Here is a 115,343-nt window from a genome sequence, read left to right as displayed (position 1 = left end):
CTGTTCATGGGACAGGAGTTCGCCCAGACCGCGGAGTGGGACCACGACCGCGGCCTGGACTGGTGGCTGCTGGACCAGGAGGGGGCCGAGGGCCACCGGCACCGGGGGATGCAGCGGCTGGTGAGCGACCTCAACGGCACCTACCGGGCGCAGCCCGAACTCTGGCAGCGCGACACCGATCCCGGCGGCTTCCGCTGGATCGACGCCGACGACGCCGACCGGCAGGTGTACTCCTGCATCCGCTTCGACGACCGGGGCGAGCCGCTGGTCGGGGTGTTCAACTTCAGCCCGGTGGTGCACCGCGGCTTCAGCCTGGCGATGCCCCGCTCCGGGCCCTGGTCCGAGCTGCTGAACACCGACGCGGACTGCTACGGCGGCAGCGGCGTCGGCAACCTGGGCACGGTGGCCGCAGTCCCGCTGCCGTACGCCGGACTGCCGGCCCGGGCGCAGGTGACCCTGCCGCCGCTGGCGGGCCTCTGGCTCCGTCCGCGCGGGCAGGGGGGCGTCCGATGAGCAGCGGCCAGGCCCTCGTGGACACCCTGCGGGCGGTGCCGCTGTTCGCGGGCGAGGCCGAGGAGCAGCTGCACTGGCTGGCCTCGGTGGGGGAGCAGCAGCGGCTGGCCCCGGGCGAGGCGCTGTTCCGGGCCGGCCAGCCGGGCACGCACTTCTACGTGCTGCTGGACGGCGACCTGGTGATCAGTGCCGAACTGGCAGGCCGGGAACAGGAGCTGACCCGCCATTCGGCCCACCCGGACGCGGCCAGGGCCGAGCCGCACAAGCCCTCGACGGCGCACTGCGTCACCGGCGAGATGGCGCTGCTGACCGACTCCGCCTACACCGCCAACGCCACCGCCGACGGACCGGTGCTGGTGCTGGCCTACCCCAAGGCCGCCTTCCTGGAGATGCTGAACCGCTGCCACAGCGTGACCCGGCAGCTGCTGCCCGCGCTGGCCTGGCGGGCGGCGTCGACCCAGGAGCAGGTCGGCAGCCTGGCCTCGGCGGCCGCGCTGAACATCCTCGCGGCCTCGCTGGCCCATGAGCTGAACAACCCGGTCGCGGTGGTGGACCGGGTGGCCAGGGAGCTGACCGGCATCGTCGAGCTGCTGGTGGAGACCGCCTGGAGCTGGGGCGGGGCGGCCTCGACGGCCGAGTTCGGGGCGGTCACCGGGATGATCCGGAGCTTCGTGGGCCAGGGCTGGGCCGGATACGACCCGGACAGCCCGGACCCGCCGCAGCCGGACGCCATCGGCACGGCCGAGGCCGAGGACGCGCTGGCGGACTGGGCGGCCGGGGCCGGGGCCGGCCATCCGGAACTGCTGGCCACGGTGATGACCGAACGCGGTCTGAGCCTCGACGAGCTGCGCGAGCGCGCCGGGGCCCTGGGCCCGGCGGTGCTGCCGGCCGCGCTGGACCACCTGGCGGCGGTACTGGAGACCCACTCCATGGCCGCCGAGCTGGCCGCGGCCGGATCGCGGGTCTCCGCGCTGGTCGCGGCGACCCGGGACTACTCCAACTGGGAGCGCGGCCCCCGCAAGTCCTTCTCGGTCATCGACTGCATCGAGAACGCGCTGACCCTGAGCCGCACCAAACTCGGCCCGGTCCGGGTGGTCCGCGACTACGGCCCGGAGCTGCCGCTGCTCAGCGGCTACCCCACCGAGCTGAACCGGGTGTGGACCAACCTGATCGACAACGCGGTGGACGCGATGGGGGGCCTTGGCACGCTGGCCCTGCGCGTCCGCTGCGAGGAGGGCTCGCTGGTGGTGCAGGTGGTCGACTCCGGCAGCGGCATCCCGGCGGACGTGCTCGGGCACGTCTTCGAGCCCTTCTACACAACCAAGGACGTGGGCAAGGGCAGTGGTCTTGGACTGCACCTCGCCCATCAGATCGTGACGCAGCGCCATCACGGCACGATCTCGGCTCATTCGGTACCCGGGGAGACCCGGATAGAGGTCCGCCTCCCGGTGGACCCGGACCCCAGAGTGGAAGAGAGGGACCTGACCATGGCCACCTACGACATCGCCAAGCTGCACCCGGTCTTTCGCCGTCAGATGGAGGCGATCGACGCGCTGGACCTGGAAGCGCTGATCAAGAACTACACCGACGACGCGGTCCTGCTGCGCTACGAAGGCGTGTCCACCGGCATCGACGCCGTGCGGGAGACCTTCACCGGCTACTTCACCGTCAAGCCGAAGCTGGTGGAGCTGCAGGAGTACATCGAGACCGACGACACCATCTTCTACCGGGCCATCATGAGCCTCAACGGTGAGCCCGAGCACGCCTTCGGCACGCTGGTCGTGCGCGACGGCAAGATCTGGCGGCAGACCGCGGGCTTCGGCAGCTGACCCGCGAAGCAACCGAGTGCGGAGGGGCGGTCCGCCGCCCCTCCGCACAGTTTTAGGGGTAGGCATGCGAAATGAGACCGGAAGGGTGGAGGCCTTCAGCGACGGGGTCTTCGCCATCGTCATCACCCTGCTCGTGCTGGGGATCGACACACCGAGCGACATCAGCGGCCACAGCCTGTGGTGGGCCCTGGGCCGGGAGTGGCCGCACTACGCCGCGTACGTCGTCAGCTTCATGGTGATCGGGGTGATGTGGGTCAACCACCACTTCATCTTCAGCCACCTGGTGCGGGTCAACCGCCCACTGCTGTTCCTGAACCTGCTGGTCCTGATGGTGGTCTCGGCGATCCCCTGGACCACCTCGGTGATGGCGGGACAGCTCACCGATCCACGCGGGGCCCAGGTCGCCGCGATCCTCTACAGCGGCTGGATGGTGGTCTACGCGCTGTCCTTCACCGCCTTCTGGTGGTACGTCACCCAGGTCGGCCACCTGTTCCACGCCAGAGTGGACCGGGCCGGCGCGCGGGGCACCAGGATCCGCTTCGGCATCGGCAGTGTGGCCTACCCGGCCACGGTCGGGCTCGCCTTCGTCTCAGCGCCGCTGACGCTGCTGATGCACGGGGTGATCGCCGCCTACTACGCGGCCAACCAGCTGCCCATCCCGCTGCACGCGGAAGGGGAGGACGGCGACAGTGAGTCGTCCGATCCTCCCCTGGCGTACTTCCTCTCCAAGACCGAGTAGCGCCCGTCAGACGGATCCCAGCCCCAGCGCCAGCCGCTGCGGGCGGTGGATCGGCCGACCGGTATCGCCCAGCCGGACCCCGGTTGCCTGGTACCGGTCGGCCACGATCTCCGCGGCGATGGACAGCGCCGTCTCCTGGGGCGTCCGCGAGCCCAGGTCGAGCCCGATCGGGGAGCGCAGCCGGGCGATCTCGGACTCGTCCAGGCCGGCCCGGCGCAGCCGGTCCTCCCGCTCGGCGTGGGTGCGCCGGGAGCCCATGGCGCCGACGTAGGCCACCGGCAGCCGCAGCGCGTGCTCCAGCAGCGGGATGTCGAACTTCGCGTCGTGGGTCAGCACGCAGAGCGCGGTACGGCCGTCCAGGCGGCCCGCCTCGGCCTCGGCGGCCAGGTAGCGGTGCGGCCAGTCCACCACCACCCGGTCCGCCTCGGGGAACCGGGCGGGGGTGGCGAACACCGGGCGGGCGTCGCAGACCGTCACGTCGAAGCCGAGGTAGCCGCCGATCCTGGACAGGGCCGCGGCGAAGTCCACCGCCCCGAAGATGATCATGCGCGGCGGTCTGGTGTTGGTCTCGACCAGCAGGGTGACCGGCTCGCCGCAGTGGCTGCCCTCGGCCCCCAGTTCCACGATGCCGGTGCCGCCGGTCTGGATCAGGGCCAGCGACTGGGCCGCCGCGGTGCGGTCGAGCCCGGGCTCGCCCAGTCGGCCGCGGTAGCTGCCGTCGGGTCTGACCAGCATGGCCCGGCCGACCAGCTCGGCGGGCCCGGCCACCACCCGGGTCAGCGCCGCGGCCTCGCCGGCCCGTACCAGCGCCAGCGCCTCGCAGAGCAGGCTGTGCAGCTCCGAACCGGCCACCACCGGGGACACCAGGATGTCCAGCTCCCCGCCGCAGCTGAGGCCGACCGCGAAGGCGTCGTCGGCGCTGTAGCCGTAGTGTTCGAGGCTGCTCCGACGGGTCGTCAGCGCCTGCTGGCACTGCTCGTAGACGGAGCCCTCCACGCAGCCGCCGGAGACGCTGCCGATCGCGGTCCCGGCCGAGTCCACCGCGAGCGCGGCGCCGGCCTCACGCGGGGCGCTGCCGCTCACCCGCACCACGGTGGCCAGGGCGAAGTCGCGTTCCTGCGCGCACCACTGGTCCAGTTCGGAAGAGATATCGAGCATGGCGAAGCCTCCGGAGCTCTCGCTCGGCACAGGTGATACGTGCGGGATGAAGGGAGGTGAACGGGAGGTGACCGAGGGTCAGCCGGAGGCGAGCCACTGTGGACGGGCCGACGGCGCGTGCATGAAGCCGGTTGCGGGTTGTACCGAGGGCCGTTCGACCGGCGGGGCCAGGCCCGCCTCCGCGCCGTTGTCGGCCCATTTGACCAGGACCGCCACCGCGTGGGCCGCGGCGACCAGGGTCGCGTGGTGGTGCCAGCCGCGGAACGAACGGCCGCTGAAGTCCCTGATCCCGATCGGATCGCAGAAGTCGTCGAAGTCCCGGGTCACCCGGTCGGAGAGTTTGGCCAGGCGGAAGACCTGGGCCGAGGGGGTCCTGACCATGTTGCTGAGCCAGAACTCGGTGGGCAGTTCGCCCCCGCCCGGTGGCCAGGCCCCGAGCAGTTGCAACTGGACCGGGTCGCCGCCGGCCGGCTGGATCAGCACGTCCTGGGCCACCAGGGGAGCCACCAGCCGCTCGCCCTTGAGCGGACAGTTCCACTCGACCGGGCGCCGCTGCGCCCGGAGCAGTTTGATCAGGTAGTCCGCGGTCACGCTGCGCAGGTCGACATGCCGCCGGGCGTCGCTGCCCAGGGCGACCGGAAGCGACCCCTTCACTTTGAGTATGAAAGGGACGTTCATGGCGATGAGCGCGGAAATGGTTTCCAGTGGTTCCGCATCGTTGAGGTCCATGATGACCGGGCGGACTTCGAGCGGCCAGCTGCCCACCATTTGCGAGACCGAATGAAGAGCGGCCTGCACCGGTGTGGGCGGACCGTCACTCTCCGGTATCCGGGCCCTGCGACGCAGACCGCTCTCGGTGGTCCAGGGCGGCGGGAGAATGAGACTCCATTCCACCGGAAACCCTGCCCGTTCCGAGACGAGCCATATTCCCACCGCTTGCTGACAGTTTGCGACACGTCCGAGCTGGGCGACGAACTGGCGGGCCACGCCGACCGAGTGGCTGCCCGCCTTCTCGATCACCAGCGGGCGGATCACCCAGGCCAGCGACCGTTGGACGTTCGTCTCCAGGAAGCGTGCCAGTTCCTGGCGAACGGGAGACCATTCCCAAGGTGACTTGCTGATGAACTGCTGGAGACTCTGCTCAACAGGACTCTTCCACTCCCCAGCGATGTTGCGTATCGTCTTCTTGCCTGGAGTGGCGACTAAACCCTGCAGGTAGACCTGCGCCCACCTGCGCTGATCGCTCCTCGGCAGCGACTTGAAGATGGAGTCCGATAAGACTTCCACGAAGTCGGAAGAAGTCGGGGATATTCTGGGCGCAGATCGATTCTCCGGCACAACCATCCTCCCCCGGTAGCTGATCTCTGACCCTACCTGTCGTTCGGGGCAGTTCAAAGGATGCTTCGGCTACTTCCTGAGGTGCCCACAACAGTGGTCGATTTTTCCAGTATCGTCGGGTCTTGTGGCGGGTTGTCGCCGTAGACGAATCAATCGAAGTGGGGTACCGGGGCGTCCGAGGTGACTAACTCGGGCCGGTCGCGACCGCCGCTCGGGCGGTCCTGCGGGGCCGCCCCTACCGTGTCTCCATGTTTTGGATACCAGAGTTCGCCGACGCGGTACTGGCCTCCCACGGGGGAGCGGCGTCGAATGATGCAACCACCGAGTTTCTGCAGGCGCTGCGCAAGGGCGCCCTCCCCGATCCGGCCGCCGACTGGCCGATCGACCTCGTGGTGGACGAGCCCGAACACGGCCGGACCACCGACCGGGCCGCCGTGGTCGAGCTGCTGAGCAGCAGCGCGGCCTGGCTCAGGAAGACCAACGCCGAAGTCGAGCTGATCGACTCCTTCTCGGTCGGCGACCGGGGCGTGGTCGAGGCCGAGATCGTGATCGACCACCCCGAGCGCGGCGGCGAGCGGACGCTGCTGCCGGTGGTGGCCCTGGCCGAGTCGCACGGCGGGAGCGCCACCGTCCGCCTGTACTACAGCCATTGGCCGCTGTCCGGGGTGAACCGGCTCCGTCCGGCGATCCTCCCGGCCGGGGCGGCGCTGCCGGACGACAGCGTCGCGGTGTACTTCAGGTCGCTGGCGGCCGGCGACGCGGCCGGACTGGTCACCGCCTTCGCTCCGGGCGGCACCTTCCGCGAGCCCTCCGGCGGGCTCTTCCTGCACCACGGCACCGAGGAGATCGGCCCGTTCTTCGAGGGCTTCTTCGGCTACGTGGGCGGCATCGGCCTGGACATCTGCGCGGTCACCGACGACGGCACGCACTGCGCGGTGGAGTACATCTGCACCAACTGGGGCGCCAACCGGCTGGTCCCGCAGGCCGGCCTCGGCGTCTACCAGCGCGGCCCCGACGGCCGGCTGACCGCGGTCCGGCTCTACGACGACGTGGTCGGCCCCTGAAACGCCTGACGGGGTGAGGGACCGAGCAGGAACACCAGCGCCAGCACCACGGTCAGTGCCAGCGAGAGCCAGGGCAGCAGCAGCGCCAGCAGCGCGGCGACCGCGTAACTGGCCAGGCCGACCCGGTACCTGACGGTCAGATCACGGTGGAACAGGGGGCTGAGACCGGGCAGTATCAGCTCCTGCCGGTTCGCGTAGTGCCAGATCACGTTGAAGGAGAAGGCGCACCCGGCCAGGGTCGCACCGTAGAGCAGCACCGCGGTCCTGGCGTCGCTCCCGTGCGTGTGCTCCGCGATGAGCTGGGTCGGCAGCGGCAGGAAGGACACGCAGGCGAGCAGCAGCAGGTTCGCCAGCAGCAGGACCTGGTCGACGCGTTGGATCAGACGGAACAGGGCATGGTGGTTCGCCCAGATGATGCCGATCTGCAGAAAACTCACCGCGTAGGCCAGGATCTCGGGCAGAGCCTCGCGCAGCGCGTGCGCCAGGCTCTGCCCGTCGTGCTGGGTGACATGGACGTCCAGGATGAGCAGGGTGATGGCGATGGCCATCACCCCGTCCGAGAAGGCCTCGAGGCGTCCGGGATCGCCGCGGTCGGCCCCCCCGCTCCACCACCGGTGGACCGGTCGGGAGCGGGGCGGGAAGGGGCCTTCGGGGACAGCCATGGGTGCGGTGGTTCTCTCTGGTCGGGCGCGGTGCCGTGCGGACGTGCGGCTGGGCGGACGTGCTGCTACTCGGGGGTGCCGGCCTCGACCCAGCGGCGGAACACCTCGACCTGCTCGGCGGGCCAGGCCCCGTCGCACGGCATGGTCCCGTTGCCCAGCCGCTCCAGGATGGCGTCGGCGTACTGGGACGCGTCCGGGTAGGACCAGAGGTCGAAGGCGAAGCGCATCGAGTTGCGGTCCTTCGGCCGGAACAGGTCCTTGATGTGGGCGTTGTAGCCGACCGGCTCGTCCGGGCCCGGCAGCGCGACCGCGGCCGGCTGCTCCTCGGCCTCCTGGTTGGCGGCCAGCGCCGAGACCCGGGCGCCGGGCGTGGCGTGGCACACCCACCACCAGTGCGGGATCGGCATGTTGGGCACCGGCATGGCTGTGGGCTGGGAGTTCTCGGCCGCGATCCGGGAGCCCCACTCCAGGTACGCCACGAACGCGGCCCGGAACTCGGCGTCGGCCGGAAGCCCGGCGTCCTGCGCGGACTGGGCCATCAGCGCGACCCAGCGAGCGCGCTGCTGCTCGGTGAGGTTCTTGGAGAGGTGCTGCGAGATCATGCGGTTGTAGTCGCCGTAGCGCTTGCTGTAGAACTCCGGCCCCTCGAAGACCTGGCTGAGCCAGGCCGCGACCCGTTCCGGGTGGTCCGGGGACATCCGCGCGAACAGCGGGCTCAGCAGCGGGTCCTCGGGGACGAACTTCTCGTAGAACAGCCGGGTCATCCGCAGCAGCGCCGGGTAGCCGCCGCACCAGGCGAACAGGCTGGGGACGGTGTCCGGTTCGGGCTGGGGGTCGTTGAAGTTGACGTACCAGTGCATGCCGGAGCAGAAGGGCTTGTTCTGCGAGTGCCCGCAGCGGCAGAGGCTGTAGTGCTCGCGCGAGGCCCCGGCCACGCGCTCCACCTCCTCCTCCAGGGTGTCGCCGTGCAGCGGGATCGCGCCGGTGATCCGGTAGGGGCCGTCCTTGGAGACCGTGATCACCCGCTCCCGGGTGTCCTGGTCGACCTGCTCGCGGGCCTCGCGCCCGTCGACGGCGAAGCTCAGGGCGCCGGAGGGGCAGTCCCTGACCGCGCTGACGATCTGGTCGGTGCGTCCGCCGCTGGGCGTGACGAAGGGCTCGCTGCCGGCGTGGAACACCGTGTTCAGCCGGTCCGTGCAGAAGCCCGAGTGGGCGCAGATGCCGCGGTTGTCGAGCACGGTGACCTGCTGGCCCTGGTAGCTGTCCCGGCGGTCGGGGACCCGCTTGGGGTCCTTCGCGCCGTTGAAGCCGTTGGTGGCGTGGGTCCCGTCGCACCAGGGCTTGTCCGCCGACTCGCCGCAGCGGCACAGGGCGGCCAGTGGCCGGGTGGGGACGTCCTCGCCCAGATGGGTGTGCAGCTCCTCGGCGCCCACCACCAGGTAGGGCCCGTCGCTGCTGACCCGGATCCCGGAGGGCACCCCGGTCAGCAGTTCGGCGAGCTCGGTCTGCCGGGCGGCGTCGGCCGCCGCGTCCCCGGTGCCGGCCAGGGCCAGGCTCTGCAGGCCCGCGGCGGCCTCCAGCACCCGGCCGGGGGTCCCGGCGAGGGCGGACAGCGCGGTCGCGGACTTGGTCAGCTCCCACAGCTGTTCGTCCGGCGAAAGCGCGGACGAGGCGGACGGGGACGCGTCTGCCTCCGGCTGCTCGGCGTTCGCCGCCAGGGCCGCCGTCAGCGGACGGACCACCCGGGCCCGCAGCCGCTGCGCCGACCCGGTGTCCGTTTCGGACGGGGACTGCTCCCATTCCTCCGCCAGTGCGGTGCACGCGTGCAGCAACTCGGCCACGCGCTTCCATACCGTAAGTTCGTCTGATAAGTGCTTCTGTGACATTCCGGGCTCCAGCTCCGTCGGAGAACAGCACTCAGCGTGCCTCAGGCTACCCCACTGATCAGTCCGGACAGCCGTTTTGACGCTGAAGCGTCAACAGTTACGGCAGTCCGGACCTGCCCTGACGGGCTGTCACCACTCCGGGATGGGGGCGGGCTGGGCCGGGCCGAGGTCGGCGCGGTCACGCAGTTCCACGGTCGGTCCTGGACGGTGCAGTTCGAGCACGACGAGCTCATTGCGCCCCGGCCGCCAGAGCGGGCCGGGGGCGTAGAGGGTGCGCTGCGGCCCGGTCTCCCAGTAGCGGCCGAGGGCGAAGCCGTTGAGCCATACCACCCCCTTGGTCCAGCCGGGCAGCGCCAGGAAGCCGTCCGCCGGGGCGTCCAGGTCCAGGGTGATCCGGTGGAAGGCAGGACCCGGGGCGGGCTCGGCGCCGGGGTCCTCCCGGCCGGACCAGTCCAGGGCGGAGAGGTCGTCGAGCGGGAGCGGGCGGATCTCCCAGCCGAACTGGTACTGGTGGTCCAGCCGGACGCCGCCGCTGATGCCCTTGCGATCGGTCAGCCGCGGACCGTAGTTGACCCGGCCCTGGTTCTCCACCAGGACGTCGAGCACCGCGCCGCGGGCGGGGACGGTCAGGCCCAGGGTCCGCAGCGGCCGGTCCCGGTGCAGCACCCCCAGCTCGGCGCCGTCCAGGAAGACCTGGGCCCGGTCGCCGAGGCCGTCGATCGCCAGCTCCGCGTACTCCAGCGGACCGCGCAGCCGGGTGCGGTAGTGGATCAGGCCGAGCGACTGGCCCAGCGCCTCCATCGGCTCGGGGTCGGTGCGCCGCCGCGGGACGGACAGCGCGTCCAGGGACTCCAGCAGGCCGGCCCGTTCGCCGCGGACCGCGGACCGCGGCGCCAGCCGGGGCAGCGGGGCGGGCAACGGGTGCCGCACCGGGCCGGTGTGACGCTCGATCACCTCGCGGAACAGATGGAACTTCTCGGTGAGTTCACCGGCCTCGCCGACCGGCGCGTCGTAGTCGTAGCTGGTGACCGTGGGCTGGTAGCGGCCCTGGTCGTGGTTGGCGCCGTTCCACCAGCCGAAGTTGGTGCCGCCGTGGCCCATGTAGACATTGACCGAGGCGCCCTCGGCCAGCAGCCGGTCGAGCACCTGGGCGGCCTCCTTGGGCTCCCGGGTGTGGTGCGGCTCGCCCCAGTGGTCGAACCAGCCGTGCCAGTACTCCATGCACACCAGCGGGCCGCTGGGCTGGTGCCGCCGCAGCGTGGCCAGCGAACTGTCCGGACGGGAGCCGAAGGTTCCGGTGCTGAGCACCCCGGGCAGCCGTCCGCCGAGCTGGAAGCCGTCGGCGGCGCCGTCCGCGGTGAACAGCAGGCAGTCCGCCCCGCGCCGGAGCAGCCCGTCCCGCAGGTACGCCAGGTAGTCGGTGTCATTGCCGTAGCTGCCGTACTCGTTCTCTACCTGCATCGCCACGATCGGGCCGCCGTTGCTGTGCAGCAGCGGCAGCAGTACCGGCAGCAGCACGTCGAACCAGGCGTCCACGGCGGCCAGGTAGCGCGGCTCGCTGCGGCGCGGCTTCAGCAGCGGGTCGGCCAGCAGCCAGCCCGGCAGGCCGCCGAACTCCCACTCCGCGCAGATGTAGGGCCCGGGGCGGACGATGACGTCGAGCCCGAGGTCGGCGGCGGTCCGCAGGAAGGCCGCGACGTCCTGGGCGCCGGCGAAGTCGTGCCGGCCGGGCGCGGGCTCATGGACGTTCCAGGCGACGTAGGTCTCCACCGTGTTGACGCCCATGGCGCGGAGCCGGAGCAGCCGGTCCCGCCAGAGTCCGGGGTGCACCCGGAAGTAGTGGATCGCGGCGGAGACGATCCGGTGCGGCCGCCCGTCCCGGAGGAAGCCGTCGCCGCTGACGGTCAGTCCGGTCATCGGCCGTCCCGGTTCCGAGGGGTGCTGAAGAGCAGGGTGAACTCGACCGGGGCGGCGGTGAGTTGATGCTGCGGCAGGGCGCCGGGGCCGCAGGAGGCGGTGCCCAGGCCCTGCTGGCCGTGGTCCAGGGTCAGCACCACCCGGTCCCCGGGCGTCAGCTCCGAGGTGTGCCGGGCGGCGTCGAGGTCCTCGGCGGTCCAGCGGCGGGCGGTGAAGGCGAACCACGGCGCGCCTTCCACCCGCAGCCCGGCGCCGTCGGCGCCGGTGAACTCGGCCCAGCGGGTGCCGCTGCGGTTGCCGTTCTCCTGCGGCATCACATAGGGCGTCTGCAGCGCGTCCACGGTGCTGCCGAAGCGGCCTACCCCGGCGGCGCGGCTGCTGTCCGGGTAGGACTCGCCGGGGCCGAGCCCGAACCAGTCGACCCGCTGGACCGCGGCCGGGAGCGCCAGCCGCAGCCCGAGCCGGGGCAGCGGCACCCCGCTCCAGTCGCCCTCGGGCTCGACCCTGAGGTCGAGCCGCAGCCGGCCGGCCTCCTCGCTCCAGCGGTAGTCGGCGAGCAGCGCGAGGTCGGTGGCGGCGGGGGCGACCCGGGTGCGGACCAGCAGGCTGCTGGGTCCGACCGTGCGGGACACGGTGCGGTGGCGCATCCGGTCCAGTCCCAGCGCACGCCAGCGGTGGACCAGCGAGCGGTTGCCGCCGCCGTGGTCGTTGTCGGTGGGGGCCCGCCAGACGTCCAGTCGGGGGCCGTCCAGGAACAGTGCGCGGATCCGGGCCGGCAGGTCCTCCGAGGAGCCGCCGCCGGCGGTGGCGACCGCACGGCGCGGGGCGGCGGGGGTGATCGGCAGCTGTCCCCGGCCGACCTCGTGCCCGGCCGGGGCCCAGGGCCGCTCCTCGGCGAGCAGCGCCCGTACCGTCAGCCAGCTCTCGCCGTCGGTCGCCGGGAGCTCGGGCAGCGGCAGGTCGACCGAGGTGCCGGCCGGGACCGCCGGCAGGTCGAACCGGCCCTCGGCGACCGGCAGGCCCTCCTGCTCCAGCACCCAGCGGAACTCCAGGTGGTCCAGCGCGGAGACGTCGTAGAGGTTGCTGATCCGCAGGCCGTCGCCGGCGGCGCCGATCCGGACCGGTGCGATCACCGCGGCGTACTCGACCAGGCCGGGGGAGGGGGTCCGGTCCGGGAACAGCAGGCCGTCGGCGATGAAGTTGCCGTCGTGCAGCGGCTCGCCGAAGTCGCCGCCGTAGGCGTAGTCCAGGCTTCCGTCGGCGCCGTGCCGGGGGATGCCGTGGTCGATCCACTCCCAGACGAAGCCGCCCTGCAGCCGCTCGTAGCGCTCGAACAGCTGCTGGTACTCGGTCAGGCCGCCGGGGCCGTTGCCCATGGCGTGGGCGTACTCGCAGAGCAGGAAGGGCAGCGTCCGGCGGTGGGCGTCCGCCTCGGGGGTGCCGGCCGGGTCCTCGGCGCGGCGGCCGATGGCCTCGACCTCGGCGTGCGTGGCGTACATCCGGGAGTAGACGTCGACATAGCGGCTGTCCCAGTCGCCCTCGTAGTGCACCGGGCGCTCCGGGTCGCGGTCGTGGCACCAGGCGGCCATGGCCTCCAGGTTCGCCCCGTGGCCCGACTCGTTGCCGAGCGACCAGAGCAGCACCGCCGGGTGGTTCTTGTCGCGCTCGACGGTGCGCCGCATCCGGTCCAGGCAGGCGTCCAGCCATCGCGGGTCGTCGGCGGGGTTGCGGCGCCAGCCGACCGGCTCGAAGCCGTGGGTCTCCAGGTCGCACTCGTCGACCACCCAGAGCCCGTACTCGTCGCAGAGGTCCAGGAAGTCGGCGTGCGGCGGATAGTGACTGGTCCTCACCGCGTTGATGTGGTGCTGCTTCATCAGCAGCACGTCCGCCAGCATGGTCGCCCGGTCCACGGCCCGGCCCTGCTCGGGGTGCCACTCGTGCCGGTTGACCCCGCGGAACAGGATCCGGCGGCCGTTGACCCGGAGCACCCCGTCCTCAATGGCGATGCTGCGGAAGCCGATCCGCAGTTGAAGGGTCTCCTCCCCGGCGCTGAGCGTGGCCGCGTAGAGCCGGGGCTGCTCGGCGGACCAGGGCTCGACGGCGGGCAGCAGGTGCGGCCCGGCCGGGTCCACCTGGTGCAGTCCGAGCTCGGGGACGCTGAGCCGGGCCGGTCCCGCGGTGTCGACCGCGAGGGTGCCGGCGCCGGTGGTGTGGTCGTAGCCGGCGTGCACGAAGAAGTCGTCCAGGGCCGGCTCCGGGCGGTGCAGCAGGGTGACCCCGCGGAAGATGCCGGACAGCCACCACATGTCCTGGTCCTCCAGGTAGCTGCCGGCCGACCACTGGTGCACCCGTACCGCCAGGGTGTTGCGGCCGGGGAGCAGCAGCGCGCCCGCCTCGAACTCGTGCGCCAGCCGGCTGCCGGTGGCGTGGCCGAGCGGGGTGCCGTTCAGCCAGACCCGGAAGCAGGAGTCCACCCCGTCGAAGCGCAGCAGCGTCCGGCCGCTGTCCGGGCCGTCGGGCCAGTCCTGCGGGAGGTCGAAGACGCGCCGGTACTCCCCGGTCGGGTTCTCGTCCGGGACGTGCGGCGGGTCGACCGGGAAGGGGTAGCGGACGTTGGTGTAGGCGGGGGAGCCGTGGCCGTGCAGCTGCCAGTGCCCGGGGACCGGGAGCAGCCCCCAGCCGGAGTCGTCGTAGTCCGGGCGCTCGAACCCGTCGCCGCCGCCGGCCGCGGTGGGCGAGAGCCGGAAGCGCCAGTCGCCGTCCAGCGGGAGCGCCGGGGCGGTGGACGGGGCGACGGCGCGCGGAGCCACGGCCCCGGCGCCGGGCGCCGGGTCCTCGTAGTACGTCCCCGGGTCGGCAGGCAGAGCAGGCACAGCACTCCTTCGGTCGAGCGGCTCACCGCAGCTCACGGCGCTGCGTCGAATCTAGGAAGGCGGACCCACTTGCGTCAAGAGCGATCGATCGTATGATCACGAAACGAAAGTATCGCTCAATCGGTATCTCGATCAGTACAGGGAGATGCGAGTGCACTCATCCATCGACGGTCGCCGGGGCCGGATCCTCGGACTGGTGGGGGAGCGCCCGCACTGGCGCATCGCCGACCTCGCGGCGGAGCTGGGGGTCTCCGCGGTCACCGTGCGGCGGGACGTGGAGACGCTGGCCGAAGCCGGGCTGCTGGACCGCAGCCACGGCCGGGTGGCCCGGCTCCCCGCCGCCGGACCGGGGCGGGCCTCCGGCGCCGGACTACTGCTCGGCATGGTGGTCCCCTCGGCCGGCTACTACTTCGCCGAGGTGATCCGGGGGGCCAGGGCCGCCGCCGAAGCCTGCGGCGCCCGGCTGGTGCTGGGGATCTCCGACTACTCCCCGGCCGGTGACGCCGAGCAGGTCGGCGCCCTGGTGGCGGCCGGTGTGCAGGGCCTGCTGCTGACCCCGAACTGGACCGGGGGGCAGCCGGGACCGGCCGAGGAGGCATGGCTGCTCGGCCTCGGACTGCCGGTGGTGCTGGTGGAGCGCGGCGCGGGTCCCGGCAGCGCGCTGGCCGCCCTGGACCGGGTCTGCTCCGACCACGCCCACGGGGCCGCGGCCGCGGTGCGGCACCTGGCCGGGCTCGGCCACCGGCGGATCGCCCTGCTGGCCAGCCCGGGGACGCCGACGGCAGGCCCGATCGGCACCGGCTACCGCACCGCGCTCCGGGCGCTGGGGCTGGACGAGCCGGACCCCGTGACCGGCGACGGCCTGGCCGGCGCGGTGGGCCGGGGCGAGGTCACCGCCGCCCTGGTGCACACCGACGCCGATGCGATCGTGCTGCTCAGAAAGCTGCGGGCGCAGGGCGTGCGGGTGCCGGAGGAACTGGCGCTGATCGCCTACGACGACGAGATCGCGGCCCTGGCCGACGTCCCGCTCACCGCCGTGGCGCCGCCCAAGCGCACCATCGGCACGGCCGCCCTGGAGCTGCTGCGGCTGCGGATCCCGGCCCCGGGGATCGGCCGCCGGCAGCGCGAGGTACCGTACCGCCACCTTGAACTGCTTCCTGAGCTGCGGATACGTGCATCCTGTGGCGGTTTGGCAGTAGCGGAGACCATGTAACGATCGAGTGACCGATCGAAAGCTTAATGGAACTTTTCTCTTGACTTCGATCGTAACGCTCTCAATGATGGCGCTTCAGCAGAACCGGAACCGAGTCCACCACCAGCAGGGGAGCCCCGCAATGACGCAAAGCCCGACCCGCCCCGCCCGCACCGGCCGCACGCTCGCCGCCGCCACCTGTGTCCTGCTGTCGCTGGCGACCGTCGCGGGCTGTGCCAGTGGGAGTGGCAAGACCGCCCCGGCGAAGGCCGCGGCGAAGCCGGTCGAGCTCACCTTCTGGTCCTGGACCAAGAACTCCGACCAGGTGGTCGCCACCTTCAACGCCACCCACAAGGACGTCCACGTCACCTACTCGCAGATCACCGGCGGCGCGGCGGGCTACGCCAAGATCTTCGCCGCGATCAAGGCGGGCAACGGCCCGGACCTGTTCAACTGCGAGTACGCCGAGCTGCCCAACTTCGTCAGCCAGGGCGACGTCCAGGACATCAGCCAGTACGCCACCAGCGCGGTCACCTCGAAGTTCGCGTCCGGCGCGACCCAGCTGACCAGCCTCGGCGGCAAGACCTGGGCGATCCCCTACGACGTCGAGCCGCAGGAGTTCTACTACCGCAAGGACCTGTTCCAGAAGTACCACCTGGCCGTGCCCACCACCTGGGCCGAGTTCCAGGCCGACGCCACCGCGCTGCACCGGGCCGACCCGCAGGCCAAGCTGGTCAACTTCCCGACCGACGACGCCTCCACCTTCGCCGCGCTGGCCTGGCAGGCCGGCGGCACCTGGTTCGGCACCTCCGGCGACAGCTGGACCGTGAACTTCCAGGACCCGGCCACCCGGAAGGTCGCCGCGTACTGGCAGCAGCTGATCGACTCCAAGCTGGTCGGCTCCGACCTGAGCAGCAGCCCGGCGCTGACCGCCGACATCACCAAGGGCAACGTGATCGGCATGATCAACGGCCCGTTCGAGGCGGCCTACCTCTCGGCCGGCTTCGCCGACCAGTCCGGCAAGTGGGCCGTCGCCCCGCTGCCGACCTGGGACGGCACCCCGGCCGTCGGCACCGTCGGCGGCTCCAGCTACGCGGTGACCAAGAACAGCAAGAACACCGCCGCCGCGGTCGAGTTCGCCACCTGGATGTCGACCGACGCCACCGCGGTCGCGGCCCGGGTCCAGGGCGGCGCCTCCAGCGCGCTGCCGGCCGACCCGCAGATGGTGCCGGTCGCCAAGAAGAGCTTCACCACCCCCTTCTTCGGCGGCCAGGACGTCTACGGCCTCGCCACCCAGGCCGCCACCACGGTCAAGCCGGGCTGGACCTGGGGCCCGTCGATGGTCTCCACCTGGACCGCCTTCACCGACCCCTTCGGCAAGGTCGGCAAGGGCGGCACCATCGCCGGCGCGCTGCAGACCGCCCAAGCCGCCACGGTCGCCCAGATCAAGGCCGCCGGCCTGAACGTCAGCAACGGCTGAGGCCGGGGACGATGGCTCTGCTCACCAAGCCGTCCGCCGCTCCGCGGGCGCCCCTGGCGGCGACCGCGGCCCGCGGCCGGAGCCGCGGCAGGGGCGCCGCGGCGGTGCTGATGGCCCCCTTCTTCCTGCTGTTCGGCCTGGCCACGCTGCTGCCGATCGGCTATGCGATCTGGCTCAGCCTGTTCCAGGAGCACCACTCCGGGCTCGGCTTCGGCGCGGCCACCACGGTCTTCAGCGGACTGTCCAACTACGGCACGGCGCTGGCCGACCCGGTGTTCCGCTCCGGCTTCCTGCACGTGGCGGTGTTCGCCCTGGTCTATGTGCCGCTGATGCTGGCCGGCTCGCTGCTGGTGTCGCTGCTGCTGGACTCGGCGCTGGCCCGGGCCAAGCGCTTCCTGCAACTGGCGCTGTTCCTGCCGCACGTGGTCCCCGGCATCATCGCCGCCATCATCTGGCTGTACCTCTACACCCCCGGGGTCAGCCCGGTGGTCTCGGCGCTGCAGTCGGGCGGCATCGGCTTCAACCTGGACACCCCGTTCACCGCGATCCCGGCCACCGCCAATGTGGCGGTCTGGGAGGTGCTCGGCTACAACATCGTCATCTTCTACGCGGCGCTGCAGGCCATCCCCAGGGAGCTGCTGGAGGCCGCGGTCATCGACGGCGCCTCCGAACTGCGGATCTCACTGTCCGTCAAACTGCCGCTGGTCCGCAGCTCGGTCGGCCTGGTCGGCCTGTTCACCGGCATCGGCGTGCTGCAGCTGTTCCAGGAGCCGCTGCTGCTCAACCGCGCCGCCCCCGGGGTGATCACCACCTTCTGGACCCCCAACATGTACGACTACGCGCAGGCGTTCAACAACTCCGACTACGGACTCTCCGCCGCGGGATCCATCCTGCTGGCCCTGGTGTGCGCGGGCCTGTCCTTCCTGGTCACCCGGATCTCCAACCCGTGGAGGAGCTCATGACCGCCGCAACCGCGCCGAACCGGGGGCCGGTCCGCAACCGCAGGACCATGTCCAAGGCCGCGGTGAACGCCGCCCTGGTGCTGGCCGCCCTCTACACCTTCTTCCCGCTGGTGTGGATGCTGGTGGCGGCGGCCAAGGACCCCACCGGGGTGATGAGCGGCCAGGTCTTCACCCTGCGGCACTTCAGCCTGTCCGCGAACCTGTCCGGTCTGCTGCACCAGGACGGCGGGATCTACCTCCGCTGGTTCGGCAACTCGCTGTTCTACGCCGGCGCGGGCTCGGTGGTCTGCGCCCTGGTCAGCATCGCCGCCGGGTACGCCTTCCACACCTATGAGTTCCCCGGCAAGGAGAAGCTGTTCGGGGTGGTGCTGCTCGGGGTACTGGTGCCCAGCGCCGCCACCGTGCTGCCGATGTACCTGCTCGCCTCCAAGGCGCACCTGGTCAATACCGTCTGGGCGATCCTGATCCCGTCCGTGGTCAACCCGTTCGGGGTCTACCTGGCCCGGGTCTTCAGCGCCGGGTACGTCCCCGGCGAGGTGATCGAGGCGGCCCGCGTCGACGGCGCCTCGGAGCTGCGGATCTTCCGGTCGGTCGGACTGCCGATGCTGAAGTCCGGCTTCACCACCATCATGCTGTTCCAGTTCTCGGCGATCTGGAACGGCTTCTTCCTGGCCCTGGTGATGCTCTCCAACCAGCGGCTCTACCCGGTCAGTCTGGGCCTCTACATGTGGAACGACTCGGTGGCCCAGGACGCCCCTTCGATGATCTCGCTGGTCATCTGCGGCTCGGTGGTCGCCGTCGTCCCCGTCGTCCTGCTCTTCCTCAGCCTGCAGCGCTTCTGGCGGGCCGGGCTCACCGCAGGAAGCATCAAGTAGCCGCAGCCGGCCACCAAGGAGCCCCGCCCGACATGTCCGTACCCGCCGGCCGAGCGCCGCACCGTCCGCGCACCATGCTCGCGATGAGCCCCGAACTGCTGCCCAGGATCCTCGGCACGGCCGCGGCCGGCCGGCTGGCCCTGGTCGCCGACCTGGTCCCCGGGGTCTTCGACGACTTCGGCACCCGCCGGGCCCGGCAGGCCCTCGCCGAGACCGAGGTGCTGCTCAGCTTCTGGGGCTGCCCCCCGGTGGACCGCGCCGTCCTGGCCGCCGCGCCCCGGCTGCGGGCCGTGGTGCACGCGGCCGGATCGGTGAAGTACATCGTCACCCCGGAGTGCCGGCTCCGCGGCATCGCGGTCTCCTCGGCGGCCTGGGCCAACGCCCTGCCGGTCGCCGAGTACACCGTGGCCGCGGTGCTGATGTCCAACAAGCGGCTGCTGCAGATCAGCTCTGACTTCCGCCGGGTGCGCCACCTGGACGACTGGCACCACCGCTACGCCGACGTCGGCAACTACCGCCGCACGGTGGGCCTGGTCGGCGCCTCCAGGATCGGCCGCCGGGTGATCGAGCTGCTCCGCCCCTACGACCTCGACCTGGTGGTCCACGACCCCTACCTGGGCCGGGCCGAGGCCGAGGCGCTGGGGGTGCGCCGGCTCGGCCTGGACGAACTGTGCGCGGTCTCCGACGTGCTCAGCCTGCACGCCCCGGCCCTGGACGAGACCCGCGGCATGATCGATCGGCGGCGGTTGGCGCTGCTCCCGGACGGGGCCACCGTGATCAACACCGCCCGGGGCTCGCTGATCGACACCGAGGCCCTGGTGGACGAGCTCAGCGCGGGCCGGCTGCACGCGGTGCTCGATGTCACCGAGCCGGAGCTGCTGCCCGCCGACTCACCGCTCTACGCGCTGCCGAACGTGCTGCTGACCCCGCATGTGGCCGGCTCGGTGGGCGGCGAGCTGCACCGGATGGCGGACTCGGCGGTGGCCGAACTGGCCCGCTACGCGGCCGGGCAGCCCTTCCAGCACCCGGTGCTGCTGGAGGAGTGGGACCGGACCGCCTGACCCGGAAGGACCGGAGTCAGCCTTCCGCGGCGACCCGGGTGGAGGCCCGGACATGCAACTGCGGCAGCAGGTCGAGATGGCGCCGGGGCGAAGCCGTCCCCGGCTGCTCGGCCAGCCGGGAGAGCAGCAGGCCGACCGCGGCCTCGCCCAGCGCCTGCTTGGGCGGGGCGACCGCGGTCAGCGGGACGTCCGCGAGCGCGGCCATCTCGTCGTCGTAGGCGACCAGGGCGATGTCCTCGGGGACCCGCAGCCCGCGCGCCTGGAGGTGCTGCAGCAGCACCAGGGCGTCGGTGTCGGTGTGCACCAGCGCGGCGTCCACCCGCCCGTCCGCGACCAGGTCGGGGATCCGCCGCAGCCGGGCCTCGAAGTCCGCGGCCGCGGCCGTCTCGGCGGCCGTCATGGGGGCGGTGAGGCCGAGCGCGGCCAGTCCGGTCCGGTAGCCGGTGGCGACATAACCGGCGGTCGGGGTGTTCTCCCGGGCCAGCAGGGCGATCCGGCGGCGGCCGAGCCCGGCCAGGTGCCGTACCGCGGCGCAGGCGCCGTGCACATGGTCGGTGCAGACCCGGTCCAGCTCGGCGGCGGCGGAGCCGGAGGCGGCCCGGCGCTCCAGCAGCACGGTGGGGACGCCGAGGCCGAGGATCCGGCCCTCCTCCTCGGCGGTGGGGGTGTCGGCGGCCCAGTTCGGGGTGAGCAGCAGCCCGTGCACGCCGGTGTCCAGCATGGAGGCGATCTGCGCGGCGTCCTCCTCCGGGCGGTAGTCGGAGATCCCCAGCACCAGCCGGGCCCCCGCCGCGTTGGCGGCGGCCTTCACCCCGCGGATGACCTCGGCGTAGTAGTAGTACGCGGCCGGCACCACCAGGCCGAGCACGGCCGAGGAGGCGGCGCCGCGCTGCTGCCCGGGCAGCGGGGCCGGGTCGGCGGCCGGGGCGTCCGGCCAGGCCACCGAGCCGTGGGCGCGGCGCAGCAGCCCCTGTTCGGCCAGCGCCTCGACATGGCGCCGGGTGGTGACGGCGGAGATGCCCAACTCGTCCGCCAGTTGGGCCACCCGCAGACTGCCGCGCTCCTTGACCAGGAGCAGGATCCGCTCCTGGCGCTCTTCCACGGACTGTCGCACGACGGCTCCCTCACTGGCGGCGTTGACTCGACGCAGGGATCGATCATACGGTCAGTCGCTCGGAGTTTCTGTATCAATGGTCATTTCCCGTGCGTGAACCGTTGACCCAGTTTCTGGAAAGCGCTTACCCTCTGCTGCACCCGGAGGCCGCAGCCCCGGGAATGCGAGCTTTGAGGCAAGGAGGCCACATGGCGACGCTCTTTTCCCGACGACGTCTTCTGCAGGTCGGCGCGGCCGGGGCGGTGCTGGCCGGCACCGCGCAGTGGGCGGCGCCGACCGCCGCCCGGGCCGCCGACGCCTATGACGGCCTGCGCACCGGCTGGCTGCAGCTGCTCACCGGAACCGGCTTCGACGCCACCGCCGCCCCCTTCGCCGCGGCCCTGGCCACCATCGGCAGCCAGGCCGCCGGCTACCGGAGCTCCATGGCGGCGGCCAGCTCCTCGCTCTGGAGCGACCTCCCGCTCGGCAGCGTCTCCGCCAACGTCAGCACCAGCTGCAACCGGCTGAAGACCATGGCGCTGGCCTGGGCCCAGCCCGGCACCGGCCTCACCGGCGACGCCGACCTCGCCACCGCGGTGACCACCGGACTCGACTACCTCTGCGCCCACGCCTACACCGCCACCGCGGCGACCTACGACAACTGGTGGGACTGGCAGATCGGCAGCCCGGAGGCGCTGCTGGACACCGCCGTCCTGGTCTACGGGCAGCTCGGTCCGACCCAGATCGCCGGCTACTGCGCCGCCGTCGACCACTACGTCCCCGACTCCGCGGTGGCCGCCTACACCGGGACCAGCACCGGGGCCAACCGGGTCGACCTGTGCCGGGTGATCGCGCTGCGCGGGGTCCTCGGCAAGAGCTCGGCCAAGCTGGCCACCGCCTCGGCCGCGCTCTCCCCGGTCTTCCCCTACGTGCTCACCGGCGACGGCCTCTACCCCGACGGCTCCTTCGTCCAGCACTCGGTGGTCCCCTACACCGGCTCCTACGGCGAGGTGATGATCAGCGGGCTGAGCCGGATGCTGGCACTGCTGGCCGGATCCTCCTGGGCGGTCACCGACCCGGCCCGGCAGAACCTCTTCGACTCGGTCGCCACCGCCTACGCCCCCTTCCTCTACAACGGCCTGGTGATGGACGGCGTGGTCGGCCGGGCGATCAGCCGCGGGCTGATGAAGACCGACCCGCTGCAGATCCAGCAGGACGACCACCGGCGCGGGCACACCCTGGTCTCCGACATCCTGCGGCTGGCCGACTCCGGGGTGGCCGGGGCCGCGCAGAGCGCCCAGTGGAAGGCGATGGCCAAGGGCTGGATGCAGCGCGACTACTACAGCCCCTTCCTCTCCGATGCGACCCTGGGCGTTCCCGAACTCGCCCGCGCGCAGAGCCTGTTGGGCGACTCCTCGGTCACCGCCGCGGCCGAGCCGGACGGCAGCCGGGTGTTCGGCATGGACCGGGCGGTGCACCGCCGCGCAACCTGGGCCGCGACGGTCAGCATGTGCTCGGCGCGCACCACCTACTACGAGACCGGCAACGGCGAGAACGTCCGCGGCTGGCACACCAACGCCGGCTTGCTGTCCTGGTGGGGCTCGACCTACGGCGACGGCCAGTACTCCGACGCCTTCTGGCCCACCGTCAACCCCTACCGGCTGCCCGGCACCACCGTCTCCAGCAAGGCCCTGGCCGACGGCGCCGGCGGCACCTGGGGCGCCTCGCACCCGGCGGCGGTGTGGGCCGGCGGAGCGACCGACGGCAGCTACGCCGCGGTGGGCCAGGACGTCCGCGGCCTCTCCAGCACCCTCAGCGGCAAGAAGTCCTGGTTCTTCCTGGACGACTCGGTGATGTGCCTGGGCGCCGGCATCAGCTGCACCGACGGCGTCCCGGTGGAGACGGTGGTCGACAACCGCAACCTGGGGGCGGCCGGCACCCACAGCCTCACCGTCAACGGCGCCGCGCAGCCGACCACGCTGGGCTGGAGCGCCCAGTTCACCGGGGCGACCTCGATCGCCATCGGCGGCTTCGGCGGGTATGTCTTCCCCGGCGGGGCCACCGTCAACGCCCTCCGCGAGGCCCGTACCGGCGCCTGGTCCGACCTCAACTCCGGTGGTACGACCACCGCCCAGACCCGGCGCTACCTGACCCTCTGGTTCGCCCACGGCACCGACCCGAGCGCGGCGGCGTACAGCTATCTGCTGCTGCCCGGCGCCACCCCCGCGGCCACCGCCGCCCGGGCCGCCGCGCCCACCGTCGGCGTGCTGGCCAACAGCGCCACGGTGCAGGCGATCAGCGACAGCGCCTCCGGCGTCACCGCCGCCAACTTCTTCGCCGCGGGCAGCGCGGGACCGATCACGGTCAGCGCGCCCTGCTCGGTGCTGGTCCGCGAGCAGGGCGGAAAGCTGACGGTCAGTGTGGCCGACCCCTCCCGGCTCGCCGCCACGGTACGGGTCACCGTCGCCCGCTCCGGCTACACCGCGGCCACGGCCGGGCCCGGCATCTCGGTGCTGACCAGCTCCGGTGGGATCACCGTGCTGGCGGAGACCGGCGGCGCGCAGGGCGCCTCCCGCACCGCGACGCTCAGCGGCTCCGGGACGGCCGTCGTCCCGGCGACCGCGACCCTGCTCGCCCCGGTCGCGGACAGCTACGTCCGGGACGGCAGCGCCTACAACACCGTCAACTACGGCGCCGCCACCACCCTGACGGTGAAGAACACCGACACCTCGGGCAGCGGCTACGCCCGGCAGGCCCTGCTGAAGTTCGACACCTCGGCGGTCGGCGGAACGGTGGCCCGCGCGGTGCTGTGGGTCAACGGCTGTGTGGCCGACTCCGGCGGCACCCAGAGCACACTGCAGGCCTTCGCCACCGCCGGCCACAGCTGGACCGAATCGGGTGTGACCTGGAACACCGCCCCGGCCCTGGGAGCGGCCCAGGGAACCGGCCAACTCTCCAGCGCCGCCGACTGGGTGGGGCTCGACGTCACCGCCGCGGTCGCCGCCTCCAGCGTCGCGGCGGGCGGGGACGGCACCGCCTCGCTGGCAGTCTGGGAGCCACTCGGCGCGGTCGGCCTGGCCGTCCTGCTCAACAGCCGGGAGAACGGCGCCAACCCGCCCCTGCTCCAGATCATCACCCACTGAGCCAGCCAGAGACAGAACAGAGGAACAGCGCGTGTCCCCTTCCCTCGCCCTCCGCCCCCGGGTGCTTGTCGTCGGCATCGACGGCGTCCGCCTCGACGTGCTCCGCACCCTGCGGACCCCGCACCTGGACGCCGTCGCCGGGGCCGGGTTCCTCGCCCCGATCGAGATAGACGAGGACACCCCGACCATGTCCGGGCCCTGCTGGGCGACGATCGCCACCGGCGTCTCGGCCGCCAAGCACGGCGTCTACGGCAACCACTTCGGCGGCAACCGGCTCGCCGTGTTCCCCGACTTCACCACCCGGCTGGCCAAGGAGGACGGCCGCAGCACCTTCGCCGTCGGCGGCTGGGAGCCGCTGATGATCTCCCAGAGCGGCGGCCCGCTGTTCGCCGCGCCCAGCAGGCTCAGCTACATCGCCCCGCGCGCCGAGACCGCCGAGGACTGGGAGGACTGCGACGAGCGGGTGACCGTCGAAGCGGTGCGGGTGCTGGCCGACGAGGACCCCGAGGCCTCCTTCGTCTACCTCGGGGCGGTGGACGAGACCGCCCATCTGCACGGCTGCGGGGACCGCTACCACCGGTCGATCATCAACGCCGACGCCCGGCTGGGGCGGCTGCTCGGGGCGCTGGCCGACCGGGCGGGCCGGGCCGAGGAGGACTGGACCGTGATCGTGGTCACCGACCACGGCCACGTCCAGGCCGGCGGCCACGGCGGGCGCAGCGCCGAGGAGCGCACGGCCTGGGTGGCCTGCTCCGCGCCGGGCCTCCCGGCCGGCCCGCCACCGCCGCGTCCGCTGCGGCACGTGGACGTGGCGGCGCAGGTCTACGCCTCGCTGGGCCGCCGGATCGACCCGCACTGGACCCTGGACGGGCTGCCGTTCACGGCCCGGGTTCCGGCCCCGGTCTCCTGACCCGTCAGCTGACCCGTCATCAGAAAGCAGCGGACCCTTGCCTTCCCTCAATGCCGTCCTGTTCGACATGGACGGGACGCTGGTCGACACCGAGGGCCTGTGGTGGGAGGCGGCGGAGCTGGAAGCCGCCCGCCTCGGCCTGGCCCTCGGCGAGCAGGACCGCCCGTTCGTGCTCGGCTGCGCGGTGCAGGACACCGCCGAGCACCTGCTGCGCCGCAGCGCGCAGCAGGTGTCGCCGACCGCCCTCGCCGCCGCCCTGGACCGGCGCTTCACCGCGCTGGTGCGGGACGGGGTCGTCCCGCTGCCCGGAGCGCTGGACCTGCTGGACCGGCTGAACGCGGCGGGTGTCAGCACCGGGCTGGTCTCCGCCTCGCCCCGCCAGGTGGTCGACCCGGTGCTGGACGTCCTCGGACGGCACCGCTTCAGCGTCTCGCGGGCGGCGGGGGAGACCCCGCGCACCAAACCCGCTGCCGACCCCTACCTGGCCGCTGCCGCCGCCCTGGGCGTGCCGCCGGACAGCTGTGTCGCGGTCGAGGACTCGCCCACCGGCATCGCCTCCGCCGAGGCGGCGGGCTGCGCGGTGGTCGCGGTCCCGTCCTTCCTGCCGGTCCGTTCCGCCCCCGGCCGCACGGTGGTCCGCAGCCTGCTGGAGGTGGACCTCCCGCTGCTGCGCCGGGCGGTCACGGCCGGAGCAGCAGCGGTCAACCGCCAGTCGTTCGATCATTCGCTCACTGGTGACGGAGGCGGGCCAGCAGCAGATTGGGGTCCTTCGCGGTGAGGTAGGCGGCGCTGAACACATAGACGGTGTCGCCGCGCAGGGCGATCGACGTGGGGTTCTGCAGCCCGTCACCGGGTCCGAGGACGATGCTGTGGCTGCCGTCCGGCTGGATCAGTGCCACGGTGTCCGGCCCGTTGAGGGCGGCCAGGATCCGGTCGCCGCGACCGGTGAAGGCGAAGTCGTCGATACCGGCCAGGTCGGTCGCCCTCACCTGCACCCGGCCGGCGCGGCCGTGCCGCAGCGGGATGCGCAGGACGGTGCCCCGGTCGAGGTTGCCGGCCCAGACGGCGCCGTTGTGGACCTTGAGGCCGTTCACGCCGAGGAAGCCGGTGGAGGCCAGCTCCGGCGCGGTGGACCAGGCGGTCGGGGTGCCGCCGGCGGTGCCGACGCTCCAGATCGTGCCGAGCACGGAGTCGGCGATGTAGAGGGTGCGGGTGCGCGGGTCCAGGGCCAGGCCGTTGGGCAGCCCGTCGGCGGGCAGCGCGGCGATCCGCTCGGGCGTGCCGCCCGGACGGATCCGCCACAGCCCGGTCAGGTCCGCGGTGCCGGTGGCGTAGAGGACGTACAGGGTCCCGTCCTGGTCGCGGACGATGCCGGTGGTCAGCGGGAAGTGCAGGGCCGGGGTGTTCACCCCGCCGTCGGCGGGGGCGGGCAGCGTCGCCAGGACGCGGGTGGTGCCGCGCGGGCTGACCTGGGCGACCTGGCGGGCGCCGGCGAAGGTGACGTCGGCGGTGCCGTCGGGGGCCAGCGCCACGTTCTCCGGCATCTGGCCGCGGGCCAGGTCGAAGTGCACGGCGATGTGCGGGTCGGACACGGTGCCGGCCGCCGTCGACGCGGAGGCCGGGGTGGTCAGCACGGCGGTCAGGACCGCAGCGGACAGGGCTGTGGTGGAGAGCTTCCTAAGCATGGCTTCCTTGGATCGTTCGGGCGAGCAGGGTCAGTGCGTGGGAGGAGGCGGAGCCAGGGGCCGCGGTGGCGACGATGATCAGTTGCCCCTTTCGCTGAGGGGCCGCCAGGCTCTGCTGGGTGACGGTCAGTGCGCCGACCAGCGGATGGCGCATCTGGTAGCGGGCCACGTCGCAAGCCTGCACCCGGTGGTCGGCCCACATCGAGCCGAACTCCGAACTCTTCACCGTCAATTCGCCTACCAGGGACGTGAGTAGGGCGTCGTCCGGGTACCGGCCGACGGTCAGCCGCAGGTTGCCCACGACCGCCCTCGCCTTGCTGGGCCAGTCCGCGTACAGCTCGCGGACGTGGGCGTCGAGGAAGACCAGGGCGGCCATGTTCGGGCGTTCGGCCGGCCGCCCGGGCCCGTCCGGGTCCAGGTGCCCGGCGAAGAGCGCGTGCCCCAGGGGGTTCCAGGCCAGGACGTCGTGCCGGCGGCCGAGCACGATCGCCGGCACGTCCCCCAGGGCGTGCAGCAGTTCCTCGGTCGCCGGTGCCACCCGCTCCGGCGCCGGCCTCCGGGGCCGCGTGCGCCGGGCGCCGGTACGGGCCAGGGTCTGCAGGTGGAGCCGCTCGGACTCGTCCAGCTGCAGGGCCCCGGCGATGGCGTCCAGCACCCCGGGGGAGGCGTTCAGGGACTGCCCCTGTTCCAGCCGGGTGTAGTACGGGGCGCTCACCCCTGCCAGCAGCGCCAGTTCCTCGCGCCGCAGGCCCGGTACCCGGCGCCGGTCCCCGTAGGTCGGCAGCCCGACGTCGTCGGGCCGCAGCTGGGAGCGGCGGGTCCGCAGGAACTCCCCGAGCTGCCCTTGTTCGTTCATGGATCCGAGTATGGTGCCGCCGCCCCGGCCCAGCCTGCCCCTGCCGGGGTCAGCCACCCAGGGTCAGAAGAGGCCGACCGACAGCATGCGCGCGTGCAGGTCGTGGCGCTGCGCGGCGAGGGCGGCGCCCTTGCGGTGCCGGGTGGCCTGCGGGGTGTGCGCCTCTTCCCAGGCGGCCTCCACGGCCTCGGCGAAGGTGTGCGCCAGCACGATGAAGGTCTGCTTTCCGGCAGTGGCCGTCGTCGCGCTGATGGGGAGGTCCACCGACCAGCGCGGCTTGAGATCGTGGACGGATCCGGTGAATCCCATGGCCTTCTCCTCGGACTGCACATGTGTGTGGTCTACGCCACTATGCCTTTGTGGTGTAGACCATTTCTAGGCCCCGGCGAACATTTGTGGCTCTCGTGTTCCATTTGTGATGGAAGCCGGGACGAGGCGTGAACCTGCCCGCCGACTACGCGCCAAACCCGGATGAAACCTCAACTGCATTGGATCTTGCAGTCAAAAGTATGAATCCGACAGATATGAATCTAGATATTGCGCAGTAGTGGCGAAGAGATTACGGTCCCACTTGCGCCGTCCCCCACCACTCAGTGTCCGCACCCGCCCGCGAAGCACCTCGCCGCGCTCCACCACCCACGGAGCAGCGAGGCCCCTCGCCATGCCCTGTCCTGTGTCTGTTGCTGATTTTCACGCTCCTCCACCCCACCTGACTGCGGTGCCGACGGTGTAGATCCGGCATTCCGTGTCGAAAGGAGCAACAAGTGTTCCGATCCATCCGAGATCTGAGGCGAACGCTGGTCCTGGGGCTCGCCCCGGCGATGCTCGCCGCCATCGGCATCTCAACCCTCGCCGTCCAACCCGCCTGGGCCGCCGCCACCGGCGGCAGCGGGGCGAGCCTGCCGTACGTCGAGGTACAAGCGGAGAACTCCGCCACCAACGGCACGGTCATCGGCCCGAGTTACGCCGCCGGCCAGCTCGCTGACGAGGCGTCGTACCGCAAGGCGGTGACCCTCCAGGGGACCGGCCAGGAGGTCACCTTCACCACCCCGGTGGCGACCAACTCGATCGACTTCCGCTACAGCATCCCGGACACCTCGGGCGGGACGGCCTACACCGCCCCGCTCTCGCTGTACATCAACGGGGTCAAGCAGCCCGACTTCACCCTGACCAACGCCACCAGCTGGTACTACGGCAGCTACCCGTTCACCAACGACCCGGGCAGCAACCCGCACCACTTCTACGACGAGGCGCACCGCCTCTTCTCGACCACCTATCCGCAGGGCACCACCTTCAAGCTGCAGGTCGACGCGGGGGACAACGCCTCCTCCTACACCGTCGACTTCGCCGACTTCGAGCAGGTGGGCGCGCCGCTGACGCAGCCCTCGGGCTCGGTCTCGGTGACCAGCGAGGGCGCCGACCCGAGCGGCGCGGCCAACGCGACCAGCGCCTTCAACGCGGCGATCGCGGCGGCCGGCCCCGGCGGCACGGTCTGGATCCCGCCGGGCACGTTCAACATCCCGGGCCACATCACCGTCAACAACGTCACCGTCGCGGGCGCCGGCATGTGGTACTCCAGCGTCAACGGCGCCGAGCCCGGCTTCTACGGCCTCGGTGAACCGGACAGTTGCGGGGTCGGCGGCAACTCCGGCGTCAGCACCAATGTGCACCTGTCCAACTTCGCCATCTTCGGCCAGGTCGGCGTGCGGAACGACTGCGACCAGGACAACGGCATCGGCGGTGCGCTGAGCAACTCGTCCGCGACCAACATCTGGATCGACCACCTGAAGGTCGGCGCCTGGCTGGACGGCCCGATGGACAAGCTGACCCTCAGCGGGCTGCGGATCCGGGACACCACCGCGGACGGCATCAACTTCCACGGCGGGGTCACCAACTCCACCGTCACCAACAGCGACATCCGCAACACCGGTGACGACGGCATCGCGACCTGGGCCGACTCCGGCAAGGGCGCGGACGCCAACGACACCATCTCCAACAACACCGTGCAGGACCAGATCCTGGCCAACGGCATCGCCATCTACGGCGGCCACGACAACACCGTCACCGGCAACCTGGTGCAGGACACCGGCCTCGCCCAGGGCGGCGGCATCACGGTGGCCCAGCGCTTCACGTCGACCCCGGTCGGCCTGACCACCGTCTCCAACAACACCATGATCCGGGACGGCTCGCTCGACCCGAACTGGCAGTTCGGCGTCGGCGCGCTGTGGTTCGACGGCAGCCAGGGCGCGGTCACCGGACCGGTCAACGTGACCAACGCGCTGATCGAGCAGAGCCCGTACGAAGCGGTGCAGTGGGTCGAGGGCACCGTCAGCGGTGTCAGTCTCAACAACGTCACCATCGCGGGCACCGGTACGTTCGCGCTGCAGGAGCAGACCGGCGGCGCGGCGACGTTCACCAATGTCACGGCGACCGGCGTCGGAGCGTCCTCCCCCATCTACAACTGCGAGGGCGGCAACTTCGTCGTCACCGACGGCGGCGGCAACTCCGGCATCACCGGCACCCCGGTCTGCGGCCCGTGGCCGGCCCCGGTCTTCCCGCCCTACCCGGTCACCGGTGTGCAGGCCAGCCCGAGCGCGCTGAACTTCGGTTCGGTGGCGACCGGCGCGACCAGCGCGGCGCAGACCGTGACGGTCTCCAACCCGACCGGCTCGGCCGCGTCCGTCTCCTCCATCGCCGCCTCCGGCGACTTCTCGCAGACCAACACCTGCGGGTCCTCGATCGCGGCGAACGGCTCCTGCACGGTCAGCGTGAAGTTCGCGCCGACCGCGACCGGCGCCCGCAGCGGATCCCTGACCGTCAACGCGGGCGGGGTCACCAACACGGTCAGCCTCTCCGGCACCGGCACCGCCCCCGGCCCGGTCCTGAACGCCTCCCCGGGCGGCCTGTCCTTCGCCAGCACGGTGGTGGGCTCCACCACCGCCGCGCAGACGGTGACGCTGACCAACTCGGGCACCAGCACGGCGACCGTCTCCGGCGTCTCGGTGACCGGTGACTTCAGCCAGACCAACAACTGCTCCAGCGTCGCGGTCGGTGCCTCCTGCACCGTCAACGTCGCCTTCAAGCCGACCGCGGGCGGCGCCCGCAGCGGCACCCTGAGCGTCGCGAGCAATGCCAACAACAGCCCGACCGCGGTCGGACTGAGCGGCAGCGGCATCGACAGCAGCACCAACATCGCGGCGGGCAAGCCCGCGTCGGCGAGTTCCAGCAGCAGCCCCTACGTTGCCGCGAACCTCACCGACCCGGACGCGTCCACCTACTGGGAGAGCGCCAACGGCTCCTTCCCGCAGTGGGCCCAGGTCGACCTCGGCCAGAACTTCAGCGTGGGCAAGGTCGTCCTCAAGCTCCCGCCGGCCACCGCCTGGTCCACCCGTACCGAGACCCTTTCGGTGCAGGGGTCCACGGACGGCACCAACTTCTCGACCCTGGTCGGTTCGGCCGGGTACACCTTCGACCCGAACGCCAACGGCAACACGGCGACCATCACCGTCAGCCCCGCCACGGCGAGGTACGTGCGGGTGAACATCACCGCCAACACGGGGTGGCCGGCCGGCCAGCTGTCGGACTTCGAGGTCTTCCCCAGCAGTGGCGGCGGGGGCACCAACCCCTCGGCCACCCTGTCGGCGGGACCGACCTCGCTGACCTTCGCCAGCCAGGCGCTCAACACCGCCAGCGCCGCGCAGTCGGTCACGGTGACCAACACCGGTACCGCCGCCGCGGCCGTCTCCGGCGTCGCCACCACCGGTGACTTCTCGCAGACCAACACCTGCGGGACGTCGATCGCAGCCGGTGCCTCCTGCGCCGTCGCGGTGAAGTTCACCCCGACCGCGTCGGGAACCAGGACCGGCAACCTCACCATCAGCAGCAACGCGTCGAACAGCCCGACCACGGTCGCGCTGACCGGAACCGGCGCGGGCACGGTGAGCACCAACCTGGCGGCGGGCAAGCCGACCAGCGAGTCCAGCCACACCGACGTCTACCCGTCCTCGAACGTGACGGACGGCAACCAGGGCACCTACTGGGAGAGCGCCAACAACGCCTTCCCGCAGTGGGTCCAGGTGGACCTCGGCTCCGCGCAGAGCGCCAGTCGAGTCGTGCTCCAGCTCCCCGCGGGCTGGGGCAGCCGCAACGAGACGCTGTCCCTCACGGGCAGCACCGACGGCAGCTCCTTCAGCACCGTCAAGTCGTCGGCCGCCTACACCTTCGACCCCAACAGCAACAACACGGTCACCATCACCTTCCCCGCGACCACCCAGCGCTACTTCCGGGTGACCGTCACGGCGAACACCGGCTGGCCGGCCGGGCAGCTCTCGGAGTTCCAGGTCTGGAACACCTGACCTGACCGGAGCACCCAGGTGCCGCCGGGCGCGTCCGCGCCCGGCGGCACCGCCCTGTCCGGAATCACTGAGGCGGAGTCAGCGGCCTTCTGGCCAGCACCAGTCGGGCCCGCGGGCTGCCGTCGTCCAGTCGGCCGAGCAGCGGGAGGGTCTGCACGGTGAAGCCGGCCCGCTCCAGATCGCCGCGTACCTCGGCGAGCGGGAAGGTGCGGTAGTACATCACAAAGGTCGGCCGGCGGAGCGCGTTGCGCGCGTACATGGCGGCGTCGAACCCCCACAGCGCCCAGTACAGCGGTGAGCCGACCCTCGGCGGCGCGCCGATCGGGAAGGCGAAGCAGCCGCCGGGCCGCAGCGCGGCGAAGGCCTGCGCGAACAGCGAGGGCCGCTCCTCGGGCAGGAAGTGCCCGAACGCGCCGAAGCTGACCACCAGGTCGAACCGCGAGGCGAACGGCAGCCGCAGGGCGTCGGCCCGGACCCAGTCGACCGGCGGTCCTTCGGCCGGGTCCGCGGTCGCGGCGGCGGCCTCCCGGCCCGCGGCCAGCATGCCCGCGCTGAAGTCGACGGCCACCACCCGGTCCGCGCACAGCTGCCGCAGCGGGCCCACCCCCGCCCCGGTCCCGCAGCAGAGGTCGAGCCCGGTACCGAACGGCCCGAGCGGCGCCAGCGCCTCGGCCACGGCGTCGAGCACCCGGTCAGGGGTGCGGAACGGGGTCTGGTCGAACTTCGGCGCCAGCAGGTCGTAACCGTGCTCGACGGACGAGAGCGCCTGGACGGCGAGCTCGCGCAGGGACGGCCCGAGGGGAGTGAACACCCTCAGCAGCCTAGCGGGACGGCGGAGGGGCCCGCGGCAGCAGCGCCGCGGGCCCCTCCGGGTGCTCCAGGTGTTTCTGGTGTTTCGGGTGGGGACTAGCTCGGGAGGTTCCACTGCTGGTTGGCGCCGTCGGTGCAGGTCCAGATCTGCAGCCGGGTGCCGTCGGCGGAGCTGGGTCCGGTCGCGTCGAGGCACTTGCCGGAGCCGGTGTTCACCAGTTCACCGTTGGACTGGTGCGTCCAGGCCTGCGCGGCGGTCCCGTTGCAGTCGTAGAGCTGCACCTTGGTGCCGTTCGCGGTGCCGGCCGCGGTCACGTCCATGCACTTGCCCAGGGCCTGGAGCGAGCCGTTGGACGCCACGGTCCACTGCTGGGCGGTGGTGCCGTTGCAGGTGTAGAGCTGGACCGCGGTGCCGTTGGCGTTGCTGGCCGCGGCGACGTCGACGCACTTGCCGCCGTAGCCGGTGATCTGACCGGTTCCGGTGGGCGGGGGCGGCGGCGGGGTGGTGGTCCCGCCGGTGATCGCGTTGAAGATCCGGGAGTAGGCGTAGCCGGTGCCCTTGTCGTAGCCGTCGACCTCCCAGAAGGACAGCTCCTGCACGCCGTTGGTGGCGGCGAAGCTCTCCAGGGTGGAGGCGTTGCCCTGGGTGAAGTTCTCGTTGTCGTCGTTCTGGCCGGCGATCGGGGTCAGCCCGATCCGCCCGTAGGCCGCCGAGGTGGAGATCCCGTACAGGCTGGCGAGCTGGGCCGCGGTGCCGCGGGCGCCGCCCTCGGCGTCGTTCAGGGCGTTCTGGCCGTCGCCGAAGTCCATGGTCATGATGTTGACCGTGCTGACGTTGACGCCCGCGCTCTTGGCGTTCTGCAGGACGCCGAGCTCCTCGGACGGCAGACCGGTGGGGTCGACCGCCAGGGTGTAGTCGACCTGGACCGACGGGTTCTGCGCCTGGAGTGCGGCGAGAGCCTGGTTGCGGCGGGTGTTGGCCGCGGAGTCGTCGAGGGTGCCGCCCTCGATGTCGAAGTCCAGCTTGGTGATGCCGTAGGTGTTGACGATGTTGGCGTAGGCGGCGGTCAGCGAGGTGACCGAGGTGCAGGTCTCGGCGAGCTCGCCGCCCTCGGCGCCGCCGGAGGAGATGATGACGTTGCCGCCCGCCGACTTGAGCGCGTTGATCTGCGAGGCGAAGGCGCCGATGGAGTCGCCGCCGTCCTCCCACTGCGGGGTACAGCCGGACCGGGGGATCAGGAAGGCCAGGGTGTAGTACTTCAGCCCGGTGGCGTTCATGTCGGCGGCCATGTCGCCGGCGTCACTGTCCGAGATCTGCAGGTACGGCGCGGCGTAGTGGGCCGGAAAGGTTCCCGCTGCCTGGGAGTTGGCGCTGCTGGTGAGTGCCATCGCCAGCGCTGCCACTGGCAGCGTGGAGGCGACGAGATACCTCTTTGGGCGTGACCATGTCACAGGATTCCTCCTGGTGGAGTCGGAAGTGGGGGTGCTCCCGAGATGATCGGCGCTCCGCCCGCCGTCTTCATGAAGTGAACGAATGGCGGGGCACTGGGGGGATGGGTCGAGAGTGGACCCGGCACCGGATCCGGGTCAAGGTCTGGACCAATTTCCGGAACCGGCACTGCCAGAACGCGTACACATGCCTGTCGCGCCAGAGTTAACTAGCGTCCATGACATCGCGTCAAGAGCACCGTCAGGAAAGTTTCCTAATAAAGCTGTTCCACACCCTGACGCGCAGGTGGGGACATCCCCGTCCACTGCGTTCACAAGGTGGAACCGGCGAGGGCGGCGGTCTGCGCTCGGGCCGGTCGTGCTGACGGGACGTCAACTGCCGGAGGGGGCCAGCCCGTGCAGCACTTCCTCGGCGCGGAGGGCGGCGGTGCGGGGGTCGGCCTCGGGATGGCCGATCAGCGGGTCCCAGTTCAGGTCGTAGAACAGCTCGGTCACGCCCTGCTCGCCCAGCCAGGCCGCGTCCTCGCGGATCTGCGCGTAGGAGCCGGAGAGCCGCTGCCTGGTGCCGTCCGGGGCGGTGAGGCCGCGTCCCCGGTCGTCCGCCCGTACCGCGCCCCGGCAGACGATCCGTACGGCGGCCGGGTCCTTGCCGGCCTGTTCGGCGGCGCCGCGGACCGCGGCGATCTGCTCGGCGATCCCGGTGAGGTCGGTGCGGCTGCTGCTCATCCAGCCGTCGGCGAGGCGGCCGGCCCTGGCCAGCGCCGCCGGCACCACACCGCCCAGCAGCACCGGGGGACCGGGGCGCTGCACCGGCTTGGGCTCCATCCGGCTGGGCGGCAGTTGGTAGAACTCGCCGCTGAACTCGCTCACCTCGTCGGCCCAGAGCGTGCGCAGCACCCGCAGGTACTCCTCGGTACGGGCGCCCCGGCGGGCCGTGGACGCGCCGGTGGCGGCGAACTCGGGGGCCGACCAGCCGAGCCCGAGGCCGAGGTCGAACCGTCCGCCGGAGAGCAGGTCCAGGGTCCCGGCCTGCTTCGCCAGATGGGCGGGGGAGACGAACGGCAGATTCAGCACGGCGACGCCGAGCCGGATCCGCGAGGTGTGGGCCGCGGCGAAGCCCAGCGCGATCAGCGGGTCCAGCACACTGCGGTAGACCGGGGCCAACTCCTGGTCGGCGCCCACCAGCAGCCGCTGGAACGTCCACAGGGAGTCGTAGCCCAGTTCCTCCGCCCGGGCGGAGAACCGCGCGAGGTTGTCGGCGGTGGCCCAGGCACCGGACACAGGAGCACCACACCCGATCTTCATACGGCCCAGCCTATATCCGCGCGTCCGCGTAGCCGCTGGAGACGGACTGCAGGCGGGAGGCGCGGACGGCGAGTCCGGCGGTGCGGGTCACCAGCATGGCGACGGCCATGAAGATCAGGGCGTCGGTGATCGCGGCGCCGCTGACCTGGTGGGCGATGCACCAGTGGGTCAGCTGGCTGGGGAACCAGTGCGCGGAGCCGTAGGAGAAGGCGGCCCTGGCCCCGATCACCAGGATCCACAGCAGCGCGTACGGTCCGGTGGCGCGGCTGACCGGCTTGCCGGTGCTGGGGCTCCGGTAGACGTGCATCAGGCCCAGCGCGGCCAGCCCGCCGAGCAGGCCGGCGGCGATCGCGGCGAGTTCCACGGACAGGCCGGTGCCGTGGGTGACCGGGCTCTCCAGGAACAGCGGGATGATGGCGCCGGCGATGACCAGGGGCCGCAGGATCCGCATCGGGCCGATCTTGCGTGCGCTGCCGAGGTCGGTGTGCAGCACCGCGGCCAGCACCGCGCCGTTGACGATCATCGCTTCGGTGAGTTCGGACAACATGGTGTCTCCCTGGGGGTCGGTCTCTGGCTGATGGCCCAACCTTCGCGGCATCCGCCCGTCCTCGGATCGGCCCACGGGCTGGTCCCCGGTATGAGCCCGGCGGGCGGTCTGGTACCAGGCGGGCGTCCGGGACTCCACCCGTGCCTCAACCCCCGGGCCGACGTCCTGGTACCGCCCCCGTCCGTAGCGTCGGACCTGTCGCCACCAGGCCGGTCCTCGGTCGGGGAGGCGTGGAGGAAGAGGAGGACACCGTGTCCGGATTCGAGATCATCGCCGTGGTCGCCGTCGTCGGCTACGTCATCTACCAGCAGCTGAGCGGCCAGCTGCTGCGGGGCAAGCGCGTGGTCATCCTGCCGGTGGTCCTCACGGTGATCGGGTTCACCGACCTGACCGGCGGCGGCCGCCACCTCAGTACGGCCGACATCGCCTGCCTGACCGTGGGCGCGGCCGGCTCGATCGCGATCGGCCTGGCCTTCGGGGCGATCACCCGGCTGGAATCCCGTGGCGGGGTGCTGTGGGCGAAGCTGCCGATGCGCGGCCTCTGGCTCTGGGGCGGTCTGGTCGCCTGGCGCGGCGTCGTGTATGTGCTGGCCACCGCCGTGCACGCCCCGGTCGCCGCGTCGGCCACCACCCTGCTGTTCACCCTGGGCCTCAACCGGCTGGCCCAAGCCGCGGTGGTGGTGCCCCGTGCCCTCGCGGCCGGCATCCCCTTCGCACCCGAGAAGGACGGCAAGTCGTTCATGTCCGCGTCCTTCGACCGCGGGCGCCGGGACCAGCGGTGACGGTGCGGCGTCATACTGAGGCCATGCTGCGCTCAGTCGTCTGGTTGGCCCGTGCGGCCGGGTTCGCCCTGGTCGGGCTGCTGGCGCTGGTCGGTCCGCCGAAGGGCTCCGCGTCGGTGGCGGTGCTGATCGCGGGCTACGGCCTGCTCGGCGCGGGGCTCGCGGCATGGGCGGTGGTCGATCTGCACCCGGCCGCGGCGCGGTACCGCCCGACCGCGCTGCCGGTGATCCTGGGGATGATCGCCGTCGTCGCCGGGTTCGCCTCCGCCGTCGGCGGGGGCGGCGCCGCGATCGTGGCCTTCGCGGCGGCGGCGACCCTGTCCGTGGGCGGCGACATCGGCTTCACGGCGAGCCTGGCGGTCACCGCGGCGGGCATCCTGGCGATCGAGGTCGGCGGGGTGGTCTTCGACGAGGGGTACGGCACGCTGCTGGGCTTCCCGATGCTGCTGGTCGTCGGCCTGCTGGTGGGACGCAACCGCGGTGCCTACCAGGTCCAGGCCCGGCAGTCGGCGGCGCTGCTGGCCCAGTACGAGCGGCTGCAGGAGCAGCAGCGCCGGGCCGACGTGCTGGACGAGCGCACCCGCATCGCCCGCGAGATCCACGACGTGCTGGCCCACTCCCTGGGCGCGCTGGGGATCCAGATCCAGGCGGCCCGGGCGGTGCTGGAGGACCAGCGGGACGTCGAGCGCGCGATCGAGGTCCTGACCACCGCCCAGCGGATGGCCTCCGACGGCCTGGTCGAGACCCGCCGGGCGGTCCACGCGCTGCGGGTGGACACCCTGCCGCTGAACGAGGAGCTGGCCCGGGCCGTCGACACCTACCGCCGGCGCTATGGTGTGGCTGTCGCCTTCGCCACCGGCGGCACCCCCGCACCGCTGCCGCCCGAGGCCACGGTCGCGCTGCTGCGCACCGCCCAGGAGGCACTGATCAACGCCGCCAAGCACGCCCACGGGCACCCGGTCGAGGTGCGGCTGGACTTCGAGGCCGGTCAGGTCCGGCTCAGCGTGGTCAACGGCCTGCCCGAAGGGCGTGCGGCCGGGCCGCGGGGCGCCGGCGGGGTGGACGGGGGCTACGGGCTGACCGGGATGCGGGAACGGCTGCTGCTGCTCCACGGCACCCTCGCCGCCGGCCCGGACGACACCCGGTGGACCGTCACCGCCCGCCTCCCGCTCGCAAAGGACGCCGCTCCATGAGCACCGCCCCCGTGCCGCTGCGCATCGTGGTCGCCGACGACCAGGCCACCGTCCGCGAGGGCCTGGTGCTGCTGCTCGGCGGACTGCCCGACATCGAGGTGGTCGCCGCCGCGGCGGACGGGCAGCAGGCCCTGGAGCTGGTCGCCGAGCACCGTCCCGACGCGATCCTGCTCGACCTGCACATGCCGGTCCTCGACGGCATCGGCGCCACCCGGCGGCTCACCGCCGAACACCCCGACGTCGCCGTCGTCGTGCTGACCACCTACCTGGACGACTCCTCGGTCCTGGACGCGCTGCGGGCCGGTGCCCGCAGCTACCTCACCAAGGACGCCGACCGCACCGACATCGCCCGCGCCCTGCACGCCGCGGCGGGCGGCCTGTCCGTCCTCGACCCCCGGGTCCAGGCCACCCTGCTCGCCGCGACCGGGCCGGCCGCGGCCGCCCCGCAACTTCCGCCGCCGCCTTCGCCGGACGGTCTGACGCAGCGTGAGGTCGAGATCCTGGCCCTGATCGCCCAGGGGCTGACCAACCCCGAGATCGCCGAACGGCTGTTCCTCAGCAACCACACCGTCAAGACCCACATCAACCGGATCTTCGCCAAGACCGGCTCCCGCGACCGCCCCGCAGCCATCGGCTACGCTCACCGCCACGGCATCGTCTGATCCCGACGGGGTGCGCTACGGGCTCCTGTCGAGGATCTGCTGTTCGAACCAGACGACCTTGCCGGTGCTCAGGCGGGTGGCGCCCCAGCGCTGGGCGAGCCAGTCGACCAGGAAGAGGCCTCGGCCGCCCTCGTCGCCGGGTTGGGCGTGGCGCATTCTGGGCACCTTCGGGGAGTCGTCGCTCACCTCGCAGCGGAGCATGTCCGTGCGCAGCAGCCGGAGCGTGATCGGCCGGGAGGCGAAGCGGACGGCGTTGGTCACCACCTCGCTGACCATCAGCTCGGTCGAGTCGAGCATGGAGTCGAGCCCCCAGCGCCGCAGGGTCCGCCGGGTGAGCCGGCGGGCCCGCTCCGCGGTCTGCGGGCGCGGGTCCAGGAACCAGTAGGCGACATCGTGCGAGGGAATGCCGTCGAACCGGGCGGCCAGCAGGGCGATGTCGTCGTCCCGGCCGCCCGGCCCCAGGATGCCGAGGACCTGGTCGCAGAGCTGCTCCAGGGGCGGGGAGGCGAGCGCCGCCGCTGCCGCGTGCAGCCGGTCGCACAGCAGCTCCACGCCGGTCCACACGTCGCGGTCGCGGGACTCGACCAGGCCGTCGGTGTAGAGCAGCAGGGTCGCCCCGGCGGGAGCGGGGAGCTCCACCGACTCGAAGGCGACGCCGCCGACGCCGATGGGTGCGCCCGGCGGGATCCACAGCACCTCGGTGCGGCCGTCCGGGTGCAGCAGCACGGGCGGCGGGTGGCCGGCGTTGGCCACCAGGAGCCGGTGCGACACCGGGTCGTAGATCGCGTAGAGGCAGGTCGCCATGTGCTCGCTGCCGAGGCGCTGGGCCTGTTCGTCGAGGTGGTGCAGTACTTCGTCGGGGGGCAGGTCGAGTCCGGCCAGGGTCTGGACGGTGGTGCGCAGTTGGCCCATGATCGCGGCGGAGGTCATCGAGTGGCCCATGACGTCGCCGACCACCAGGGCGACCCGGTTGCCGGGGAGCGGGATCGCGTCGTACCAGTCGCCGCCGACCCGGGCGGTCTCCGAGGAGGGCAGGTAGCGGCTGGCGAGCCGGACGCCGGCGGGTTCCGGAAGCGAGGAGGGGAGCATCGCGCGCTGCAGCGCGTCGGCGACCGAGGCCTCGCGCCCGTAGAGCGCGGCCTTGTCGAGTCCCAGCGCGGTGTGGGTGGCGAGTTGGGAGGCGACGAGCAGGTCGTCGGCGGTGAAGGCCGGCCGGTCCGTACCGCGCAGCAGCACGATGGCGCCGAGGGCGCGGTGGCGGCCGTACAGCGGGGCGACGATCAGTCGCCGGTCCTGCGGCGGCGTCCCCAGCGCCCGTGCCACCGGGGCCAGTAGCGCGGCCACCGTGGGCGCGGTCCCGGGTGCGTCGCCGAACACCGGCCGGCCGGCCCGCAGTAACGCGGCGAGCTTGGCCGGGACGGTCAGGTGCTCGGACGCGGCGGCGCCCAGCGCCGCGTGCCGGACGGCCTGCGGCGGCGCCCAGGGCTCGGTGGCGTCCAGGTCGGCGAGCGTCTGCTCGGCCTGGTGCAGGCGCAGGTTCAGCGGGGCGGCGGCCGAGGCCGACTTCTCGCCGCCGACCGGCAGCGGGTCGCAGAGGTAGGTCAGTATCGCGTCGGCGAACGCGGGGACGGTGGTCAGCCGCAGTTCCCCCAGCGTCTCGTCCAGGTCCAGACCGCGGGCGATCCGGCGCGTCGCCGCGTCGACGTACCGCAGCCGGTCGGTCTGCGGTTCGGTGACGTGCGGTTCGGCGGCGCAGGCTGCTTCGCCCCAGTCGGGCTCGGACCGGGGCGGGGCGAAGGGGACGTCCAGGTCCCGCAGGTCCACGAACGCGGCGGCTGCCGCACCGGGGCGTTCATGGGGCCCCATCAGGCGCTTCGCCTGCAGCGTAGGAAGATCTGCTCCTCCGGCGGCACGTCCGCGATGGCCGGGGCGTAGCTGTAGGAGGACTCCGCCACGATCTCGAAGCCCGCCTCCTCGACGACCTTGCGCAGGTCGTCGCGCAGGTACCCGGACACCCGCACGGTGTTGCCGAGGAACGGGATGGCGAAGTCGTCCACGTCGGCCTCCACCATGGAGAGGGCGAACAGGCCCTCTGGGAGCAGCAGTTGGTGGATCGTCCGGAGCACCGTGGGTATCTCGGCCCGGGGGAGCATCAGCAGCGAGAAGAAGGCGACGACCGCGTCGAAGCGGCCCAGGTCCGGGTCGCCGCCGGGCTGCACGTCGGCGACGTCCAGCTGGTGGAACCGCGCGGCCGGGACGTTGCGACGGGCGAGCTCCACCATGCCGCCGGACAGGTCGACGCCGACGACGTCGAGCCCTCCGTCCGCGAGCTGGCGCGCGGTCGGCAGTCCGGTGCCGCTGCCGAGGTCCAGCACCCGGGATCCGCCCGCCAGGGCCCCGATCAGCCATTCACCGGCGGCGAGCTGGCCCTCCTTGTGCGGGAAGGCCTCGTCGTAGCGGTCGCCGATGGCATCGAAGGCCTCGGCCTGACCGGAATGGTCGAGCCGGACGTTCTGATGACCGATTCCGCTGTTCGCGCCACCCATGAAGCTCTCCCCTTGACTGAGTCATGCCAGAGTACGACCGCATCCTACTGGACCGGCTGATGCTGGATGGCTGAACTTGACCTTAAACGACCCGAGTTGGCCGGAGGTGAGCGGTATTCCGCATCGTCGCCGGAATACACGTCTCTGCCCCTTGGTTGTCATGGCCATAAAGACCCGTGACGAGGAGCAGGGAGACGCCGATGAAGGTCCGTAAATCGCTTCGCGCGCTGAAGGCCAAGCCGGGCGCGCAGGTCGTCCGCCGCCGCGGCCGGGTGTTCGTCATCAACCGGCGCGACCCCCGCTACAAGGCCCGTCAGAGCTGAACCAGGCGGCCCAGCGGGAGGAGGTACTGGAGCGGCTGGTCCAGGTCGTCCAGGCCGAACAGTTCATGGGCGAGATCGTCGTGGAAGCCGCCCAGCGGGGTGGTGGCCAGGCCCAGCGCGGCGGCGGTGAGCAGCAGCGTCTGGGCCAGGTGGCCGGCTTCCAGCAGGCCCAGGCGCAGCGCCCGTAGGCCGTAGCGTCGGCGCAGCAGGCCGAGGTCCAGGTAGAGGCCCAGCAGGGCGGGCACCCGGTCGACGCCGATCCCGTCGGGATCGTCGGAGGCGCGGGTGAAGTACGAGGAGAGCGGCTTGATCTCCTCGACGGACGGCGCCGGGCCGACCGGTGACAGCGTGCGGCGCAGTGGGACGCACTGGTAGGTGCCCGCGGGCAGGCCCGCCACGTCGAGGGCGATCAGGCGCAGCCGGACGGTGTACAGGGCGCCCGCGCTCGGGTAGGGCCGATGGCTGAGCAGGTGTCGGCCGCCGTCCGCCGTCTGCCGCTCGGTGCGGTGGCTTTCGGCGTGCGAACCCCAGAGCAGGGTGCCGAGTTGCCCGGCGGTCAGCGGGCCGCCGAGCGGGCCCCGCGCGGAGGTCCTGGCGGTGAGCGCGGCCCGCAGCGAGACCTCGGGCAGCGGCTCGGCCGGCAGGTCGATCTCCGCCGGGGCCTGGCTGCTGTCGCCGCTGCCGCTGTCGGGCGAAGGCGGCAGGGGGCGCAGGGCACTGTCCTCGGGGCGCCCGATCTGGAACTTGCTCCGCTCCAGGTACTGGCGGTCCGGCGCGCGGTGCCCGGTGGGGAAGAACGAGGGCGGTTCGCCGGCGTCCAGCAGGGTCCTGGCGACCAGTCGGCAGACGGCCCGCTCCTCGTCGGGGGTGACCCCGAGCCGGTTGAGCAGCATGTGCAGTTGGGACCCCCACACCCACAGCAGCCCCGCCTCGGAGACCGTCCCGCGGAGCTTCTGGTCGGCGGCCCGGACCTGCTCCGCCCAGTCGTTCAACCAGGGCGCGGCGGTGCGCTGCTCCAGGCCCGCCCACAGGGCCCGGGCCCGGTCGACCAGGGCCCGGTGCTGCGCGGCGTAGACGGAGTTGACCTTGGCGTGCACCAACTCGCCTGGCAGCAGTGAGACGTCGGTGATCCAGCGCCAGCCGGACGCATGCCGGCGCAGCCACTGCGCGGCGGCCAGCGGTTCCAGGCCGAGGGCGAAGGCGGTGGCATGGCAGGCATCCGCCGCAATGGTCAAGCGGCTTGTCCGTTCCCCGATCTGGCGCAGGGCCTGCACCGCCACCCGGGAGGAGACGACGAAGACCTCCTCGGCCACCGGAAGGGCCCGCGGCCCGCCGTACCGCTCGGTCTCGGGGACGTAGGGCACCGCGCGGACCTCGGCGTGCTCCGACGGCCACGGGCCGTTGCCGGCGGGCCGTTCCTTGGCCAGCCGGGCCAGGGCCACCGGCAGTTCGGCGGCAGCGCCCGGGCTCAGCCCGCGCACCCGGACCCGCAGTTGGGGGCCGTCCTCGCCGTAGCGGATGAAGAACCACTCGGCATCCTCCAGCAGCGGGGCGAGGTCCTCCGTCAGAAAGGCGTCGGTCTGCTCGGTGTCGCAGTGCAGGAACAGGTGGAGACTGTGGAAGCCGAGAGCGTCGTCCGTCATGGGATTCCTAGGGGAACGGGTGCGGATGGATGGCCAACTCGTGGTAACGAAGCGGCTGTTGGACCCGGCCCAGCCGGTAGGGCACCTCCAGCAGCCGGGGCAGGCCCCGGGTGCGGTGGTTGACGTGCCCGAAGGTCATCGGCAGCGAACCGGGCACGATCACCTTGACGCAGTGCAGGCCGAGCCGGTCGCGGATGCCGGGCTCGTCCTGGCTGACGGCGATCACCTCCAGCCCCTCCCCGGACAGCCGTCGCACGGTCTCGCCCAGCAGCGCGGTCAGGTCGGCCACCGGCGTCGGCGCTCCCGGCCAGGCCTCGCGCCAGTCGAGCTCCCGAGCATCGGCGACCAGCGCCTCCAGCCGCCCCTGGGCCTCCGGGAGGGTGCCCAGGCCGACGTGGTCGTCGAGGGAGACCACGAGTTCCGGCTGCTCCAGCATCGGGCGCAGCCGTTCCGGCGCACGTGGGCGTCCCGGGTCGAGGGCCCGCGCGGCCGACTCGTGGACATTGGTCACCACCTCGGCGACCGCCGAGCGGATGGCCGCGCGCGGGTCGTGGTGCGCCCCGGCGGCCAGGAACGCCCGGGGCGCCGCCGGATCGTCGCCCCGGTAGCGGCAGACGGCGACGACGGCCGGGATGCCGAAGTCGTTGCCGGCGTCCAACAGGGTCAGCCGGTAGCCCACCAGGGCTGCCCTGTCGGCCAGTTGGGCGACCACGGGATCCTCGGCCGGTACCGCGATCCGACGCAGCGGGGTGGCCGCGTACCAGGCCATCAGGAACGCGTCCCGCTCGGCGACCTCGAACAGGCCGTAGAGGGCGGCCTCCTGGGGGCTGTTGCCCAGACCGCACCCGTTGGAGGACTCATAGACCACGCGCGGACGGTCCGGGCCGGGCACGTCCCAGTAGGCGACATGCTCCGGCACGGCGACAGCGCGCCCCCGGGTGAGCGACCAGCCGTGCACCCAGTCGAGTGCCAGCTGCGGGGTGTACGGCACGGTCCGCGAGGCGGGATGCCCCTGGTGGGCGGGGTCGGGCAGGCCGAGCCGCTCGGGATCCACCGCGCGCTCGCTGCCCAAGGACTCGAACGAGGCTCGCAGCACGGTGCGGTGGCCGGTCGGACGCATCCCGGCGAGCCGTTCCACACCCTCGAAGAGAGCGATCCGCTCACTGCTGTCGAAGTCGGTGGCCCGGCCGTACCCGCCGTCCTCCACCAGGCGGCCATCGGTGACATAGGCGCTGGTGAGGCTGAAGACCGACTGCTCGGAGCGGACCAGCCGACGGACCGGACCGAACCGTTCGTCATACAGAGCGGCCCGCAGTCCGGCCTTGTCCGTAAGGGAGTTGGCAGCCCGCAGCACCTCCGGATCGGGCAGCGGCCGCGGGACGGCGGGGACGGCGGCGTCCTCCGCGGAGTCCGGCGGGAGCGGACGGCAGACCGCACAGCCGCCGACCGGGCGGACCCGATGGGTGGACCAGGTGGCCCGGCCGTTGTGCACGACATGGACGGTGGCGCCCGGCTCCTGTTCGGTGCCCTGCAGCAACTCGTCGGCCAACGCCGCGATGCCCTCCTCCAGGGCGGGGGAGGGCAGCCCGGCCAGGGCGAGGGCCGGGCTGCGCCAGGGGACGCGGCCCCCGGCGGTGGCGAGGCGCTGGTACTCCGCGCAGCACAGACAGGCTGCCGCACCGGGCCGCAGCACCGGGCCCACCACGGTCAGCGCGCCGTCGAGGCGGACCGGGACCTGGACCACCGGGTGGGCCAGCGCATGCCGGCTCAACTCCTCGGCCAGGCCCAGCGTCCACTGCTCCAGCAGCACCATGGCGGTGCCGCTGGTGGCGGCCAGGGCGCCCTTGGCGTCCAGGACGATCACGGGGTGCTGCCCAGCAGGGTGAAGCCGCAGCCGTGCAACCCGGCGGCTACGGCCCGTGCGTCCGCGTCGGCGGGCCTCCACGGCACCGGGCGCAGTCCGGTCAGCCGCCGCAGGGCCGCCTGGAAGGCCAACTCGCGGGAGGCGACCCCGGCCAGCCACTTCATGGTCCAGCCGTCGTCCTCCCAACCGGCGAACTCCGCCCCGGCGGTGGCGATCGAAGCCGACGCCCCGCTCGGCCGGCCGGTTGTCCCCGTGCCCGCCGACTGCGCGGCTGCCGTCGCCGCCAGCGCGGCGAAGGCCGCGGCGTCCCCGGCGGTCGCCTCCACGGCCCGGCCCAGCAAACGACTCGAGGGGTCGCGCACGGCGGCGTGAAACCCGGAGGAGCCCCGGACCACATGCAGTCCGGCCTGCACCCCCAGCCGCCCGGTGAGGGTGCTCCACCAGTGGCGGGCCTGCGGATGCGCCGACCACTGCTCCTCCGGCACGGTTGCACCGGCCGCCGGCGGCCTGCCCATGGCCGCCTGCCGCAGCGCGCGACCCCAGGCGTGCAGGGGGTCCACTCCCACTGTCGTACCCAGCCGGAGTTCGGCCGCCCGGCACATCGCGTCGAGCCGGGCCAGATCAACTCGCGCTCCACCGGCGACAATCGGGCCGCAGGAGGCCAGCGCCGCGGGCAACTGCGGCAGCGCAGCCGGTAGCGCCGGGGCCAGCACCCCGACCAACTCGTCACCCAGGGCGGCCACCCGCCGCAACGCCTCGGCGAGGGTGCCGGGCGGCGCCACTTCCGCCGCACGGTCCGGATCCAGCAGATCGGGGCCCAACCAGCAGTGGTACTCGGCCTGCAGCGGCCGTGCGGTGGCCAGCAGAACCGCGGGCCGCCCCGGCAGCAGGCGCTGATCGTCGCCCTCGTCGGCGGGGTCGGGCGACCCGGCGACGGCGCAGAGCAACCGCTGTGCGGCAGCACCGGCGATCAGCGCCGTCAGGGCCGTCCCCGGGGCCGCCGCGGAGTCCGCCCCGAGCCGGGCGTCCAGCGCCGCAGCATCCGCCCCCGCCTGCTCCGGGCTGCCCGGGGCGGTGACGAACGCCGCCCGGCCGCACCACCCGGCAGCCACGGCGACCTGTTGTGCCGTCAGGACGATCTGCCCGGCACGGGCGGTCCCGGAGGCGACGTACGAGGGTGTGGCCCCGCCGCGTGCCAGCGCCCGTCCGGCGGCCTGCGCCAGGGGGCTCGACGGATCGGGCGCCAGCACCCGCCACTCGGCCGAGGCAACGGCACGCAGCCGCCGCGCCCCGGTGTCGTCGTCCGCCGCCACCAGAAGGTCGTGGGCGTGCAGTTGGGCGACGATGGTGCCGAGCGCGGCACGCACCTTGGAGTCGACGGGAGCCTGCCCCGACAACAGGACCTGCTCCAGCATCCGCCACAGCGCCGGGAGCGCGCGGCTGCCCTCCAGGGTGACGCTCGACCGCCGCCCGCGCAGGTGGATGCCGTCGCTGAGCAGGGTGACGGCGACCCCCGGCCGCAACCGCCAGGCAGCCAGATCGTCCAGGCTCATGAGGCACGCTCCACGGCCTCGATGATGCCGGCCACCTCGGTGCGCCAGTCGTGCCCGGTGAGCACCGGGACGGCCCGGACCACGAGGTACGCGGCCAGGTAGCGCTCCAGCGGCAGCACGTCGCAGATCGTGAAGAGCCGGTACAGGGCATTGGTGCACGCCCGGTGGACCAGGTAGTCGGGGCGGCTCCACATCCTACCGTCCGGGTCGGAGCGCCGGAGCAGCTGGTGGAACTCGCTGTACCGCGTGCGCAGTTCGCGGTCCCAGCGCTGCGCCGCCGCGGCGTCACCCGTGGCGGCGGCCCGGACCCGGTACTCCTCCGGGTCGCCGCTGAGGTTCGCCCCGGCGGCCAGGCGGCTCTCGGTGAGGCGCCAGGCGGACGCGGACCAGGCGGCCCACTCCCGCTCCCAGCCGCTGCCGCCGCCGTCCGCGATCCGTCCGACCAGCGCGGTCACCGTGGCGCCCGCGCTCTGCCAGTGGCGTTCGAAGACCTGCCGGAGCCGACCGTCGCCGTCCTCGTGGAGCAGGAAGTCCTCCAGATGGGAGACATAGGAGTAGTGGCCGCCGACCAGCCCGCCGGGGTGTGCCGCGGCGTGGGCCGCCAGCGCGGCCACCGCGAGCTGCAGCCGCGCCGTCGAACCGTCGCCGTGCTCGCCGAGGAACTCCGAGCCCGCACGCAGCGCGGGCAGAGCCGACCCCAACAGGTCCTCGCGCAGCGCCACGCCGTCGTCCCCGATCAGCGCCCGCAGCCCGGCATGGTCCACCTGCTCGACCCGTACGGTGTTGTCCGGCAGGACCGGCCCGTACGGCGGCGCGATCAGCTCCGCGCGACCGGCCTCGGCCGCCTGGGCGAGCAGTTCCTCCGTTCCCAGCGCGCTCACTGACGGATGCTCGGAAACCCACCCCCGCACGGCATCCACAGCTTCCGCCACATGGTCCTCCGACCCCCGCAGCCGCAACCGCAGATGCGGGCCGTGCAGCCAGTGCCGCTCCACATGGACGGCCAGCCCCTGCGCCGCGAGGCTGTCCGCGAGCGGGAGGAACGCGCCGCGCAGCAGCGGGCCCTTGACCGGCCGGTAGTAGTAGGCGACCACATCCTGAGGGGTCATGACGGCAGCCCTTCGCGGTAGGTCTCCACGACGAGTTCCACGGCCCGGGCCGCGACTTCCCGTCCGCCGGGGGCCGGCAGCGCCTCCTCCAGGACCGCGCCGCCCGGGTGGCGGGAGAGCCACTTCGCCAGCGAGCGCAGGTGCAGCGCGCTGCCGAGATCCACGAACTGCGGCTTGGGACGGCCGAGACGGGTGAGGAAGTCCTCGGTGGCGTTTCCGTCCAGGGGAGCGGGCGCCGGGTGCAGGAAGAGCTGCTCGGGCAGCTCCAGCAGTGCTCGCCAGCGGGCGGTGGCCGCCACCGGTATCCCCTGCTCGGCGGCGAGGTCGGCGCGGAGCGCCCGCACCACACCGGCCGGCAGGTGCCAGCGGCGCCGCTGCAGCACCAGGTGGCGGTGGCGCAGCCGAGGCGTGCGGACCACCCGGCCGCCGGGAGCCTCGCTGCTGGACCGCGGGAGCAGGGAGGCGAAGTCGACCACCCCGTTGGGGTGGTCGGAGAGCAGCGGCGCGATCCGCCTCGGCAGCATGATCGGGGCCAGGAAGCCGCCGTACAGCACCTCGAGCAACTCGCCGGTGGCGCGCAGCCGTAACCGCACCTGGTCGCTCGCCTCGTCGTGGACCAGGTCCACTTCGGGCTCCCCGATCGAGGTCCAGCGGCGGTCGGGGCCGATCTCGTCCGGGACCAGCAGCGGATGGAGATTGGCGTTGAAACCGCCGACCGGGCGGACCTGGACCGCCCTGGCGCCCTCGCCCAGCCCCCGGCGGATCTGCCGGGCCACCTCGGCCCCGGCCTCCGGCGCCATCGATCCGAGGAAGCGGCTGGTGAACCTGCCCCAGCCGCCGTACACATGGTTCACGCAGAGCAGGCCGTCCGCGGTGCCGCGCTGGAGGAAGTACGAGTAGCTCAGCGGCCGTTGGACCATCCAGCGCGGCAGTCGGTCGCCGAGGCCGCGGACCAGGTCCGCGGGCAGCACCGCGTCACCGCTCCCCGCGCCGTGTGCGGCGTCGATCAAGTCCTGCCGCAGCGGCGCGAGTTGCTCGTCCAGGGTGACCTGCTCCCAGGCCTCGGCGACCTCCGCGCCGAACTCCCACGGATGCCGGCAGACCCCGCCGCTTCCGTAGCGCGCCACAAAGCGGTCCCGGACCAGCCGCCGCAGCTGATGCCCCAGGTCGAAGAGTTCGGCCAGCGCCGTCAGCTCGCCCAGCGCCTGCTGGTCGGCACGGTCCAGCAGCCCGTCCAGCCGGACCGGCTCGGCTGCCACCACGTCCTCGGACAGCACGTTCAACGGAGCGGCACCCGTGGGCACCGGCCGTCCCGCCTCGGCCAGCAGGGTGTGCCAGCGCTGCGACAGGTCGGCCAGCAGCGCGGGACGCCGGGCGGGCTCGGCTGTCGCGAACGTCCTGGTCCGGGCGGCGATGTCGTCGATCTGACGCACCAGTGCCGCCTGGTCCGGGTCGTCCCGGAGCCACTGGGCCAGGCGGGTCAACGGGTCCTCGTCCTGCGGGTCCACCGGCTCGGTGGGAACCAGCAGACCGGCCTCGGTCAGCCGGCCCAGGAACGCCATGGCTGCTGCCGCCGACGGAGTGTTCAGCGCCGCCGCCAACTCCTCCAGGCCAGTGGGCTTCTCGCAGCGCGCGTCGATCAGTCGCAGCGGGCCGCTGAAGACCAGTCCGACCTCGTCCTCGGTGGTGACCAGGTAGCGGCCTCCGGCGAACACCACCCGGCTGCCGGCATAGGTCGCGCGGCCGTCGGCGACCTGGGCGCTGCTGGCCATCCGGTGCGGCAGCGACCCACGGCGGTGCGGGTCGTCCAGCAGCGCCTCGGACAGGGCGCTCACCAGCGTCCGATTGACCTTGACCACCGAGGTCAGGGCGTCGGCCGGGAGTCCGGCCCAGGCTCCGGGCCCGCCGTGCCGGGGGGCGTCGCCGGGCAGGCGGCCCCAGCCGACGGCGGTGAACCAGGAGAGCGGGCTGGTCTTGGTACTGGCGCGGAGCACGTGCCGCAGCACCCCGGGCTCCTCCTTGCGGGCCTTGCGGTCCTGGCGGCCGGTGCCCGCGCGCTCCACCGCCCGCAGCAGGTCGGGGCTGGTCAGGGCGACGGCGCGGAGAAGTGCGGGCTCGCGGCAGAGGGCCGCCAGCGCGTCGTGCTCGGCGTTCAGCGCGGCCTCGGCGACGGCGGGCAGTCCGCTGAGCAGCGCGGCCCTGCGGTCGCGCAGGGACAGCCAGCGGGCGAGCGGTGGAATCCGCTCGGGGAGGTCGCCGAGTCGCGCAAGCAGCGCGGGCCGCGGCTCGCGCCCGTTGTGCAGCGCGCGGCGCAGCGGCAGTACCACCTCGCGGTGGAAGTCGAGGGAATGGCCGCTCCGGCCGGCGTACAGGCCGTCGCGGAGTTGCGGCAGCAGGGCCGCCGTCTCGGCGTCCAGCGCGGCGAGTCGGGCCAGTTCACTGCGGAAGGCGGCGGCGGACGGGCTCTCGGCCGGATGCCGCAGCACCGTGGCGCGAACCAGGGCGTACGGCGCGGAGCAGACCGTGTAGTGCGGCATGGCAGTAACCCCGTTTCCCGTCGAACGGTCGCGCGACGGTCACGGGTCCGCACGCAGCTGTCGTGCGGACCCGCGACCGTCAACAGCGTTCTACGCTGCGGTTACTGCGCGAGCGGGGGCACCTGCGCCTGGGCACAGGAGGACGAGCCCTGGCAGGAGCAACTGCCCCAGGAGGCACCGGTCTCGGGGAGCGCGACGGTGTCGCGCATGGAGGTGACCGTGAGGTCGCTCAGGTCGAGGTCCTGCAGGTCGAAGCTCGGGTTCGCGGTGGTGTCGGACATGCTGTTCTCCCTGGTTGATGGGGGGATGTAGCCGAGGTGCACCTTGAATCGAAATCGACTGTATGGCCACTAACAGGCTTGCTGGGCGGATAGCCCAGAAAATTGCCGATAGTTCAGTATCCTGGCGGAAATGAGGCCTCGAATACCTGAAGTGCCGGAATGCGGCGGACCTACTTCTTGCTCTTCTCCTTGAGGCGCAGCGCTTCCTTGCGGACCTCGGCCTGCGTGGCGCGTTCGTGCTGCAGCCACAGCGGGTTCTCCGCCTTCAGCGCGTCGATCTCCTCCGTGGTGAGGGCGTCGGTGACGCCGCCGCGGGCGAGCCCGGAGATGGAGACACCCAGCTTGGTCGCGACAACCGGCCGGGGGTGCGGGCCGTTGCGACGCAGCTCGACCAGCCACTCCGGAGGGTCGGTCTGCAGCGTCTGCAACTCCTCGCGGGAGACGACGCCCTCCTGGAACTCGGCGGGGGTGGCCCCCAGGTAGACACCGAGTTTCTTCGCCGCTGTCGCGGGCTTCATGGTCTGGGTCGTCTTCGGCTTGAGCGATGTCATAGCCCTAGGGTATCGAGCGGGAGCCGGGCCCGATCACGCCCGGTAGCCTGGCCAGGTGACAGATACGGATGGACCCTCGTCATTCCGGCTGGCGTACGTACCGGGAGTGACGCCCACCAAATGGGTGAAGGTCTGGAACGAGCGCCTGCCGCAGGTCCCGCTCGCGCTGGTCGCGGTGCCGGCCGCCGCGGGCGCACAGCTGCTGCTGGACGGCGGCGCCGAGGCCGGGCTGGTCCGGCTGCCGGTCGACCGGACCAGCCTCAGCGCGATCCCGCTCTACACCGAGGTCACGGTGGTGGTGATCCCCACCGAGCACGCGCTGGCGGCGGCCACCGAGGTGATGGCGGAGGACCTGGCCGACGAGATCGTGCTGCACCCGCTGGACGACACCCTGGAGTGGAGCGGCGCCCGCCCCGGGCTGCCCGCGCTGGAGCGCCCGGCCACGACGGCGGACGCGGTCGAGCTGGCGGCGGCGGGGGTGGGCGTCCTGGTCGTCCCGCAGTCGCTCGCCCGCCTGCACCACCGCAAGGACCTCACCTACCGGCCGGTCGCGGACGCCCCCCAGTCGCAGGTCGTGCTGTCGTGGCCGCAGGACAACACCACCGACCTGGTGGAGGAGCTGATCGGTATCGTCCGCGGGCGCACGGTCAACAGCTCCCGGGGCCGCGCCCAGCCGGCACCGGAACCGAAGCAGAAGGCCAAGCCCAAGCCCAAGCAGCAGCCCAAGCCCCAGCCGGCCGGCCGTCGCGGCAGCCCCAAGCCCGGCCGCCGGGGCAAGCCGGGCCGTCGCTCCTGAAGACCGGCAGCTGAGTACTGCTTCGGATCTTGACTCATGGCCATCAAGGGTGTCAAGAGTGGGCAAATCAGGCCAGAGGTCTGGCTGACAATCCACCATCGACACGTTCTGAGCTGCACATTTACCTGAGCATGGCGAATTGAACACACAACCTCCGTAAGTGGACCGTTGACGCCAGGACTTGGTCTAGTCCAATTTGGTGGGGCAGGAGATCCACGAGTGAAGGAAGGGACGAAAGCACAACGTCCCCCACTGCCCACGCATGAACCGCCGCAGCGTCAGCCCGTCGTGGGCTGACCGGCGCTTCGCCGTCGACCAGCCGTCCCGCCTGGCCGACGTACCCATGTCGATTCCACGTTGACGCCGAGGCCCGCTCTGCCGCCCTCGGCGCGTGCCGCGCTGACCTCCGACCAGCCGTCGCTGCGTTCCCGCCCGGCCTCAGTCAGTCTCGAACTTTGGAGCGACCCATGCCGACGCCTGACAACTACCTGTTCCGCTCGGACTCGGACGTCCCGTACTTCAGCTCGGACGGCGAGCAGTACTTCGCCCCGACCCCCCTCCGTGACCTGCAGAAATTCCGCCCGCTGCGGGTGCTGTCGGAGGAGGACCTCTCCTTCTGGCAGACCTACGGCTACGTCGTCGTGCGGCAGGCGATCCCCGCCGCCGCCGCGGCCCGGCTGCTGAGCTTCACCTGGGACTTCCAGGGGCTCGACCCCAGCCGTCCGGACACCTGGTACGAGGACCGTCCGTTCCGCACCGATCTGGACCGTGAGCTGCACATCTACGGGTTCGTCGAGGCGTACCACCACCAGTTGATCTGGGACAGCCGGCAGACCCGGCGGGTCTACGACGCGTTCGCCGACGTCTGGGACTGCGAGGAGCTGTGGGTCACCCTGGACCGGCTCAACCTCAACCCGCCCAACGTCAGGAACCGCGACCGGGCCCTGATCGCGCCCACCGACCGGGGTTTCGACATCGAGTTGCACTGGGACGTGGACAGCACGCTGAGCGTCCTGCCGCAGCGGGTGCAGGGGCTGATCGCGCTCAATGACACCACCCCCGAACTGGGCGGATTCCAGTGCGACCCGGAGCTGTTCCGGCAGTTCGACCCCTGGCGGGTGGCTCAGCCGGCCGACCGCGACCCGATCCGGCCGCAGGTGGACCGGGAGCTGATGCCGGTGGTGCGACCGCAGTTGCGGGCGGGCGACCTGCTGATCTGGAACGGGCTGCTGGCGCACGGCGTGGCCCGCAACACCTCGGCGGACGGGGTGCGTGCGGTCCAGTACCTGTCGATGATGCCCGCGCTGGAGTCGCACCAGGAGTTGCGCCGCTCCCGGGTGGAGTCCTGGCGCCGGCTCAGCACCCCGGAGTGGAACGGAACCCTGGTCGGCGACATGGACAAGCACGAGTCCCTGCGTTACGGCACGGCGGAGTTGAACAGCCTGGGCCGCAAGCTGCTGGGCCTGGACTCCTGGCACGACGACCGCGCCGCCCTGGCCGACCGCGCCGAGGAGGACCGCGCATGCGCCGTATCGGTCTGACCCTCCCCACCAACCGGCCCTGCGCCGGGACGATCGCCGCCGTCCACCAGGAAGCGGCCTACGCCGCCGCGCACTTCGACGTCGAGGTGCACCTGCTGGTCCTGGACTCCTCCGACGCCTATCCCGAACACGGCGAAGCCCTGCGCCAACTCCCCTCCGTCCCGCACGTGGTGACGCACCATCTGGACGAGTCGGCGCAGCGCGCCTTCCTCCGCGGCGTGGTCGAGCGGGCCGAGCCGGCCAAGCCCGACCTGGTGCTCGACCTGATGCTGCCGGACCGGCTCTCCTACGGGGCCTGCACCAACCGGGCGTTCCTGATCGCCCGCGCACTGGGCTGTGTCTCGGTGCACCGCCGCGACTCCGACAGCCGCTACCAGCAACTGGACGGCGTACCGGTCTTCCCGATCCAGCACGAGCTGGCCTGGCTGGGCCGCCCCGCCGCCGAGGCGGCGGCAGAGGTCACCGAGAGCGCCGTGGACCCGGACCCGGACGCGGACCCGGGCCTGGCCCGGCGTCCGGTGGCGATGGTGGCCGGCTCCTTCATCGGCGAACTGTCGGTGGACATCGGCGAGGTGCGGCAGCTGGACCCCGAGGTCTACCACGACCTGGTCAGCCTCTGGGCCCCGCCGCAGTGGACCGCGGAGCAGAAGCGGGAGCTGGTCGCCGAGTCCTTCCGCGGCGCCGGCACCGAGCCGTTCCAGCACGACCGCACCAGCCTGGGGCTGGTGGACCCGATGCGGGTGGACATGTGCAACATCAGCTTCCAGCAGATCCAGGAACTGGTGCCGCTGCCGCCCGCGACCGACACCATCGGCAGCGACTACTTCCTGATCCACCTGGTGTACGACGCCCGGCTGCCCGGCGTGCTGCACAACCGGCACATCGTCAACTACTACACCCCGGAACGCCGCACCGATGCCGGATTCACCGCCTACCAGCTGCGGCTGGTGAAGTTCTTCCTGTCGATGCTCTACTTCAACCACGTCTACGCGGCGATGACCGCGGCGGGTGAGTCGCTGCTCGACGGCCGGGGCCTGGTCAGGCCCGGGACGATCGCCGGACTGCTGCGGGAGAGCGCCGGCCTCGACCAGGGGGAGAACCGCTGGCGGCTGCGCCGCCTGGACACCTGCTACCGCCGACTGGGCGGCAGGTACGCCGAGTTCGCCGAGCTGCTGGCCGCCCGCGGACCCCGGCTGCTGGCCGAGGCCCGGCAGGACATCGAGGACTTCGCCCTGCTGACCGAGGCCTGGGGCCCGCTGATGCAGGCCGCGGCCCGGTCGGAGTGGAACGGATGACCCACGGGAGTGCGCTGCTGCGCGCCGCCCTGGCCGCCGCCGACCAGGACCGGATCATCTTCGACCTCGACGCGGTCGAGCGGCGCTATGCCGCCCTGCGGCGTGAACTGCCGCAGGTGGCAGTCCGCTTCGCGGTGAAGGCCTGCCCGGTGGACGAGGTGCTCGCCGCCCTGGCCGGACGGGGGGCCGGGTTCGACGCGGCGAGCCCGCAGGAGATCGGGCAGGCGGTCCGGGCCGGTGCCCGGTCCGGCGAGGTGCACTACGGCAACACCGTCAAGTCCGACCAGGACATCGCGGACGCCTACCGGCTGGGCATCCGCGACTTCGCCACCGACAGCCTGGCGGACGTGGCCGCGATCGCCGTCCACGCCCCCGGCAGCCGGGTCTTCTGCCGCCTGGCCACCAGCGGCGAGGGGGCACTGTGGGGGCTCAGCAAGAAGTACGGGTGCTCACCGCGGGACGCGCTGCGGGTGCTGGGCGCGGCCCGGGCGGCGGGCCTGGTGCCGGCCGGCCTCTCGGTGCACGTCGGCTCGCAGCAGATGACCACGAGCGCCTGGCAGGTCGCCTTCGACCGGCTGGCCTGGACACTGGCGGCGCTGAACCGCCGCGGCATCCATCCGGACCATGTCAACCTCGGCGGCGGCCTGCCCGCGCTCGGTTATCTCGACCGCCGCGGGCGGCCGTTGGAACCGGCCCTGGACGCGATCCTGGCGGTGATCCGGCAGGGCGTACGGCAGTTGCGGGAGGTGTCGGCCGGGCCGCTGGACTTCGTGATGGAGCCGGGCCGGCACCTGGTCGCCGACGCGGGCGCGATCCGGGCCCGGGTCGCCCGTTTGACGATCCGTCAGCAACTGAACGGGGCACGGGAGTACTGGCTGTTCCTGAGCTGCGGAAAGTTCAACGGCCTGTACGAGATGGACGCGCTGCAGTACCGCCTGGTGTTTCCGACCCACCCGGACCCCACCCGCCCCGGCGCGGACTCGGTGCCCGCGGTGCTGGCGGGGCCGACCTGCGACAGCGACGACGCCTATTCGCCCGAGCACGCCCTGGTCCCGGTGCCCCGGGCGCTGGCCTCGGGCGACCCGGTCTGGGTGCTGTCCGCTGGCGCCTATGCCACCAGCTATCTGACGCAGGGCTTCAACGGCTTCCGGCCGCTGGAGCACAGCTGCGTCCGGGGCGGGCCGGAGCAGTGGACGCCGGGCGTGGACCTGTCCGAGGAGGCGGCATGGGCGACAGTCTGAGCGTCCGTCAGATCGAGGAGCAGGACTGGGAGGAGATCGTCCTGCTGGAATCCCGGGCCTACGCCCCCCTGGGGCTGTCGGAGGAGCGGGCCGCGCTGGAGTCACGGGCGGAGGCCTCGCCCACGACCTGCTTCGTACTGGCGCGCGGACCGTCCGTCGCCGGATACCTGCTGGCGCTGCCCTACCCCAGGTTCCGCTACCCCGGTCTCGGCCGCCCGGAGCGCGCCGGGTTCCAGTCCGACAACCTGCATCTGCACGACCTGGTCGTGGCGGACCAGTGGCGCGGCCAGGGGTTCGCCGGTCTGCTGCTGGGCCGACTGCTGGCGGTGGCACGGGAGCGGCGGCACGCCCACCTCTCCCTGGTCGCGGTCGGCGGCAGCGGGGCCTTCTGGTCCCGGCGCGGCTTCCGCTCCCACCACGAGGTCGACCCGCCCCGGCACTACGGCGACGACGCCGTCTACATGTCCAGACCGGTCGGCGACCCGCCGGACGGTCCAGCAACGCACCACAGAGGAGACTGACCCCTATGCCCCGCATTCAAGACGACTTCCGACGAGGGCAGTTGGCAGTTGCGGCGCTGTTCTTCTCGCTCGGGTTCCAGTACGCCAGCTGGGCCTCGCGGATCCCGGCGATCAAGGCGCACCTGGGCCTGAGCGCGGCGGAGGTCGGGCTGCTGCTGATGGCCACCGGCGTGGGCGCGGTCGCCTCCTTCCCGCTGGTGGCCTGGCTGATGCGGCGGCTGGGCTCGCGCCGGCTGTCGCTGCTGTCGGCGCTGTGCCTGGCCCTGCTGCTGCTGGCGATGGCCGAACTGCCGGACTATCCGGTGGCGTTGCTGGTGATGTGCGTGGACGGGGTGCTGGTCGGCGCGCTCAATGTGTCGATGAACGCGCAGGGCGCGGCACTCGAGGTGCGGTTCAAGCGCAACACCATGGCCAGGCTGCACGCCACCTTCAGCGGCGGTTCGCTGGTCGCCGCGCTGCTGGCGTCGGCCATGAACCTGCTGACCTCGTCGGTGCTGCCGCACTTCCTGGTCGCGGCGGGCCTGCTGCTGGCGGCGCTCGTCGGGGCCCGCCCCGGGCTGCTGGCCGAGGACGCGCCGGCCGAGGCGGCGGGGGAGCCGGAGAAGACGGAGAAGGAGAAGAAGAAGCGCAGTTGGACGCTGCCGGCCCGGCTCACGCTGTGGCTGGGCATCGCCATGGCCTTCGGGACCATCACCGAAGGGGCGATGAACGACTGGTCCTCGCTCTACCTCAAGGAGGTCGCCAAGGCCTCGGCGGAGCTGGCGCCGATGGGCATCGCGGTGGTGTCGGTGATGATGGTGCTCGCCCGGCTGCTGACCGACGGCTGGCGCAGCCGCTGGGGGGACGGGCCGATCGTCCGCACCGGCAGTGCGCTGGCGGCGCTGGGACTTGCGCTGGCCCTGCTGGTCGGCGGCGTGGTGCCAGCCCTGATCGGCTTCGCCTGCGTGGGCCTGGGCGTGGCCGCGGTGACGCCCTGCGTGTATGTCGCCGCCGCGGCGCAGGGCTCCGACGCGCTGACGCTGGTCGCCACCATGGGGACGGTCGGCCTGCTCGGCGGGCCGCCGGTGATCGGCTTCGTCGCCAACGCGGCCGGCCTGGTCTGGGGCATGGGCGCGGTGGCGCTGGCCGCGCTGATCGTGTCCCTGTGCGCCACCCGGATCAGCTGGCCCGCGGCGCCCGGGCGGGAGACCCCGGAACCGCAGCTGCTGGCCCGTGCGGAGCCGGCCCAGGCGGACGCCCACTGACAGCGCGGTGTGCTGCGGCCGTCGAACGGCCACAGCACACCGGGGTTGACGGTGTGTCAGCCCACGGGGCAGCTGTCGGCGGTGGTGAGCAGGGCGGCGGTGCTCTGGCCGACGGTCAGGTGGGTGCCGGTCAGCAGGGTCAGTGACAGGGCGGTGACGGTGATGCCCCGGCCGCCGGCGACGGGGGTCTGCTGGTTGATGACCAGGGACCCGACGAGTGGCAGGTCGATGGTGGTGTTGGGCAGCGGGTCCGCCGCCACCGTGGCTCCGAGCACCCGCAGATGGGTGAGCACGGTCGATCCCTGGACGCTGACCGGACCGGGTCCGCTTCCGGTCAGTACGCTGCGGGCCTGCGCGCTGGTGGTGACCGCGTCGGCGCTGATCACGCCGGCCAGCAGGTTGATCCCCGCGGTCCGGGCATGGGCGGTGGCGGTGCGGGTGCCGTCCTGGTCGATGGTGCCGGCGGCGTCCGTGGTCACGGCGCCCAGGCCGCCCAGGGTGCCGAGTGCCGCACTGACCACGGTGTGGGTGTCACTGCCCGGAGCGGTGGTGCACTCATGGGCGGAGGGGTCGACCGGGCCGACGCCCAGCAGCGGCGAGGTGAGCCTGGCACCGTTGGCGCGGGCGTCGAAGACGGGAGCGGTGAAGGTCACCGAGGCGCAGCCGGGCGGGTCGACGCCGACCTGGTCGGTGATCGCGCCGGCGCACAGCTGGTAGCTGCCGCTCGCGGTGGAGCTGACCTGGACGGTGACGGTGCAGGAGCTCTGCCCGGCGGCCAGGTTGCCGCCGACCTGCAGGGTGCTGCCGTCCGGGCCCGTGGTGGCGTGCCCCGCGCCGCAGGTGGTGGCCGGTGCGGCGGCGGTGGGGGCGAGCCCGGTCGGCAGGTGGGCGGTGAAGGACCAGCCGTTCTTGGCCGCCAGTTCGGTGGTGTTGGTCACGGTGAAGGTCAGCGCGGCCGGCGCACCGACCGGCAGCTGTGCCGGACCGGCACTCAGGTCGAGCTGCGGGGTGGCGTCCAGGAGCCGGATGTTGTCGACGGCGCCGTCGTTGCCGTTGCCGCTGGCCTGGTCGTTGACCAGGCGGATCCCGGCCGTCGACCCGCTGAAGAGGACCGAGCCGTTGCTGGCGTAGGTGCCCACCGAGGTTCCCCCGATGACGGCGCCGGGGCTCTGGCAGACGTCGATGGGCGAGGTCGAGGTGGGCAGCGCGGTGCTGCCGTCCAGCAGGAAGAAGGACAGCAGGGGGTGGTTGGTGAAGCAGTTCTGGGCGGCGGCGTCGACCGAGAAGGTCAGGAAGCGGCCGGTGCTGTGCAGCGGGATCGGCTGGACGGTCTGCAGCTGGGTCAGCCCCGCGCCGGGGTCCCCCTGGGTGTAGGCGGTCACGGCGTGGTTGGTGGCCGGGTCGGCGCCGGACCAGGTGCCCAGGGCCGCAGCCATCTGCTTGGTCGCGGACCAGTAGCCGCCGCAGCCGCTGCCGGGCGGAGGCGTGGCGGGCGCCTGCTGGGAGACCAGCAGGCCGTTGCACCCGGTCAGCCAGGCCGGTGCGGCGGTGTAGGTCTCGGCGAGCGGACCGGCGCCGGTGTAGTCCGTCAGCAGGGTGGGCGGTCCGGCCTGGCCGTTCTCGAAGTCCTCGGTGAAGACGACGGCAGGCGCGCTGGGTGTCCCGGCCTGGCCGGGGGTGTTGGCGTGCGCGGGTATCGGACCGGTCAGGCCGGTGAGGCCGACCGTGGCCAGGGCCGTCAGCGCGGCGACCGCGGTGGCGGCCCGGCGCAGGCCCGGCAGCGGGCTCAGGTGGGTACGGGAGGACGTCACGAGGGATCCCCTGTTCGTCGGTGGTTCCACACGTCCGCGCCGACCGTACGTGGGCGGACGGACGCGCTCCTGCTCACCATCCAGGAGCCGCGCCCCGGGCAGGCCGGCTTCGCGGATTCCGGGACGGCGCACGGAAGCGCGGCCTGCCCGCCCGTATGCCGGGCACGCCCCCGGGCGGCTGGGGGGTCGGTTAGGCTCGGGGCATGAAACTCCACGTCGGATGTGCGATGTGGGCCCACACCGGCTGGCAGGGCCGTCTGCTGCCGCACCCCCTCGCCCCCAGGGAACGCCTGCGTGCCTACGCGAGCTGGTGCAACGCGGTCGAGGGCAACACCACCTTCTACGCGACGCCTTCCGCCGAGACGGTCAGGTCCTGGGCCGAGCAGACCGGGCCGGACTTCCGGCTGCTGCTCAAGCTTCCCAAGCCGATCTCGCACGGGCTCCGACTGGCCGACGCCGACGTCCCGTTGCGCTCCTTCCTCCAGGTGATGGAGCCGCTCGGGCCGCGGGTGCACGCCCTGTGGATCCAGCTGCCGGCCTCCTTCGGCCCCTCGGACCTCGGCACGCTGGCGGCGTTCCTGCACCGGGTGCCGCGCGGGCTCCGCAGCACCGTCGAGGTCCGCCACCCCGCGTTCTTCGAGGACCGGCGCTGGGAGCAGCGGTTGGAGCGGGTCCTCGGCGACGTGGGCGCCGAGTGGACCTCCTTCGACACCACCAGCGTGTTCGCCACCCCGCCGACCAATGAGGCGGAGCGGGAGGCCTGGGCCAAGAAGCCCCGCCTGCCGCGCAGGTCCCGGGCGCTCACCGACCGTCCGATCGTGCGCTACATCGGCCGGGAGGACGCGCGGCGCACCACGGAGGGGTGGCGCCACTGGACCGGCACGATCGCCGACTGGTTGCGCGAGGGCCGTTCCCCCACGGTGTTCATCCACACACCGGACAACGACGACTCACTCGCCCTGGCCCGGCGCTTCCACGACGAGGTCAGGGCACTGGTCCCCGGAGTCGAGCCGCTGCCCGAGCCGCTCCCCACCGGTCCGCCCACCCTCTTCTGACGCACCGTCGGCTACGGACGGGGGTGCAGGTGGACCAGGATGCGTCCCTCGTTGCCCGGAGCCGATTCATGGCCGGCGTGGAGCTTCCTGATGTGCTTCTGGTCGAGAAAGGCCAGCACCCGCCGCTTCAGCTGACCGGTGCCCTTGCCGGGGATGATCTCGACGACGGACTCGCCGGAGCGCGCGGCGGTGAACAGGAACTGGCGCAGGGCGAGTTCGATGTCGCGGTTGTTGCGGTAGATCGGGTGCAGATCCAGGCTCAGCATCCGGCACCGCCGCCGGATGTCGAGGGCCGTTCGTCAACGATCACCGCCCCACCATAGCCCCGCCGCAGGGCGCACGGGGTGCGACTGCCGTTCCACGTGCTTCCGCACGCCGTGGGCGGAGGTGTTCCCGCTGTGCGGCCGTGGGGGAGGAATGCCCCGTCCGGACGGTTCGTATACGTGGGGGTGGTGGGCTTGGGACGGTCGTCCGGGGATGCCGACGTCATCGTCGTGGGCGGTGGGGCCATCGGTCTGGCATCGGCGTGGGAGGCGGCCCGGCGGGGACGGTCGGTGCTGGTGCTGGAGCGCTTCCGGGTCGGCCACGAACGGGGCAGCTCGGCCGGGCTCGAACGGCAGTGGCGGGTCCAGTACAGCGAGGAGTGCTGGTCGCGGCTCGCCCTCGACACCCTGCCGCTGTGGCAGGGGCTTGAGTCCGCCGCGGGCAGGAGGCTGGTCCGTCTCACCGGCAGTCTGTGGTTCGGACGGGTCGGCGTGGCCACCAGCGAGGGAGAGCTGCAGGCAGCCGCGTCCGTCCTGGAGCGGCTCGGCGTCCGGTACGACTGGGTGTCCGCCGCGGAGATCGAGGCGCGTTTCGGCTTCGCCCGGCTGCCTGCCGACCACGAGGGCTTCCACCAGCCGGACGGCGGGGTGATCGACGTCAGGGGCACCCTCGACGCCCTGCACCGGCTGGGCGCGGAGGCGGGGGTGCGGGTCCACGAGAACACCCGGGTCCGCGCCGTGGAGCCGGACGGTGACGGGGTGACGGTCCGTACCGAGGACGGGGTGCACCGGGCCGGGGCGGTGATCGTGAACGCGGGCGCGTTCACCAACGAACTGCTCGGCCCGCTCGGCTGCCCGGTGGACCTCCGGGTCTTCCGGATGAGCTCCGCCTACTTCGACCGGCGCACGGCCGACGTCGACCTGCCCACCTGGTACGCCTTTCTGGAACCCGGCGAGGGCGACGGGGACGGTGCGGACGGTGCGGACGGGGCCAACGGCTCCCTCTACGGCTTCGGGCACAACCCGTGGACCGGCAGTGACGCCGTCCGCGCTGCTCCGGACGCCGAACTGCGGGTCGTGGAACCGGATCCGGCGGTGCCGGGCCCTCCAGACGCGGGCCACCTGGCCGCCACCGCGGCCTGGGTGGGGGAGCACCTGCCCGGTCTCGTCCCGCGGTGCGTCCGGCGGAGCACCTGCCTCGCCTCGCTGCCTGCCGACCCCGGCCGGCAGTTCTACCTCGGATCCTTGGCCGGACAGGTGCAGCACGGGGAGCGTGTGGTGGTGCAGTCAGCAGGATGGGCGTTCAAGTTCGTCCCCGTGTTCGGCCGGATCTGCGCGGACCTCGCGCTGGACGGCCACAGCGGGTTCCACGTCCCCGCGTCGGCGCTGCGGTGACCGGCCGTGCGGTGACCGGCGGCGCGGTGACCGGCGGCGCTGCGTTCGGCGGCGCGGGGGGAGCGGTGCGGGTCAGGCGGTACGCCGGCCCCCGTGGCAGCTCGCTCCATGTGGCGCTCGCCACCGGTAGCCCGGAGCAGCCGCTTCCCGCCAACGGCGGTCTCCGGGTGCGTGCCCACGGCCCCGACGTTCCTCACCCCTGGCCGCTCAGTCGCCGACTCGCCACCGAGATGCTGCTCAAGCACCGGCTCCACCACACCGGCTTCTGGGGAGCCAAGATGGTGGTGACCGGAGCCGAGGCGGTGGACGACGAACTGCTGGCGCTGGTCGCCTCGGTCCTGGACAGCCACACGGGTGCCCTCTACACCGGCGCGGACATGGGAGTGACCGCGGACCAGATGGAACGGCTGTCGCGGATGACCCCGTATGTGCTCAACGCTGTCGGAAGCTCCGTCGAACCCAATTCCGCCACCGCCCACGGAGTGCTCGGCGCGATCGAGGCGTGGGCACGCGGGGCCGTCGCCGGGCTGCGTGTCCTGGTGCACGGCACCGGCAAGGTCGGCGGGGTGCTGGCCGGTGCCCTGGCCGCGGCCGGAGCCATCGTGCTGACCTGCGACACCGCACCCGGCGCCGCCGACCTGCCGGGCTGCCGGGCCGTCCTGGACTGGGCCGCCGAGGAGGTGGACCTGCTGGTGCCCTGCTCGGTGAGTGATCTCATCGACCCGTCGCTGGCGCGACGGCTCCGCTGCGGCGCCGTCATCGGTTCCGCGAACGCCGTCCTGGCCGACGAGGCCGTCACCGCGGACGCCCTGCACCGCAGGGGCATCACCTATCTGCCGACACCCCTGGTCAACGCGGGTGCCGTCATCGTGGACTCGATCGAGCACTACGCACCGCGGGCGTTCCACGAGGCAAGTCCCGAACGGGTGTACACCTTCGTCCGGGAGACGGTACGGACGTCGGCGACGGAACTGCTCAGGTCGGCGGTGGGGTTGTCGCCGACCGCGGCACTGCGCCGGACGCCGCTGCGCGGCCCGGAGCCGGACTCCTTCTGCGGCCTGCGCTTCGCTGCGGCTGCTACTCGCCCTGACCAGTCGTCAGTTGGGCCGTGAGCAGGAAGGTGATCTCGTGGGTGACGCACACTGGTCCATGTCGGCCCGGCTGCGAGCCGCGCGTTGGTGCCGGCGCTTGAGGGAGCGGCGCTCCTCCTCGTTGAGCGCACCCCATATGCCCGACTCCTGATGGCTGTCCACGGCCCACTGCCGACAGGCGGCCAGGACCGGGCACCGGCGGCAGACCTGCTTGGCCGCCTCCTCCTGGAGCAACGCCGTGCCGGTGTTGCCGACGGGGAAGAAGAGCTCGGGGTCCTCGGCACGGCAGGCCGCGCGGTCACGCCAGTCCATGGACGATCTCCTTCTGCGGGTACGGGGGAGGGACCCGCTTCGTCTGTCCCGCTGTGCTGGAACCATGCGTCGAACGACGGTGTCTTCGCAGCCGGGGTCCGGACCTCGGCCAGGGAGGGAATCAGATGCGGGTGGTGATCGCGGGCGCCGGGCTCGGTGGGCTGTGCCTCGCCCAGGGGCTGCGCGGGGCGGGCATGGAGGCTGTCGTCCATGAGCGGGACGCGTCCGTGGGAGCCCGGCCCCAGGGCTATCGGATCCACCTCGACGGCCGGGCCGCCGTCGCCCTGCACGCCTGCCTGCCAACGGAGTTGTACCAGCTGTTCCTGGCCACGGCGAACCGTCCGAGCCACCGGTTCACCGTGGTGACCAAGCGGTTGCGGGAGCTGCACACGGCCGGCTTCCCGGCCTCGGAGCCCACCCGGCCGGAGGAGGTGAACACGGCCGTCGACCGGTCCGTCCTGCGCACGATCCTGCTGTGCGGGCTGGGCGACGCGGTGCGCTTCGGCAGCGAGTACGTCCGCTACGAGTCGTCTGCCGACGGTTCCGTCCGGGCCGTGTTCGCGGACGGGTCCACCGAGGCCGGCGACCTGCTGGTGGGCGCGGACGGGACCGGCTCCCGAGTGCGTGCCCAGTACCTGCCGCAGGCGCAGGTGCCGGACACGGGCGACCGGACCCTGTACGGGCGCGCCCCGCTCACCCCGCAGCTGCGCACCCTGCTGCCGCCGTTCCTGGGGGAGGGCTTCACCGCCGTGGTGGCCTCGCGCCGGCTCGGCATGGCGGTGGGCCTGGTCGACTTCCGCGAGCCCCCGCGGCAGGCTGCCGCCCGGCTGTGGCCCGCGGCGGACTTCGGCGGCGCCGCCCCGTACGCCATGTGGGGCCTGTCGGGGCAGGGGCGGGCGTTCCCGTCCGACGCCCGGATGCGCGCACTGGACGGCCCGGGCCTGCACCAGGTCGCCCTCGACATGGTGCGTCGCTGGCATCCGTCGCTGCGGGCGCTGGTGGAGCACGCCACTCCGGCGGAGACGGCCTATCAGCAGATCAGGGTGGCCCGGCCGGTGGAGCCCTGGCCGGCCACGTCGGTGACCCTGCTCGGTGACGCCGTCCACGCCATGTCGCCGGCCCGCGGCTCCGGCGCGAACATCGCGCTGAAGGACGCCGGCCGCCTGTGCGCGGAACTGACGGCACCCCACGCCGCCGGCTCGCCGGTCCCCGCCGTGGCCCGCTACGAGACCGCCATGCGCGACTACGGCTTCGCCGTCTGAACCGTCCGGCCGGAGGGCGGCGGCGGATGACCGCCGCCGTGGACGCGTTCCAGGCGGCCTTCCTCGTGGAGCTGCTCCAGGTCGCGTCGGACGGTGGAGGTGGAGACACCGAACCGTGCGGCGAGGCGGGTGGTGCCGACCGCGTGCTCGGTGGCCAGCACGGCCAGGATCGCGCGTTTGCGCTGGACCGGCAGCAGGGCGGTGCTGCTCCGCTCCCGGACCGCCTGACGCGGAGTCGGCGGAGTCGGCGGCTCCGTGCTGACCCGGATCCCGTCGAGCGCGGCCAGTGCCTGGTGGGCGGAGGGCTGGCCGGCGGTGCCCCCGGCCCGGCCGGTGGACCGGGCGCCGCAGGCGCAGCCGAAGGCCAGGCTGCCGGGGATGTCGTGGCTGTCCAGCCACCGGGCCAGGAACCCCGCGGTGAAGCTGCCGCCGGCGCCGATCGTATCGACGACGGGGGTACGGGCCGGTCCGACCGCAGTGGTGTACCCCTGGGCGTGCAGGGTTGCCGCACCGTCCGGTCCGCGGGTGACGACGGGGACGCAGCCGTGGCGGCCCAGCTGGCGCATGGCCAGGTCGAGGGTGTCCGTGCCGGTCAGCGCCATGGCCCCGGTCTCGTCGGCGAACAGCAGGTCACCGGCCGTCAGGAGACCCGGAGGCAGGTCCCAGCGCCCGGCGGGGTCGTGGCCGAGGTCCAGGGAGGTGGTGCCGGGGAAGGCGTCGAACACCGCAGGGAGCGCGTCGGCCAGGCGTGGTTGCAGGAAGGGGGAGGCGGCGTGGAGGTGGCCCGCGTCGGGCAGTCGCGCCTGCCGGGGGTCGAAGGCGGGCAGGCAGCCGGGCGCGCTGAGCACGGAGCGGTCGGCGTCCGCGCGGTCCAGCCGGACCGTCAGCGCGGTGGGCAGCGTCTCGTGGCGCAGGCAGCGGCGGATGTCGACGCCGGCGGTGGAGAGCGTGTCGAGGACGAAGTCCCCGGCGGGATCGTGCCCGACCACGGCGACCAGGGCGACCGACAGTCCGAGCCGGGCGGCTCCACGGGCCACGACCGCGGCGGTTCCGCCCAGCGTCAGCGCCCCCGAGGCCGCTGCCGGGGGAGTGCCGCGGAGCAGTACCTCGGGGTGGGCGTCACCGATGACCAGCAGGTCGATCATGCTCTCGCTCCTTCGCGCAGGGCCGCCGTCCGTAGGACTCCGCGAGCCCCGCAGGGAGCATCGATGGAAAGTTTTGGAAAGTCAAGGGTCGGCGAAGCGTTGGCGGGCCCTGGAGGTTATTGCTGCGAGGGGCCTTGACAAGCCTCGGCGAAGAGCCGTTACTTCTCTCCAAGCGATGAGAAGAGAAAGTAATGGAAAGTCGTTTCGAGGGAGTGCTCGTGGCCGGTACGTCGAAGACCCGGAGGAAGGGCCGAGGGGAAGGGCCCGTCGCCCTGCTGTTCCTGGCGCCGGTGCTGCTCGGCTTCGCCGTGTTCTACGTGTACCCGGCGATCCGCGGCGCGTACTTCTCCACGACCGACTACAACCTGCTCTCCGCCCCGCACGGAGTGGGGGCGGCCAACTACTCGGCGCTGCTGCACGATCCGCTGTTCTGGAACTCACTGCGGGTCAGCGCCTACTACGTGCTCCTCAACGTCGGCTCGCAGACCGTGCTGGCGCTGCTGCTGGCGGGGCTGATGTTCCGGCTGACCCGTTCGGTGGCGGTCCGGGTGGTGCTGCTGCTGCCCTGGCTGGTGCCGAACGTCACCGTGGGCCTGCTGTTCCTGTGGCTGTTCGACGCCGATCTCGGACTGGTCAACCATGTGCTGGGCTCCATGGGCTTCGCCACGCACGGCTGGTTCTCCTCGACCACCTGGTCGATGCCGACCATCGCGCTGACCAACACCTGGGCCTACACCGGCTACACCGCGCTGCTGCTGTACGCGGGAATGCTGCAGATCCCGGACCAGATCTACGAGGCCGCGCTGCTGGACGGCGCCGGCGAGATCCGGATGTTCCTCCGGCTCACCCTGCCGCTGATGCGGCCGGTCCTCGCCCTGGTGCTGATCGTCTCGGTGATCGGCTCGTTCCAGATCTTCGACACCGTCGCGATCACCCCCAGCCCCGGCGGACCCGTCAACTCCACCCGGGTCATCTACTACTACATCTACGAACTGGCCTTCAAGCACTTCGAGATGGGCTACGCCAGCGCGGTCGCGATGACGCTGGTGCTGATCCTCGGCGCGCTCACCCTGGTGCAGATGCGGCTGCTGCGCGCATCCCGCTCGGACCTGGCCTAGGAGGCCCGACCATGCCCCGAAACCGCACCCGGCACCCGGCCCTGCGGCTGCCCGCCGGCCGCACGCTCGCCTGGACCGCACTGATCGTGGCCCTGGTGGTCACCGTGTTCCCGTTCTACTGGATGCTGCGCACCGCGCTCACCCCGGCCCACCAACTGCTCACCGACAACACCGGACTGTGGCCGCGGCACCCCACGCTGATCAACTTCAGGCGGGTGATCGGCCTGACCACCCTGGCGCAGAACCAGGCCGCCGGAGGGTCCGGCGCCCAGCTGGACTTCCTGCTGTACCTGCGCAACTCCCTGATCTACTGCACCCTGATCGCCACCGCCCAGACCTTCTTCTGCGCCATGGCCGGCTATGCGCTGGCCCGGCTGCGGTTCCGGGGCCGGGACCTGCTCTTCTCGGTGTTCGTGCTGTCGCTGATGGTCCCGCCGATCTTCACCCTGCTGCCGAACTTCGCCCTGATGAAGGACCTGGGGTGGCTGGGCTCGTTCGCCGGCATGGTCGCGCCCACGTTCCTGATGACGCCGTTCGCGGTGTTCTTCCTGCGCCAGTTCTTCCTCTCCATCCCGAGGGAGATCGAGGAGGCGGCCACGATCGACGGCGCGGGCAAGTGGACCCAGTTCTGGCGGGTGATCGTGCCGATGAGCCGCGGCCCGCTGTTCACCATCGGCCTGATCACCGCCGTCTGGGCCTGGAAGGACTACCTGTGGCCGCTGCTGGTGGGCCCCGATCCCGGCACCAGGGTGCTGACCGCGGGGCTCGGGATCTTTCTGCAGCAGTCCCCGAACACCGCCCCCGACTGGACCGGGCTGATGGCCGGCTCCGTGCTGACCGTGGCCCCGGTCGCGCTGCTGCTGATCTTCTTCGGCAAGCGCCTGGTGGAGTCCATGAGCTTCACCGGCATCAAGTAACCCCCCTCGAACGACACCCTCTCCAATCTAAGGACCCCCGATGAGACGCAACGTCCGCCTCGCGGTCGCCGTGTTCGCCGCCACGCTCCCCGTCACCCTCGCGGCCTGCTCCAGCGGTTCCCCGGCGGCGGCCGGCCCGGTCACCATCAACTACGCGCTGTGGGACAGCGGCCAGCTGCCCGCCTACCAGGCCTGCGCCGATGCCTTCACCGCGGCCAACCCCACCATCAAGGTCAAGATCACACAGACTGCGTGGGGCCAGTACTGGACCAATCTGACCACCCAGATGACCGCCGGCAACGCCCCCGACGTGTTCACCGACCACGTCGCCTACTACCCGAACTTCGTCAAGAACCACCAGATCATGGACATCTCCCAGCAGGTCGCCGCCGACCACGTCGACCTGACGCAGTACCAGACCGGCCTGGCCGAGGCCTGGGTCAAGGACGGCAAGCGCTACGGGCTGCCCAAGGACTGGGACACCATCGCCATCGCCTACAACACCACCATGGCCGCCAAGGCCGGCTACTCCGCCGCCGACCTGGCGAAGCTGACCTGGAACCCCACCGACGGCGGCAGCTTCGAGCAGTTCATCGCCAGGATGACCGTGGACGCCAACGGCCGCAACGGGCTCGACCCGCAGTTCGACAAGAAGCACGTCAAGACCTACGGAATCGAGCTGGCCTACGACGACGGCTCGACCGGGCAGAGCAGTTGGGGCAACCTGGCCGCCTCCAACGGCTTCACCTTCCTGGACAAGAACCCCTTCGGCACCAAGTACCACTACACCGACCCGGCGCTGGCCCAGACCATCAGCTGGGAGGCGAGCCTGGCCGGGAAGGGCTACGCCCCGGCCTACGACAAGAACTCCAGCCTCGGGCCCGATGCGGTGCTGAACGCCGGCAAGGCCGCGATGACGATGACCGGCTCGTGGAACATCAACACCTACATGGGGTCCACCGCCACCCAGAAGTTCGCCTTCGCTCCGCTGCCGGTGGGGCCGCAGGGGCGCAAGACCTTCATGAACGGCCTGTCCGACGCCATCTACACCGGCACCAAGCACCCGGACCAGGCCTGGCAGTGGGTCAAGTTCCTGGGCTCCACCGGCTGCCAGGACATCATCGCCGCCAAGGGCGTGGTGTTCCCCGCGATCAAGACCGACAGCGTCAAGGCCCTGGCCACGCACCAGGCCGCCGGCCAGGACGTCAAGGTCTTCGTGGACGAGGCCTCCGCGCCGGGCGGCACCCTGACCTACCCGGTCACCGACCACGCCGACCAGGTCACCCAGGAGGTGCAGACCGACCTGGAGAGCGTCTGGCTCGGCCAGGCCGGTGCCTCCGACGCGCTGGCCAAGGCCCAGAAGGCTGTTGACGGGTACTTCGCCCAGCCCTGACCGGCCCAGCCCTGACCGGCCCTGACCGGCCCGGCCGCTCCCATGACCCGCGTCGCCGCGACGCACCGTGACCGGGCCGGGGACGTCGTCCCGACCACGACGCCCCGGCCCTCCCGCTACGTGAAGGGACACCATGCCCCACCTCCTGGACCTCGGCCCCCTGCGCATACCGGCGCAGCTCACCGGCCCGCCCCGCGCCGTGGCGGGGGGCCTGCTGCTGCCGCCGGGCCGGGTCGCCCTGCTGCACGGACTGCCCGACGCCCAGGTCTACCGCCACGGCTGGAACTCATGGAGCCCCTCGGGCTGGCGGGCCATGGACGACACGCCGCTGCGCATCGCCAACCCGGTACGCCGCCTCACCGCCGACGACACGGTCTGGGACGAGGAGACCCGGCACCACTCCGCCGCGGTGGCCGCGCTCACCGCGGGCGACGGCAACGTCCTGCTGCTGGGCGCGCTCGGTCTGAACGTGCCGCGGCTGAGCGTGGACCGGGACACCCTGTCCGGCTGGTTCGAGGACGAGGCCGCCGGGGAAGCGCCCTGGTTCTGCGGCTACGGACCGGAGTTGGAGGTCTTCGCCCGCTACGCCGAGCTGCTGGGCGAGCGCCTGGGGCGGACCGGCCGGAAGGCGGGCAATGTGTGGTGCAGCTGGTACGCGTACCACGAGGACATCGACGAGAACACCCTGCACACGGACCTCGAAGGGCTGGCCGGGCTGCCGTTCGACGTGTTCCAGGTCGACGACGGCTGGGAGCACATGGTCGGCGACTGGGGGGCGAACGCCAAGTTCCCCTCCGGCATGGACGACCTCGCCGCCCGCATTACCGCCGCCGGGCTGACCCCTGGCCTGTGGATCGCCCCGTTCATCGCCCGGCCGGACGCGCAGGTCGTCAAGGAGAAGCCGGAGCTGTTCCTCGCCGACCGGGCCGGCGCGCCGGTCCCGGCCGGCTACAACTGGGGCGGACCGTACTACGCCCTGGACGTCACCCTGCCCGAGGCCCAGGACCACCTGCGCCGACTGACCGAGACCGTGGTCGGCTGGGGCTTCCGCTACCTCAAGCTCGACTTCGTCAACGCCGCCGCGATCACCGCCCGGCGCCACGACCCGGCGGTCGGACGGGAGAGCGCGTACCGCGAGGCGATGCGGCTGATCCGCGAGACCGCGGGCGAGGACGTCTACATCCTGGGCTCCGGCGCCCCGGTGCTGCCGTCGATCGGCGTGTGCGACGGCATCAGGGTCGGGCCCGATGTCGCCCCGTTCTGGACCCACTACGCCACCGAGGACCCCTCCGACGCCACCGCGGAGAACGCCCTGGTCGCCTCGGTGAACCGGCTCTGGCTCAAGGGCCTGGTCGAACTGGACCCGGACGTCGCCTACTTCCGCAACCGGCACAGCCTGCTGACGGCGGCGCAGCGGCGGCTGCTGATCGACCTCGCCCATGTCTGCGACTTCCGGGCCACCTCCGACCCGCCCGGCTGGCTCGGCACGGCCGAACGGGCGGTGCTGGCCGACTTCCTGACCTCCCGGCCCGCGGTGCGGCAGTTGGACCGCTACCGGTTCGAGGTGGGGGAGCAGGTCGTGGACTTCACCGCGGCCGCACTGCGCCGCAGCGGCTGAGCGCCGGGGCGCCGGGGCGGCCGGGGGCGCCGCGACAGGGGGGGGACATTCTTCCGGGGTCGGGCCGGATGGCAGCACGCGCACGTTCACTCCGATCGACCAATGGAGGTCGACACGATGCACCAACGCACGAGAACAGTAGGGCAGTTGAGGACGCGACTGGCCCTGGCCCTGGTGGCGCTGCTGGCGCTGCTGGCCGCCGCGGCCGGGATGCAGAGCGCCTCCGCGTTCACCTCGGTCCCCACCGGCGCCCCGGCCCGACCCGCGCCGCCGGCCACCCCGGACCCGTCCTTGACGGACCATCAACTGACCTATGCGGAAGGCCCGCTGGACAACCCGGACAAGGGCCTCGCGGTGTACTACAACGCGGGAACCGACCAGAACACCGGCTACCCGCACAGCATCACCTGGAGCTACTTCCCGCTCTCGGCGGTGATGACCAACGCGGGCGACTGCACCGCGCTGGACTGGACCCCGGTGGAGAAGATGCTCAACGAGACCGCCTCGTACGGCAATACCGCCGCGATCCGGTTCTACCTGGACTACCCCAGCGGGAACCCGACCAACGGCATGCCTGCCTGCTGGAACGGCAAGGTGCCGACCAACAACGACACCTACTGGGGCACCCAGAGCCCGGACTACAACAACGCGTTCCTGCTCAGCTCGCTGCAGCAGTTCATCGGCCAGTTCGGCGCCAAGTACGACGGCGATCCGCGCATCGGCTTCATCCAGATGGGCCTGATCGGCTACTGGGGCGAGTGGCACACCTGGCCCGAGAACGGCACCGGCGGCCAGCCGGACTTCATGGCCACCGACGCCAACGCGGCGCTGATCGTCAACGCCTTCGCCAACGCGTTCCACACCACCAAGATCGAGGTCCGCTACCCGACGTCCGGCGGCGGGGCCGCGAACAACCTCGACGTGGGCTACCACGACGACTCCTTCTGCTACCGCGAAGGCACCCCGCTGGCCGGCGTCACCCTGCCCCAGTCCATGGGCGGGGCCGACTACTCGCAGCTCCAGTACGCCCTGAACGAGGGCGTGGAGAACAAGTGGATCACCGACTCGATGGGCGGCGAGGTCCGGCCCGAGATCCAGGGCACGGCCTTCAACACCTGGAGCACCGGGGCCAACGGCTCCGACGACGACATGAAGGCCTGCATCGAGGCGGAGCACACCACCTGGAAACTCGACCAGGGCAGCACCAGCTACAGCCCGACCGACCCCGATGTGGGGGCGGCGGTGCGGGCGATGGGCTACGACCTGACCGTTCCGGACGCGTACTACAAGAACACCGTCTCCGGCACCGCGAGCATCGGCGTCAAGATCTCCAATGACGGGGTGGCGCCGTTCTACCACCCCTGGACCGTGCGGTTGGGCCTGAAGGACTCCACCGGGAAGGTCGTCAAGACCTGGAACACCTCCTGGGACCTCCGCCAGGTCATGCCGCTGAAGATCCGCGCCTTTCCGGACTGGAACGTCGGCGCCGACCCGACCTACCTGCCTTTCGGCTACCCGCAGTACTTCAACACCAGCGTCGACACCTCCTCCGTCACGGCGGGTTCGTACCAGCTGGTCATGGACGTGGTGAACCCGCTGTCCGCGGTCAGCAGCAGCGCCAAGAGCCTGCGGTTCGCCAACGCCGCCCAGAACGCCGACGGCTGGCTGGGGCTCGGCGCCATCAATGTGGGCGCGGGTGGTGGCGACACCACGGCGCCCAGTGCGCCCACCGGCCTCGCGGTCAGCGGCACCACGGCCGGCAGCGCCTCGCTGACGTGGACCGCGTCCACCGACAACGTGGGCGTGACCGGCTACGACGTCTACCGGGGCAGCACCAAGGTCGGCTCCACGGCCGGCACCGGCTACACCGACACCGGACTCAGCGCCTCCACGGCCTACAGCTACACCGTCGACGCCTACGACGCGGCGGGCAACACCTCCGCCAGGAGCGGGCCGGTCACCGCCACCACCCAGGCCGGCGGCGGCAGCTCCAGCTCCTACGAGGCGGAGGCGTCGGCGAACACCCTGACCGGGACGGCGGTTGTGGCGGCCTGCACCGGGTGCTCGGGCGGGCAGAAGGTCGGCTATCTGGGCAATGGCGCGACCGTCGCGTTCCACAATGTGGCCGGGGGCAGCGGCGGGGCGACGCAGGTGACGGTTGCTTACACCACGGCTGTCGCCCGCACCTTCCAGATCAGCGCCAACGGCGGCACCCCGGTCAGTGTGTCGGTCACCCCGACCGCCGACTGGCAGACCACGGCCACCACCACGGTCACACTGCCGCTGAACGCCGGGTCGGCCAACACGGTCACCATCGCCAACCCGACCGACTGGGCCCCCGACATCGACCGCATCACCGTCGGCGTCGGCGCCGGCGGCAGTACGGCGGGGTCGTTCGAGGCGGAGGCGTCGGCGAACACCCTGACCGGGACGGCTGTGGTCGCGGCCTGCGGCGGTTGCTCGGGCGGGCAGAAGGTCGGCTATCTGGGCAACGGCGCGACCGTCACCTTCCGCAGCGTGGCCGGGGGCAGCGGCGGAGCCAAGCAGGTGACGGTCGCGTACACCACGGCTGTCGCGCGCAGCTTCCAGATCAGTGCCAACGGCGGCACGCCGGTCACTGTGTCGGTCGGTCCGACCGCCGACTGGCAGACCACCGCGACCACCACCGTCACGCTGTCCCTGAACGCCGGGTCGGCGAATACCGTCACCATCGCCAACCCGACCGGCTGGGCTCCCGACATCGACCGCATCACCGTCTAGCCCCGAGGCCGTTCACCAGGGGCGCCGGTCGCACGACCCCGTGCGTGGATCATGCGACCGGCGCCCCGCGCGGCGTACGCTGAGGGCCATTCTCACCACCAGAACGACTCTGCCGGAGGAGGGCGGGCATGGCCGACATCGTGCTGACCGGCGCGGGCAATGTGAAGATGACCCGGCGCATCCTGTCCGACCTGTTCCTGGTCCCTGCCCTGGCCGGGACCCTGCGGATCCGGCTGCACGACATCGACACCGACCGCCTGGCCACCGCCCGCACCCTGGCCCAGAGCCTCAATACCGAGGCCCGGGCCGGGGCGGTGATCGAGTCCCACACCGACCGCAGGGCGGCTCTGCACGGGGCCGACTACGTGGTGTGCCAACTGGGCGTCGACGGTTATGACACCGCCCTGCGCGACTTCGAGATCCCGGCCCGCCACGGACTGCGGCAGACCATCGCCGACACCATCGGCATCGGCGGCATCTTCCGGGGCCTGCGCACCATCCCGGTGATGGTCGGACTCGCCCAGGACATGGCCGAGCACTGCCCCGACGCCTGGCTGCTCAGCTACACCGACCCGCTGGTGATGACCCTGTGGGCGGTGCGCGAGGCCACCGGCATGACCCGAGCGGTCGGCCTGTGCCACGCGGTCCGGGACACCCACGCCTTCCTCGCCGACTCGGTCGGACGCGAGGTCGAGGACCTCACCTTCCTCACCGCCGGCCTGACCCACCAGGCCTTCGTGCTGCGCTTCGAGGCCGACGGCCGTTCCCTCTACCCCGAGCTGGAGGCCGTGGTGCGGGCCGACCCCAAGCTGGGACGGCATGTGCGGATGGAGATGTGGCGCCGCTTCGGCCACTTCCCGACCGAGTCCAGCGAGCACGCGGCCGAGTACGTGCCCTGGTTCATGCGGCACGACGACGAGATCGCCCGCCTGGACATTCCCGTCGGCGAGTACCTGGGGCGGCTGGGGCAGAGCCTGCACGCCTATGAGGAGATCCGCCGGGGCCTGGCCCAGGGGCGGCCGATGCTGACGCGCTGGCAGGACCCGGAGATCGCCTCCGAGGTGCTCAGGGCCATGATCACCGGCGAGGCCCGCCGGGTGAACCTGACCCTCCCCAACGAGGGCCTGATCCCCGCCCTGCCGACCGAGTGCTTCGTCGAGGTGCCCGCCGACGTCGACGCCGACGGCATCACCGCGGCCCCGATCGAGCGCTACCCCGCGCAGCTGGCGGCGCTCAACCGCAGCTATCTCAATGTCGCCGAACTGACCGTCCGGGCCGTCCTGGACGGCGACCCCCGGCATGTGCGGCACGCTGCGATGCTGGACCCGAACACCGCGGCGACGCTCCCTCTCGCCGCGATCGAACAGCTCTGCGACGAGATGACCGAAGCGCACCGCGACCTGCTGCCTGTCGGCTTCGCGGACCGGAAGGGCCAGGCGTGACCAACACCCATGAGTCGATGCCGGCCGAGGTCCGCCGCGAGCGCATGCTCGCGCTGGTCCAGGAGCAGGACTTCGTGCGCATCGCCGCCCTCTCCGAGGCCTTCGGCGTCTCCGTGGTCACCGTCAGGGGAGACCTGGACGTGCTGGAGGAGCACGGCCTGATCCGGCGGGTCCGCGGCGGGGCCCGGGCGGCACCGCTGGGCACGCAGAACGAGCCCTCCTACGAACAGTCGCTGGGCTCGGCCGCGCTGGAGAAGGCCGCCATCGCCAAGACCGCGGCCAAGCTGGTCGGCAGCGGCCAGTCCATCGTCATCGACGCCGGGACCACCACGACCTTCTTCGCCCGCGAACTGGTCGCCCGCCGCGATCTGACGGACCTGATGGTGTTCACCAACAGCACCAGTGTCGCCCACCAGCTCGAACCCGCCATCCCGCGCTTCACCGTCGTCCTGTCCGGAGGGACCCTGCGCCCGCTCCAGCGGTCCCTGGTCGACCCGATGGGGGGACGGATCCTGGAGAACATCCACGCCGACACCGCGTTCCTGTCCTGCAGCGGCATCCACCCGGACACCGGCGTCACCAACATCAACATCCAGGAAGCCGAGATGAAGATCAGGATGCTGCGCGCCACCACCCAGCACATCCTGCTCGCCGACTCCACCAAGCTCGGACGGACCGACCTCGCCCCGGTCTGCCCGCTCAGCGACCTGGACCTGCTGATCGTCGGCGACAACGCCACCGGCACCCAGGTCGCCCAACTGCGCGAGTACGGCCTGACCGTCGAGCTCGGCGTACTGACGGACTGAACCGTCGGCCGTCAGCCGTTGGCCTCCGGAAGCAGGGAGGTGAGTTCCGCCGTCCGGTCGAGCAGCAGCGCGAGCGCCCCGGTGAAGTTCCGGCGCGCGGTCTCCGGCACGGCCGCCGGGGTTCCGTCCGTCAGCAGCAGACTCACCACCCTGGCCGTCCTGACCACCTCACCGGCCAGGATCGCCACCGACTGGGCCTGGCCCCGGTCGGCCGAATCGGCCCGGTCCGACTCCTCGGCCAGGAGCTGTTCCGCCTGCCGGCGCAGCGCCTCGCACCGGTTGGCCACGCTGGCCAGCGTGTACTTGAGCCACTTGTCCCGGCCCGGATCACCGCAGTCGCCGAGCCTGCGCCGCAGCTCGGGTCGCATGGCGTCCAGTGCGGCCGCCAGCGGTGCCAGGGCCGGGCCGTGACGCGTCGGCTCCACCGGCACGGCGGCGGGTGGGGTGACCGGGGGCAGGACCTCGGCCGCGCCGGCCCTGGCCGCAGCGCCGGGGTGGGTGGCCAGGAACGCCGCGCAGGCCCGCGCCGCCAACTCGAAGAACCAGTGGTTGTCCTGCTCGCCGGCCCCGTCCCTCCCGACGAACATGAGGGCGCAGCCCTGCAGCGCCAGCAGGTGCTGCGGAGCCCAGTCGCTGTACGACCCGCGGTCGGTGAGCCAGGGCGTCGGGGCGTCAAGCAGCGCGTGGACCGCGTCGGTCAGGGCGCCCGGCAGCAGGTCGTCCGCGCCGGGCTGCCCGGTTCCGGTGAGCAGGGCCAGCAGTTGGCTCCGCGCGTCGCCCAGCAACTGCGGGAGGAAGTCCTGGACCACGCAGAGCAGCAGATGGGCGGGATCGCGGGCCAGCGGCGCCGTCTCGGAGAAACGGGACAGGTCGATCAGGCGGAAGTCCTCGGACGCCCGGGCGGAACCGCTTGGCACCATGATGTTCCCCGGGTGCAGATCGCCGTGGGCCCGGCCGCGTGCGGCGACGGGCAGCACGGCACCGGCCAGCGGGCTGCTGTGCCGGCCCAGCGCGTAGGGATTGGGCAGGAGTTCGGAGCAGCCCGGCAGTCCGATCGTGGTCGCGTCCGGATCGGCCAGGTTGCGGCGGACCCAGCCGGTGAGCGAACCGGTCCCGCGCAGCCGGTGCTCCCCGAGCACGTCGCGGACGAACTCCCTTGCCCCGGGGCCGATGACCGGCTCCTCGTCGGGGTTCCAGTCGAGCAGGACCGACCGGACGACCGTCGCGGCGACCCGGGCCCGTTCGGGCCGTGACACCACCTGGTCGAGGGGCACCAGTTCGGCCTTGCCCTGCCGGTCGAGGGCGAGCTGCAGGAACATCAGCCAGGACCGGCCGACCGGCAGCGGGTCGTACACCTGGTCCACCAGGTGCTGCTCGGGGTACTGGAAGGCGCTCCCGGCGCCGAAGGGGACGGGCCTGGAGCGCCAGGCCCGGGTGTGGCCACCGGCTTCGCGTGCTGCTCCCTCGTCCGGCGAGCAGAGCTTCAGCAGCACCTTCCTGGTGGCCCGGGCCGGGTCCCAGAGGCGGGCGGTGGCGAGCACCGAGCCGGTTCCACCGCCGTGGATCCGCTGGATGACCTGCAGCCGGCGCTGGTTGACGACCCGCCAGTCCTCGAGCGCCCGCGCCGCCTCGTCGCCGAACACGGAGAAGCCGGAGACGTCGGGGGCGTCAGAGACGTCGGAGTCCTTGTCCTTCACGCTGACAGTGTCCCCGATCGGCCGAGGTGCTCGTCGCGCATTGAGCCGCAGCTGAGGCTGCGATGTGCGTAACATCTTCCTGAGGAGTGCCGCGGTGTCGGGCTGAGCCGCCTTATGTGTCAGGGCAGTTGACCTTCTCGGTGCCCCAACCGCCGGGATGCGAGGGTACCCATGGGTAATGACGAGTACTGGGTTGTCGTCTGCCGAGGTGAGACCGTGCTCGGCGGCGGGGTACTGCTGACCCGTCATCACGCGCTCACCGCGGACCCCTACCAGCGCGGGCTGCCGGCCGAGGAGAACTCCGTCCGGCTCTTCACCGCCAACGGCGACCGCCTGTACGGGACGGTCATCGAGGCGAACCCGACCATGGGCCTGGCGCTGGTCTCCGTGGCCGCCCACCCCCGACAGGACCTGGCGACCCCGCGGATGGACCATGCGGTCAAGGGCGACGAATGGCAGGCGCCCTACCGTCCCTCGCAGTTGGTCCGACGCCTCAGCGGGACCGTCGACGCGGTCACCCACGAGCCCGGCGACGGTTCCGAGCGCCCGCACACCACCATCCAGCTGACCTGCGACCGGATCCCGGACCAGTACACCGGATACCGGGGCGGCCCGGTCGAGCGCCGCACCCACGGCACCGTCCCCGCCCTGGTCGGGATCCTGACCTCACCGGAGGCGGCCTCCTCGGCGGTGGCGCCGGGCGCGCCGGACACCCTGACCGCCGGGGCGATCGACAGCGCCATGGACGTGTTCGAGGGCCTCTCGGCCTACACGCTCGCCCAGTGGCTGGTCGGCGTCCGCGACGATCCGACGACGCCGGCGGAGCCGCAGCAGAACGGCACGCCGCCCGTCGCGGCCGCGTCGGCCGCCACCAGGACCCGGCGGCAGGCGCTGGACGACCAGCTGGAGATCGGGAATCGGGGCATGGAGATCCTGGACGGCTGGGTGAAGCTCAAATCCATCGAACCCCTGGACGCGACCCCCTACCGCCTGGCGATCGCCGACGCCCTGGTGGAGGCTGTCACCGACGCGATCTCCCGGACGGGAGGGGAGTTGTGATCACCTCGCTCGACGAGGCCCTCGCCTTCGCGAACGAGAGCCTGCGCACGCTCCGCAGCCCGGACGCCCAACCCTCCTCCCCGCTGGTCGACTTCGTCGCCACGATCGCCGCCGAGCCCAGCGGGCTGACCCGGGACCGCGGCACGGCCGACGCGCTGCTCCGCCTCGCCTGGCTGCTGCACCAGCTGGGCCTGGAGCAGCAGGCACATCAGCTGGCCCAGCAACTGCCTTCCTGGGCGCGGGACTTCATCGAGGCCGACCGGGCGGACGGGCCGGTCGAGGACTCCCTGGACCTCGCGAACCGGATCGCCGTCCTCGCGTCCGCCCTCGGGCGGCTCAATGACGCGCGGCTCCTGCTGCAGCATGCGATCGAGCACCGCTCGCGGTCGCTCTGGTCCGACGTCCGCACCATGGCGAACCTGGCCCTGGTCGCCGTCGCCGCCCGGGATCTGCCCACCGCCGGACGCTGGGCCGGAGCGGCACGTGCGCTGGTGCGGGAGAACGGGGACCCGCCGATCGCCGCCGACCTGCAACGGTCGCTGGTGACCGTGGAGTCGGCCCTCGTCCGGCGGGACGACCGGTCCGGGGCGGCCCAGCAGACGGTGTCCGAACTGACCGCCGCGTCGCTGGAACTGCTGCAGGGCCAGGACCACAAGGGGCCGCAGGGCTTCCTGGTGCTGGCGCAGCTCGCGCTCGCCCACGTCAGGGCCGCACAGGCGCAGGGTTCCGGCGAAGACCTGGAACATGCGTCGGGCGTGCTGGCCGCAGCCAGCCAGCGGCTCTCGGCGACGCTGGGCGCCGACCATCCGCGCGCACTGGTGGTGCAGGGTGATCTGGCCGCCGTGCAGGTGGAGTGCGCCCAGGCGGCGAACTCGACGGCGCGGCTGGACCGGGCGACCGAGGCGTTGGCCTCGGTCAGCCAGCGGATGGCGAAGCGCCTCGGGGCGACCCACCCGCGTTCGCTGGTGGCGCTCGGCAATCTGGCGCTGGCCCGGCTCGCATGCGTGCGGACCACGCACGAGCGGGACCGGGCCGCACGGATCGCGGCCCTGCTCACGGCCGAGGCCGGCCGGGTCTCCGCCCTGCTGGGCGCGGAGCACCAGGTGTCCCGACTGGTCCGGGCCTGCGACCTCGCCTGCCGCGAGCTGGTCCCCGCCGGGTGGGAGACCGCCGCGCACGGCAGCCGGGCCGGCGGCGCCCCCAGGGCAGCCGCGGCCACCTCCTCGGCCGGTGGCGGTAGCGGTGGCGGTGGCGTGACGTACATCGGCCTGGGCACAAGGGAGTTCGAGCAGGCCGGGGCTCTCGCCCTCAGCACCCGCCCGGTCGCACAGGCGGCGGTCAACGACATCGGCGGCGCGGACGCCTTCCTCGCGGCGATCGACGAGACCATCAAGTACTTCAACGACGGCGACCTCGTCGAGGGCACCATCGTGAAGGTCGACCAGGACGAGGTCCTCCTCGACATCGGCTACAAGACCGAGGGCGTCATCCCCGCCCGCGAACTGTCCATCAGGCAGCACGTCGACCCCCATGACGTCGTCGCGGTCGGCGACACCGTCGAGGCCCTGGTCCTGCAGAAGGAGGACCGGGAGGGCCGTCTGATCCTGTCCAGGAAGCGGGCCCAGTACGAGCGCGCCTGGGGCACGATCGAGAAGATCAAGGAAGCGGACGGCATCATCGCCGGTACCGTCATCGAGGTGGTCAGGGGCGGTCTCATCCTGGACATCGGCCTCCGCGGCTTCCTGCCGGCCTCGCTGGTCGAGCTGCGCCGGGTCCGCGACCTGCAGCCCTATGTGGGCAAGGAACTCGAAGTCAAGATCATCGACTTGGACAAGCACCGCAACAGCGTGGTGCTGTCCCGCCGTGCCTGGCTGGAGCAGACCCGGAGCAGGGCCCGGCAGGGGTTCCTGGCCACCGTGCAGAAGGGCCAGGTGCGTTCGGGCGTCGTCTCGTCGATCCTCAACTTCGGCGCCTTCGTCGACCTGGGCGGCGTCGACGGCCTGGTGCACGTCTCGGAGCTGTCCTGGCAGCACATCGACCACCCGTCGGACGTGGTCGAGGTCGGCCAGGAGGTCACCGTCGAGGTCCTGGACGTGGACCTGGACCGCGAGCGGGTGTCGCTGTCGCTGAAGGCGACCCAGGAGGGCCCGTGGCAGCGGTTCGCCCGGATCAACCAGATCGGGCAGGTCATCCCCGGCAAGGTCACCAAGCTGGTTCCGTTCGGTGCGTTCGTGCGCGTCGACGAGGGCATCGAGGGCCTGGTCCACATCTCCGAGCTGGCCGAGCGGCATGTGGAGATCCCGGAGCAGGTCGTCCAGGTCGGCGACGAGATCTTCGTCAAGGTCATCGACATCGACCTCGAACGCCGCCGCGTCAGCCTCTCACTGAAGCAGGCCAACGAAGCCTCGGACGAGTTCGACCCGACCCTCTACGGCATGGCTGCCAGCTACGACGACGCGGGCAACTACATCTACCCCGAAGGCTTCGACCCCGAGGTGAACGACTGGCTGCCCGGCTTCGAGAAGCAGCGCGATACCTGGGAGCGCCAGTACGCCGAGGCGCAGCAGCGCTTCGAGCAGCACCAGGCCCAGGTGGCCAGGAGCCGCGAGGCCGACGCCGAGGCCGCCGCGGCGGGCGAGGGCACGGCTCCCGAGCCGCACGTCCCGACCCGTGCGTTCTCCCTGCCGAGCGACGAGGCCCTCGCCGCGCTGCGCGAGAAGCTCGCAGGCGGCTGAGGCCACGACGGCACCGGGACGGTGCTCACCGGTTGAGCTGGGAGACCACCTGACTGGCGATCAGCTCCATCTGGTCCAGGTGGTCCAGGTCGGGGAGCTCAGGGAACTGGAAGTAGAACCGGCTGCTGCCGGTCTCCGCGTAGCGGCCGATCGTGTCGACGACCTCGGCCGGGCTCCCGGCCAGGCCGTTCGCCTTCAGCTCGGCCACCTCGCGGCCGAGCGCCGCCGCCCGCCGGGCCACCTCCGCGTCGTCCCGGCCCACGCAGGCGACCAGGGCGTTGGAGTACACCATGCCGCCGTCCGCGCGTCCGGCCGCCGCGCAGGCCGCGCGGACCCGGCCGATCTGGGCCCGGGTGTCCTCGACCGAGGCGAACGGCAGGTTGAACTCGGTGGCGTAGCGCGCCGCGAGGGCCGGCAGGCGCTTCGGGCCGGTCCCGCCGACCAGGACCGGGATGCGGTCCTGCACCGGCTTCGGCAGCGCGGGCGAGTCCTTGAGCTGGTAGTGCACCCCGTCGAAGTCGAAGGTGCTGCCGGCCTCGGTCTCCCACAGCCCGGTGACGATCGCCAGCTGCTCCTCGAACCGGTCGATCCGCCGGTCCGGGAAGGGGATCCCGTACGCGGTGTGCTCCGCCTCGAACCAGGCGGCGCCGAGCCCGAGTTCGACCCGCCCGCCGCTCATGGCGTCGACCTGGGCGACCTGGATCGCCAGCACCCCCGGCCAGCGGAAGGTCCCCGCGGTCATCAGCGTCCCGAGGCGGATCCGGGAGGTCTCCCGGGCCAGCCCGGCCAGCGTGATCCAGGCGTCGGTGGGGCCGGGCAGGCCGTCGCCCGCGCCCATCCGCAGATAGTGGTCCGAGCGGAAGAAGGCGTCGAAGCCGAGGTCCTCGGCGGTCGTGGCCACGCGCAGCAGGGTGTTGTAGTCGGCACCCTGCTGCGGTTCGGTGAAGATGCGGAAGTCCATGCCGCCCATCCTGCCCGATCTTCGCGGGCCCGGTCGGGAGGGGGCGCGGGCCGTGTCAGGAGAGGGTCGCGCGGCCTCGTCGTTCCGGGCGAGGTGGCGCGCTGCTCGGGGAACCGTCAAACCGGCGGGGAGTTAGGCTGTGTGACGGTTGATCGTCCAGTCGGTCGAGCGGCAGAGTCGAGTGGCAGAGGTGACAGGGTGACGGACGCACTGAACTGGATGAAGCCCGGTGAGAACGACACGCCGTCGATCGAGCTGCGGACCGAGGTGCCGCACTCGGCGCGGATCTACGACTATCTGCTCGGCGGCAAGGACAACTTCCCGGCGGACCGCGAGGCGTCCACCGAGATCGCCCGGGTGTGGCCGAACCTGCCCCGTTCGATGCGTGCCAACCGCAGCTTCATGCGCCGAGTGACCCACCACCTCGCCGCGGAGCGCGGCGTCCGGCAGTTCCTGGACATCGGCACCGGCCTGCCCACCTCGCCGAACCTGCACGAGGTCGCCCAGGGCGTGCACCCCGACGCCCGGATCGTGTACGTCGACAACGACCCGATGGTGCTGGTCCACGCCCGGGCGCTGCTGACCAGTACGCCGGAGGGCAGAACCGCCTACATCGACGCCGACCTGCGCGATCCGCACACCATTCTCGACGCGCCGGCGCTGCGCGGGACGCTGGACCTGAAGCAGCCGGTCGCGCTGAGCCTGATCGCGGTGCTGCAGTTCGTCACCGACCAGGCGGAGGCCCGCGCCATCATCGACGGGCTGATGCGGCACCTGGTGCCGGGCAGCTTCCTGGCCCTCTCGACCGTCACCGCGGACAGCGCGCCCGACGAGGTGCACAGCGGCATCGCCGCCTACGAGGCCCGCGGCATCCCGGAGTTGGCGCGGGACAAGGCGCAGGTGGAGGAACTGTTCCAGGGTCTTGAGCTGGTCGGGCCGGGGGTGGCGCTGGTGCACCGCTGGCAGCCGGACGAGGAGTCCCGGGCGATCGACGACGCGCAGGTGCACATGTACGGCGGCGTTGCCCGCAAGGCCGGGTAGACGCCTGCCGTAGGCTGGGCGGGGCAGGTCGGGGCGGAGGCTCCGTGCGGCCCGGAGGGAGACAGGATGGTCGCGGGCCGCGATACTGGCGGGAACGCCGCAGGGTCCAGCACGGTGGGCAACAGCGTCTCCGGCGGCACGGTCGAAGGCAGCGTGGTGCAGGCCGGCAGCATCGGCCAGGTCCACATCCACCCGGCGCCGCCCCCGGCGCCGTCGCCGCCCGCACCGTTGACCCCGCGTCAGATCAGGGCGCCGCGCCCGGTGTTCGTCAACCGGCAGGCCGAGATCGCGGTGCTGAACCAGGCGCTGGAGTCCAGCGTCGACCGGCCGGTCGTCGTCGCGTGCACCGGACTGGGCGGTGTCGGCAAGACCGAACTGGTCGCCCGCTGGGCGCATGACCAGCGCGAGCACTTCCCCGACGGGGAGCTGTACGCGGACCTCGGCGCGGTGCGCCACCGCGGCGGGGTCGACCTCGGCGAGGTGCTGGGCGGCTTCGTCCGTGCGCTGGGCGTGCGCGAGGACTCCGTCCCCGCCTCGATGGGCGAACGCGCCAACCTCTACCGGACGGTGACCGCGGGCCGCCGCCTGCTGGTCTTCCTCGACGGTGTCGAGCACGCGGCCGAGGCACGGGCGCTGACACCCTCCTCAGGACTGGTCGTGGCCGCGGGGCGCACCCGCCTGGAGGCCCTGGTACTCGAGGGGGCCCGGCCGGTGACCGTCGGCCCGCTCGGTTCCGGCGCGGCCGGTGACCTGGTGCGGATGTGGCTGGGCGAGGACCGGGGCAGCGAACAGGACCTGGCCGAGCTGGTGCGGCTGTGCGGCGGACTGCCGCTGGCGCTGCAGGCGGTCGGCGCCCAGATGATCACCCGCAGCCGGATGCGGATGGGCCGGGTGGTCGCCGAACTCGCCGAGCGGCAAAGGAGCCTGGAACCGCTGGGGACCCGGGAGGCCGGCGTGCAGGAGGCGTTCGAGTCGGTCTACGCCCACCTGCCGGCGCAGACCCGTGACCTCTACCACCTGCTGGGTGTGCACCCCGGGCCGCTGTTCACCCCGGACCTGGCCCGGGCGGCCGGGCTCCACGGCGTGGACCAGGCCCTGGAGGACCTGCTGCACGCCCACCTGGTCGACGAGACCGCCGACGAGGACCGCTACCGCTGCCACGACCTGGTCCGGCTGCACGCGCGGCGCCGCGCGTACGAGGCGTGGCCCGAGGACCGGCGCGAGGCGGTGCTGCGGCGGATCGTCGACTTCTACCGCGACCGCGCGGCTGCCGCGGACCGGGAGATCCTGGGCGAGCGGTTCCGCCTGCAACCGCCGCCCGCGTCCGCGGGGGCGCTCCCCGCCGGGCGGTCGGCCGCGCTGGAGTGGCTCCAGGCCGAGCGCGCCGATCTGCTCGCGGTGCTGCACGCGGCGGCCGAGCGCGGGTGGCACGAGCCGGTCTGGCAGCTGTGCGAGTCGCTGTGGCCGCTCTACCACGCCCGCAAGCACTTCGCGGACTGGATCGAATCCCACGAGCTCGGAGTGGAGGCCGCCCAGTGGGACGGCCGGGCCGACGCCGAGATCCGGATGCGCAACCAACTGGCCCGGGCCCACTACGAGATGGGCGACTACCCGCGGGCCCAGGCGCAGCTGGACCTGGCCCGCGAACGGCTGGTCCTGGTCCAGGACCCGCGCCTGGCCGGCCTGCTCTGGGAGTCGCAGGGCCTGCTGCGGCTGGCGCAGGGCGAGGCGGACCGGGCCGCGCACTACTTCACCCTGGCGCTGGAGGCGAACGCCGGAGATCCGCACGGCGTGGTCGTCCAGACCTACAACCTCGGCCAGGCGCTGCTCGCCGCCACCCGGCACACCCAGGCCCTGCAGGTCCTGAACAGCGCGGCGGAGGCCGCCCGGGAGCAGGGCGATACGCCGATGCTGATGCGGCTGGCACTGGTGCGGGCCCGGGTCCTGCGGGCGACGGGCGACCCGGCGGGGGCCCTGACGGGTGCTCAGGAGGCGGCCCGCCTGGCGGCCGGCCTGGGCCAGGTCGCCAAGGAGGACCAGGCCCTGACGTTCGTGGCCGAGCTGGCCGCCGCGTCCGGTGACGCGGACCTGCAGGCCGCCACCGCGGCCAGAAGGCAGCAGCTGAGCCGTCAGGCGGGAGTGGCCCCGCAGGCACCGCGTCCCCACAACTCCTGAGGGGGCGCGGAGGTCAGGGGTGGACGCTGAAGCGCACCCGCGCCGTGCGGTCGCCCGTGCGCACCAGCAGGCCCGCCTTCGGCAGGTCGGCCTCGGCTCCGCCGCGGCCGAGCCACAGCGCCAGCGCCGCGCCCAGCAGCACCGGGTCCAACTGGGGCGCCGCCTCGCCCCAGGACCTGACGGCGGCGGCCTCCAGCAGCAGCCCCGAGCGCAGCCGCACCAGGTGGCGGCCGAGGTCCGGGTCCAGTGCGGTGACGGCCACGCTCAGCCCGGGCAGCTGCCCTGCGGTCGCGGCCAGCCACTGCGCGGGCGGCAGTTCCCCGTGCGGGTGTTCGCGGACCACGACCTCGGCGACCGCGCGCAGCCCGAGCCGCGGTTCCTCCGAGGTGACCGCGTAGAAGCCGCGCGCCGCCGCCGGTTCGACACCCAGGGGGTAGCGGCGGATCCGCACGCCGTCCCCGGTCCGCTCGCCGGTGACGTCGTAGGCGGTGGGGCGGCCGGTGACCGGCTGCGGAGCGGGGTAGGGGACGGGCCGGGGGTCGTCCTTCGGCACCCGTACCGCCGTCATGAAGGGGCCGAGGGCCTTGAGCAGGTTGCGGGTGGACTGCCCGCGTTCGCCCAGCGACAGGTCGGTGACCTCGCGCAGCGCCTGCCCGTCGTGGTGCTCGGCGGCCAGCAGCAGCTGGGCGTGCAGGTCGCCGCCCGGGTCCAGCGGCGGGGCGGTGTGCCCGAAGGCGTAAGCGGGGGAGTGCGGGTCCAGCTCCGCCTGGCCGGTGGCGGCCAGCAGGGTGACCCGGTCCAGGGCGGCTCCGTAGAAGGACACCGACCCGTGGTCCCCGACCACCCAGTCGGCGGCCACCAGCGCGGCCTGCCAGCCGCGCTGCGGCGGGACGACCATCAGCCCGGCCGCCTCGGCGTCGCGCATCAGCCGGTGCGGATCGTGCCGGGCCCAGATGTTCGGGTGCAGCACCAGGGCGACGGCGAACTCGTCGGCGGGCAGTTGCTGGACCAGCCGCAGCGGCAGGTCCGGGTGGCGGCCCAGTAACGAGTGCTCGCTCCAGGTGGAGTTCACCACCACCAGCCTGCGCCCCTGCCGCACGCCGAGCGCCGCACGGTAGCGGTCGCGCTGCGGCAGGCTGTCGCTGATCCGGTCGAAGCAGGGGTCGCCGACCACCTCGGCCCGCTCCACCGCCTGCGGGCACGAGCGCCTCAGCTGCTCGAACTGCCGCGGATGCGACAGCAGCACCACGGCCGGGAAGACCCTGCCCCGGTAGGTGAGCTCACGCCGCGACAGCCCGGCCGCGGAGGTGCCGTCCCCGGTGGACTGGCGCACCAGCCGGTTGTAGCCGGCCCCGTGCGGCATGACCACCAGCGGGGCCCTGAGCCGGTGCATCGACCGGTGCACGGCGCAGGCCACCGCCACGTCGAACCGGCCGCCGACCGCGTCCTGCCAGGGCAGCACGGTGATCCCGTCCAGTCGCAGCGTGTGCAGGTAGCCGTCAAGACCTGAGGCGAACGCGGACCCGGGGTTCACCGTGAAGGACACCTTGACCTGGGGCGGAAGCGCCAGCAGCGTGTCCATCACCCGGGTCGCCGACGTCAGTGTGCGTGCCACGGCCAGCACATGCCCCTGGACAGGCAGGGTGTTCCAGCGCTCCTCGTCCGCGCGTCGGCGGAACAGCGGACGGAACAGCGCCAAGACGACTCCGGGGCCGGGCGGTGCGGTGGCGACACCGCGGTGGCGGACACCGCACAGCCTACTGAACCGCCCTGCACCGCCCGGACAACCGCGGTCCCCGGGCGCGCCGCCCGGGCCCTCGTCCGCGCCGCCGCGGTCAGCGCAGCAGGGGCAGGAAGATCGTGTCGACGATCTCCTCGAGGACGTGGTCGGGCACGGGGGCGAAGGTGGTGAGGAACTCGTGGCGCAGCAGGTCGAAGGGGAGCGACTTGATGCGTTCGGTGAGGACCTCCGGTGCGACCTCGCCGCGGTCCACGGCGCGGTCGAAGAGCAGGTCGACGGCCTCCTTGCGGCCGGTCGTGGAGGGGTCGAACAGGTCGCCGGGCCGGGTTCCGGTCTCCTGGTAGTAGCTGGCCAGGTTCACGCTCATGACCGTGACCAGCTGGAGCCGGGTGGCGCTGATCTCCCGCAGCAGGGTGAGCACGTCCTCCCGCAGGCTCCCGGTGTCGGGCAGGTCGAGGACGTTCTCCCGCAGGACGTGGGCGACGGTCGCCCGGACGAGTGAGTCGCGGTCGGACCAGCGGCGGTAGAGGACCGGGGGGCTGGTGCCCGCGCGCTTGACGACGGCGTCCATGGTGAACCTGGCGTAGCCGTGGTCGGTGAGTTCCGCCCAGGCCGCGTCGAGCAGCGCCTGCTCCAGCGCTGCTCCGCGACGTCGCTCGGCCATGGGACCCCCTGCACAGTCTGGATAGATTTGCCTATCTAATCCTAGCGGCCTAGTCTGGCATCCGTAAGATAGATCCATCTATCCTAAGGAGGCGTCCATGGGCGCCGGCGCAACCAAGCCGCCACCCGTCGCCGCGGAGTCCGGCCGGATCGACCCGGCCCTGCGACGGCTGACCTTCACCCTGATCATCGGCGCGCTCGCGGTCATCTTCGACACCACGATCATGAGCGTCGCCATCAACAGCCTCGCCGGGCAGCTGCACACCTCGCTGGCCACCACCCAGTGGGTGACCACCGCCTATCTGCTGGCCCTGGCCGCGACGATGCCGGCCGTCGGCTGGGCCCAGTCGGTGCTGGGCGGCAAACGGCTGTGGATCGCCGGCCTGGGGATGTTCCTGGTCGGGTCGCTGCTGTGCGCCGCGGCCTGGAACGTCCAGAGCCTGATCGCCTTCCGGGTGGTCCAGGGCATCGGCGGCGGCACCATGATGGTGCTGATGTTCACGCTGGTCATGCAGGCGGCCGAGGGCCGCAGCATCGGCAGGGTGATGTCCCTGATCACCGTGCCCACCGCGCTGGGGCCGATCATCGGCCCGGTCATCGGCGGCGCCCTGCTGCACCTGGGCGACTGGCGCTGGATCTTCCTGTTCAATGTGCCCTTCTGCGTCGTCGGCGGCTACCTCGCCCGGCGCGATCTGCCCGACGACGGGCCCCGCCCCGGTGCCCCCGCCACCCGCGCCCGCCTGGACGCCGTGGGTCTGCTGCTGCTGTCCCCCGGCATCGCCGCGATCCTCTACGGCCTGACCCAGCTCTCCGGCTCCGAAGGGGGCCTGGCCGGCCCCAGGGTGGCGCTGCCCCTGCTCGCCGGCCTGGCCCTGCTCGTCGGCTACGTCCTCCGGGCGCTGCGGCTCGGAGCGGACGCCCTGCTCGACATCCGGCTGTTCCGCCACCGCGCCGTGGCCGCGTCCTCGGCGCTGGTGTTCCTGACCGGCGCCGCCCTGTACGGGAGCATGCTGCTGCTGCCGCTGTACTGGCAGCAGGTACGCGGCGAATCCGCGCTGGGCGCCGCGCTGCTGCTGATCCCGACCGGCGTGGGCGCCCTGCTCTCCCGGGCGCTGGCGGGCAGGTGCATGGACCGCTTCGGGGCGCGTCCGGTCGCCGTCGCCGCCTTCGTGCTCACCTTCGCGGCCACCGTGCCGTTCGGCTTCGTCACCGCCTCCACCAGCAACACCGCGCTGATGGCGGTGCTGTTCGTACGCGGCGTCGGGCTGGGCGCGGCGATGATCGCGATCATGGGCGCCGGCTTCGTCGGACTGGAGCGCGAGGAGATCCCGGCCGCCGCCGGGATCAGCCGGGTCGCCCAGCAGGTCGGCGGTTCGATGGGCGTCGCGGTCCTGGTCGTGATCCTGCAGCGGGCCTCGGCCGGCGCCCGCACACCCGCCGCGCTGGCCGCCGGATTCGGTGAGGCCTTCTGGTGGTCCGCCGCGTTCACCGCCGCGGCCGTTCCGCTCTGCCTGCTGCTGCCGGGTCGGCCCGGGTCGTCGGCACAGGCCGAGGACTCCGCGCCGGCCGAGCAGCCCAGCGAGGTCTGAACGCCGTGCGGATATCGGCCGCGAGCCCCGCGGCGGCGCCTGCCGATCTAGTATGACGCCGTCAGGGCAAACCCGATCAAGACGACTGCAAGCACATCGTTCACCTTCGAGACTGGGACGCAGCTGTGGTGCATCCAGTGACCTCCGAAGATCCGGTAGCGGAGAACGGCACCGAGCTGGTCGGCAGGTCTGCGGAGATCCACCGTCTTTCCGAGGTTGTGCGGCGCATGGGCACCGGCCGCGGTGCTGTGCTGGAGATCACCGGCGATCCGGGGATCGGCAAGACGACCCTGCTGGGACAACTCGCCCAGCGGGCCGTGGCCGCAGGTGCGCGGGTGGTACGGGGCCACGCCGTGCACGGCGCGGCGGAGCCCGGCCAGCTCATCAGGGAGACCCTGGCCGCCCTGGACCGCCGGCGCCCCACGCCGGCGGACTCCGGTCCGGCGGCGGAGGTCCGGAACGTCCTGGAGAACTGGGCGGCCGGGCAGGGCGGGGTGTTACTGCTCGACGACGTGCACCTGTGTGACGAGCAGTCAGCCAGGGTGATCGCCCGGCTGCTCCGGACACCCCCGGCCGGCCCCTTCGTGCTGGCCCTGGCCCATCGTCCCAGGCAGACCGGCTCCCTGCTGCTGGACGTCCTGGAGCGCGGCGTCGAGACCGGTGACGTCGTACGGCTGGCTCCGCCGCCGCTGGACCCCCAGGCCATGGCCACGCTGCTCGACCGCTGGCGGGCCCGGGCCGGCAGCCCCTTCCCCGGCACCGCACCGGGGGGCGACCGGTCCGCAGGACGGTGGGCCTCCTGGGAGCCGATGGACCAGGGCAGCTACGCCGAGCAGTTGCACGCCGCGTCCGGCGGCAACCCGCGGATGCTGCAGATCCTCGCCGCCGCCCGCTGGGACCCGGACGAATGGCCGCTCAGCGCGGGCCCGGACCGCGACGGCCTGCGCCGCGCGGCGGCGCCCCTGGTCACCGAGTTCACCGCCCTCAGCACGGCCGCCGCGGCTTCAGCCGGAGCCGCGGCCGTCCTCGGTGACCCCTTCCGCCCGGCCGAGGTCGCCGCGATCTCAGGGCTGGGGGTCGAACGGACCCTCGGCGCCTTCACCGAACTCTGCGCGGCGGACCTGATCCGTCCGGTGCCCTGGGGCGGTCGATATGCCTTCCGGCACCCTGTGCTGGGCCACGTCGTCCTGGAACACACCGCACCGTCCCTGCTCCTGAAAGCCCACAGGGCCGCCCTGGACCTGCTCACCGCGCGCCGGGCCCGGGCCGTCCAGCGGGCCAGGCACGCCGAGTACCTGGTGGGTTCGGGCAGCGTCCCGGCTCTGCACGGCCTGATCGAGGGCGCGGCGGAGGCCACGGCGCAGACCCCCGCCACCGCTGCCCGCTGGTTGGGCCTGGCCCTGGAGCACCTGCCGACCGGGACCGAGATCAGCCCGACCCGGGCCGTGCTCGTGCTCGACTGCTGCCGGGCCCTGACCGCCGTGGGCCACCTGCGAGAGGCCCGCTCGCTGGCGCACGACCTGCTGCGGCACCGGTCCGACCTGCCCGACGACCTGGCGGTGCGGACCTACGCCGTCTGCGGCGAGGTGGAACGGCTGCTGGGCCGCTACCAGGAGGCCGACGCGGTCGTCCATGCCGGGCTCGCCCTGCTGCCCCGGCCGCTGCCGGTTCCCCTGCCGGGCCCGGCGGCCGAACTGATCACCACGCACGGGCGGGTGCAGATGTTCCGGGACACCTACGGCCGGGCCCGCGAGCTGGTCCGCGAGGCGGCGGAGGCGGCGTCCGGCGCCGATCCCATGGCCCCCTACCTGCGGGCCCTGGCGGCCTTCGGCGACACCCAGCTCGGCCTGGTGCCGGAGGCCGCCCAGGAGGTCACCGAGTGCGCGCGCCTGGTGGACTCCCTTCCGGACGCCACCGCCGCCTCCATGCCCGAGGTCCTGGCGATGCTCGGCTGCTCGGAGCTGTTCCACGAGCGCTTCCACGACGCCTACCGGCATCTGGAGCGGGGCCTGGAGGCCACCGCGGGCGCCTCCCGACGCTACCTCAGAGTCAACCAGTTGGTGGCCCTCTGCCACCTCGACCAGCTGACCGGGCGGCTGGACCGGCTCGGCCGACGGGCCCGCGAGGCGGAACTGCTCGCCCGGATGATCGGAGCCGACGAGGGCGCGGGGATCGCACTGACCCTGAGCGCGGTCGGACTCCTCTGGACGCGGCCGTGCCGGGACACGGGCCGGCTGATCGACATCGCGGAGCAGGGCCTCGCGCTCGCCTCGGCCGTGCGCGGCCTGCGGGCCCACGTCACCGCCGGGCTCCTGGCGTACGTCCAGTTCTACGGCGGACACCCCGCGGACTGCCTGCGCACCCTCACCGAGGCGGGCGGTCCGCACCTGCGCGGGTTGCTGCGGCCCTGGCAGCCCTCGCTGCTGGCGCTGGCCTCCACCGCGGCGCTTCGCTGCGGTGACGTCGACGCGGCCCGCGGCTGGGCCGCGGAGGCGGAGGCCACCGCAGGGCAGCTGTGCCTGCCGCTGCAGCAGCAGCATGCCCGCAGGGCGCAGGCGGAGCTCTGCGCCGCGGAGGGGGACCACGACCGGGCCGCCAGGTTGTTCCACGGGGCCGCGGAGTCGTTTCGCCGCGCCGGCGCGCCGGTCGAACACGCGTTGACCCTGGTGGCCGGGGCAGGCTCGGCCCAGGCGACCGGAGGAACGAACCAGGCGGTGGAGTGGCTGGACTCGGCGGCGAAGGCCGCGCGCGCCTGCGGCGCACGGCGGATCCTCGAGGAGGTCGCCAGAACCCGGGCCCAGCTGCCGACGGCCCGCCCCGTCGTCGCCGGGTCGGCCGTCACGCCGCCGGACATGGGCACCGGCCCGACCGCGGCCCTCCTCAGCAGACGGGAGCGCGAGATCGCCGAACTGGCGGTAACCGGCCAGAGCACCAAGGAGATCGCCCAGCAGCTCTTCCTCAGCGCCAGAACCGTGGAGACCCACCTCGGCAACATCTACCGCAAGCTCGGCATCCGTTCGCGCACGGCACTGCTGCACGCGCTCGCAGGGCTACGTAGGAGATCTGCGTAATCTCACGGATGCCTCCCCGCCCCGCGGCTGGAAGGCTCGCCGCAAGCAAGGAAGTCGCAACGCACAATTTGGAGTTTCGGATGGGTCTGGCGGAACGGCGCGCCGTTGAGCAGTTCAAGAACGACGACTACCCCGGTTGGAAGTCACGGATCGACGAGGCGGCCGGCTTCGAGGTGCCGATCGAGGTGGAGTGGCAGGAACTGGCCGTCGCCGACTACGCCGACAGGTACGTCGACTACTTCCCCCAGGTGTACTTCCAGCCCCTGGCCGACGCGTTGAGCGTGATCGGGGCCGATGACATGGGCAGGGACGCGCTCCGCGAGGGCGTGACGAAGGTGGTCGTCAGGAACAGCGGTCAGTTCTCCAGCACGACGGGGATCACCTTCGTCGACGGGGTGCTGACGTTCGACCACATGTCGGACACCAACACCCACCATGTCGAGGAGCGCACGAAGCACCTCCAGACCATCCTCGAGTCCGCACTCTGAGGAGGCCGCCACCGGCCCTGTGCTCCACGTCGATCCGGCGGTGCTCCCGGCACCGCCGGATCCGGCATGTCACCCCCGTGATGCCGAACGGCCGACCCGGCACGCGTTCTTGACCGTGGTTCAGCAAAATCTTGGCTGGGGCCGGCAGATGCACGTGTCGGCAAAACCCGCGTAGTGAGCCTGAAACACTCTTGGTGTTCTGTGCCCTTGAGACCAATCCAGTGCTGAGGGGCGGATGTGACGACCTTGAGGACGCTCCCTGAACTCCCGGGAGAGATGCGGCAGTTCGCGGAGCGTCTGAGCGGGGTCGCGGCTCTTGTCGACTGGGACGGCAGCTGGTTCCGGGAGTTCTGGCAACGGGACGCCGAAGGCATGCGCGCCTGTCTCGAGGGTCGGGAGGTGCCGCCCTGGGACGTGATCGACTCCCTGCTCCAGGACCTCGCCGCGGTCAGCGGCGCGGAGAACGCCCGGCACGAGGCGGCCCGGCTCCGCCCGCTGCACCGCGCCTCGGTACGCGCCTACGACCGTGCGGACGGGGTCAAGGCCACGCTCACCGAACGCTTGCGCATTCTGCGGGAGGAGCAGCAGCGCTCGACCCGACGGCTGCAGGACCTGCAGAAGTTCAGCGCCTCGGTCACCGGCATGGACGATCTGCAGGCCGTGGAGAGCGAGTTGGCCTGGGCCCGCGACTACTACGCGCGGATCTGCAGCCGCATCGCCGAACTGCGGGGCCGTGTCGCGGCTTTGGAGCAGCTGGAGACGGAGTCCTTCCGCCTTCCGCCCCAGGATCCCTGGCCGTCGGCGTCCTCGGTAAGGTCTGCGCTGTCCTCACCGCCGGATCCACCTTCCGTGACCGCCGCCGCCGCTGCGACCGCCGCCCCCGGGCAGAGGCGCAAGCGTCGGGAGCGCGGCAGCGCCCGTTTCGCGGGCGCGGGCCAGGACGTCGACGTCAAGGACGAGGGAGGGTCCGCCGCCGCGGAGGCGGGCGCGGATCTGGTCACCGGCACCGTGGCCGGACCTCGCGGTGCCCGGTTCTCCGGGGCGCCGACCACGGGCTCCGTGGCCAACTTCGCGGCCCCCGTGCTGCCGGGAGTGGGCGGCGCCTCGGCCGCTGGTTCGGGCGGCGCGCGTTTCGTGGGCGCCGCAGGGGCAACGCCCGTTGCCCGAGTCGCCCCCGCGGTGGACGCCACCGACCGTGCGGCGGTCACCCGCACGGTCGGGATGCTGCGGCAACTCCGCGCGGAGGACAACGGCGGCCAGGCGCACGCCGTCCTCGCCGAGGCCGTGCACCAGCCGGCCGCACGGTTCCCGCTGCTGGCAGAGCAGTTGGAGCGAGCGGGGATGGCCGCGGACTGGGCCACCCTGCTGTGGGAGGCGGCTGCCCTGCCGCTCGACCTGGTGCTCGCCGCCGCCGACGCCCTCAGCGCCTCCGGGCGTACCGCGGACGGCGAACAACTGCTGCGGCTGGGCATGGGCAGGTCGGCCGTGGACGTCGGCTCCGCCGTGGCCGAACTGGTCGCCGAGGCACGGTACGAGGAAGCCCGCGCGGTCCTCGACATCTATCTCCGCACCCGCGCCACCAGTGAATCCGCCCGGGTGGCACTCGCCGACCCGGCCCACCTGGTGCCGCTCGTCCTCGATGTCGCCCTGTCCATCTCGTCCGGCTTCCACGAGGACCTCGTCCTCTCCCTGCGCGTCGCCGGGATGCGCGCCGAAGTGTCCGCAGCGCTCTCCCAGGCCAGGTAGCGCCCTCCGAGGGGCCCTTGGTGGGCCCGGCCCGGACGGCTGTCAGTCGGCGGTCGGAGCCGGATCGGAGTCCGGGACGACGGTGTCCGGGACGACGTTGTGCAGGCCGACGGCGAGTGCGGTCAGCAGCAGCTTCAGCCGCGGGGCGAAATCAAACGCGACATGGCCCCATGCGGGCACCTGCTCGTAGAGCGCGGCCAGGGTGGGCGTCGGGTGCGCCACCTGCCACCCGCTCGACGCGAGGGCGAGGGTCGCGGCGATGAGTCCTCGCAACTGGTCGGGGGTCATCGAGCCGGCCCGGTCGAGGAGGTCCACGATCGCGTCGTACGCGGCGAACGACTCGGTCTTGTAGCGGCGTGCGCGTTCCATGGCGACGTCGCCCTCGAGCGTCAGGGTGACGTGGGTGAGCAGGTCGCAGAACACCGGCAGGGCGGTGATGGTCTCCGCGACGACGCCGGCCACGTCTTCCGGGCCGAGGCCGTCGCGCTGGGCCACCGCAGCGGCGATCGCGGCCCGCCACTGCTCCCAGCCCCGTTCTGCGAGTTCGAGCAGCAGCTCTTCCCTGCTCGAGTAGTACCGGCGCACGCCGGTGCGGTGCAGGCCGGTGCGCTCGGTGACCGCCTGCACGGTGATGAAGCGGACGCCGCCGAGTTCCGTCGCCAGCGCCTCCGCGGCGTGCAGCAGGTCCTCCGACCGTTGTGCCTTGTCCTGCGCGGACCGTGCTCGCTCCTTCATGCGGAAACTATAACGCGCCCCGTGATGCGCTACGTGGATCCGCGTGCTACGTTTCCGAATAACGCATCAGTGAGTGCGTTAACTGGGCGGCGCGCAGACGTCGCCCCCAGGAGCACAGGACAGGAACCAGGAGAGGACAGGCTCATGCAGGCAGTACATGCCATCCGGTTCGGAGACCCCACCGCCCTCGAACTCGTCACCGATCTTCCGGACCCGACCCCGGGCCCGGGGGAGGTCGCGATCGACGTCTCGCACTCCGCGGTCGGCCTGATCGACCTGTTCTTCCGGCAGGGCCGGTACCAGGACCGGCCCGGTATGCCGCAGCCCCCGTTCGTGCCCGGCCTGGAGGTGGCCGGCACCGTGCGCGCACTCGGCGACGGCGTCACCGGGCTGAGCGTGGGGGAGCAGGTGGTCGCCATGTCCTCGGGCAGCGGCACCGGCGGGTACGCCTCCGTCTACATCGCGAAGGCTCCGCTGACCGTCTCGATCGAGGGACGCGGCATCGACCCGGCTCTCGCGGTGTCCGTGATCCCCAACGCGGCGATGGCACACGTCGCGCTGACCCAGGTCGCGCACCTGGTCGCGGGTGGGAGCGTCCTCGTGCACGGCGCACTCGGCGGCCTGTCCGCCGGATTCCCGGGCGTGGCAAAGCAGTTGGGCGCGTCCCGGGTCGTCGGCACGGTTCTGCCGGGCAAGCTCGCCGCAGGCCGGGCGACGAAACTGCCCTACGACCGGATCGTGGACTCCACGGATCTGCACCGGGCCCTCGGTGATGAGAAGTTCGACGTCGTGATCGACCCGGTCGGCGGAACGCTCCGCACCAGCAGCTTCGACGTGATGGCCCCGGGCAGCCGCCTCATCGCCGCGGGCAATGCGTCCGACGACTGGGGACACCAGGTGGACACCAATCAGCTGTGGTTCCGCAGCATCACCGTGTCCGGCTACAACGCCGGCGCGTTCCTGCCGACCCACCCGGAGTTCGTGCCCGCCGCACTCGCTGCGGCCATCGAGGCAACCGCCGCCGGCCTGGCGGAGACCGACGTCGACGTGCTGCCGTTCAGCCAGGCCGTCACCGCCCACCGGCGGATGGAGAGCCGCGACGTCAAGGGCCGCATCGTGCTCACTCCGGAGGCATGACCGTCAGCGGATCTCACCGGCGGAGGCCGCCCCGATATCAGATGCCAGTGGGACGGGCCGTGCTTCGCCGAGTGCGAGTGCGAGTGCGTCCAGGGCCTGGGCGAGGGCGGCGGTGATCCGATGGTCGTGGGCGGCCCGTTGCGGGTCGAGGCCGCGCAGACCCAGCACTGGGATCGGGGCCGGGTTCGGATGGGCCCCGACGGCGCGCAGTATCGCCTCCAGGTGGTGCTCGGCACCGTGGGAGTGGTAGCCGATGACCAGGCCGGTGACCGGCTTCCCGGCCAAGGGGCTGGCGTCGCGGGGGCGGGAGAGCCAGTCCAGGGCGTTCTTCAGTGCGGCCGAGACGCTGGCGTTGTGAACCGGGCTGAGGACCAGCACGCTGTTCGCGGTGGCGACCTGAGCCCGCAGCGCGGCCACGGCGGCCGGGGCCGGATCGGTGTCCAAGTCCTCGTTGAACAGCGGCAGTTGGTCCAGATCGGCGGCGAGGACGACCTCGTGCCCCAGGTGGCTTCGGTCCAGCGCCGCTCGGGCGATCCGGCCGGTGACGGACCCGGTGCGCAGACTCCCGGAGAGGACCAGCGTGCGGTGGCGGGCAGGCGGATACGACATGGCGGCGAACTCCACAAAATGAGAGGAAGGGGGAGAAGGGGAGGCGGCGGCCGTCAGTGGGCCGGGTCGGCGATGGCGTTCAGGGTGCGCAGCGCCCGGTCCGGCAGGGCGATCGTGGCGGCGGCAATGCTCTGCGCGAGGTGGGCGCGGGTGGAGGTGCCGGGAATGAGCAGCATCGTGGGCGAGCGGTGCAGCAGCCACGCCAGCGCGATCTGCCGCGGCGTGGCACCGAGGTCGGCCGCGGCCTGCTCCAGGGCCTTGGCCTGCAGCGGTCGGAATCCACCCAGCGGCCAGAACGGCACGAACGCGATGCCCTGTTCGGCGCACCAGTCCACCAGGGCGTCGTCCTGGCGGAAAGCGATGTTGTAGTGGTTCTGCACCGCGACCACCGGCGCGATCCGCTGGGCTGTGCGGACCTGCTGCGCACTGACGTTGCTGACGCCCAGGTTGCGGATCAGGCCCTGTTCGCGCAGCTCGGCCAGCACCGTGAACGGTTCGACGATGTCGTCCGCCGCCAGGGTGTCGGTCATGCGCAGGTTCACCAGATCCAGCGCCTCCACGCCCAGGTGGTCCAGGTTGTCGTGCACCGCCTGCACCAGCTCGGGCCGCGACAGCGCCGCAGGCCACCCACGCTCCGCGGTGCGGCGCGCCCCGACCTTGGTGGCGATGCGCAGGCCCTCGGGGTAGGGGTGCAGGGCCTCGCGGACCAGCCCGTTCACCAGGTGCGGACCGTAGTAGTCGCTGGTGTCCAGGTGCGTGATCCCGGCCGCCGCCACCGCGCGCAGTACGGCCAGCGCCTCGTCGCGGTCGCGCGGCGGCCCGTACGCCATCGGGCCGGCCAGCTGGAGCGCGCCGTAGCCGACCCGGGTCACGGTCAGGGTCTCGGACAGGCGCAGGGTGCCCCCGGGAAGTACATCGCTCATCGCGGACTCCTTGCAGAAAAGCATTCTCGGAACTGGTAGGACCACTGTGCTGGCCCGCCGGAACTTCCCACCAGTCAACCGCCGAAAAGCCGCCCCGAACATCCAAGGGTTCGCTGTTTTGCTGCCTATACTTCCCTCATGGACCAGACCGACCGGCGTATCGTGCAGTGCCTGCTGCAGGACGGGCGCGCGTCGTTCCGCCGGATCGCGCAGGTCGCGAGCGTCTCGGAGCAGACCGCGGCACGGCGCTACCGCGCGCTGGTCGCCGACGGCGCGGTCCGGGTCCGTGCCCTGCCCGGCCACGGCGGCTCCCGCGAGCAGACCTGGTTCGTGCGGGTCCAATGCCGGCCCGACGCCGCGGACGCCCTGGCCGACGCGCTGGCGGCGCGCGAGGACACCTCCTACGTCAGCGTCACCTCCGGCGGCTCCGAGATCGTCTGCCAGACCCGCAGCGACCCCACCCACCCCCACGGCTCCGTCCTGCACCGCCTCCCTCGCACCGCCAAGGTGCTGGGCTTCCACGCCTACGCCGTGCTCCACATGCACCTCGGCGCCGACGCCAAATGGCGCGCCTTCGACGAACCGCTCACCCCCGCCGAGATCGCCGCGCTGCACGAGTCGCTGCACGAGTCGCTGCACGACCGCGACGACGCCCCGACGCAGCCCGTGTCCGACTCGCGCACGGCAGTCCTCACCGCGAAGGACGCCCCGCTGCTGGTGGAACTGGCACGGGACGGACGCACCGGCGTGGTGGACCTGGCACGCGCGACCGGGTGGTCCAAGGCCCGCGTCTCAGCACGCCTGGAGGAACTGCTCGACGGGCAGGCCCTGCGCCTGGCCGTCGACCTCGCCTACGCCCGCTTCGGATTCCACGCCACCGCGTACCTCTGGCTCACCGTCAACCCGGGCCGGCTCAAGGCCACCGGGGAGGCGTTGTCCAGCCACCCCGAGACCACCTTCGCCGCCGCCGTCACCGGCTCCGCGAACCTCCTGGTCACCGTCACCTGCCGCACCATGGACGACCTCTACACCTACGTCACCGACAAGGTCGGCATCCTGCCCGCCGTCACCCAGGTGGACGTCGTCCCAGTCCTGCACCGCCTCAAGCAGGCAGGCACCCGCCTCCACCAGGGCCGCCTCACCCCCTCATGACCGAGCCGTCCACCGAGACTGCCTACACCGCGGCACACGGTTCGAGCGCCTACCGCGCCCCCTGTCGGTGAGGGCGGGCAGGGACGGAAAAGTGTTAGAAAGCTCTGGTGACGGATGATCCTCAGCAGCCCTCGACCGTACGCGTGTTCATCGCGCTCGCTCCGCCCGACGATGCGAAGGACGAGTTGGCGGGCGCCCTGCAGCCCGTCTATGAGCAGTACCCCCAGCTGCGGTGGAACCGGATCGAGGACTGGCACATCACCCTGGCGTTTCTCGGCGGGCTCCCGGTGGCGGCCGTCCCGGTCCTGCGGGCGGTGCTCGCCCAGCTGGCCGCGTCTTGCCCACCCCTGAAGTTGAGCCTGAACGGCGGCGGCCATTTCGACGAACGCCTGCTGTGGAGCGGGATCCAGGGTGAACTCGAAGGACTCCACCTGCTCGCCGATGACGTCCGGAACCTGGTGCGGACCTGCGGTGTCACTTTCCAGGAGCGCCCGCTACGCCCCCACCTGACGCTGGCTCGGGCACGCCGGGGCGAGCGGACCAGCATTCCGTCGGCGGCTGCGGCCCTTGCCGACTTCGCCGGCCGTCCATGGCAGACCGAGCGCCTCCACCTGGTGGGGAGCAACGGGTCGGGCCCCGGAACCATCCGCTACCGCGACATCGAGGCATGGCGCTTCGGCGGCAAGGCCCGACCGGGCCGCCCCCACCTCTCCTGCCCGACGGACGCAACTTCGTGATCCAGTGCTAGCGCTACACCGCTCGGCAGGAGAGCTGCCAACGAGACCTCGGGAAGGAAGGCCGTCATGAGCCTGGAGACAGCGCCGTTCGTACCAGAGCTCGCCTCGCCCGACGAGTTGCGCGCGTGGTACGAGATTTTGGTCGCCGTGTCCGTGGACTTCCCGAGTTCGCCGGTGCCGTCGTACGAGTCATATGTACACCAACTGAATCAGTCCACGTCATTCCACGGGCTGCTGCGGCGATGGGACGCACGCGAGGAGGGGCGGCTGCTCGGCACGGCGAACGCCATCTTCCCGACGGACGAGAACAGCGGGCTCGCCCTCATCTCTGTGCGAGTGCCAGACCGGGACCGCAGAGCGGGAGTCGGGACACGGCTGCTCCGGGCGATGCTGCCGCAGATCCACGAACACGGCTACCGGGCGATCGCCGGTACGGTCAAAGCCGGTGCGGACGGCGAGAGGTGGGCGAACGCCCTCGGCTTCCAGACGGTCCTGCAGCGCTCCTCGCACCATCTGGACATCACGAGCGCGGACCCGGCCCTGTGGCAGGTGGAGCCGAAATCCGGATTCCGGCTCCACCGCTGGACGGACACCGCACCGGAGGACCTGGTGCAGGGCTTCGCCCGAGCACGCAACGCCATCGCCGACTCGCCGGCCGGCGAATCAAGCTATCGGCACCCCAACTGGACCGCGGAACGAGTGCGGCAGTACGAGGCCAAGACGCGCGAGGGTGGGCAGTCCCACCGCTACGTCGTGGCCGTGGACGAACGCGGCGGGACTGTGGCGGGCTTCACCGAGATCGCCATCGTCCCCGGACAGTGGAGCCACTGCACCCAGGAGGACACTGCCGTGCTGCCCGAATTCCGCGGACTCGGGCTCGGCCTCGCCATGAAGGCCTCGATGATGCGGTGGCTCACCGCCGATCTTCCCCGGCTGGAACAGGTGCGCACGACGACGGCATCCGAAAACCTGCACATGATCCGGGTGAACGCCCAGCTCGGCTACAGAACTGACTACACCCTGGCGACCGTCGAGTCCGAGGTCGGCGCACTCGCAGCACGGCTGGACTCCCGTGGACCGCGGGCAACGTGATGTCGACGGCGATGCCGTTCAGCTCGGTGACCTCAGCGTTGCCCGTCCGCACCGTGAAGCGCCACGGTGCGGGCGAACCACTCCAGGACGCCCTGGATCTCGTCAACGTGGCCTGCAAGCGCCTCCAGCGGGAATGAGAGGCGCAACTCCAGCTTGGCTTCGGGAAGTTCGATCCCGTCGATCTCGTTCAGCCGACTCATGAGCTCGCGTCGAAGAGCAGTGTCGTTTTCGAGTCGACCGGTCTGCATCCGGTCAGCGAGCTCCGCGAGGCTCCATTCCCTGACCTGGTCCTCGTCTGCGGCGTTGGCCAGCAGGACCAATGCGTGGTGGCCCCGCAACCGGTCGCCGACGCTCTCGCTGTCGCGCGGTGCCGTCGCGGTGGCCACCAGCCGGGCGAGTTCCTCACGGCGTCCGGTGAAGGTGGCCGGATCCGTGGGCAGCTGACCCAACACGCGTTCTGGACCGCCGGTCTTGGCCTGCGCGTGGACCTTGATGCAGGCACGGCGCCAGCGATCGACCGCCGACTCGTCCTCGCCGAGCGCACGGACGACAGCGACCACCAGGTCCAGGTCCAAGCGGCGCCGTCCGGTTTTGAACACGTCCGCGACCGTCATGGTCGGCACAACGCGCGGGGGGCGCATGAGCGGCCCGACCCTCTTCGCCAGCACTCGGTAGGAGGGCATCTCCGCCCGCGCACGCAACTCACCAAGCAGACCGACGAACTCCGCGAGATCAACCGCTCGGTCCGGGTCCGGCCCTGCGCCCAGGTGTTCAGCCACGGTACCTCCGCGTCGTGGAGTCCTGCCCCGCGTAGGACACGGTCTCAGTCCGTTCCGGGGAGCGTGCGGGGCAGCCCGAACCGTGGCATCACGCTCGCGTCGAAGCCGGTGATCACGGTGATGCGGTCGCCGGCGGTCGTGACGACGAGCAGGGTGTAGGCCCGGTAGAGACCCGCGTACGGGTCGGCCATGTACATCCCGAACGCGGGCTGGCCGTTCGCGCGGGTCGGTACCACGCGGTACGACCGGTCGGGCCGGAAGGTGACCGCCAGCAGGACGCGGCGTGCCATGTCGATACCCCGGTATTCCAGCATGGCGGGCGGCATGGAGAACCGGACGTCGGCTACGAACAGCCCCACCAGCGCGTCGAGGTCGGCCCGTTCGAGCGCGTCGGTCAGCCGGGCCACCAGTTGGTGTTCGGTCGCGCTTTCCGGCCGGTCGGCGTGCCGGCTGCTGCTGCTTCCGGTGTCCGGCAGGTGGTTGTCGATGGTGGCCCGCGCTCGTTTGAGGGCGCTCTGTACCGTGAACCGCCCCGGATGGGACCTCAGGGGGTGTCGCTCAATTGGCGGAGCTGTGGACTTTTAATCCATAGGTTGTGGGTTCGAGTCCCACACGGCCAACCCTGTAAAGGCCCAACTCACCCGTGTGAGCTGGGCCTTAGTCGTTTCCATGATCCATGGCCGTACAAGTCGGCGTCCGGTTTGTCCCCTAACCCGCCCCGCGCGCTAGTCGCCCGGATGACTTTGAAGAACTGCCTGTAATGGTGCGGAACCTTTGGGGTCGGGCTGGAGGGAATCTACAAGTCCAGCCAGTTGCTGGCGGTGCTTCGGCACCGCGCCGGACACCCTGCTGACCGCCCCGACCACCCACCCCGTGGACGGCATGGCCGGCGCGGTGGACGTCCTGGGCTACCGGCGCGGGCGGATCACGAGGGGAAGTGCCTCGGCATCGTCACCCCGGAGGAGATGGCCCGGGTCGGCCAGGCCCTGCGCCTGGCCCTGGACCTGTCGGACTGACACGAATCGAGACGGGACACCCGAAAACCCGTGCGTCCCAAGCGGCTAGGGGATCTACCTTGGAGACCCGCACCACCGTGGCCGCGCCGACCGGCCCCGTACATGAACTGTGAGCCCCCGTGCCGAAGTTGCCCCACCCGATGCTCGACGCCGAGCTGTCCCGCGCCCAGACCATCCTCATCTCCCACGTCGCACGGAGGTGGTGGGAGGAGGGTGAGTGGCCGATCTGGGAGTCCGTCGAGGACGCCCTTGCGGACATCGGCCCGACCCCCGACGAGGCGAAGAAGGGCCTGTACGCGCTGCCGCGCGGAGCGCAGCGGAACGCACACTCCGGCTACGGGTTCACCGGCCCCCTGCCCAGTGTTGGCATGCTCCGCGAAGAGCAGCCGATCGAACTGACCGTCGCCGCAGCCCTAGTTGACTCGGACGTTGACGCGATCTTGGGCAAGCCTTTCTTGTTGACCCTCAAGCACATGATCGAGGTCTACGAGGCGGCCCCCCGGCAGGGGAACCAGCCGAAGAAGGTGAACCTCACTTCCGAGGAGCTGGCCAAGGCCATCCCCACACTCAAGGCTGAGTTCATCCGCCGCCTGCCGGAGGTCTTCAACCGCGAACCGATCCTGCCGGGCAGCTTCGCCACTCTCCAGGGCGGGGACTGGACCTACGTGATCACGCGGAAGGTGACGCGGTTCGCCGCTGTCTACGACATCCGCGGCTACGTGGCGACGACGCTGGAACTGCTGCAAGGCGACGACACTCCGACGCCCAGCGCCATCACCGCCCCTCCGGTTCCTGCCGCTCTGGAAGCCGCTCCGGCCCCCTACATCGACGCCGACCTCATCACCGAACTGGAGAAGGTCGGCGCGGCCAGCAACTGGGACCTGAAGAAGCTCCTGGCCATCCTGCGCGAGCTCAACAGCAACATCGCCGACCGCCACCCCTTCGCCGCCGCCGCCCTGATCCGGGCCGTCATGGACCACATCCCTCCGGCGTTCGGGCAGAAGGGCTTCGCTGGGATGGCGAGCAGCTACAAGTGGTCGGAAACGGACGGCAAGCACGCCAAGGCGCTGGCCGGGCACCGAATCGTCGGCGATGATGTGATGCACCGGCAGGTCAGCCGCGAGAAGGACCTGATCACCATGGACGATCTCCCGGGGCGCACCGGCCCGAACGCGATCCTGCGGGAGCTGCTGGTGATCCTCCGCAAGGACGTACAGGTCAAGCCGTAGGTCTTGAGCAGAACGGGCTCCACCGCGTGAAAGCGGTGGAGCCCGTGATCACTCACGCCCGGGTCAGTCCTCGTAGCCCATCGCGGTTGCCAGTATCGGGTGTTGGCAAATGCTTCGGCGAGTTGGGGTTGTTGGTATCGGAAACCCCTTGCCACCAGCGGAAATCCGTTAACTGCCCGGCATTGGGGCAGCGCCCTGGGAGCATCCCGTCCTGGAAGTGGTCCCGCACGATTCACTGTCCGCGTCAGATCAAGATCCGTGAATCGGCGCCGTGGGGAACCCGTCCTGTGGCGAGTGGTGGCCTCAGCTGCCTGGTGGGCGGTCTGGGGGAGGACGGCTGTGTAGATGTCGGCGGTGGTGGAGAGGCTGCCGTGTCCGACCTGGTGCTGGACGACTTTGAGGGGGACGCCGGCGTTCAGGGCCAGGGTGGCGGCGACGTGGCGCAGGTCGTGCAGGCGGATCGGGGGCAGGTCGTGGCCGCGGACCAGTTGCTGGAAGATGTGGCCGACGTGGTCGGGGTTCACTGGGTGGCCGCGGACGTCTGTGAAGGCGTACCCGGTCTCGCTCCAGCGTTTGCCTGCCAGCAGGACGGCCAACGCAGGCATCGGGCTGACGGTGGCGAGGACCAGGGAGCGGCTATCAGCGCGGTGTCTGGGGACGCACGCCCGCGAGGCTCTGATTTCAACCGGTGGCTGCCACGGCGGTTTGACGGCCCTCATTGTTACGCACAGTGGTTAGCGCTGCTCGTGGGACCAGCGATCGAAACGGGTTGAAAGAGCTGTGCCCGAGACGTCTCTGGAAAGCTTTACCGAGGGGTTGCGGAGTCTTCCAGAAATCCTCCACTCGGCGGCGGAAATGAAATTCGAGAGGACCTTTTCCAATGCAGAACGTGATCGGGTATCAGCGCCGTGTGGCGATCTTGGTCCCCAGGTGGTCCCCAGTGGGGCCGTAACCCCCTTGACCGGAGCCTGCCGGAACGTCCTAGACTCCTGACGGGCCGTCATGCAGAAGGCCGCTGACCTGGACTTTCGTCCGGATCAACGGCCTTCTGACTCACTGCCGGGACGACAGGATTTGAACCTGCGACCCCCTGACCCCCAGTGAGGTAGGTTTACGAACTATGGCACGCTGGGCGCATTAGGAACGTTCCAGGCGTGCAAAATGGCACATAGCGCGCCAGGTGTGCCGTCCAGCTGGTCCCCAACTGGTCCCCAACGGCCTCCACCTGTTACTTCGACAGCCCCTGGTCCCCAGGTGGTCCCCATGAAATTCCCGTGGCGGAGAATCTTCCAAGTCCAGGACAATCTCGCATTTGAAAGAATTGAGTTTCAAGTGGATTGAATAATAAGTCTGCGACTTCCAGAAATTAACAACGCCATATTCGCATGCGCCCCAGGTCAGTCCCCCACGCCTTCCTAGATGCTCCACGGGATCTGATTCGTTCTCGGCTCGGTCGGCCGACTTTTCCAGGCCCCCACCGGCCCCACTCCTGAGCGACAAGCTGACAATGCTCAGCGAGTCCGGGAGTTTCGGGGCATGGGTGCCGGCCTTCCGCAGCCACTGCAGCACCGCAACCACTTGGCCTCCGCCTCCGCCCCATCCCTGATGTGCACCCCGAGGGAAAGCACCGGCGGGCCCCACAATCGGATGGGCGCGATGAGCCGCGCCCATCCAGGGTTGCCTTCGGGTGCTGCCACGGAGTCGTTCAGCGGCTGACGGTGACGGCTGCCAGGCCCGCTGGCCCGCCGAAGGCGATCGCCGGGTCGGTGGTGCCCGGCATGCTGGCGTCGGGCAGGGCACAGAGAGACGTGAGGGGTGTGCCTGTGACTATCCGCATGAGCTCCTCCCCGGTCCACGGGTTCCAGAGGCGCACGGTGGTGTCGCTCGAGCCTGTGGTAGCAAGGAGCGGCTGCGGCGAAGTGGGAGTCGGCGGCAGGACGCTGATGCTCGAGACCGGGCCCTGGTGCCCCTCGAGTACGGGGTACGCTTCCGTCCGAACATTGTCCGGGGACCAGAGCCGGACGCAACCGTCATTGCCGCCAGTGGCCAGCAGGAAACTCCCGTCCTCTGCAGGGCAGACGGCGAGTGAATGGATGGGGCCTGAGCGGCCGGGTAGGCGCAGATGTGGTGACGCACCGAGGTGGCCAATCCTCACGGTGCGGTCGCTGGAGTACGCCACGAGTGGTCCGGTCTTGGCCGGCAGAGCCGCGAGGGCGCGCACGGATCCGTTCGTGTGGAGGGGCTCCCAAAGCTGTTCGCCGCTGGCTAGGGCATGGAAGTAGATGCCTCCCGCGGTCGTGCCGCTGATCAAGACGACGTCGTCGGCGCTGGGATGGGGAAGCATGGTGAGAGAGCGCACCCGATTCTCTTGCCAGCGCCGTTCGACAGGAAGGGACCGCCAGCCGCGCAGCACGTCCCAGTGGCCGATCAGGCCGTTTTGCAGGCCGACGACGACGGAGGCCGATCCGTCTGGCCAGACGTGGGTGGCCAGGGCGGTCAACACACCGCAGCCCCATTCGTCGGGCCACGTCAGTTGCTGAGGACGCGGCCGCCTGCCCCTCAGCTGCCCTCTTGCCGCCGACCGAATACTGATGGCGCCTGAACGCCCGGGCGTCAGCAAGCTGGGGCCGTCGTCCGATCCTGGGATCACGGCTAGGAGAGTGCCGTCCGCCAACGACTCGGGAGCGGGTTCCATAGGCAGTGTCGGGCCAGCGGGGTTCCAGATCCGGACTGTCCGGTCCAACGATGCGGACACTACGAAGGGCATCTGCCCTCCCGTATCCACCGCGACCACGGCCTTGACCCTTCCTGTGTGGTCGGGTGGTGATGTGTACAACTCTCTACCCTTAGTCGGGTCCCAGAGGCTCACGGCCCCGCCGTCAGTGCCGCCAAGTGCCAGCAGTGACCCGCGGCCCGGACGAGGGTAGGGCGCGAGGGAGGCAGCCGCTCGGCGGATACGCGCGGCCGTGTTCTCCTCACCGGTGAATGCGTCGTAGGTGCGCACGCTGCGCGTTGTGCTCGAAGCCGCAGAAAGTTGGGGTCGGTCCTCGTGGTCGAAGTGGAGAGCGAGAGCGACCACGCCTCTGCCCTGCCCATTCACCACGGTGACAGTGTCAAGCGATTCGGCGTCAAAGACCTGCAGCGTGCTGTTGTTGCCGCCTGCGGCGAGTAGCGTCCTGCCTGTGGGGAGTCGCAACGTCGCCAACGCCTTGACCGAGGGGCCCATCACGCCGTCGAGAGGCATGAGGGGCAGGCCCGCCGTCTCCTCGTCGAAAGGATCACACGTGATCAGTCCCGCCTCAGTTCCGACGGCTAGCCGCACTCGTCCGTTCCTGGTCCTGAACGCGGCAAGCGCGAACACGGCTTCCGTCTCAGGGAGCCGGGTGGCATCGCCGCTCTGCGGGTCATAGATCCAGACACCGTGGGCGGCACCCACCGCGAGCAGGGGGATCTGTGCGGGACTGGTCAGCACGGCCAGGGCGCGTACGTACGGGGCTGGCTTGAAGGGCAGGCCGAATTCCGTTCCGGTACGCGGGTCCCACACTCGCACCTCACCACCTTGGTCACCCGCCGCGACGAGCGGGCTGCCATCCGGAAGGGTGAGGGACACCAGCGAGGCGAGGGGCATCGACGCCTTTGCCAAGAGGTCTTCGGACACGCGCAGTTGGCTCCACTGCGGTGTGACGCTGGAGCGATAGCCGAGTAGCGGCCGTGTTGCGACCAGATTCCCGACGGCACCACGGCCGACAGCTGTGCCCAGAAGGGACAGGCGGAGGCTGTCGGCCCGGGCCGTAGTTCCTGCATCGCCCAGGAATGCTTCAATACGAGCCCACGCGGCGAGGTTAGCGGCACTGGTGCGAAAGTCGGCAGGGATTCCGAGGGCTGCCCGCACCGTTCCGCTCGTCTCCCAAGGCAGGAATCGCCAAGGGACGTGCTTGTCATCGACGAGTCCGGCTGCGGCCACGTGCTCGATGAGGTGGCGCCGAAGGTACGGGTGTGGCGGCTGGTCCAGCGCCTCAGGCAGGATCCCACCGAAAGCCTGTACGAGTAGTGCGTGCGCAGCGGTGACTGGGATCTCAGGGAATCGCGCCGCTGGGGCCGTGCCCGTATCTGGGAGATCGAGCAGCAACTGTGGTGAGAGCCGTAGGGTTTCGCTGATCCGCTCGTGGATCGGTCGGTACACGGTCCGCTCGTCCTCGACTGCGGTTGTCAGGTAGCCGTTGAGTCGGCTGCTCATCACCAGGCGGATGGCCGCATCCGGGTCGCTAACGGGGGTCGAGGACAATGCACGCACCGCGGCGGGCCAGATTTCGGCCCAAGGCAACCCCGCCCCCTGCCCGAAGGCGGTCGTCCGAAGCACAGCCATCAGGTGCTCGGGCAGTGTCTCGTGCCAGCGAGCCACCTCGCCGAGGTCCTCTCGGAGGAGCGCCTCGGTACCCTCGCGCAGGGTCCGGCGCCACGAAGGATCTTCGGGGTCCGGCATGACAGGCATCGAGCGAAGTTGCTCGGCGGCGATCCTGGCGTCCAGGAAAGACGGGGACACTTCCTCGGCAATCGCCGCGGCCAGCCGGCGGTGCCGGAGTTGGGCGAGCTCCAGCTCAGTGAGTTCCGAATGCCCTTCTGCGGCGCTGCCCTGGCCCTCTTGCGGCGCTTGGAGCAGCGCGTGGACGTACGCGGCAATGTCGCCCCTGGTCGCCTCGACTTCGTCTGTGCGGATCAGCGGCCCGGCGTGAGTGGCCCGGATGAGGAGTCCGAGCAGGTCGATGGCGGGAGCCGTGGGCGTCGGGGCCGTCGTAGACTCCCGGGGACTGCGGACGCCTAGAAGTAGCCGGACCGCGGGACCTTCGTCTATCGCCGTGTCCATGCGCAGTTGAGTGAGTGGGCGGAGCAGGTCGGTGATAACGCGCGTAGGGTTCTTGGCCTCGTCGACGCCGTCAACCACGAGAGTCAGGGGTTTTCCTCGCGAAAGTGTGAGCTCCCCTATGAGTTTGCAAAGAGCCTTCACTGGCCCCTCGTCCAGAAACCTCGCCAACCTTCTTGACCCTGTCCGAGAGCGTGCCCCGTTTGCTGCGCCAAAGGCACTCGGGGAGCCATCGAGCGCCTCGAAGAGAGTCTGGGCGAGTTCGTCTGGATCGGAGTTGCGGGCGAGGACGGCCGCATCCACAGAGCCCACCGGGACGTCGAGTTCCTGGGGGATGTCGGCGATGAGTGGGCCATAGTGCGGGTCCGCACGGAAGCGGGCGTCGCTGAGAGTTACCACGCGCGCCAGGAGGGCGGACTTGCCCGAACCAGCCTCGCCGGTGACGACGAGTACATGCTCAGTGCCACTCAGGAATTCGAGCACCCGTTTGACTAGGTCAGTGCGTCCGGTGAAGTACCAGCCGGGGCCGTCGGCTTCCGGCTGACCAGCGGCGCGCGAGATCCAGTATCTGTCCAGCTCGGTGCGGGTCCAACCGACCTCGCTAAGGGAGGCACCAAGTACAGCATCGATCGCCGTATAGCCGGGGTTGGGCAGGCAGGGACTAAGCTGTTGATGCGCCTTCTGTACTGTGGCGGATGATGTCGGCCATATCTCGTGGACATCGGCCATGGTCCTCGCGTCGAACACCGCGCCGACGATGCCCCTCCATTCCTGCCAGCTGAGGTGGGACCCGGCGTAGCCATTGGCTTGGTCCGCGCAGTGGTCGTGGACGGCCCGGAGCAGGTTGGTGAACTGACCAAGCCGGGGCCTGCTTTCGTCGTTCCCGGCCGCGAGTACAACGAGCGAGGCGAGCGAGCGACGCCCTTCTCGGAGCGCCTTCAGATTGGCCTTAAGTTCGGTTTCGAGCCGACCGGAGAAGCAGGAATCAACCATCACCAGGACGTGCGTTGCCTGGGAATCCAGCACTGTTGCGATCAGTTCCGCAGTCGGAAAGGCGGTGCTGAGTGGCCGGTCCTCGTAGGAGTCGGGCAGGCGCAGGAAGTGCTGCGGGGAGTTGGCGGGAGCCAGACCGTGGCCGGTGATGTAGATGACGAGGGCTTCGTCGTCGTCCGCCTCGGCAAGCTCCTCATCCAGGAGGAAATCGCGCAGGCCCCTTAGGTCACTGAGCTGTTTGGGCCGGGCTGGAACGAAACGGCGCCTGTCGTCAAGGCTGGGATCGGCCCACCAGCCCTCCACGATGCTGACCTGCGCGGAGATGCCCGTGCTGAACTTCCGCTGCTCTGAGGGCGACCCGTCGTCGTACTCGGTGACTGCCAAGATTATGAGGCGACGAGCATATGTGCCGGGGACTGGGTCGCCCGTCATGGCCGCCTGCCCGTCACTGCGCGGGCTACTGGCTCGCTGCGAAGGTAGCGCACAGCGCTGTGGGGGTCGATCAAGCCGTTGTCGACCGCGGCATCGACCAGTCCCGGAGCCACCCGGCGGAGCCCTATGCCGCCGGTTACCACATCGTCCGGGTCGTGGACGTTGATCCAACGAACGTGGTTGGGTAGGTGCAGGTGCTCACTGTCCTTGATCTTCATGAGCCGCCGCACCGAGGGGATTCCCAGCGGGGAACCACAGGTGATGAGGGTATCGACGGCGGGGCCGAGGAGACATCCGGAGGTCCGACCTGCAGCGTCGTCCTCGTGGTGGAAGAGGTCGTAAGCGATCACGCTCCCGAGGGAATGGCCGATGACCACAGAGGTGGTCGCGGTGACGTGATCCCGGACGAGCGCGCGGACGTTGGCGGCCAGGTCTGGCTCCGTCAGATAAGAGCGGACCTCCCGCATCCGTCGGACGAAGACCAGCCCTCCGCCGCCAGGGAAGCGATGATCATAAGCTATTAGCAGTCGCGTGATCCGAGGCGACCAGAGCTTAGGCGGACCCAGTACGGCCAACGGCTGTTCCTCGGCGTAGGCCAGGTCCTGCGGCCCAACAATGTCACCGAGGGCCTCCGCTACGAACTGTTCCTCCTCCGGTGTCATCGACTCGCCGTAGGGGTCGTCCTGGGGTCCCAAGTGGTCCACTCCCTTGACGAGCAAGGAAGTCCAGTGCGGCACACGGAGCGCGATCGGGAAGCCGGACAAGTCGGTAAACTCCGCGATGCCGCGCCCGAGCGCCTTCCTCCAGTCCCGGGTCAACTGCTCCTCTGAGGTCCCCGATTGGCCAATCCCGTGCACCCCAACGATCTCCGCTGCGCGCATATCTTCCTCACTCAGCCCAGCCTGTTCATGGTCGGCATCTGTCGGCCAATGCCGATTACCGTCGACCATCGGCGCACGGTCTGAGTTTCCGGGTCGCTGGTCGAACCATGATTGTGCTGCATCCGGACAGGACCTGTCCCTCGATCCACGGGACTCCCGAAAGACCTATGGAGTCGCAGGGGGGAAGAGCTATAGGTGCGGAGGACTGTGCTGAGATTCGGCGGCTGAACCGGGCAGATGGCCTGTCGGTTCTACACGGGAAGGCTCGCCAGTGAGCGCCGGGCTTCCCTCCTTCCGCTGCTACTCAGATCCCGCAAGCGGATCAATCCGCGAGGGCACCGAGACTGACTCCTACTGCGAGCGCGTCATAGCCTAAATTTACACCGCGAACTTCTACACCGCGTGGGCCGAGCCGTCGCTGCCCATACGGAACCCGGCTGCGCGCTGCTACCCTCGCCTGGTGGAGCGCACGCGGCTGATCGAGCAGCAGCCCACCCTGTTCCACATGGCGCAGGACGGCTCCTGGCCCTCGATCCAGGCACACGGCCTGCTGAGCACCAGAACGCTCGTCGACCTCTACGATCCCGCACCGGCCGACCGCGCAGCCATCCTCGAGAGCAGGCGCAGCCGCAGCATCGTTCTGGAGAAACCGGTCCTGGGCCGCGCGGTGATCCGGGACCAAAAGCCGCTGCAACAGCTGAACCGCCTGGCAGCGGGCACCGGGCACCGGGCACCACAGTGCAGGAGTACCTCGACCTGCTCAACGGCCGGGTCTTCTTCTGGCTCAGCCGTGGCCGGCTGGATGCGCTGCTCGACGCCTACCGGGGCTCTGCTCAGCTGGTGCGCTGCTTCGACACGGCCGAGGTCCTGGAGCGCCACGGTCCACGGGTGCAGCTGTCTCCCTTCAACAGCGGCAGCATGAAGGGACCCAGGGTGCCGGTGCGCGGGCGCGACGTCTTCCGCGACGTTGGCGACTTCCCTTACGAGCACTGGCGCCGGAAGCACCGCTCTCGCGGCGCCGTCGTCGCGGAGCTGACTGTAGAGCACGCCGTTCCCGATGCCGCGCAGCTGGCGGTGCGCGTGGAGCGCTGGCAGGACGGGCAGCGCACCGCGATCCTGCATTAGCGGTGATCCTCCCCGAGGAGACGCAAGCAGTCCGCCGGGGACGTTGTGCCAGCGTCGAGCGAGTGGGCGCTGAGCGGCAGCAGGGCGGAGGCGACACCGCAGTGCGGGCTGGCAGGCAGCGGGACTCCACGCATCCGCTCCGCGGTCCCGCCGAGCAGGCGCCGCGACGCGCGCCGCTCCCGCGGTCGGCCGATGAGTTTCGGCAGCCCGAGCAGTCGGTACCTGTGTATGGCAACTCGACCGCCCGGAGGCATCGTGTCCACCCGTAGTAACCCTCATGCCCTGCCGCCCGTCGTCGAACTCGCCACTTGGGAGAAGGAGCTGGCCGCCCTCCGCGTGCGCGAGAAGGCCGCCACCCGCGAGCTCGGCGCCATCGCAGCGCAGCGCCGCCGACTGCCGATGGTGGAGCTGCCCGACTACGTACTGGAGGGCGAAGACGGCCCGGTCCGACTCGCGGAGGTCTTCGGAGAGCATCCGCAGCTCATCGTCTACAGCCACATGTGGCGTGACGGCGCGGCGTGGCAGTGCGGCGGCTGTACCGGCTTCACCTCGCAGTTCACCCGGCTCGCGGCCCTGGAGAAGTTCGACGCCCGGTTCGTGATCGTCACCCAGGGCCCGATCGAGGAGGCGCTTGCTTACAAGCGCAAGGTGGGCAACACGATGACCTGGTACTCCACCGCGAACAGCCCGTTCGGCACCGACGTCGGCGCCCCGCCCGACGGCGGCTTCGCCGTCAACGTCTTCCTGCGCGACGGCGACAAGGTTTACCGCACCTGGCACACCGACGGCCGCGGCACCGAGCAGCTCAGCCACCTGTTCCCCCTGCTCGACGTCCTGCCCTACGGCCGCCAGGAGGAATGGCAGGACTCTCCCGAAGGCTGGCCCCAGTCACCGACCTACAGCCGCTGGGCGACCTCTCAGGAGGTCGCCGCCGCCTACGGCGAGCACGCCGACTGACTACCGCCGGTAGAGTCCGGACCCTTCAATCGGGCCCTGGGCGGAGGTGCTCAGCGCTCGCACCAAGCACCCGCAGCACCTCCCCTTGAAGCGCTCCGGTCGCCCATGGGGCTCCGCTCCGCGCAACGCGGGAACCTAACCGCTACCACGCTCAGTGGCGTCCGGCCAGGACCTTGGCGCGACAGTGTTCGCAGGCGTGGCGGGAGCCGGCACCGTAGCGGTGGATCGGCGTTCCGCAGCCCGCGCACGGGCCCACCTCCCACGGTTTGCAGAGCTGGCAGGCGGCTGCTGCCAGGCGTTGCTCCATGGTTGCCTGGAGGCGCTGCGTGAGGTTCGGGATGACGAAGAGCCGCGGGGGGACGTCGTCGAAAGTGTGCAGTCCGGTACCGGCGGCGTCTCCTCGGCGGGGGCGGGGGTCGTTGAAGACGAAGGTCTCGTCGCCGTAGTGGCAGGTCGCGTCGAGTTCCTGCTCGGTGAAGGCCAGGGGCTGCTCGGCGTCCGCTGACGCGGTGTCGGCCGCTTCTGCGGGGCCGAAGATCTCCAGCCACTGGTCGCGGTCGCCCGCTGGCACCCACATCCGTGAGCTGCTGCGGGAGTCGCGCTGGCTGGGGATCTGCATGGGCAGGTATTCGCCGTCGGCGCTGGCGGCGACCAGGTGGTCGACGTCGGTGTGCGGCTTGGGCGGCAGGCACAGTGCGGGCAGCACCCACTGCACGTGGAACCGGCCGCAGGCGCTGCCCGTGTCGGGGCACGGGCGTTCACTGCTCGGCAGGCACTTCCAGCGCTGGAGGTGGCGGACGCCGGCGCGCACCAGCATGGTGCGCGGTGAGGCGATCTCCTTCCAGGTGAAGTCGTCGACCCGCGCCCAGGGGGCCCGGTCGATCAGCGCGGCCCGGTCGCTGGTGGTCACCCACAGCGGCACGATGCCCGCGTCGGCGCTGGCCTGGGAGCGGCGGCGGACCGTGCTGGCGGTGATGGGCGCGTACTGCGCCTCCCAGCCGATGCGTCGGCCACCGGGTCCGGTGACCAGGACGTCGCTGCGGACCTTGCCGTCGGCGCTGCGGGCTTCGACCTCGGCGGCCAGGCCGTGCCGCTCGGCGCTACGCGCGATGCGTTCCTTCATGGCCTTGTGCTTGTCGCTCTCCTCGGCCGTCGGGGTCCTGCGGAGCGGCAGGTGCGCGGCGACCAGGACGACGTGCCCGTTGACGGGCCGGCGCTGGATCGTCATCCACGGGGTGTGCTCCCCGTCCTCCTCGGCCTGGCAGATGCCATCGTTGTGGTGCTCCAGGCACTCCAGGAGTTCCCGATCGCGCTTGTCGATCGGCTGGGTGATCTCCTCCAGCAGTCCCGGCCGGTCGGGATTGCCGAGATCTGCGTGGCTCAGTTCGATCACGGTGCGGTACCCAGTGTGGAACACCCCGTTCGCCATGCATACGAGCGTAGAACCGGCCCGCGGCATTCGACAGGGTGCGCTGCATGCCAGCGACGGCGCTCTGCCGCCTCTGCCCCGGCCTGGAAGCGCCCCCTGGTCGTCGTGCACGTGACGAGCGATCGGACCGGCCTACCTCACAACGCCAGTTCACGGGCGGCAATCGCGATACGGGTCTTCTCCTGTGCGGGGCACATCTACGCTGGCGCTGGCGGCGATTGAGCGACGCGGAGGCGAGCACGTGGCGAACACCCAAGCGAAAAAAGCCCCCACCCAGTCACCGGTTTCCGAATCCGTGATCCCCCTGGGGCCGTGGACCGGTGCTGTCTTCGAGGCCTGGGCGGGCAAGACGGGTTCGGTCTGGCACGCCGATCCCGAGTGTCGGAGCCTTCGCAGCAGGGCCCGCACCGAGTCTTACGCCCAGCCGGCCGCAGGCACGTTGGACGCCAGGAACCTGCCCGGCCGGCTGCACTGCCTGCCCCCTGGGGCGCTGTCAGACTACGCAGGCGCCGCGAAGT

General features: G+C 71.6%; 89 protein-coding genes, 1 tRNA gene and 2 pseudogenes (2 of these 92 running past the window's edge). 52 read left to right on the top strand and 40 right to left on the bottom strand.

What is annotated here, in order from left to right:
- The 3 genes from glgB to ACEZDG_RS03035 form a co-directional block, all read left to right on the top strand.
- Positions 1-513, top strand: the 3' end of a protein-coding gene (glgB, locus tag ACEZDG_RS03045; protein ID WP_380501912.1) for a 1,4-alpha-glucan branching protein GlgB. It extends 1,404 nt beyond the left edge of the window; 513 of the gene's 1,917 nt are visible here — the last part of the coding sequence; its start codon lies off the left edge, out of view; its stop codon occupies positions 511-513.
- Positions 510-2,342 (top strand): ATP-binding protein, encoded by a 1,833-nt coding sequence (locus ACEZDG_RS03040; protein WP_380501911.1) that lies wholly within the window; start codon positions 510-512, stop codon positions 2,340-2,342. The genes glgB and ACEZDG_RS03040 overlap by 4 nt, the downstream gene beginning before the upstream one ends.
- Positions 2,343-2,406: 64 nt before the next feature.
- Entirely contained in the window at positions 2,407-3,081 is a 675-nt protein-coding gene (locus ACEZDG_RS03035; RefSeq protein WP_380501909.1) for a TMEM175 family protein, read from the top strand.
- A gap of 6 nt (positions 3,082-3,087) precedes the next feature.
- Here the strand turns inward: ACEZDG_RS03035 and ACEZDG_RS03030 are convergent, their stop codons facing one another.
- Entirely contained in the window at positions 3,088-4,239 is a 1,152-nt protein-coding gene (locus ACEZDG_RS03030) for an XdhC family protein (protein WP_380501907.1), read from the bottom strand.
- Positions 4,240-4,317: 78 nt separating this feature from the next.
- Positions 4,318-5,550 carry an IS701 family transposase gene (locus ACEZDG_RS03025; protein WP_449341727.1) on the bottom strand — a complete coding sequence of 411 codons (1,233 nt, stop codon included), beginning with the start codon at positions 5,548-5,550 and terminating at the stop codon, positions 4,318-4,320.
- A 275-nt stretch (positions 5,551-5,825) separates the two neighbouring features.
- Between ACEZDG_RS03025 and ACEZDG_RS03020 the strand changes: the two genes are divergently transcribed.
- Positions 5,826-6,641, top strand: coding sequence for a nuclear transport factor 2 family protein (locus tag ACEZDG_RS03020; RefSeq protein ID WP_380501903.1), 816 nt, complete (start codon positions 5,826-5,828; stop codon positions 6,639-6,641).
- On the opposite strand, the gene ACEZDG_RS03015 is transcribed toward ACEZDG_RS03020, so the two are convergent.
- The 4 genes from ACEZDG_RS03015 to ACEZDG_RS03000 all read right to left on the bottom strand — a co-directional run bounded on the left by ACEZDG_RS03015 (position 6,617) and on the right by ACEZDG_RS03000 (position 13,979).
- Entirely contained in the window at positions 6,617-7,303 is a 687-nt protein-coding gene (locus tag ACEZDG_RS03015; protein WP_380501901.1) for a TMEM175 family protein, read from the bottom strand. The two genes, ACEZDG_RS03020 and ACEZDG_RS03015, sit on opposite strands and share 25 nt — an antisense overlap.
- Positions 7,304-7,368: 65 nt before the next feature.
- A complete protein-coding gene (locus ACEZDG_RS03010) occupies positions 7,369-9,144 on the bottom strand; it encodes a CDGSH iron-sulfur domain-containing protein (RefSeq protein ID WP_380501899.1) in 1,776 nt (591 codons plus the stop codon).
- Positions 9,145-9,318: 174 nt separating this feature from the next.
- On the bottom strand, positions 9,319-11,106 hold the full coding sequence (locus tag ACEZDG_RS03005; protein ID WP_380501897.1) for a glycoside hydrolase family 35 protein: 1,788 nt from the start codon (positions 11,104-11,106) through the stop codon (positions 9,319-9,321).
- Positions 11,103-13,979, bottom strand: a complete 2,877-nt coding sequence (locus ACEZDG_RS03000) for a glycoside hydrolase family 2 TIM barrel-domain containing protein (protein WP_380501895.1) — start codon at positions 13,977-13,979, stop codon at positions 11,103-11,105. The genes ACEZDG_RS03005 and ACEZDG_RS03000 overlap by 4 nt, the downstream gene beginning before the upstream one ends.
- A gap of 145 nt (positions 13,980-14,124) precedes the next feature.
- Between ACEZDG_RS03000 and ACEZDG_RS02995 the strand changes: the two genes are divergently transcribed.
- The 5 genes from ACEZDG_RS02995 to ACEZDG_RS02975 all read left to right on the top strand — a co-directional run bounded on the left by ACEZDG_RS02995 (position 14,125) and on the right by ACEZDG_RS02975 (position 19,549).
- Entirely contained in the window at positions 14,125-15,192 is a 1,068-nt protein-coding gene (locus tag ACEZDG_RS02995; RefSeq protein ID WP_380501893.1) for a LacI family DNA-binding transcriptional regulator, read from the top strand.
- 121 nt (positions 15,193-15,313) lie between these two features.
- The gene (locus ACEZDG_RS02990) at positions 15,314-16,651 is read left to right on the top strand and encodes an ABC transporter substrate-binding protein (RefSeq protein ID WP_380501890.1); all 1,338 of its coding nucleotides are present in this window, start codon (positions 15,314-15,316) and stop codon (positions 16,649-16,651) included.
- An 11-nt stretch (positions 16,652-16,662) separates the two neighbouring features.
- The gene (locus ACEZDG_RS02985; protein ID WP_380501888.1) at positions 16,663-17,613 is read left to right on the top strand and encodes a carbohydrate ABC transporter permease; all 951 of its coding nucleotides are present in this window, start codon (positions 16,663-16,665) and stop codon (positions 17,611-17,613) included.
- Complete coding sequence (locus ACEZDG_RS02980) at positions 17,610-18,488, top strand: carbohydrate ABC transporter permease (RefSeq protein ID WP_380501885.1); 879 nt, start codon at positions 17,610-17,612, stop codon at positions 18,486-18,488. Before ACEZDG_RS02985 ends, ACEZDG_RS02980 begins: the two co-directional genes overlap by 4 nt.
- 32 nt (positions 18,489-18,520) lie before the next feature.
- Positions 18,521-19,549, top strand: a complete 1,029-nt coding sequence (locus ACEZDG_RS02975) for a hydroxyacid dehydrogenase (protein ID WP_380501883.1) — start codon at positions 18,521-18,523, stop codon at positions 19,547-19,549.
- Between the two features lie 16 nt (positions 19,550-19,565).
- Here ACEZDG_RS02975 and ACEZDG_RS02970 read toward each other — a convergent pair whose 3' ends face one another.
- Positions 19,566-20,663, bottom strand: a complete 1,098-nt coding sequence (locus tag ACEZDG_RS02970) for a substrate-binding domain-containing protein (RefSeq protein ID WP_380501881.1) — start codon at positions 20,661-20,663, stop codon at positions 19,566-19,568.
- A 188-nt stretch (positions 20,664-20,851) separates the two neighbouring features.
- Between ACEZDG_RS02970 and ACEZDG_RS02965 the strand changes: the two genes are divergently transcribed.
- Genes ACEZDG_RS02965 through ACEZDG_RS02955 form a run of 3 tightly spaced genes read left to right on the top strand, consistent with a single transcriptional unit; the run spans position 20,852 to position 25,473 of the window.
- Complete coding sequence (locus tag ACEZDG_RS02965; protein WP_380501879.1) at positions 20,852-23,785, top strand: polysaccharide lyase family 8 super-sandwich domain-containing protein; 2,934 nt, start codon at positions 20,852-20,854, stop codon at positions 23,783-23,785.
- Positions 23,786-23,816: 31 nt separating this feature from the next.
- On the top strand, positions 23,817-24,695 hold the full coding sequence (locus ACEZDG_RS02960; RefSeq protein WP_380501877.1) for an alkaline phosphatase family protein: 879 nt from the start codon (positions 23,817-23,819) through the stop codon (positions 24,693-24,695).
- 37 nt (positions 24,696-24,732) lie between these two features.
- Positions 24,733-25,473, top strand: a complete 741-nt coding sequence (locus ACEZDG_RS02955; RefSeq protein ID WP_380501875.1) for an HAD family hydrolase — start codon at positions 24,733-24,735, stop codon at positions 25,471-25,473.
- Here the strand turns inward: ACEZDG_RS02955 and ACEZDG_RS02950 are convergent.
- The 3 genes from ACEZDG_RS02950 to ACEZDG_RS02940 all read right to left on the bottom strand — a co-directional run bounded on the left by ACEZDG_RS02950 (position 25,424) and on the right by ACEZDG_RS02940 (position 27,545).
- Positions 25,424-26,380 carry an SMP-30/gluconolactonase/LRE family protein gene (locus ACEZDG_RS02950; RefSeq protein WP_380501873.1) on the bottom strand — a complete coding sequence of 319 codons (957 nt, stop codon included), beginning with the start codon at positions 26,378-26,380 and terminating at the stop codon, positions 25,424-25,426. The genes ACEZDG_RS02955 and ACEZDG_RS02950 overlap by 50 nt on opposite strands.
- Entirely contained in the window at positions 26,373-27,236 is an 864-nt protein-coding gene (locus ACEZDG_RS02945) for a helix-turn-helix domain-containing protein (protein WP_380501871.1), read from the bottom strand. The genes ACEZDG_RS02950 and ACEZDG_RS02945 overlap by 8 nt, the downstream gene beginning before the upstream one ends.
- Before the next feature lie 63 nt (positions 27,237-27,299).
- Positions 27,300-27,545 (bottom strand): hypothetical protein, encoded by a 246-nt coding sequence (locus tag ACEZDG_RS02940; RefSeq protein ID WP_380501869.1) that lies wholly within the window; start codon positions 27,543-27,545, stop codon positions 27,300-27,302.
- 455 nt (positions 27,546-28,000) lie between these two features.
- Here ACEZDG_RS02940 and ACEZDG_RS02935 point away from each other — a divergent pair, with 455 nt between their 5' ends.
- Positions 28,001-31,591 (top strand): choice-of-anchor D domain-containing protein, encoded by a 3,591-nt coding sequence (locus ACEZDG_RS02935; protein WP_380501867.1) that lies wholly within the window; start codon positions 28,001-28,003, stop codon positions 31,589-31,591.
- A 64-nt stretch (positions 31,592-31,655) separates the two neighbouring features.
- Here ACEZDG_RS02935 and ACEZDG_RS02930 read toward each other — a convergent pair whose 3' ends face one another.
- From ACEZDG_RS02930 to ACEZDG_RS02915, 4 genes are all read right to left on the bottom strand, one after another.
- A complete protein-coding gene (locus tag ACEZDG_RS02930) occupies positions 31,656-32,402 on the bottom strand; it encodes a class I SAM-dependent methyltransferase (RefSeq protein WP_380501865.1) in 747 nt (248 codons plus the stop codon).
- Between the two features lie 95 nt (positions 32,403-32,497).
- Positions 32,498-33,790: a ricin-type beta-trefoil lectin domain protein gene (locus ACEZDG_RS02925; RefSeq protein ID WP_380501863.1), complete on the bottom strand. Its 1,293-nt coding sequence runs from the start codon at positions 33,788-33,790 to the stop codon at positions 32,498-32,500.
- 432 nt (positions 33,791-34,222) lie between these two features.
- The gene (locus ACEZDG_RS02920; RefSeq protein WP_380501861.1) at positions 34,223-35,155 is read right to left on the bottom strand and encodes a TIGR03619 family F420-dependent LLM class oxidoreductase; all 933 of its coding nucleotides are present in this window, start codon (positions 35,153-35,155) and stop codon (positions 34,223-34,225) included.
- A 10-nt stretch (positions 35,156-35,165) separates the two neighbouring features.
- Entirely contained in the window at positions 35,166-35,702 is a 537-nt protein-coding gene (locus ACEZDG_RS02915) for a hypothetical protein (RefSeq protein WP_380501859.1), read from the bottom strand.
- 251 nt (positions 35,703-35,953) lie between these two features.
- Between ACEZDG_RS02915 and ACEZDG_RS02910 the strand changes: the two genes are divergently transcribed.
- Genes ACEZDG_RS02910 through ACEZDG_RS02900 form a run of 3 tightly spaced genes read left to right on the top strand, consistent with a single transcriptional unit; the run spans position 35,954 to position 38,339 of the window.
- Positions 35,954-36,484, top strand: coding sequence for a hypothetical protein (locus ACEZDG_RS02910; protein ID WP_380501857.1), 531 nt, complete (start codon positions 35,954-35,956; stop codon positions 36,482-36,484).
- Positions 36,485-36,507: 23 nt separating this feature from the next.
- Positions 36,508-37,677 carry a sensor histidine kinase gene (locus ACEZDG_RS02905; RefSeq protein ID WP_380501855.1) on the top strand — a complete coding sequence of 390 codons (1,170 nt, stop codon included), beginning with the start codon at positions 36,508-36,510 and terminating at the stop codon, positions 37,675-37,677.
- A complete protein-coding gene (locus ACEZDG_RS02900) occupies positions 37,674-38,339 on the top strand; it encodes a response regulator (protein ID WP_380501853.1) in 666 nt (221 codons plus the stop codon). Before ACEZDG_RS02905 ends, ACEZDG_RS02900 begins: the two co-directional genes overlap by 4 nt.
- Positions 38,340-38,354: 15 nt before the next feature.
- On the opposite strand, the gene ACEZDG_RS02895 is transcribed toward ACEZDG_RS02900, so the two are convergent.
- The gene (locus ACEZDG_RS02895) at positions 38,355-40,205 is read right to left on the bottom strand and encodes a SpoIIE family protein phosphatase (RefSeq protein ID WP_380501851.1); all 1,851 of its coding nucleotides are present in this window, start codon (positions 40,203-40,205) and stop codon (positions 38,355-38,357) included.
- A complete protein-coding gene (locus ACEZDG_RS02890; protein WP_380501849.1) occupies positions 40,205-40,885 on the bottom strand; it encodes a class I SAM-dependent DNA methyltransferase in 681 nt (226 codons plus the stop codon). Before ACEZDG_RS02890 ends, ACEZDG_RS02895 begins: the two co-directional genes overlap by 1 nt.
- Positions 40,886-41,085: 200 nt before the next feature.
- On the opposite strand from ACEZDG_RS02890, the gene ACEZDG_RS02885 reads away from it, so the two are divergent.
- A complete protein-coding gene (locus ACEZDG_RS02885) occupies positions 41,086-41,208 on the top strand; it encodes a 50S ribosomal protein L36 (RefSeq protein ID WP_380501847.1) in 123 nt (40 codons plus the stop codon).
- Here ACEZDG_RS02885 and ACEZDG_RS02880 read toward each other — a convergent pair.
- From ACEZDG_RS02880 to ACEZDG_RS02850, 7 genes are all read right to left on the bottom strand, one after another.
- On the bottom strand, positions 41,199-42,851 hold the full coding sequence (locus ACEZDG_RS02880; RefSeq protein WP_380501845.1) for a thiopeptide-type bacteriocin biosynthesis protein: 1,653 nt from the start codon (positions 42,849-42,851) through the stop codon (positions 41,199-41,201). The two genes, ACEZDG_RS02885 and ACEZDG_RS02880, sit on opposite strands and share 10 nt — an antisense overlap.
- 7 nt (positions 42,852-42,858) lie before the next feature.
- Positions 42,859-44,715 (bottom strand): TOMM precursor leader peptide-binding protein, encoded by a 1,857-nt coding sequence (locus ACEZDG_RS02875; protein ID WP_380501843.1) that lies wholly within the window; start codon positions 44,713-44,715, stop codon positions 42,859-42,861.
- Positions 44,712-46,268, bottom strand: a complete 1,557-nt coding sequence (locus tag ACEZDG_RS02870; RefSeq protein WP_380501841.1) for a hypothetical protein — start codon at positions 46,266-46,268, stop codon at positions 44,712-44,714. The genes ACEZDG_RS02875 and ACEZDG_RS02870 overlap by 4 nt, the downstream gene beginning before the upstream one ends.
- Complete coding sequence (locus ACEZDG_RS02865; protein ID WP_380501839.1) at positions 46,265-47,377, bottom strand: lantibiotic dehydratase C-terminal domain-containing protein; 1,113 nt, start codon at positions 47,375-47,377, stop codon at positions 46,265-46,267. Before ACEZDG_RS02865 ends, ACEZDG_RS02870 begins: the two co-directional genes overlap by 4 nt.
- Positions 47,374-49,914 carry a lantibiotic dehydratase gene (locus ACEZDG_RS02860; RefSeq protein ID WP_380501836.1) on the bottom strand — a complete coding sequence of 847 codons (2,541 nt, stop codon included), beginning with the start codon at positions 49,912-49,914 and terminating at the stop codon, positions 47,374-47,376. Before ACEZDG_RS02860 ends, ACEZDG_RS02865 begins: the two co-directional genes overlap by 4 nt.
- A 101-nt stretch (positions 49,915-50,015) precedes the next feature.
- A complete protein-coding gene (locus ACEZDG_RS02855) occupies positions 50,016-50,195 on the bottom strand; it encodes a thiazolylpeptide-type bacteriocin (protein ID WP_380501834.1) in 180 nt (59 codons plus the stop codon).
- A gap of 170 nt (positions 50,196-50,365) precedes the next feature.
- Positions 50,366-50,746: a DUF5997 family protein gene (locus ACEZDG_RS02850; RefSeq protein WP_380501832.1), complete on the bottom strand. Its 381-nt coding sequence runs from the start codon at positions 50,744-50,746 to the stop codon at positions 50,366-50,368.
- A gap of 55 nt (positions 50,747-50,801) precedes the next feature.
- On the opposite strand from ACEZDG_RS02850, the gene ACEZDG_RS02845 reads away from it, so the two are divergent.
- The 6 genes from ACEZDG_RS02845 to ACEZDG_RS02820 all read left to right on the top strand — a co-directional run bounded on the left by ACEZDG_RS02845 (position 50,802) and on the right by ACEZDG_RS02820 (position 57,384).
- The gene (locus ACEZDG_RS02845) at positions 50,802-51,542 is read left to right on the top strand and encodes a LysR substrate-binding domain-containing protein (RefSeq protein ID WP_380501830.1); all 741 of its coding nucleotides are present in this window, start codon (positions 50,802-50,804) and stop codon (positions 51,540-51,542) included.
- 467 nt (positions 51,543-52,009) lie between these two features.
- Positions 52,010-53,083, top strand: a complete 1,074-nt coding sequence (locus ACEZDG_RS02840) for a phytanoyl-CoA dioxygenase family protein (RefSeq protein ID WP_380501828.1) — start codon at positions 52,010-52,012, stop codon at positions 53,081-53,083.
- Positions 53,065-54,378: a DUF6271 family protein gene (locus tag ACEZDG_RS02835; RefSeq protein ID WP_380501826.1), complete on the top strand. Its 1,314-nt coding sequence runs from the start codon at positions 53,065-53,067 to the stop codon at positions 54,376-54,378. The genes ACEZDG_RS02840 and ACEZDG_RS02835 overlap by 19 nt, the downstream gene beginning before the upstream one ends.
- A complete protein-coding gene (locus ACEZDG_RS02830; RefSeq protein WP_380501824.1) occupies positions 54,375-55,619 on the top strand; it encodes an alanine racemase in 1,245 nt (414 codons plus the stop codon). Before ACEZDG_RS02835 ends, ACEZDG_RS02830 begins: the two co-directional genes overlap by 4 nt.
- Positions 55,604-56,140: a GNAT family N-acetyltransferase gene (locus ACEZDG_RS02825; RefSeq protein ID WP_380501822.1), complete on the top strand. Its 537-nt coding sequence runs from the start codon at positions 55,604-55,606 to the stop codon at positions 56,138-56,140. The genes ACEZDG_RS02830 and ACEZDG_RS02825 overlap by 16 nt, the downstream gene beginning before the upstream one ends.
- Before the next feature lie 5 nt (positions 56,141-56,145).
- Positions 56,146-57,384: an MFS transporter gene (locus ACEZDG_RS02820; RefSeq protein ID WP_380501820.1), complete on the top strand. Its 1,239-nt coding sequence runs from the start codon at positions 56,146-56,148 to the stop codon at positions 57,382-57,384.
- Between the two features lie 56 nt (positions 57,385-57,440).
- On the opposite strand, the gene ACEZDG_RS02815 is transcribed toward ACEZDG_RS02820, so the two are convergent.
- Complete coding sequence (locus tag ACEZDG_RS02815; RefSeq protein ID WP_380501818.1) at positions 57,441-59,195, bottom strand: choice-of-anchor P family protein; 1,755 nt, start codon at positions 59,193-59,195, stop codon at positions 57,441-57,443.
- Between the two features lie 203 nt (positions 59,196-59,398).
- Here ACEZDG_RS02815 and ACEZDG_RS02810 point away from each other — a divergent pair, with 203 nt between their 5' ends.
- Entirely contained in the window at positions 59,399-60,250 is an 852-nt protein-coding gene (locus tag ACEZDG_RS02810) for a DUF72 domain-containing protein (RefSeq protein ID WP_380501816.1), read from the top strand.
- An 11-nt stretch (positions 60,251-60,261) separates the two neighbouring features.
- On the opposite strand, the gene ACEZDG_RS02805 is transcribed toward ACEZDG_RS02810, so the two are convergent.
- Positions 60,262-60,516 carry a Smr/MutS family protein gene (locus tag ACEZDG_RS02805; RefSeq protein WP_380501814.1) on the bottom strand — a complete coding sequence of 85 codons (255 nt, stop codon included), beginning with the start codon at positions 60,514-60,516 and terminating at the stop codon, positions 60,262-60,264.
- 192 nt (positions 60,517-60,708) lie between these two features.
- Here ACEZDG_RS02805 and ACEZDG_RS02800 point away from each other — a divergent pair, with 192 nt between their 5' ends.
- Together ACEZDG_RS02800 and ACEZDG_RS02795 are read left to right on the top strand one after the other, a co-directional pair.
- A complete protein-coding gene (locus ACEZDG_RS02800) occupies positions 60,709-61,908 on the top strand; it encodes an FAD-dependent oxidoreductase (protein ID WP_380501812.1) in 1,200 nt (399 codons plus the stop codon).
- Positions 61,905-63,020: a hypothetical protein gene (locus ACEZDG_RS02795; protein WP_380501809.1), complete on the top strand. Its 1,116-nt coding sequence runs from the start codon at positions 61,905-61,907 to the stop codon at positions 63,018-63,020. The genes ACEZDG_RS02800 and ACEZDG_RS02795 overlap by 4 nt, the downstream gene beginning before the upstream one ends.
- Here ACEZDG_RS02795 and ACEZDG_RS02790 read toward each other — a convergent pair.
- Positions 63,006-63,311, bottom strand: coding sequence for a WhiB family transcriptional regulator (locus tag ACEZDG_RS02790; RefSeq protein ID WP_380501807.1), 306 nt, complete (start codon positions 63,309-63,311; stop codon positions 63,006-63,008). The genes ACEZDG_RS02795 and ACEZDG_RS02790 overlap by 15 nt on opposite strands.
- Positions 63,312-63,436: 125 nt before the next feature.
- Here ACEZDG_RS02790 and ACEZDG_RS02785 point away from each other — a divergent pair, with 125 nt between their 5' ends.
- Positions 63,437-64,573 carry an FAD-dependent oxidoreductase gene (locus ACEZDG_RS02785; protein ID WP_380501805.1) on the top strand — a complete coding sequence of 379 codons (1,137 nt, stop codon included), beginning with the start codon at positions 63,437-63,439 and terminating at the stop codon, positions 64,571-64,573.
- Here the strand turns inward: ACEZDG_RS02785 and ACEZDG_RS02780 are convergent.
- A complete protein-coding gene (locus ACEZDG_RS02780) occupies positions 64,555-65,718 on the bottom strand; it encodes a PfkB family carbohydrate kinase (RefSeq protein WP_380501803.1) in 1,164 nt (387 codons plus the stop codon). The genes ACEZDG_RS02785 and ACEZDG_RS02780 overlap by 19 nt on opposite strands.
- A gap of 218 nt (positions 65,719-65,936) precedes the next feature.
- Between ACEZDG_RS02780 and ACEZDG_RS02775 the strand changes: the two genes are divergently transcribed.
- The 7 genes from ACEZDG_RS02775 (at position 65,937) to ACEZDG_RS02745 (ending at position 75,772) form a co-directional block, all read left to right on the top strand.
- Positions 65,937-66,836: a carbohydrate ABC transporter permease gene (locus ACEZDG_RS02775; RefSeq protein WP_380501800.1), complete on the top strand. Its 900-nt coding sequence runs from the start codon at positions 65,937-65,939 to the stop codon at positions 66,834-66,836.
- A gap of 11 nt (positions 66,837-66,847) precedes the next feature.
- Positions 66,848-67,753, top strand: a complete 906-nt coding sequence (locus tag ACEZDG_RS02770; protein WP_380501798.1) for a carbohydrate ABC transporter permease — start codon at positions 66,848-66,850, stop codon at positions 67,751-67,753.
- Positions 67,754-67,793: 40 nt separating this feature from the next.
- Positions 67,794-69,146, top strand: coding sequence for an ABC transporter substrate-binding protein (locus tag ACEZDG_RS02765; protein WP_380501796.1), 1,353 nt, complete (start codon positions 67,794-67,796; stop codon positions 69,144-69,146).
- A gap of 133 nt (positions 69,147-69,279) precedes the next feature.
- Entirely contained in the window at positions 69,280-70,764 is a 1,485-nt protein-coding gene (locus ACEZDG_RS02760) for a glycoside hydrolase family 36 protein (RefSeq protein ID WP_380501794.1), read from the top strand.
- A gap of 147 nt (positions 70,765-70,911) precedes the next feature.
- Positions 70,912-73,524, top strand: a complete 2,613-nt coding sequence (locus ACEZDG_RS02755) for a carbohydrate-binding protein (protein WP_380501792.1) — start codon at positions 70,912-70,914, stop codon at positions 73,522-73,524.
- Positions 73,525-73,652: 128 nt separating this feature from the next.
- Complete coding sequence (locus ACEZDG_RS02750; protein ID WP_380501790.1) at positions 73,653-74,966, top strand: family 4 glycosyl hydrolase; 1,314 nt, start codon at positions 73,653-73,655, stop codon at positions 74,964-74,966.
- Positions 74,963-75,772, top strand: coding sequence for a DeoR/GlpR family DNA-binding transcription regulator (locus ACEZDG_RS02745; RefSeq protein WP_380501788.1), 810 nt, complete (start codon positions 74,963-74,965; stop codon positions 75,770-75,772). The genes ACEZDG_RS02750 and ACEZDG_RS02745 overlap by 4 nt, the downstream gene beginning before the upstream one ends.
- An 11-nt stretch (positions 75,773-75,783) precedes the next feature.
- Here ACEZDG_RS02745 and ACEZDG_RS02740 read toward each other — a convergent pair whose 3' ends face one another.
- The gene (locus ACEZDG_RS02740) at positions 75,784-77,469 is read right to left on the bottom strand and encodes a hypothetical protein (RefSeq protein ID WP_380501786.1); all 1,686 of its coding nucleotides are present in this window, start codon (positions 77,467-77,469) and stop codon (positions 75,784-75,786) included.
- 171 nt (positions 77,470-77,640) lie between these two features.
- Between ACEZDG_RS02740 and ACEZDG_RS02735 the strand changes: the two genes are divergently transcribed.
- Both ACEZDG_RS02735 and rpsA read left to right on the top strand, forming a co-directional pair.
- Entirely contained in the window at positions 77,641-78,528 is an 888-nt protein-coding gene (locus ACEZDG_RS02735; protein ID WP_380501784.1) for a hypothetical protein, read from the top strand.
- A gap of 1,268 nt (positions 78,529-79,796) precedes the next feature.
- Entirely contained in the window at positions 79,797-81,263 is a 1,467-nt protein-coding gene (rpsA, locus tag ACEZDG_RS02730; protein WP_380502235.1) for a 30S ribosomal protein S1, read from the top strand.
- A 25-nt stretch (positions 81,264-81,288) separates the two neighbouring features.
- Here rpsA and ACEZDG_RS02725 read toward each other — a convergent pair whose 3' ends face one another.
- The gene (locus ACEZDG_RS02725) at positions 81,289-82,224 is read right to left on the bottom strand and encodes an LLM class F420-dependent oxidoreductase (RefSeq protein WP_380501782.1); all 936 of its coding nucleotides are present in this window, start codon (positions 82,222-82,224) and stop codon (positions 81,289-81,291) included.
- Positions 82,225-82,443: 219 nt separating this feature from the next.
- Here ACEZDG_RS02725 and ACEZDG_RS02720 point away from each other — a divergent pair, with 219 nt between their 5' ends.
- Together ACEZDG_RS02720 and ACEZDG_RS02715 are read left to right on the top strand one after the other, a co-directional pair.
- The gene (locus ACEZDG_RS02720; protein WP_380502234.1) at positions 82,444-83,265 is read left to right on the top strand and encodes an SAM-dependent methyltransferase; all 822 of its coding nucleotides are present in this window, start codon (positions 82,444-82,446) and stop codon (positions 83,263-83,265) included.
- A 66-nt stretch (positions 83,266-83,331) separates the two neighbouring features.
- Positions 83,332-85,440: a hypothetical protein gene (locus tag ACEZDG_RS02715; RefSeq protein WP_380501780.1), complete on the top strand. Its 2,109-nt coding sequence runs from the start codon at positions 83,332-83,334 to the stop codon at positions 85,438-85,440.
- Between the two features lie 13 nt (positions 85,441-85,453).
- Here ACEZDG_RS02715 and ACEZDG_RS02710 read toward each other — a convergent pair whose 3' ends face one another.
- Positions 85,454-87,139, bottom strand: coding sequence for a hypothetical protein (locus ACEZDG_RS02710; protein ID WP_380501778.1), 1,686 nt, complete (start codon positions 87,137-87,139; stop codon positions 85,454-85,456).
- 136 nt (positions 87,140-87,275) lie between these two features.
- Positions 87,276-87,845, bottom strand: a complete 570-nt coding sequence (locus ACEZDG_RS02705) for a TetR/AcrR family transcriptional regulator (protein WP_380501776.1) — start codon at positions 87,843-87,845, stop codon at positions 87,276-87,278.
- 97 nt (positions 87,846-87,942) lie between these two features.
- Here ACEZDG_RS02705 and ACEZDG_RS02700 point away from each other — a divergent pair, with 97 nt between their 5' ends.
- The 4 genes from ACEZDG_RS02700 to ACEZDG_RS02685 all read left to right on the top strand — a co-directional run bounded on the left by ACEZDG_RS02700 (position 87,943) and on the right by ACEZDG_RS02685 (position 94,738).
- Positions 87,943-89,433, top strand: coding sequence for an MDR family MFS transporter (locus tag ACEZDG_RS02700; protein WP_380501774.1), 1,491 nt, complete (start codon positions 87,943-87,945; stop codon positions 89,431-89,433).
- Positions 89,434-89,570: 137 nt separating this feature from the next.
- Positions 89,571-92,504: a helix-turn-helix transcriptional regulator gene (locus ACEZDG_RS02695; protein ID WP_380501772.1), complete on the top strand. Its 2,934-nt coding sequence runs from the start codon at positions 89,571-89,573 to the stop codon at positions 92,502-92,504.
- An 80-nt stretch (positions 92,505-92,584) separates the two neighbouring features.
- Positions 92,585-92,992, top strand: a complete 408-nt coding sequence (locus tag ACEZDG_RS02690; RefSeq protein ID WP_380501770.1) for a hypothetical protein — start codon at positions 92,585-92,587, stop codon at positions 92,990-92,992.
- 276 nt (positions 92,993-93,268) lie between these two features.
- Complete coding sequence (locus ACEZDG_RS02685) at positions 93,269-94,738, top strand: hypothetical protein (RefSeq protein ID WP_380501768.1); 1,470 nt, start codon at positions 93,269-93,271, stop codon at positions 94,736-94,738.
- Between the two features lie 42 nt (positions 94,739-94,780).
- Here ACEZDG_RS02685 and ACEZDG_RS02680 read toward each other — a convergent pair whose 3' ends face one another.
- Positions 94,781-95,473: a TetR family transcriptional regulator gene (locus ACEZDG_RS02680; RefSeq protein ID WP_380501766.1), complete on the bottom strand. Its 693-nt coding sequence runs from the start codon at positions 95,471-95,473 to the stop codon at positions 94,781-94,783.
- Between the two features lie 144 nt (positions 95,474-95,617).
- On the opposite strand from ACEZDG_RS02680, the gene ACEZDG_RS02675 reads away from it, so the two are divergent.
- Complete coding sequence (locus ACEZDG_RS02675; protein ID WP_380501764.1) at positions 95,618-96,610, top strand: quinone oxidoreductase family protein; 993 nt, start codon at positions 95,618-95,620, stop codon at positions 96,608-96,610.
- A gap of 3 nt (positions 96,611-96,613) precedes the next feature.
- Here the strand turns inward: ACEZDG_RS02675 and ACEZDG_RS02670 are convergent, their stop codons facing one another.
- Positions 96,614-97,219: an NADPH-dependent FMN reductase gene (locus ACEZDG_RS02670; protein ID WP_380501762.1), complete on the bottom strand. Its 606-nt coding sequence runs from the start codon at positions 97,217-97,219 to the stop codon at positions 96,614-96,616.
- 53 nt (positions 97,220-97,272) lie between these two features.
- Positions 97,273-98,142, bottom strand: coding sequence for an oxidoreductase (locus ACEZDG_RS02665; protein ID WP_380501760.1), 870 nt, complete (start codon positions 98,140-98,142; stop codon positions 97,273-97,275).
- Positions 98,143-98,280: 138 nt separating this feature from the next.
- Here ACEZDG_RS02665 and ACEZDG_RS02660 point away from each other — a divergent pair, with 138 nt between their 5' ends.
- The 3 genes from ACEZDG_RS02660 to ACEZDG_RS02650 all read left to right on the top strand — a co-directional run bounded on the left by ACEZDG_RS02660 (position 98,281) and on the right by ACEZDG_RS02650 (position 101,123).
- Positions 98,281-99,294 carry an Lrp/AsnC family transcriptional regulator gene (locus ACEZDG_RS02660; protein ID WP_380501759.1) on the top strand — a complete coding sequence of 338 codons (1,014 nt, stop codon included), beginning with the start codon at positions 98,281-98,283 and terminating at the stop codon, positions 99,292-99,294.
- A 143-nt stretch (positions 99,295-99,437) separates the two neighbouring features.
- Complete coding sequence (gene thpR / locus ACEZDG_RS02655) at positions 99,438-100,031, top strand: RNA 2',3'-cyclic phosphodiesterase (RefSeq protein WP_380501757.1); 594 nt, start codon at positions 99,438-99,440, stop codon at positions 100,029-100,031.
- A gap of 66 nt (positions 100,032-100,097) precedes the next feature.
- Positions 100,098-101,123 carry a GNAT family N-acetyltransferase gene (locus ACEZDG_RS02650; RefSeq protein ID WP_380501755.1) on the top strand — a complete coding sequence of 342 codons (1,026 nt, stop codon included), beginning with the start codon at positions 100,098-100,100 and terminating at the stop codon, positions 101,121-101,123.
- Between the two features lie 32 nt (positions 101,124-101,155).
- Here ACEZDG_RS02650 and ACEZDG_RS02645 read toward each other — a convergent pair whose 3' ends face one another.
- The gene (locus ACEZDG_RS02645) at positions 101,156-101,902 is read right to left on the bottom strand and encodes a hypothetical protein (protein ID WP_380501753.1); all 747 of its coding nucleotides are present in this window, start codon (positions 101,900-101,902) and stop codon (positions 101,156-101,158) included.
- Between the two features lie 44 nt (positions 101,903-101,946).
- Positions 101,947-102,309, bottom strand: a complete 363-nt coding sequence (locus ACEZDG_RS02640; protein ID WP_380501751.1) for a nuclear transport factor 2 family protein — start codon at positions 102,307-102,309, stop codon at positions 101,947-101,949.
- Between the two features lie 148 nt (positions 102,310-102,457).
- Here ACEZDG_RS02640 and ACEZDG_RS02635 point away from each other — a divergent pair.
- Both ACEZDG_RS02635 and ACEZDG_RS02630 read left to right on the top strand, forming a co-directional pair.
- A tRNA-Lys gene (locus ACEZDG_RS02635) sits at positions 102,458-102,519 on the top strand.
- Between the two features lie 539 nt (positions 102,520-103,058).
- Positions 103,059-104,147, top strand: coding sequence for a hypothetical protein (locus ACEZDG_RS02630; protein WP_380501749.1), 1,089 nt, complete (start codon positions 103,059-103,061; stop codon positions 104,145-104,147).
- A 386-nt stretch (positions 104,148-104,533) separates the two neighbouring features.
- On the opposite strand, the pseudogene ACEZDG_RS02625 reads toward ACEZDG_RS02630, so the two are convergent.
- The 3 genes and pseudogenes from ACEZDG_RS02625 to ACEZDG_RS02615 form a co-directional block, all read right to left on the bottom strand.
- Positions 104,534-104,752: pseudogene (locus tag ACEZDG_RS02625) on the bottom strand (tyrosine-type recombinase/integrase); the annotation flags it as partial.
- A gap of 1,100 nt (positions 104,753-105,852) precedes the next feature.
- Positions 105,853-110,385, bottom strand: a complete 4,533-nt coding sequence (locus ACEZDG_RS02620; protein WP_380501747.1) for an NACHT and WD repeat domain-containing protein — start codon at positions 110,383-110,385, stop codon at positions 105,853-105,855.
- A 44-nt stretch (positions 110,386-110,429) separates the two neighbouring features.
- Entirely contained in the window at positions 110,430-111,383 is a 954-nt protein-coding gene (locus ACEZDG_RS02615; RefSeq protein ID WP_380501745.1) for an endopeptidase, read from the bottom strand.
- 391 nt (positions 111,384-111,774) lie between these two features.
- On the opposite strand from ACEZDG_RS02615, the pseudogene ACEZDG_RS02610 reads away from it, so the two are divergent.
- The 3 genes and pseudogenes from ACEZDG_RS02610 to ACEZDG_RS02600 form a co-directional block, all read left to right on the top strand.
- A pseudogene (locus ACEZDG_RS02610) lies at positions 111,775-111,999 on the top strand (DUF7002 family protein); the annotation flags it as partial.
- A gap of 53 nt (positions 112,000-112,052) precedes the next feature.
- On the top strand, positions 112,053-112,439 hold the full coding sequence (locus ACEZDG_RS02605; RefSeq protein WP_380501743.1) for a DUF7002 family protein: 387 nt from the start codon (positions 112,053-112,055) through the stop codon (positions 112,437-112,439).
- A 255-nt stretch (positions 112,440-112,694) separates the two neighbouring features.
- Positions 112,695-113,396 carry a DUF899 family protein gene (locus tag ACEZDG_RS02600; RefSeq protein ID WP_380501741.1) on the top strand — a complete coding sequence of 234 codons (702 nt, stop codon included), beginning with the start codon at positions 112,695-112,697 and terminating at the stop codon, positions 113,394-113,396.
- A 151-nt stretch (positions 113,397-113,547) separates the two neighbouring features.
- Here ACEZDG_RS02600 and ACEZDG_RS02595 read toward each other — a convergent pair whose 3' ends face one another.
- Positions 113,548-114,825: a competence protein CoiA family protein gene (locus ACEZDG_RS02595; RefSeq protein WP_380501739.1), complete on the bottom strand. Its 1,278-nt coding sequence runs from the start codon at positions 114,823-114,825 to the stop codon at positions 113,548-113,550.
- Between the two features lie 241 nt (positions 114,826-115,066).
- Here ACEZDG_RS02595 and ACEZDG_RS02590 point away from each other — a divergent pair, with 241 nt between their 5' ends.
- Positions 115,067-115,343, top strand: the 5' end (the start) of a protein-coding gene (locus tag ACEZDG_RS02590; protein WP_380501737.1) for a hypothetical protein. It continues 1,118 nt past the right edge of the window; 277 of the gene's 1,395 nt are visible here — the first part of the coding sequence; its start codon is at positions 115,067-115,069; its stop codon lies off the right edge, out of view.

Origin of the sequence: Streptacidiphilus alkalitolerans (assembly GCF_042511045.1) — a bacterium.
Lineage (GTDB): Bacteria > Actinomycetota > Actinomycetes > Streptomycetales > Streptomycetaceae > Streptacidiphilus > Streptacidiphilus alkalitolerans.
This window is presented reverse-complemented; position numbering and strand designations above follow the sequence as displayed.

Coding starts and splice junctions, on each gene's coding strand:
- ACEZDG_RS02760 (WP_380501794.1), top strand. CDS start 69,280: ATGCCCCACCTCCTGGACCTCGGCCCCCTGCGCATACCGGCGCAGCTC.
- ACEZDG_RS02850 (WP_380501832.1), bottom strand. CDS start 50,746: ATGACATCGCTCAAGCCGAAGACGACCCAGACCATGAAGCCCGCGACA.
- ACEZDG_RS02885 (WP_380501847.1), top strand. CDS start 41,086: ATGAAGGTCCGTAAATCGCTTCGCGCGCTGAAGGCCAAGCCGGGCGCG.
- ACEZDG_RS02860 (WP_380501836.1), bottom strand. CDS start 49,914: ATGCCGCACTACACGGTCTGCTCCGCGCCGTACGCCCTGGTTCGCGCC.
- ACEZDG_RS02840 (WP_380501828.1), top strand. CDS start 52,010: ATGCCGACGCCTGACAACTACCTGTTCCGCTCGGACTCGGACGTCCCG.
- ACEZDG_RS03015 (WP_380501901.1), bottom strand. CDS start 7,303: ATGGCTGTCCCCGAAGGCCCCTTCCCGCCCCGCTCCCGACCGGTCCAC.
- ACEZDG_RS02790 (WP_380501807.1), bottom strand. CDS start 63,311: ATGGACTGGCGTGACCGCGCGGCCTGCCGTGCCGAGGACCCCGAGCTC.
- ACEZDG_RS02905 (WP_380501855.1), top strand. CDS start 36,508: ATGCTGCGCTCAGTCGTCTGGTTGGCCCGTGCGGCCGGGTTCGCCCTG.
- ACEZDG_RS02985 (WP_380501888.1), top strand. CDS start 16,663: ATGGCTCTGCTCACCAAGCCGTCCGCCGCTCCGCGGGCGCCCCTGGCG.
- ACEZDG_RS02855 (WP_380501834.1), bottom strand. CDS start 50,195: ATGTCCGACACCACCGCGAACCCGAGCTTCGACCTGCAGGACCTCGAC.
- ACEZDG_RS02770 (WP_380501798.1), top strand. CDS start 66,848: ATGCCCCGAAACCGCACCCGGCACCCGGCCCTGCGGCTGCCCGCCGGC.
- ACEZDG_RS02735 (WP_380501784.1), top strand. CDS start 77,641: ATGGGTAATGACGAGTACTGGGTTGTCGTCTGCCGAGGTGAGACCGTG.
- ACEZDG_RS03035 (WP_380501909.1), top strand. CDS start 2,407: ATGCGAAATGAGACCGGAAGGGTGGAGGCCTTCAGCGACGGGGTCTTC.
- ACEZDG_RS02890 (WP_380501849.1), bottom strand. CDS start 40,885: ATGGGTGGCGCGAACAGCGGAATCGGTCATCAGAACGTCCGGCTCGAC.
- ACEZDG_RS02900 (WP_380501853.1), top strand. CDS start 37,674: ATGAGCACCGCCCCCGTGCCGCTGCGCATCGTGGTCGCCGACGACCAG.
- ACEZDG_RS02725 (WP_380501782.1), bottom strand. CDS start 82,224: ATGGACTTCCGCATCTTCACCGAACCGCAGCAGGGTGCCGACTACAAC.
- ACEZDG_RS02690 (WP_380501770.1), top strand. CDS start 92,585: ATGGGTCTGGCGGAACGGCGCGCCGTTGAGCAGTTCAAGAACGACGAC.
- ACEZDG_RS02675 (WP_380501764.1), top strand. CDS start 95,618: ATGCAGGCAGTACATGCCATCCGGTTCGGAGACCCCACCGCCCTCGAA.
- ACEZDG_RS02865 (WP_380501839.1), bottom strand. CDS start 47,377: ATGACCCCTCAGGATGTGGTCGCCTACTACTACCGGCCGGTCAAGGGC.
- ACEZDG_RS02980 (WP_380501885.1), top strand. CDS start 17,610: ATGACCGCCGCAACCGCGCCGAACCGGGGGCCGGTCCGCAACCGCAGG.
- ACEZDG_RS02720 (WP_380502234.1), top strand. CDS start 82,444: ATGAAGCCCGGTGAGAACGACACGCCGTCGATCGAGCTGCGGACCGAG.
- ACEZDG_RS02665 (WP_380501760.1), bottom strand. CDS start 98,142: ATGAGCGATGTACTTCCCGGGGGCACCCTGCGCCTGTCCGAGACCCTG.
- ACEZDG_RS02870 (WP_380501841.1), bottom strand. CDS start 46,268: ATGAGCCTGGACGATCTGGCTGCCTGGCGGTTGCGGCCGGGGGTCGCC.
- ACEZDG_RS02715 (WP_380501780.1), top strand. CDS start 83,332: ATGGTCGCGGGCCGCGATACTGGCGGGAACGCCGCAGGGTCCAGCACG.
- ACEZDG_RS02920 (WP_380501861.1), bottom strand. CDS start 35,155: ATGAAGATCGGGTGTGGTGCTCCTGTGTCCGGTGCCTGGGCCACCGCC.
- ACEZDG_RS02680 (WP_380501766.1), bottom strand. CDS start 95,473: ATGAAGGAGCGAGCACGGTCCGCGCAGGACAAGGCACAACGGTCGGAG.
- ACEZDG_RS02650 (WP_380501755.1), top strand. CDS start 100,098: ATGAGCCTGGAGACAGCGCCGTTCGTACCAGAGCTCGCCTCGCCCGAC.
- ACEZDG_RS02750 (WP_380501790.1), top strand. CDS start 73,653: ATGGCCGACATCGTGCTGACCGGCGCGGGCAATGTGAAGATGACCCGG.
- ACEZDG_RS02805 (WP_380501814.1), bottom strand. CDS start 60,516: ATGCTGAGCCTGGATCTGCACCCGATCTACCGCAACAACCGCGACATC.
- ACEZDG_RS02880 (WP_380501845.1), bottom strand. CDS start 42,851: ATGACGGACGACGCTCTCGGCTTCCACAGTCTCCACCTGTTCCTGCAC.
- ACEZDG_RS02940 (WP_380501869.1), bottom strand. CDS start 27,545: ATGGGATTCACCGGATCCGTCCACGATCTCAAGCCGCGCTGGTCGGTG.
- ACEZDG_RS02765 (WP_380501796.1), top strand. CDS start 67,794: ATGAGACGCAACGTCCGCCTCGCGGTCGCCGTGTTCGCCGCCACGCTC.
- ACEZDG_RS03030 (WP_380501907.1), bottom strand. CDS start 4,239: ATGCTCGATATCTCTTCCGAACTGGACCAGTGGTGCGCGCAGGAACGC.
- ACEZDG_RS02670 (WP_380501762.1), bottom strand. CDS start 97,219: ATGTCGTATCCGCCTGCCCGCCACCGCACGCTGGTCCTCTCCGGGAGT.
- ACEZDG_RS02995 (WP_380501893.1), top strand. CDS start 14,125: ATGCGAGTGCACTCATCCATCGACGGTCGCCGGGGCCGGATCCTCGGA.
- ACEZDG_RS02925 (WP_380501863.1), bottom strand. CDS start 33,790: ATGGCACTCACCAGCAGCGCCAACTCCCAGGCAGCGGGAACCTTTCCG.
- ACEZDG_RS02785 (WP_380501805.1), top strand. CDS start 63,437: ATGCGGGTGGTGATCGCGGGCGCCGGGCTCGGTGGGCTGTGCCTCGCC.
- ACEZDG_RS02945 (WP_380501871.1), bottom strand. CDS start 27,236: ATGAACGAACAAGGGCAGCTCGGGGAGTTCCTGCGGACCCGCCGCTCC.
- ACEZDG_RS03020 (WP_380501903.1), top strand. CDS start 5,826: ATGTTTTGGATACCAGAGTTCGCCGACGCGGTACTGGCCTCCCACGGG.
- ACEZDG_RS02595 (WP_380501739.1), bottom strand. CDS start 114,825: ATGGCGAACGGGGTGTTCCACACTGGGTACCGCACCGTGATCGAACTG.
- ACEZDG_RS02630 (WP_380501749.1), top strand. CDS start 103,059: ATGCTCGACGCCGAGCTGTCCCGCGCCCAGACCATCCTCATCTCCCAC.
- ACEZDG_RS02965 (WP_380501879.1), top strand. CDS start 20,852: ATGGCGACGCTCTTTTCCCGACGACGTCTTCTGCAGGTCGGCGCGGCC.
- ACEZDG_RS02950 (WP_380501873.1), bottom strand. CDS start 26,380: ATGCTTAGGAAGCTCTCCACCACAGCCCTGTCCGCTGCGGTCCTGACC.
- ACEZDG_RS02685 (WP_380501768.1), top strand. CDS start 93,269: ATGCGGCAGTTCGCGGAGCGTCTGAGCGGGGTCGCGGCTCTTGTCGAC.
- ACEZDG_RS02660 (WP_380501759.1), top strand. CDS start 98,281: ATGGACCAGACCGACCGGCGTATCGTGCAGTGCCTGCTGCAGGACGGG.
- ACEZDG_RS02975 (WP_380501883.1), top strand. CDS start 18,521: ATGTCCGTACCCGCCGGCCGAGCGCCGCACCGTCCGCGCACCATGCTC.
- ACEZDG_RS03005 (WP_380501897.1), bottom strand. CDS start 11,106: ATGACCGGACTGACCGTCAGCGGCGACGGCTTCCTCCGGGACGGGCGG.
- ACEZDG_RS02835 (WP_380501826.1), top strand. CDS start 53,065: ATGCGCCGTATCGGTCTGACCCTCCCCACCAACCGGCCCTGCGCCGGG.
- ACEZDG_RS02830 (WP_380501824.1), top strand. CDS start 54,375: ATGACCCACGGGAGTGCGCTGCTGCGCGCCGCCCTGGCCGCCGCCGAC.
- ACEZDG_RS02915 (WP_380501859.1), bottom strand. CDS start 35,702: ATGTTGTCCGAACTCACCGAAGCGATGATCGTCAACGGCGCGGTGCTG.
- ACEZDG_RS02700 (WP_380501774.1), top strand. CDS start 87,943: ATGGGCGCCGGCGCAACCAAGCCGCCACCCGTCGCCGCGGAGTCCGGC.
- ACEZDG_RS02615 (WP_380501745.1), bottom strand. CDS start 111,383: ATGGTCGACGGTAATCGGCATTGGCCGACAGATGCCGACCATGAACAG.
- ACEZDG_RS02990 (WP_380501890.1), top strand. CDS start 15,314: ATGACGCAAAGCCCGACCCGCCCCGCCCGCACCGGCCGCACGCTCGCC.
- ACEZDG_RS02820 (WP_380501820.1), top strand. CDS start 56,146: ATGCCCCGCATTCAAGACGACTTCCGACGAGGGCAGTTGGCAGTTGCG.
- ACEZDG_RS02705 (WP_380501776.1), bottom strand. CDS start 87,845: ATGGCCGAGCGACGTCGCGGAGCAGCGCTGGAGCAGGCGCTGCTCGAC.
- ACEZDG_RS02810 (WP_380501816.1), top strand. CDS start 59,399: ATGAAACTCCACGTCGGATGTGCGATGTGGGCCCACACCGGCTGGCAG.
- ACEZDG_RS03040 (WP_380501911.1), top strand. CDS start 510: ATGAGCAGCGGCCAGGCCCTCGTGGACACCCTGCGGGCGGTGCCGCTG.
- ACEZDG_RS02895 (WP_380501851.1), bottom strand. CDS start 40,205: ATGGGGCCCCATGAACGCCCCGGTGCGGCAGCCGCCGCGTTCGTGGAC.
- ACEZDG_RS02780 (WP_380501803.1), bottom strand. CDS start 65,718: ATGATCGACCTGCTGGTCATCGGTGACGCCCACCCCGAGGTACTGCTC.
- ACEZDG_RS02825 (WP_380501822.1), top strand. CDS start 55,604: ATGGGCGACAGTCTGAGCGTCCGTCAGATCGAGGAGCAGGACTGGGAG.